This is a genomic window from Mucilaginibacter sp. (assembly GCF_039925265.1).
Taxonomy (GTDB): domain Bacteria; phylum Bacteroidota; class Bacteroidia; order Sphingobacteriales; family Sphingobacteriaceae; genus Mucilaginibacter.
Map to the genome: position 1 here is coordinate 1 of NZ_JBDSZG010000038.1, position 115,343 is coordinate 115,343.

The window sequence follows — 115,343 nt, forward strand, 5'->3', positions numbered from 1 at the left end:
CAGAAACTGGCCATTTGGTTTCCTGGGAGAATGATATTAGATTTGATGTAGCAATCATGCCCAGTCAGGCTCCGGCCCCATGGGGCCGAAGCCTGACTGGGCATGACACAGTTTATTTTACAGACCCAGAGACTTTGTAAAACAGGTTATCTTATCTTGATAATTCCCAGTCTTCCAGTCTGTGGTCAGCTTACCACCGTAACACCTCCGCGACGTGCTTTTTAAACCATACTCTGCCCAACCGTCAACAAATTATTATCCGGATCGTGAATGGAAAACTCCCTTTGCATCCAGGGTTTGTACTCCAGGGTAGTAACATCTGCGCCCTGCTTTTTGGCAAACTGGTAGAACGCCTCAATATCATCTGTGCGCACATACACCTGCCCGTAGTTTTCCTTCGGATCAACTTCAGCAAATTCAAAAAAGTGGATCTGGATATTGTCTTTCTCCACCATCAGGTAACCATCATAATCGCCGCCGAATTGCGTAAAGCCCAATTTGTTGATATAAAAATCGCGCGTAATGGCTTTATTGCGCATAGGGAGTTTGGGATTGATGGCGGTAAGCATAATTGATTGTGTTTTATTGGTAATGAATAAGAACAAACCTAAAATATTGACTTGTTATTTGCAAGTTGTTTTTGCAGTTTTGTGTTGTGAAAGAAATTAAACAACGGCCCGGTGATCCTGTGAGTTCTGCTTTGGATATTGTTGGCGATAAGTGGTCGCCGATGATCATCTGGAATATGATCATGCACGGAAAGAATACCTACAACGAATTGTTAAGATCAAACGAGGGGATAGCAACCAATATTTTGGCCAGCCGCTTAGCCAAACTGGAAGCCGCCGGGCTGCTGACCAAAGAAACTCACCCCGATAGCAAGGCCAAAATACTTTACCGCTTAACCCATAAGGGTATCGACCTGTTACCCGCGCTGGTAGAACTGATGCTATGGGCCCACGCGTATTTACCGGTTCATTCGGCAGGGGATGCGTATACCAAGCTATTGAAGCAGAATAAAGAAGCCTTTGTGAAACGGGTGGTGGAGGATTTGAAAAAGAAGTAATGCAATTTTTGCCTGGTGGAGATGTTAAACCTAAAACAGGATTACCATTAACAAGGGTAAATCTATTTCAGGACGAAACAGGCTCTTAGTGTCCCACTTTAGGTGTTTTACCGAATGTTATATGATATGCAGGTATTTTTTAACTGGTTAATTTGCAATCATTTGTGGTGGTCATTTAAAGAGCAGGGATGTCCCAAAGGGTTTCACCAAAACACTGTAATTATTTATTATACAGTTAGTTAACAATAATTGGATGTCCCACTTTCAAAGTGGGACACCCTAACCGCTTTTTTCGTGCTTCCCCATCATTACCCCCGCGCAATTAAAAAACCTATTGTAACAAGCTGGATATATATGGTGCAACATATAATTAACTGTAACTATTTGCCGTAATTAGCAGTATAACTATTGCACGCGATAAAAACTTGCGCCGCCAATTTAATAAATGCATTGACGGCTGATGATTTGGAATTTTTATTAAATCTTTTTTAATAAATTAGCTTTCAAGTTAATACGCACCTAATTGCCTTCATTGACGCCCATGGATACTCACATATCTTTTTTTAACTTCTCTCTAAAAAAGGTATTGGCACAGCAACCCGATAATCTAAAAAAAGCGCGTATAAAAATCGTATACACCATCCTGCTGCTATCCATGCTGAAGATAGTGGTGATACTGCCCATGGTGATCCACAGCATACAGGATAGTCAACTTTACAGGATAATCTTTGTTTTTATACTGTATATCGGGCTCACCAAATATTTATTATACAAGCCGCTTAATATCAACATTATCTCGCAAGGGATGGTCATAACCGGTATATTGGCGATCTGGGGTAATATTTTTATTTTTCAGCAAAACATCAATCTCGTTACCATACAGTTTGTGTTTATGGTAACTTTTGTGAGTTACTACCTTATTGATAGTCGCTACGCTGTCATTTACAGCATATTGGCTATGTCGCCGGTGATGTATTTCCTCGCAGTTACCAGCCGCCAAAGCTGGCACCTGTCCGTAGTGCCCGAAGAACTGCCTTCCCCCGGTTTCGAAGCGGTTGTTTTTATGAATTTTATAACCATGCTGCTGGTACATTACCTGTTTTATTGTGCGTTTCGCGCTAATGTTATAGAGAAGGAAGCCTTAAATAAAAAGCTGGAGGCAACAGTTGCAGAAACCAGGGCCCTTGCAGATTCGCGTTCGGTGTTCTTGTCTACCATGTCGCACGAGTTACGCACGCCCTTAAACGCCGTGATAGGGATGACCAACCTGGTAAAGGATACCGCAACAGAAGAACAAACGGAAAACCTGGATATCCTCGAATTTTCGGCGATGAGTTTGCTGACGCTGGTAAACGACATATTGGATTACAACAAAACGGAGAACGACAAGATAGAACTGGAAGCCATCCCGGTGAATTTGCCCGACCTGCTGCATAAGGTATGTACCGGTCTGCAGCAAAAAGCAGTCGAAAAAGGCCTTGATGTGCTGCTGGATGTAGACGAAAAGCTGAAGGATAAATGGGTAACTACCGATCCTACCCGCATTACGCAAATTATATATAATCTGGTAGGCAACGCCATCAAATTTACCGAAGAGGGTAGCGTTAGCGTGCGTGCAGTAGCAACCGGCGATACCGAAGAAAGTATGCAGGTGCATTTTTCGGTGTCTGATACCGGGATAGGCATCGCCCCAAACAGGCAGGACGCCATATTCGACCCATTCACCCAGGCATCTATAGATACTACCCGCCATTATGGTGGCACGGGGCTTGGGCTTGCTATTGTAAAACGGTTATTAAAACTTTTCAACAGCGAAATTCAGCTGCAAAGTAAGCAGGGCGAGGGATCAACCTTTTCATTTGATATGGACTTTGGTTTGTACAAAGGCGCTATTACCCCCATTACCATACTGCCGGCAATGGCCAGCAGTTTAGATGGCCTGAGCATCCTGATAGCCGAAGACAACCCCATAAATTCATTGTTGCTGGTAAAGCTGCTAACCAAATGGAACGCCACATCTGTTGTAGCCAACAACGGCCGCGATGCGGTAGATAAGTTATTGGCCGGCAGTTTCGATGTGGTGCTGATGGACCTGCACATGCCTATAATGGATGGTTACCAGGCAACTACCATTATCCGCGAGTTGGCCGACCCTGTTAAAGCGCGCGTGCCTATCATAGCGCTAACGGCATCGGTATCGCACAATATCAACGGTAAAATTAACCTTGCCGGGATGAACGATTACCTTTCCAAACCATTCCAACCCGCTTTATTATTCCAAAAACTTGCGCCTTTAAATGCCGATAAGTCAAGCAAAGTCATGGTGGGGTAGCATTTAATATGCGCTGCAAATGGTATATTGCCCACAAATATTGTTAAGCTAAAATATCATGGCAAATTCATCCAAACAACCCATTACCATAGAAGCAACTATTAAGGCACCGATAGAAATAGTTTGGGACCTGTGGGTACAACCCGAGCATATTGTAAAGTGGAACAATGCAAGCGACGATTGGCACACCCCAAAAGCAACAAACAACCTTAAAGTTGGCGGTAAATTTTCTGCAACCATGGCCGCTAAAGATGGCAGTATGAGTTTTGATTTTGAGGGTACCTACAGCAAGGTGGTTGAATATCAACAAATAGCCTATACCATTGCCGACGGGCGCGAAGTGAGCGTTATTTTTAGCGCTGATGCTGAGGATGATGAGATCACCAAAGTTGTAGAAACCTTTGAACCGGAAGGTACGAACCCCATTGAGATGCAGCGGCAGGGCTGGCAGGCCATATTAAACAATTTTAAAAAGTACGTAGAAGAGAATTGATTTAAACTTCTGCACCTTTTGTTTGTAATTGCATTATAGCTTAGCCTTATGAAAAAACTATTAGTACTCCTTATAATTTCCGCCGCGTTTAGTATTAGGGCATCGGCGCAAAGTTTTAATGCGGAAGATTTTAAAAACAACCTCGGTAAATCAAAAACCCTGTGCGATAGCGTTTATTCTATCAAGATCTTCAGCGATACGCTTACGCTCATCAATATGGGCGGCAATTATCCCAATCAGAAATACACCATAGCGGTAAAAGGCAATAAAATTGTTTTAGACTGGGCGAACCTGAAAGGCAAATATCTTTGTGTTACCGGTATATTCGAGATGCACAAAAACCGCCCCGAAGTAGTTGTGGGCCAGCCTAATCAAATTACATTTCCATAAATTCCTGTTTTGCGTAATTCCAGCAGTTTGGCATTTAACTAATGGTTATATAGCTGTTGGTTGTGCCGGGGTAATTGCTGCTAACTTAAATGCATTAAAGTATAGTGTAATTGATACTCAACGGCGTATTTTTATGAAAATTAAATGAAAAAATCAGGTCGCGGGTTTTAAGCGTACGATAAAATTTTTTAACTTAAACCCGATTTAATGACCGATTACGACCAAAACCTTAGGTTATTTAAAAATTGACCTGCTCATTAACCTGAATGGATATACTTACCGATAATATTTATACCGGGGAACCTGCCGGGGATGTATTTCTGCACCTTTTGTTTGAAAAGCAAGTGCTGCAAACTCCTGATGTTACGGCTGTTCAGTTTGGCGGAGAAGAGATCAGCTATTCCGAGTTAAACAAAAGGGCCGAACTGTTGGCCAGCGCCATCATCAGCCAGGCACCCGATTCATTGGTTATTGGTGTTAGTGCGCTTCGCTCGATACATACGGTTATCAGCCTGATAGCCGTTTTAAAAGCGGGCAAGGCCTATCTGCCTATCGACCCTACTTATCCTGCGGACAGGCTGGAGCAGATCATCGAAGATTCGGGCGTAAACACTGTTTTGGCCGTTGGGTCGCAGAAAGCGCTGTTTAAGAACCTGCCTGTTACGGTTATCGAATCGGACGGGGAGCACAATTCGTCGCCCGCTGCAAAAGAGAATATTCGTACCAAAATCGCGTACATTATTTATACCTCCGGTTCTACAGGCAAGCCTAAAGGGGTTTGTGTAGGGCATGTAGGAGTAGTTAACCTCATATATTACCACAAGCGTATTTCGCCGTACCTCGGTGTCGGCGCTAAAACCCTGCAATTTGCCCCGCTGGTGTTTGATGCATCGGTAGTGGAGGTCTTTTGTACGCTCTGCATCGGTGGTACGCTGGTATTGGTTGCCGATGAAGTGCGTATCGACCCCGTTAAGCTTATCCATTACGTGGACGAGATGAAGGTGAACCGTATCAATGTGCCTTTTGTGGCCCTGCAATACTTTACCGAAATTGCCGATGCCGAACAGTTTTACCCTGAGTCGTTACTGGAGGTAATAACCGCGGGCGAGCAGTTGAAAGTTACGCCGCAGATCATTCGCTTTTTCCAGGCGCTGCCAAACTGCGTATTTTATAACATGTACGGCCCAACCGAAACCAGCGTGGCCAGTACCGCTTTAAAACTGGAAGGCGCGCCCGAAACCTGGCCATTATTGCCAACCATTGGCAAGGCAATAGATAATACCCAAAATTTTGTACTTGATGAGCAGTTAAACCCGTTGTCCCATGGCGAGGTGGGAGAGTTGTGCATCAGCGGAATAAATGTAACCTATGGTTACTTAAACCGCCCCGAACTGACCGCCGAGAAGTTTGTAGACTGGCAGCATAATGGCGAAACTACCCGCATATACCGTAGCGGCGACCTTTGCCGTTTCCTGCCCGATGGAAATACAGAATACCTTGGCCGCAAGGATACACAGGTAAAGATCCGCGGCAACCGGGTAGAAATTGGTGAGATTGAGGTGCTGCTAAACCAGCTGGATGGCGTGCAGCAATCTGTAGTAATAGCACGCGAAGACAACCCCGGCGATAAGCGTTTGGTGGCCTACCTCGTAGCATCGCACGGTAAGGTGAGCACAGCGCAGGTAAGGGATAGCATAGAAGAAAAGTTGCCCGAATTTATGATGCCATCCGCATTTGTGTGGATGACGGAATTGCCCAAAACCACCAGCGGCAAGGTAGACAGAAACAACCTGCCAAAGCCCGATCTGAAACGCCCCGAGCTGGCGACGCTGTACAGACCGGCATCAACCATCACCCAAAAACACTTAACAGGTATTTGGATGGACCTGCTCCAGTTGGAGAAGATCGGTATCGATGATAACTTCTTCGAATTGGGCGGCAATTCGCTGCTGGGCTTAAAAACCGTAGCGGCATTAAAAAAACAATTTAACCTCGTACTCCCTATAACCAAGCTGTACCGGTTCCCAACCATAGCCGGTGTTTCGGCGCACCTGGATGGTTCCGGCAGTAAAGCCGCCGAAACCATATTGCCCAAATTGCGCGTAAAAAGCGGCAACGGCGATGTAGCCGTTATTGGCATGGCGGGCCGTTTCCCGGGCGCCAATAATGTTGATGAGTTGTGGAAGCTCCTCATAGAGGGCCGCGAAAGCACGAGGTTCTTTACAGATGAGGAACTCGACCGCTCCATCCCCCAGGACATACGCTCCGCGCCAAACTATGTGAAGGCACGTGGTGTGGTGGATGATTCCGATGAGTTCGACCCTGCGTTTTTTGGGCTGAGCCCCCGCGTTGCCGAACTGATGGACCCGCAACAACGTATTTTTTTAGAGCTGACATGGGAAGCGCTGGAAAGCACCGGGCACCTGCCATCGCAATACCATGGCATGGTGGGCGTTTTCGCGGGCTGCGGTAACAATACTTATTATATCAACAACGTAATTCCAAACCGCCACCTTATTGATAAGGTTGGCAGCTTTTTGGTAACCACCCTAAACGAGAAGGATTACATAGCCACCCGCATAGCATACGAACTGGATTTGAAGGGCCCTGCCGTGAGCGTGCATTCGGCCTGTTCTACCTCCTTACTGGCTATCGCGCAGGCGGTGGATAGCATTCGTAACGGGCAATGCAATGTGGCATTAGCGGGTGGGGTATCCATCAGTTCACCAATAAACAGCGGGCATTTATACCAGGAAGGCACCATGCTAAGTGCCGATGGGCATTGCCGCTCGTTTGACGCGGGTGCCGATGGCACCGTGTTCAGCGATGGGGCAGGGGTAGTGCTTTTAAAGAGTTTAGAAGAAGCCGAATCCGATGGCGATACTATTTATGGGGTGATAAAAGGCGTTGGCTTAAATAATGATGGTGCGGGCAAAGGCAGCTTTACCGCGCCAAATGCCACCGGGCAGGCGGGCGCAATTGCCATGGCCATTCAAAACGCCGGCGTTTCCCCGGCAGATATCAGCTACGTAGAAGCACATGGTACAGCTACCGTATTGGGCGACCCGATAGAGATTGAGGGCTTGCGTATGGCCTTTGGTCCGCAGGAAAAAAACCAGTACTGCGCCATAGGATCGTTAAAGAGCAATATGGGTCACCTGGTGGCTGCTGCAGGGGTGGCTGGTTTTATTAAGGCTACGCTGGCGCTTTACCATAAGCAGATCCCAGCATCATTATACCACACCCGCGCCAACCCGAACATCGATTTTGAGAACAGCCCGTTCTACGTAAACACCAAACTAACCGATTGGGATACCGATAAAAAACGCATAGCGGGCGTAAGCTCCTTCGGTGTAGGCGGTACCAACGTGCATGTGATCGTAGAGGAGTACCCGCAGGAGGTTAAAACTACCGATGCAGGTAAAGAATTGCATTTGATCCAATGGTCTGCAAAAACCGAAGCCAGTGCCGATAAATACCGCGAAAAATTATCCGCATGGATAAAAAATAATGAAGCCGCTTCCTTAGCCGATATTGCGTACGCGCTGCAAACCAGGCGTACCGATTTCGCTAATCGCTACATCGCGGTAGCGGCAACAAAAGAAGAATTGCTGGAGAAACTGGCTACTGCCATCCCAAAGCCCGACTCTAAAAAGATCAGCGCAAAAGCTACCGAAGTCGCCTTTATGTTCCCCGGCCAGGGTGCCCAGTTTGTAAACATGGGGCGTAATATTTACGACGGGGAACCGGTATTTAAGTCGGGGGTTGACGAGTGCGTAGCCCTGTTAAAAGGCACCGCGCAGGAAGATATCCTCTCGGTAATATTTAGCGATGCCGATGATGAAGCTGCTACCGAAACACTAAAAAACACCTTATATACGCAGCCCGCTTTGTTCATTATCAGCTACGCTATGGCAAAGCTTTGGATGAGCTGGGGCATTACGCCGACCGTACTAACCGGGCACAGTATCGGCGAATTTGTAGCCGCGCATTTAGCCGGGATCTTCTCCCTGCCCGATGCTGTTAAACTGATTGCCACCCGCGCAAAAATGGTGAGCGAGGCGGAAGGCGGCGATATGCTTTCGGTACGGATGCCGGAGGCAGATGTAAAAGCCATCCTGCCCGATACTTTGTCGATAGCCGTTATCAACACAAAAACAGCTACTGTTGTTGCGGGGCCTGCCGCTGAAATAGCCAAATTTGCCGAAACACTCGCGGAGCAAAACATCGCTACAAGGGTGTTGCAAACCAGCCATGCCTTCCACTCTGCCATGATGGATAGCGTGGTAGAGCCGTTTAAGGCCGTGGTAAAAACCGTAAAGCTTAAGGTGCCAGCCAAGCCCATCATCTCTACCATTACCGGTAAATGGCTGAGCGAGGCCGAAGCACTTGACCCGGCTTATTGGGCCATGCACGTACGCCGTACCGTTCGGTTTGCCGATGCAGCTAACCTGCTTGCCGAAGACGAAAGCCGCGTAATGCTTGAGGTTGGTCCCGGTAACGTATTGTCTACATTGGTTCGCCAGCAGGCATCGCCAAAACAAATAACCACCATAGCGGGGATAGATAGTGCTGAAGGCAATCTGCCGGTACGCTCGGCACTACAAGCCCTGGGCCAGTTGTGGATGAACGGTATCGACCCTGATTGGAAGCTCTTTTACCAGGGACAAAGCAGGCAACCGTTAAATTTGCCTACCTATGCCTTCGATAGGAAACGTTTTTGGATAGAACCTGTGATACCCCTAAGCCATTTAACACCACCTTTTGAAGCCCCAACAGAACAACTCATAGAAAACAGCACCGAAATACAACAAGATATGCCATTAAGAAAGGGCCTTTTGGTTGATAAACTGAGGGATATATTTGAAGACACATCCGGAATTGATGTGGATAGCAGCGATGCCAGCTTTATCGAGATCGGGTTCGATTCACTTTTGCTTACGCAGATCGCTACCAATTTAAAGAAGGAATTTAATGTTCCTATCACCTTCCGCAAATTGTTTGAAGATTACAACTCGCTCGAACTATTGGCCGCGCATTTAGATGGCATCTTGCCCGCAGATAAATTCCAGCCTGCGGCATCGGCACCAAAGGCCGCTCCACAGCCGGTTTACCAGCAACCCACCTACCAGCAACCGGTATTTCAGGCCACGCAGTCGGCCGAAGGTAGCAGCCATGCGCTTACCATGATAGCACAGCAATTGCAATTGCTGGCAAACCAGGTGGCCATTATGCAAGGTGGCAACACCGGTTATGTGCCAATACAGGCACAGCCTGTTTATACAGGTAATGGTTCGCCCGTACAATCTGCCAAGCCTGTTATATCACTTGCACCGGCATCAGATATCAGTGCCGAGGAAATGGCAGAACTTAAAAAACCATTCGGCGCAACCGCCCGCATCGAGCGGCAGGTACAAGGCATCAGTAGCAAACAGCAGGCCTTTATAGATAAGCTTACTAAAGATTATAACACCAAAACCAAAAAGAGTAAGGAGCAAACGCAGGAGCACCGTCCTTACATGGCCGACCCAAGGGTAGTAAGCGGGTTCCGCCCACTCACCAAAGAAATGGTTTACCCTATCATCATCAACCACTCCAAAGGCAGCCGTCTGTGGGATGTGGATGGCAACGAATATATAGACGCGCTGAATGGTTTTGGCTCTAACATGCTGGGCTATCAACCCGAAGTTTTAACCAAAGCCATCCATGAGCAGGTTGACAAAGGTTACGAAATTGGCCCGCAGCATGAGCTTGCGGGTGATGTTTGTAAGTTGCTCTGCGAATTTACCCAGTTCGATCGCGCGGGCTTATGTAATACCGGTTCCGAAGCGGTGCTGGGTGCCATGCGTATAGCCCGTACAGTTAGCGGGCGTTCGCTTATCGTCGCTTTTGCAGGCTCCTATCATGGTATTATGGATGAGGTGATCGTACGTGCCACCAAAAAACATAAAACGGTACCGGCTGCACCGGGGATCTTATCAGAGAACGTACAATCGATGCTGATACTGGATTACGGCACCGATGAAACTTTAGCCATCATCAAAGAACGCGCTGACGAAATAGCCGCGGTATTGGTAGAGCCTGTACAAAGCCGTCGACCAGAATTTAAGCCGGTAGCGTTTCTTAAAGAACTAAGAAAAATTACCGCCGAAACAAAAATAGCGCTCGTATTCGACGAAGTGATCAGTGGTTTTAGGATGCATCCGGGTGGTGCCCAGGCCATATTTGGCGTAAAGGCCGATATTGGTACTTACGGCAAAGTAATAGGCGGTGGGATGCCTGTTGGCGCTATCTGCGGTACAAAAGAATATATGGACGCGCTCGACGGCGGCCAATGGCAATTTGGCGACGGCTCTGTTCCAGAAGTTGGGGTAACCTATTTTGCCGGTACGTTTGTACGCCACCCGCTTGCATTAGCTGCTGCAAAGGCATCGCTGCGTTACATGAAAGAGCGTGGCCCGGCCTTGCAGGAAAAACTAACTAATCTGACTACCATGTTTGCCGAAGGCATGGAAGCTAAATGTAAAAAAGAGGGGGTACCTATCACCATTGTTGGCTTTGGCTCCCTGTGGCGGATGAAATTTTTAGAAGACATCCCTTACAGCGAACTTTTGTTTACTTTGATGCGATTAAAAGGAATCCACATATTAGACGGTTTTCCGTGCTTTATAACTGATGCGCATACAGAGGATGATATTAAAACCATGCTCGCTGCCTTTAACGAGAGTATTGATGAGATGATAGAAGCCGGCTTCTTTTCGCCTCAGCAACAACAACCCGGGCCCGTTTCTACAGCCGTGGCCCCCCTTGCAGAACCCATGCCCGTAAATGCAAATACACCACCCGTGCCCGGCGCAAAACTTGGCCGTGATAAGGATGGCAATGTCGGCTGGTTTATCAGCGATGATCGTAATGCGGGCAAGTATTTGCAGGTAAAATAAATTTTAAAATTGGACGGCGTATAATGAATTACGAGTTAATTCCTGTTGAATTTGACCCATTTGCAGGCCCCGGGATCTTATTGACGGCACCGGCTACCGAGCCACAGATAGAGATATGGACATCGTGCTTAATAGGCGGTGCTGACGCCAGTTGTGCCTATAACGATTCGGCTTCTCTACTTCTGACGGGCAATTTTGATAACGATGCTATGTACCGGGCCTTACAGGCTTTAAGTGATCGCCACGAGGCTTTGCGAACCGTATTTACTGCGGATGGCAGCCATTTTGTGGTTTATGATAACCCGCCGGTTAATATTGATTATCACGACCTTTCTTTACAAAGCGATGCTCAGAACAGGCTGTTCATACAAAACTATGCGCGCCAGAATGCTATCACCCCTTTAGATCTGGTGAACGGCCCCTTGTTTAAACCTTCTATTTTTAAGCTGAATAATAACGAGCATTATCTCACCTTCATTGCCCACCACATTATTTGTGACGGCTGGTCGATAGGTATCATTATGCAGGATCTGAGTAAGCTGTATACCGCTTATGCAACAGGTGAAAGGTCCAACCTGGCGCCTGCACCGCGTTACAGCGATTACGCGATGGAGCAAACCGAAGCTGTTGATACCGAGGAAAGCCACCAAAGAGAGCAGTACTGGATAAACCAATTCAGCGGCAGCGCGCATTTACTGAATGTGCCCACAGATAACCCTCGCCCGGCCATGCGCACCTATAAAAGCAAGCGTGCCGATTTTACCCTGGATGCTGCTTTGGTTTCCGATGTAAAACAAATGGCACGCAAGGCCGGTACCAGTTTTGTTACCACGCTGATGGCTGCCTTTGAGGTGTTCCTACAGCAAATAACCGGACACGAAGAAATTATACTGGGCCTGCCTGCGGCAGGGCAGTCGGCAACGGGTAATTACGGATTGGTAGGGCATTGCGTAAACCTGCTGGCGCTGCGCAGCTACCCCAAGGGCGAATTAACCTTTGTGGAATACCTGAAGCAACGCAAAACCGAGGTGCTGGACGCTTACGATCACCAGAATTACACTTTCGGCAGTTTGTTAAAAAAACTGAACATTCCCCGGGATGCTTCGAGGTTGCCACTGGTACCCGTTGTATTCAATATTGATATTGGTATGGATGAGGGTGTGCATTTCAATGGCCTTAAACACAGCTACATCACCACCGGGCGCGAATACGAGAATTTTGAGATCTTCCTGAACATTACCGACCATAAGAACGCCCTGGTGCTGGAGTGGTCGTACAATACCCAGATCTTTGAGGCGGCCACCATCAGCCGCATGATGGACGAATATAGCCACCTGCTAAAACAGGTGGTTAAATCGCCGGATATGCTCATCGGCAAACTCCCTTTAATGCGGAAGGATGAGTTGATGGCGCAGTTGAATAAGTGGAATGATACCAGGGTGGCGTATCCGAAAGAAAAATCGCTTCACCAGATCATCAGCGAAGTGGCTACGAATAACCCCGGTAGCGTCGCCCTGAAATTTAATAACGAAACGTATACCTACCGGCAGCTGAACGAGCGTGCCAATCAACTGGCATCGGTACTGATAGCTGAAGGGGTACAAGCAGGTGATAAAATAGCCGTATCGTTGGATAGGGCGGCCGAGCTGGTGGTAACATTGCTTGCCGTAATGAAAGCCGGCGGCGTTTATGTCCCGCTCGATCCGATATTCCCTATCAACCGCATCAATTACATGCTCGCAGATTCGCAGGCGGTAAAATTGATTACTACGGTAAAATATAGTGGTCAGTACGAATCTAAGGCGCAGGAACTGCTGCTGCATGATATTTGGCCCACGCTTGATAGTAAACCAACTACTGATCCTGAGGTTGCGGTTACCGGGCAGCATCTGTTATACATTCTGTATACTTCTGGCTCTACCGGGCAGCCCAAGGGCGTGCAGATAGCGCATCACAACGCGGTTAACTTTTTGTATAGTATGCAAAAAGAGCCCGGGATGACAGCAGCCGATAAGTTGCTTGCCGTAACCACCATTAGCTTTGATATTGCCGGGCTGGAGCTGTTTTTACCGCTGATAACCGGCGCCCAAATTGTATTGGCAGATGCCGCTACCGCCAAAGATGGTATGGCGCTGCTGGATGTTATCCGCAAGGAAAAGATCAGCGTAATGCAGGCTACGCCTTACACCTGGCGCATTTTATTGGAGGCCGGCTGGGAGAACGAAAAAATAAAGGTGATATGCGGTGGCGAAGCCTTGCCTATGGATCTGGCTACCCGAATTTTGGGTAGGGCATCATCGCTATGGAACGTTTACGGTCCTACCGAAACCACCATCTGGTCAACCGTTAAACAAATTACTGCCGAAGATAAAATCATCAGTATAGGCAGGCCTATTGATAATACGTCTATATACATCCTCGATAAATTCCAGAACCCGCTTGCCCCCGGTGCTGCGGGCGAGATTTACATAGGCGGCGAGGGCGTGGCAAAGGGTTACCACGATCAGCCCGTATTAAACTATGAAAAGTTTGTAGACGATCCGTTTGCCGATGAGCCCGGTGCCATGATGTACCGCACAGGCGACCTGGGTACTTATTTGAATGATGGCAACCTGATGTACATCTCGCGTATTGACGCGCAGGTGAAGATCCGCGGCTACCGGATTGAGACCGGGGAAATTGAATTCCACATGGCTAAGGACCCGGATCTAAAACAGGCCGTGGTTATTGCCAGGCCGGATAGCAATGGGGTGGACAGGTTGGTGGCTTACATCGTTTTCAACGATGATTTTGTGTGTAAGGATTTTAACGAGTGCGTAAGTTACTGGCGCAACGATTTGAGAGGATCGGTGCCCGATTACATGATCCCTGACAATTTTATACAGGTTGATGCCATGCCGCTTACCCCAAATGGTAAGGTTGATAAAAAGGCGTTGGCGGCAATTGGCGCAATCCCTGCAGAAAGCCACGAAGTGTATATAGCGCCACGTACCGATGTAGAGAAAATGGTTGCCGATATTTGGAAAGAGCACCTCAATATCGAAAAAGTTGGCGTTTATGATAACTTTTTTGAGCTGGGCGGGCATTCGCTGATAGCCGTAAAGGTAATGGCGCAGATAGAAAAGGAAACGGGCAACCGCTTGCCGCTGGCCATCCTGTTCGAAAACTCTACGGTAGAAAAACTGTCGTTGATATTGGGTATGGATGGCCGGTCCATCACCTGGGATTCGCTGGTGCCTATTAAGCCAAAAGGTAGTAAAATGCCTATTTACATTGTGCATGGGGCAGGCTTAAACGTGTTGCTTTTTAATACACTTGCCAACAATATGGATGCCGACCAGCCTGTTTATGGTATGCAGGCCAAAGGCTTAAATGGTGTAGACGAGCCTTTGAACCGTATGGAAGATATCGCGGCGCACTATATATCCGCCATAAGGGCGCAGAACCCCGATGGCCCGTATGCACTCGCAGGGTTCTCATTTGGCGGCATCATTGCCTGGGAAATGGCGCGGCAGCTGGAGGCCCTAAACCTGGAGGTACGTATGCTGGCCATGTTTGATACTTATGCTTATCGCACCCCTTATTACGACACATGGCTGGTTAACAAGGTTAAACGGGGTATGTATTTTGGAAGACGGCTTTGGTATTCTTTAACTTTCCAGGAAGGTTTAGCAAAAACTGTGCAGCATCGTACCAAAGCAGTAAGCCGTGTAGCCACCCGCCTGTTGTGGAAACTGAAATACGGCGAGACACAGGAACAGCCGATAGGTTTTTTTGGTTACAGCAACAAAATTGATGAGATGAACGATATTGCCCAACAGCACTACAAGATAGAACCGTACCCTATTTCCGTTGAACTTTTCCGGGCAGAGGTAAAATCCTTTTACCTGGATGATTATGAATTTATGGGCTGGAAACCGTATGCATTAAAAGGGGTGAACATCCATAAGATCCCTGGTGAGCATAACACTATATTTAAAGCGCCAAACGATAAGGAATTTGCACGAATATTGCAGGAATGCCTTAACGCCGCCAATAACAAGTAATTTAGCGGTACTGAGTATCACATTACAATAACATTGTGTTTTGAGTAAAATACATATTCAATTTTTAGACAGCGTAAACTGGAGATCGGCCTTGCCTGCCGATTTTGTTTTGAATGATAATGAAGTACACGTTTACCGCATCAATATCAGCGCTAACCATCATTTGCTGGAAGTTTTTTTAACCACGCTAATGCCGGCAGAGAAAGAACGCGGCGGCAAGTATTTTCAATTGAAAGACAAGCAGCGCTTTATTTTAAGCCGGGGCGCGCAGCGCGATATTTTGGGACGGTATTTAAACCAACCGGCGGCACAGGTGGCATTTGAACTGGGCGCCAATAAAAAGCCGTTCCTGGTTACCGATAGCACGCCCGCCATTCAATATAATATTACCCATGCCGGCGATTGGATCTTACTGGCTGTATCCAACAACCCTGTTGGGGCCGACGTGGAATTTGTGGATCGCGAATTTCAATTCAATGATATTTTAGAAGAAAACTTTAGTCAAGAGGAGATCGCTTTTATAAATAAAAACACCCCGGCAGAGAATTTCTACTTGTTGTGGACCCGTAAGGAGGCGCTGCTGAAAGCAACCGGCCAGGGGCTTGGCGAGCATCTGAAAGTAACGCCCTCGCTAAACGGAACCCATCCCTTATCGCCCGAACTTTTATGTTCGGATAAAACCTGGGAGGTAAGCAGCTTTAATTTGCCAGGTGGCTACACTGGCAGTATTGCAAATCTTCACGGCGCTTCGCGCTTAATGTTTTTTGATATTAATTTCTAAATAATACCTCGTATTTATTCTTATAGGTAATTTATTGTTGTGCTCGATAATTATTAAGTTGCTGATAGTTAATTAGTTTGCATTTGCCTTGAATCATAAATATGCTTATATATTAGTACGCCGCTAATATATTTTAATGGTAACCAATTTACCTGCGTTTGTTTCTTTGCAATATTACCGTGCCAGCAAGCTTTTTTTGAGACTGTTGGCTGGTTTTGTATTGATCTTTTTTTCTCAAAGCTCGTTTTCGCAGAACATCATTCCCCGGTTTGAAACAATTGGCGTAAACGACGGGCTTTCGCAAAGTTCGGCCTATACTGTTTACCAGGATAAAAAAGGTTTTATGTGGATTGGTACCGCCGATGGGCTGAACCGCTTCGATGGACATTCTATTAAAGTATTTAAGGTAAAGGATAATGCAGTTGCCAACTCCAATTACGTGCGTGGCACACTTTGCGAAGATAAGGCCGGTAATATTTGGTACACCAACGAAACCGGCGTTTTTTGCCTCGATGTTGCCAAAGAAACGCTCACCCGCCGCCATGTATTAACCCAGGATTACCAGGCATGCGGTGTTTTTATAGACGGGCAGGATAACTTTTGGATGTTATGCCTTAACGGTGTAGCATGCTTCGATATTAAAACCGGAAAATGGCGGCGCTATGATTACCAATTTATCCTCAACGATAAAAACGCTACCGGCTTTAGGTACGCCACCGACCAGGGCAATAATATTTGGTTTAAGGTAAACGGCTTTGGCATTTATCATTTCAACACAAAAACGCAGCAGTTTAAGCATACAATGGTTAATATGCCCATAGCCTGCCTTAATTATAACAGGGGGAATATTTACTACTGGTGCAATAATACCCTTTATACGGCAGATGCATCGCTAAAAACCATCAGCAAAAAGCATTTTGCTATTGCAGATAAAGTGGATGTAGTGGTGGATATTTTACCCGACAAATACGGGCGCATCTGGTTCACCACCTCAAACTCGGGCTTGCTTTGCTATAACAAGGCCACGGGCAAAATGGATATGTTCCGGCGCGATAATGCCCGGCAAAAATCATTGGCTTTTGATATTACGCGTTGCCTTTATATAGACAGGTTTGACAACCTGTGGATAGGCACCGATGGCGGCGGGGTAAGCCGGCTGGATTTGAAACCCGCCAAGTTTAACATCTTCCCCCTGAATGAGGGCGATTATGCTTTTTTGAATAATTATTTCATCAAATGCTTTTATGAAGATGAGCGTGGCCGGATCTGGTTTGGCACACAGGATAACGGGTTGAATATATTTAACCCGCAGGATCGTAGCGTTAAAAACTACCCGGCTAATAACGATCCCCGCAAGGGTATTTCGGGCTCGGTTTCGGCAATTTTTAGGGATGCTGATAACGATTTTTGGATCGGCGGCAGCATGGGCATTTATAAATTTAACGAGCGCCTTGGAACCTTCAACGCCGCGGATATCTCGGCTATGCCAACCCAATACCTGCGCCCCAATAATAATTTCGTTATTAAATTTAAGCAGCTAAAAAATGGTGATGTATTGGTTGCTACCTGTCTGGGTCTTTATCGCATGAAAAAAGGTGCTGCCGGAAATTATAAGGTTGCCAATATTATAGATGAAAAACTGCAGGGCCTAACCCTCGATTTTGTAGAAATGGCCGATAGCAGCCTGTATGTAGCCGTACCCGGGCTGGCACTCTATCATTATAAACAGAAAGGCGACGATTACATTTACCAGGGGGCCTATTGTAAGGGGCTGGATTTGAGAAGCCTGCACGAAGATGAGCGTGACGTTAATAAAATATGGGTATCATCGGGCGTTGGGCTGATAGCATTTAACATCCGGTTGAAAACATCAGTTACCTATAAAACCACAAACGGGTTGGCCAACGATTATGTTTACGGTGTGCTGGAAGATAAAAAGCATAATTTGTGGCTAAGTACCAATGGGGGTCTAAGCTATTTCGACCGTGAAAAAAATACCTTTCAAAACTACACCGTAAGTGATGGGCTGCAAAGCAACGAGTTTAATACCGCGGCATTTTATAAAAGCCAAAAAGGCACCATGTATTTTGGCGGGATAAAAGGTTTCAACTGGTTTAACCCCGAAACGCTATACAGCGGCAAGCACAAACCGGGCGTGGCTATCACCAGTGTTTTGGTTGATGATATGCCTTTTATGAACCAAACGGGGTTGGTTAATCCGAAGGACATTAGCCTCGCTTACGATAAAAACAGCCTTTCTTTTTCGTTCGCAGCGCTGGATTATACCATGCCATCGGCCAACAAAATTGCCTACATGCTTACCGGCTTGGAGAATAAATGGGTTGTCACCACCAATAAAAATGTACGCTACGCCAAACTGCTGCCCGGGCATTACCAATTTTTGGTAAAGGCCAGTAATGGCGATGGTATGTGGAGCAATGTGCAATCTGTCCAGATCGATATTATGGCACCGTTTTGGCAACGACCCTGGTTTTACGTGGCGGTGTCGCTATGCGTTGCCGGTTTGCTCATCTATATCACCTTTGCATTATCGCAGGTGAAGATAAAACGCAGGCTTCGCATATTAGAGAGGCGACACGCAATTGATGCCGAGCGTAACCGCATAAGCCGTGATATGCACGATGAAATAGGCAGCGGGCTCACCCATATAGCCCTGTTGAGCGAACTGATACAAACCCAACATAAAACGGATGCAGCGGTAAAGAATGATGTGGGTAATATCTCAGCATCGGCGCGTAAGCTGATCACCAATATGAGCGAGATTATTTGGGCGCTAAACCCGCAGAACGATTCGCTGGAGAACCTGCTGGCTTACACCCGCGAACAAATGCAGCAGCATTTTGAACCTTTTGATATGATGCTGCAAATTGATTTTGCCGATACCGTACCCGATATCCCGCTCACCAACGAGCAGCGCCGTAATTTATACCTCGTAACCAAAGAGGCACTGAACAACGCGATGAAACACGCCCGGGCAACACAGGTGAAACTATCGGTAGAAATTGTAGCCAACAAAATTGTTTTTACCGTGGCCGATAATGGTTGCGGGCTGCCCGATGGTGCAAATAAACCCAATTGCAATGGCCTTAAAAATATGCGAAAAAGGATGGAAGATATAGGCGGAAACATGGCCATTGAGAATAACCAACACGGGCTTACGGTGCGCTATACGCTAAACGCCTGAACGCAAAATACTACTTTTTTACAACGCCAATGCCCGTTTTTAATATTTAGCTTTATAAGGCCATGACCCCGATCATCATTATAGAAGACGACGAAAAAATACGCAACTACCTGGGCGCGCTGCTTGCGGGCTCGGGCGAGTTTAATTTAAACGCGTCGTTTGTGAGCGCGGAGGAAGCTATGGAGTTTTTCCAGTGTGGCTTAGGCGATCCGGTGGAGATAGTGCTGACAGATCTGCAACTGCCCGGGATGGCTGGCAGCGAATTTATAAGCTGGCTTAAGCCCCTGCGGCCCGATATACAGATAATGGTTTTGAGCGCCTATGATGATGCCGACCATGTATTTAAAGCCTTGCAGGCCGGCGCAACGGGCTATGTGCTTAAAAATACGCCGTCTACAAAACTGGTAGAATCTATCATCGACCTGCGCAAAGGCGGCAGCCCCATGAGTAGCCAGATAGCCCGTAAAGTGGTGATGGCCTTTCAGCAACAGGTGCCTTATGTAGACGCGAAAGAAAGCCTGAGCGACCGTGAAAACGAAGTGCTGCTTTGGCTGAGCAAGGGCTTTAGCTACCAGGAAATTGCCGACAAGCTGTTTATATCTATTGATACCGTACGCACCCACATCCGCAATACTTACGAGAAACTGCACGTGCGCAATAAGAAAGAAGCCCTGCGCAAAACGGGTTACCGCTAATAGTCTGATTACTACTTATATCACATTTTTTATGCTTTAGTCCGGAGGTATTTTTACATACCTAATTTATGGACAGCATGAAAAGAATTTTACTAATAACCTTTACGCTTGTACTTTCAACCCTTATCATCAGCGCGCAGGAAACCGTGCAGGATCTTTCTAAGAAAGCCGGCAAGGGTTTCCTGCTTAGCGCGGCAAATACCGATGGTACCTATACCATCACCTACAAAATCCCCGGCGATAAAAAGAAGAACGAGATTTTTTACGAAACCTATCAGTTTGACAGCAACCTCAAGTTTGTTAAGAATGAGGAAATTTCCGAACCGAAGGTCTCCGCAGAGGATATGCCCGATAAAACCGTAAGTGGCTTTTACGCCTCGGTAGGCGGGTGCAGCTCTTTCGATATCCTCAGTATGAAGCTGAAGTTCACCAAATACAGCGATCTTAAAACCTGGGATTACGGTAAACAGCGGTATGTATTTAAAAAAGGTATCACATCAGAAGTTATCAAGCCAAAAAATGGTAACGACAAATATTATGGTTTTGCCGCCTTTAACAGTACGGTAGACGAAAGCCTGTTTGTACTGGCCGGGCTGGATAGTAAGGCACATAAGGATGGGACCGATTTTTTTGTACTTGGTGTAAACGCCGATCTGGAGATCACTACTAAACCCGTTGATGTAAGCGGCTCACAATCGTTAGTGTATTCGCACCAGTTAGATAACGGCGACATCGTGCTGGTATTTGCCCCTCAGAAAGGGGAGCCGGATATCACGGCTTACACTTACCTTAAATATTCTGATAAAGGCGAAGTAAAAAACAAGGTGATATTTAAAAGCCCCTCACCAAACCTGCTGATACAGGATGTGAGTGAGGATAACGGCTCGGTGTTTTTCTGCGCTACTTCAACAAAATCAAAAGAAGCTTATGGCGAGGTGTTTGAAAACTATGCGGCATCTATTGTAAACCCCTGCTTTACAGAGGGCAAGAATAAGCTTGATTTTAAATGGCAAAAAAAATCGGGCGAGAAGATGGAAAGCTTCCACCTGCTGAAGTTTACCGATAGCAGGCTTGATTTTGCCTCCACCGCCGCCATCAGCGATTTTAAAGCAAAGTTTAAAACAGCCCCCGGTGATAAAGGTGCCGAGCCATACAAAGGCGGCAAGTTTACGGTCCAGCAGTTTAAAGTAACCCCGCAGGGCGAATACCTCATAGCCGGGCAACTGAACGACCACACCAACCTTGGCCTGGGCAACCCGGTTAATACCTATGAGGATGTAGTTTGCCTGCATTTTGACCAGGCAGGGCAACTGAAAGCCCAATACGGTGTTGGCAAACTAAACAACGACAAAAAGAGCGAGATCTTCCCGATGGTACAAAAGTTTGTGCTCTCTAAAGACGGGCAATCCCTGTACTGGATAATTATGGAGGTAAAGGGCTTTAAAGGGTACGAGGATTTCTTTGCAGCCTATGCTGGTAACGCTACCTATTTTCCACGGTATTATCCACGCATAGCCAAATTCAATCTTGCAAGTTCAAGCATAGGTGCCTTCAGCGTGCTTGGCAACGAGAAATTCTATGTTACCAAAAACTTTACCCCGATAGCCAATAAAGGCGAAAATAGCTATGTGTTTATAGGCAGCGATGAGGATTATAAAAAGCTGTGGGTAACTAAATACATGTTTCAGTAAAATATCGCAAATAATATCCATTAACCAAATCCCAAACCATTATGAAAAAATTACTACTCTTCTCCGCGTTCCTTGCCTTTGCATTAACAGCCAAAAGCCAGTCGGAAGCTTACAAATCATTTAAGGTTGATATCAGCCTGGGCTACGCTATACCGGCGGAAAGCAACGGTACTAAAGGCGGCGTTTCCTTCACTATTCATCCGCACTACCGCGTTAGCGACGACCTCGCGCTCGGCTTGCGTTTAGAGGGTGCCGCCCTAAGCTACAATACCAGCGGTAGCGATACCAAGATCTCTGTGCTGGCCTCATACGCTGCCACCGGCGAGTTTTATTTAGCCGATGGAGGTATCAGGCCGTTTATTGGCGCAGGCGCAGGGCTTTTCACCCGGGCATCAATCGATGTAGGCTCGGGCAGCAGCACCGTAACGGTACCAAGCGCTACAAAATTTGGCTTTTTCCCTACCGTGGGTATCGAGGCCGGGCACTTGCGCCTGAATGCCGACTACAATATCCTGCCGGATAAAGGCGGATACTTTGCCTTTAAAATTGGCTTCTTCTTAGGGGGCGGTAAAAAATAAATATCATACAAAAAGCAACTACCATGAAAAAACTATCCATACTGTTTTTTGCCGCGGCCACCCTGTTCATTTACACAGGTTGTGGAAAATCCGGCTCGAACAAAGATCCCGACTACACCTGTGCTACCTGTACCACCACGCCCGAAGCCAAAGTGGCAAACGATGCCAGCTTTAAAGGCGTGTACAAGGGGGTGCTTATCGGTTCTACCGGTACCATTAAGTTTGATGTAAATAACTCGGGTACAACCATCACAGCCACCATGACGATTGATGGCATAACCACCACCTTAACGGCAACCGTAATTGCGCAAAGCGGCCAAAACCCCGCTTACGTATCTGATTTTACCGGCACCTTAAACGGGCAGCCTGTAACCATCAAATTTTCGGTGGGAGCGGGCGGGCAAAACCCGGTAGTTGTATCGGCAACTGTGCCGGGTCACACGGGCATTACTTTTGTACTGGCAAAAGAAACGTCAACTGCGCTGATTGAAGCGTTTGAAGGAACTTACGAAACCACCAAACCAGAAAGCGGTACATTCAACATTATCTTATCCCGTAAACTGGCTTTGTGGGGCGCCTTAGCGCGTAAAAATGGTAGCACCGAAGTTGATAATGATGCCAATGGTACCATATCCGGTGATAACCTGGTACGCGAAGGTATAACTATCGCCACCATAGCAGGCGACGCGCTTGCCGGAGAATTTACCGATGGTAATAATAAAAAGGTGACGTTAAAAGGTAAACGCACTTTATAAAGATCGTTAATTCACCCCGGGGGCGTGAATTAACATGCGAAACTCTTGTGCTTAGGCGCAAGAGTTTTTTTATTGGGTAGACCCCAGGGGATCGTCTAATGGCTTAAGGGTGTCTTGTCCCGTTGGCTTCAGTACTTTGATTTGTTTTAGCGAAATGATCGCCTTTTTCCATTCCTTGCGCTGCTTCATAGCGGTTTGCGATGTATCGGCGTTTTTGTAGTAGTTAACAATGCTGCGCTGCAGCTGCGGGGTTATGTTCTTATAGTTTTGTTCCTGTAGCTTTATCAGCAGTTTATCGTAAGTGTTATCCGCCAGCGGGTATTCGCCAAGGGCAGAGGGCTTACCTGTGTCAAAATCCATATCGGCAAGGTCAAGCTTTTTTTCATCAACCTGTTTTAAGGCAATAGCATACTTGGTTGTAATGGTATCAAAACTATTGGCAAACAACTTTTCTCCGGCCTTGCCCGGCGACACATATTTCAGCGTTTTTAAGGGGCCAATTTTAGGCAGTATCCTGATAAGAAAAACGATCACCCGTGAAAAGAATTTAGATTCCTGGTGCTCTTTGCCATACTCCAGCCTAAACGATTTTTTACTCATTTTATACTGGAATTTTTTGGCTGTCATCCCCGGCGTCATTTTCAGGATAGTATCCTTATTAGCATTAAAGGCCGATTTGGTAAGCACCGGGAATAAATTGCGGATACCCCAGCGAAGGGTGTTTATGCTGCCATTGATGTTGGAGAATATGCTGCCAAGCTCTTGTCCGTAGGTTTCATAGAAGGCCTTTTCCAATACCGGTACAGAAATGTTAAACCCAATAAAATCGTGGTAGCCTTCTGATGTATAGGTGCCACGGCCGGTTTGCAGTACATCGTAGGAGAACTCCATGCGGCTGTGCGATTTATGGTCGTCGTTATAAGTAACCACATCACCAAACTTTTTTTGCAACTTGGGATAAATAAGGGGGATATTACGGTTAGTTGCCAGCGAATGCCCATACCGATCGGCCATGTAATGCGATAACGCGCCCAGCGCGAAGGAGTATTCATTGGCATTTTGAGCATCTTTTATCAGTGCTTCCACAAAATCGCCACTGCGTACGTAGTGCAGCAGATCGGTAAAAAAGCCGTTGCCGAATGGCATGTAACCCATATCTGCCACCATGGCACCGCCATAAGCGTAGGAGTGGGCCATTTTTATTTGGGCGCCGGTTAGGTTGGGGTATTTTTTTTGGATAAGGGGGAGTATGGACGATTTCCACGAAGCATCAATGATGGCCTCATGCGCCAGTATGGAATACGCTTTGGACGATAGCGTACCTAAAAGCAGCGTGAAAGCTACCAGTAAGGTCTTAAGGACGGGGGGACGGCTTATAAGGTTCAATTTACTCAGATTTGAAATAATGATAGGTAATAAACAAGGTGCCCGTAAAAAAGTTTTAAATCTGGTATGAGCAGGTATAATGTTAAAATAAATAAAACAACCCTGCCTTTTTAAAAGCAGGGTTGGCAGGGAAATCGCTTTTAAAACAGGAGGCGCCTACGGAGCCAAAAAAACATTTTGAATGATGCTATAAACACGAAGTTCCTACGGAACTGAGACCCATTGGCTATAACTCCGGAGGAGTAACCTGTTTATAGAGATAATTAGGCAAAGAAATTGGCTCCGGAGGTGCCCCCTGTTAACCATCAGATTTTAAAAGCAATTTCCTTGGCAGAGTTGGCAAATCGTGTCAATCTTGAAATCGTTAAATCGTGTTTATCTCTAAATCGTGTTTATCGGCGCTCGTTGTAAACCCCAAATTCGGCTATAGATATCTGGTGGTCTGCTTTATCTATCCAAACCCTAACCTTGTTGCCATAAACTTTGGCAAAGCGGTTCACTTTTACGCGGTTGGTGTTTTGGGTGGTTAAAATAGGTTTCCAAACACCGTTTTGCATATATTCTAAATGGTAATTGCTGATGTTGGGTTTTTGCTCGGTAATGGTAATGGTGTTAAAATCGGTATTGTGGCCAAAGTCTATCTCGTACCAGGGTTTCTCCACTTTGGCGTTGGATGTCCAGTTGGTGGTAAAATCATCATCATTGGCAAAATCCATAATATTCATATCATCACTCCAGCTCGAATTGGAAACTTTGTGTTTGGCAAGGTTAGAGGAGATAATGGGCTCGCCGGTTGGTGCCAGTTTTGGCGCGGGGCCGTCGTTTTTCCAAAGGTCGCCTATTTGTTTAAGGGCAGCCAGGGCGTTATCATCTATCAACCCATCGCGGTTTGGCGCAACGTTCAATATGAAATTACAATCCACTTTGTTTAGCGGGATGATATCATCATTCACCAGCTTGGCCGGTTTTTTTACAGGCGTTGCAGGAAAATCCGTTTTCCAGAACCAGGCACTGTTGATGGGCAGGCAAGCCAGGGCAGGCATACGGTTGGTTTCTTTTGATATGCGCTGCCCGGCACCCATTTCGTAGGTTTTAATATCGGTATAGTACAAACCTTCGGCAGGGTATTTAGCGCCGTTAAGGTCCATAATAACGCAATTGGGCTGTAGCGATTTTACCAGGTGATAGATATCCTCAAAGTTGATATCATCGTAAGTGATCCTGCTCCATGGCGCGTCCCAGCCATCGATGATCAGCGCTTCCACCTTGCCGTAATTGGTAAGGAGTTCGGTTATCTGCGCCTTCACCATCTCAAAATGTTTTGGGGTGATGCTATTTGGACGCAGGCGGTGATGGGTATCAAGGATGGAGTAGTAAAGCATCACCTTTAGGCCGTTGGCGCGGAAGGCATCCACAAATTCGCGAACCACGTCGCGTTTTAGCGGGCTGTTCATTACGTTATAGTCGGTGGTTTTGGTATCCCAGATGCAGAAACCGCTATGGTGCTTGGTGGTTAGGCAGCCATAAGTCATATTGGCCGATTTTGCTGCTTTGGCCCATTGCGCCGGATTTAGTTTTTTTGGGTTGAACAGGGCAGGTGATGCATCCGGGTCTGGCCAGTCGGCATCGTTATAGGTAGGCATGTTATAGTGGATAAACATCCCAAATTTCAGGTCTACAAAGTTTTGCTGCAACTCGCTTAGCGGTTTTGTTTGTGCTGATGCGGCGGCTATAAAAATTACGAAGCTAAAAAGTACGAAGGAAATTCTTTTCATATCAGTAAAAGCAGAATTAATAAAGCCTAAACATACGGCTTTGCGTTTTTATTTGCGAGGCGTGTAGAAATTATTTGGAGAGTAGCAGCTCCAAAAATATCAAGTCGAGCCATTTATCAAACTTAAAGCCCACCTCTTTAAAATGTGCTACCTGCTCAAATCCGTGGGAACGGTGCAGGTGCAAACTGGCAAGGTTATCGCTATCCACACCGGCTATCAGCGCGTGCATGCCTGCTTCACGGGCATGGCTGATCAAGCATTCCAGCAATATTTTGCTGATTCCTTTGCCGCGGTGGTTTTTTTCTACATATAAAGAATGTTCCACTGTAAACCTGTAGCAGGGCCATGCCCTGAAGTGCCCGTAGGTGCCAAAGCCGGTGATAATACCATCTTCTTCTGTAACAATTATAGGGAAATCAGCGGCTTTGCGTTCGTTAAACCAGGCTTGGCGCATAGCGAGGGTATGCGGTTGTTCGCTGTAAACGGCGGTGGTGGTAAGGATAACGTCGTTGTAAATTTCCAATATGGCGGGAAGGTCGGCGGGTGTCATGTCCCGGATGATGTTGGCAGATGCGCTCATGGCGCAAAGATACCCAATAGCCGAAAAAACCAAAGGGCTGAGTAAATTTTACAATTCGTAAATGCAATCATGTTGCATTAGTATTATCTTTGCAGCATGAGATCATTAAAAATGGCCGCTAAACTTGATAATATAGGCATGACAGCTTCTACACTTTGCGCTATCCATTGCGCGGCCGTGCCTGTATTTTTCACCAGCCTGCCATTGGTGGGCCTGGGCTTTTTGGCCAACCCATGGGTAGAGTGGAGCATGATCATCGTTGCATTAATTGTTGGGGTAGTGTCTATAGCAGGTTCGTTTTTAAATTCGCATCATAGGGGATTGCCGCTCGTTTTATTGATAATAGGGTTTGTAACTATTATACTGGGCCATATCTTTACCAAAGGCTGGCTGGAAGCTATTATTGTGCCTGCCGGTGGTATCACTATCGCGATAGCGCATTTTGTAAATTACAAATACGCGGGTACCTGCAGTGCAGGGGATAGCTTTTTGCATGTTAAACATACCCACGAATAAGCATGGCACAGGGAAAAAATACTTATCAGTTTGAAGACCTGCTGGAGAAACACCAGCTGAAAAAGACGGGTGCGCGCCTGCGTGTGTTATCTATGATGTACGCTAAAAACACCGCCACCTCGCAACCCGACCTGGAGAGCGTAATGCACGATATCGACAGGGTTACGCTGTACCGCATCCTGAATGTGTTTGAAGAAAAAGGCATCATCCATAAAGTTTTCGATCTTAACGGTACCGCCAACTATGCGGTTTGTTCTTCTGGTTGCCATGAGCACCATCATCACGACGAGCACCTCCATTTTAATTGCACCGCCTGTAAAGGTGTGTTTTGTTTAAATGAACTGAGTTTGCCGGCCATTAACCTGCCCACTGGTTTTCAACCTACCGGCTTTACGCTTTATGCCTCGGGATTGTGCCCTAAGTGTAGTGGGGCCTCACCTAAATCCTCTCCAAAGGAGAGGACTTAAAGAAAAGTTGAGAACCCTCTCCAGAGGGAGAGGGCAGGGTGAGGCTATCTGTCTTGTGCCCAAAGTTCAGTAAAGAGCAGTAAGGTTGCAAATAGTGCGGCGGCGATTTTAATTCCTCCCCTGGGAGAGCAAAACACCTCAGAACACGGTGCTTATTAAATTTATGTATGGTGTTTCATAATAAAATTTTAGGATTTATGGTGACACCGTTACAGAAAAATATGTTAACCCGGCGCATTTTTAAATAATTGATTATCAAATTTTTATAAAATGTTTATTGGAATTGTGTTAACTTTTGTAAACCCTGATTCCAATGCAAGGATGTTTTATGTTTAGTAAAAGACGGCAAAAATGTTCAATGAACTGTATCCTTTGGGAGCGGTGCAGCGCTGAGCGCAAAGGCAGGGACGGGTTAGCCACTAAACTACCCCGTTTTGTAAAGCGGTGAAACCCTCCCGGCGCTCACACAAACCTATCACACCCTTTACAAACTCTTAACATATAATTAAACCTCAAAGGCGTAGGTTTTTTGGTTTTTGTTCGTATTTTACAACCTTATCATTACCTGCAGAAACCTCCTTTCTATGCCTTATTACCAGCACTATTCGTTCGACCTGTGGCTCACGCTCCTTAAATCTAACCCGGATTTTAAGGCGGAACGGGCAAAATATTTCCATAAAAACCACAACGCGCTGCATAAATCCGAAGAGGAGGTAGCCAAGATATTCCGCCAGGTAGACTTGATGGTAAACGCCGTAAACGAAAAAAGCGGCAAAAATATTGACGCAGACGAAATGTACCTGATGGTACTTAACTTTATACATGACAGTAACCTGGATTTGGATGAAGTAGATACGGACCATCTGCACCTAAAAATGGAGGAACTATTGTTTCAGTATCCGCCCGCGTTGTACAGCGGTGTAACATTTTCGTCTCTTCAGCATCTAAAACAAAACAGCGGGGGTACTTTTAGCTTGCTGAGTAATACAGGTTACATCACCGGGAAAACATTGAGAAAAGTATTGGCGTTGCATAAGCTGGATGATTTTTTTGATTTTCAGCTGTATTCAGATGAAGTGGGTATGTCGAAACCAAACAGGGAGTTCTTTAAACTGATGTTGAATAATATCGATATTTGCAGGCCCGGCAGGAGCGTGCCCTTAACTGATATTATCCACATTGGCGATAATCCCAAAAATGATATTGTACCCGCAACTGCCATCGGGATAGATAGCCTGCTGATCAATTCGAACAAAAAGACCATACTAAGCCTTATTAACTAATGAACACTACCTATTCATTACATCATATAAACGATGCCGAAAATTTTGGCTTTAACGCTGATGACTATAGCCGCTTTAAGTTTGGCGATGGCAGGGTGTCGAAATTATTTGGTACCGCATTGGCCGATGGATTTATAGGTCAACGATTGGCCGTAAACCCTATCCGCCAGCAAATTGTGGTGATATCAAGTCCGTATTCTTTTATTCCAACGGCCACCTTCGCCATGAAAAATTGGTTTGTTTACCGCTTGAATCACTGGTTGGCGGAGCACCATTTCCCGGTAGCGCAGGAGGCCAAGGTTCATCGTACCATTACTTATAAGGAGGATTACGGAGAGTTGGACGCCGAACAAAGGATGAAACTGATAGGTAACGACCAGTTTCATATCGATAAAGTTTTTTTAGAGGGTAAAACGCTGATATTCCTGGATGATATCCGCATTACCGGTAGTCACGAACGGATGATAATGAAAATGGTAGGCGAGTATGGCTTAACCAATGATATTTATATGCTTTATTTTGCCGAACTGGTAAATAAAAACATCCACCCTAACGTGGAGAATCATTTAAATTATCACCATGTAAAATCGGTATTTCATTTAAAGGATATAATAAAAGCCCCGGATTTCTGTATAAATACACGGATAGTAAAATACATCCTGAATTACGATTTTGATAGTTTTTGCGTTTTTATACAGGAGCAAAACAATACATTTACCGAGCAATTATATAACATGGCCTTAGGCAATGGTTACCATACCATCGAAGCTTACAGCCAAAACCTGAATCACATAAAAAAACGGTTACTTTTAGATAATTATAAATTAATAGAATATGGCAATTAGTCTTCAAAAGGGGCAGCGCGAAGCTATCGACGCTCCCAAATTTACTATAGGTTTAGGCTGGGATACCAACAGTTCATCAACAGGCGCAGCGTTCGATCTGGATGCTTCTATCTTCATCATGGGCGACAACAAAAAATTGGTATCCGATGAGTTCTTTGTATTTTATAACAACCTTAAATCTCCGGACGGTGCCGTAGAGCATACCGGCGATAACCTTACCGGCGCAGGCGATGGCGACGATGAGCAGATCAAAATTGACCTATCTAACATTGACCCCCGCGTAACCGAGATCTGCGTAGTGGTAACTATCCACGAAGCAGAAGCACGCCACCAGAATTTTGGCCAGGTGCGTAATTCGTTTATCCGTATTGCGGATGCTGGTACCGGTGCCGATATTTTGAAATACGAGCTGGAAGAAGACTTCTCTATAGAAACTGCTGTAGAATTTGGCCGTATTTACAAACGCGATAACAAATGGAAATTTGAAGCCGTAGGCGCCGGCATGAAAGGCGGCCTGCAGGATTATCTTAATAAATATAATTAAGTTTTTGAGTAGTGAGTGATGAGTTTTGAGTTGAAAATATAGCTAACACAAAACTTGTTATTTAAATCTTACAACTCAAAACATATAACCCAAAACTCATAACTAAAATGGCAATTAATCTTCAAAAAGGACAGCGAATCAGCCTCGAAAAAGCGGATGGTAACAAGCTGCAAAATATATGTGTAGGTATTAACTGGGGCGCTATTGAAAAGAAAGGCCTGTTTGGTTTCGGCAGTACTAAAGAAGCGGTTGACCTGGATGCCAGCTGCGCTTTGTACGATGATCAAAAAAGGCTTTTAGAGGTAGTTTACTTCGGTAACTTAAAATCTAAAGACCAATCGGTACGCCACAGCGGCGATGATTTAACCGGCGATATGGGCGGCGATGACGGCATAGACAACGAGGTGATCACGGTAGACTTTTCGCGCTTGAGCACAGCAGTAACCTACGTGGCATTTGTGCTGAACAGTTTCCGCGGGCAGGATTTTGGGGCGATACCTTTCGCATCTATCCGTATTTATGAGGGTACGCCAAAAAGGGTGACCGAGATTTTTGCCAAGTATGATATTGCCAACGGTGAGGGCTTTAAAGGGCACGTAAGTATGGTAATGGGCGTATTTTACAAAAAGAACGGCGAATGGAAATTCAACGCCATTGGCGAACCAACAAAAGATCGCAAACTGGAAGAAACCGTAAAAACGGTTACACAAAATTATTTATAAGCTGTAATCAGCATCAACAATAAGCAAAATGGAAACCAACCCAAGCAATAACGATTTGAATTTGAACATGCCGGATCTGAACCTGCCGCCACAAGCGCAGCCAGGTACTACGGTGCCCGTAAAACTGGCTAAAGATGGTACGGTAGACCTGAGTACCATTACCCCGGCCGAGGAAACAAAGTTTAAAGAAATTGCGAAGACTATCGACCCGAAGGACGTAAACTCGATACTAAACTACGGTACCGATGTGCAAAACTCGATGGAGCGTTACAGTAATACGTTCCTTACATCGGTACGTACGTACAACTCGGGCGAGGTGGGTACGTTGATAACCGATCTGCTTACCGAACTGAATTACATCGATGTAGATGAATTGAACCAAAACGCGTTAACCAGGTTTATCAGCAGTATCCCTTTCCTGAAAAAGATGGTGATGGATACCAAAAAACTGTTTGCCAAGTACGATACGGTGGTGAACAATATTGATAAGATAGTTAACAAAGTGAAAGCCGGGCGTGTAAACTCGCTTAAAGATAATGCCGCGCTGCAAACCATGTTTGATAGCAATGTTACCTACATCCACCAGATGGAAGAACTCATTATCTCGGGCCAACTGAAGTATAACGAATTGAATGTGGAACTTGCCGTAATGGATGGCAATCCATCTGCCTACGAAGATTACCAAATTGCCGACCTGCGCGATTTTGTGAACCGCCTGGATAAACGCCTCGCCGACCTGAAGGTGGTGCGCTTTATTATGATGCAATCGCTGGCGCAGATCCGCGTAGTGCAAAATAACAATACCACCATTGCCGAGAAGGCACAGTCGATAGTATCTACCACCATCCCGGTTTGGAAAAACCAGTTGACCATTGCTGTTGCGTTGAACAGGCAAAAAGAGAATGTGGAGATGCAGAAGAAAATATCAGACACAACGAACACCATTTTGCAAAAAAATGCCGATTTGCTAAAGCAAAACAGCATAGAAGTTGCACGGGAAAACGAAAAAACCGTAGTTTCGTTAGATACTTTAAAACGCACCACGGCTTCGCTGATAGAAACGCTTACCGAAGTGAAGCGCATACATGATGAAGGCACGCAAAACCGCAGGGTATTGAACACCGAATTGCAGAATTTGGAATCGGAACTGAAGAAGAACGTGGCCAATGTGAGTTAAATTAAGGAATCGATTTAATTGTACTCGCGGTTGCTCATAGCAAGGGGTTTCGGAATTTATACTTCCGAAATGTTGAAAAGAAGCCGTCATGCCGAATTTATTTCGGCACCCCATCCGCAAGTTGCCGACATGCTTATCGGTTAAACATATTGGCAACCTTTCCTTTGGATCCTGAAACAAGGATGACGGTCTTTTATGTTATTTTCGCAATGCAAACTAACTACGATATACTCGATTGGGCTGAAGCCAACGAACTGAAAACCCGTACGAACGGCGAGGTAGTAGAGAGCATTTATTTCAACCTAAGCACAGTTTACAAATTGAGCGATGGAACATATTTAGTAATGCCAATCAATCCGTTCGCAAAATGCCTGGCAACTAAGAACATGGTTTTGTTGGAAAAATGGCGAACAGATTGCTACTACCCTACAAACGAGAAAATCAACGCTTTTTACTTTGCAAACAAAGATAAATTTGAAAATCTGCCGCAGTTTCGAGAAGTGCTGATTAACGATTTGTTAAAGTATTTGGCTAAATATGAAAACGAATTAACGCAACCGCCAGAACTTGATGAGATATGCAAATTATTAAAAAAGAAAAAGGCATTTAATAAGTATAAGTTAAATTTCATTGTGCTGGTAGGTAATTATATTATCAATAAACATTCGGATGATAGACTTATGTGGGCAAAGCTTATAAACAAGCAATTGCTGAATCCGCTGATAACACTTGTGTTATTAGGAGTCGTAAATAACGAAGAGAGGTATTTCGATCTTCAAGAATTGGTTGATGGTAAATGGGGATATCGTGGGCTCCAGGGTATTGAGCACCGTTATTTATATCCACTGCGGAGGCCGGATGAAATTGTTTCCCTGCAAAAATTTACTGACTATGGTTGACATTTTTCCCTCCACCCCAACCTGGCAAAACATTGAGTTTTTTGATTTAGTGGACCACCTTTTTTCTATTTAAAATCTGATAAGTGCCTACGGTAGTATTTTTGTATTTTTACATTTTAAATGGAATTACTATTGATGGATGAAAACAGGATAAATATTTTAAATGAATCTACCCGTACCATCAGCAAATTGCAGTTGCTTACGGTTTTCTTTAATAACGATATCATTTATAAAATTTACCTGCGCACCCAAGTAATCCACCAGCTGTTTGCGACAAATCCCGATCTGGATATTAACAAACTGGAGATGTTTCATCTCCAGTTTACTGTTACGCTGATAGATCTGCTTAAAAAGATAAAGAAAAACAACGAGAGCCGTGCCGACCTGCTGCTGGATGAAGTTCAGCTAAATAGCGAACTGATAAACCGGATGGACGATACCGTTTTCAGTGAGAACGATTTTAATAATGATAAGCAGCGTCAGGCACTCAAAATGAGCCAATCGCTCAAAAAACTTTTCGAAGTGCTGTCGCAGGATCTGGAAGATTATCCCTTCGCCAAAAACATCAATCTTTTTAGCTCGCGCTATGCGCCCGACTACTTTGCGGAGATACCCGTAGAACTGCTTGATGAATTGCTGCGCTATAACCCGGCAGAGCTTTATACCGATAAATACGCCACCATACAGCGTAAGCTGATGGGTAAAATAAACAAGCACGGCTTTAAGATAGAATTTTATACAGGCTTAAAAACCGGCGACATTACCATAGAGGTTTATAAAATTACCGAAATAGAGCAGTATTTTTTATATTCACCATCTAACAACATCTTTTTGTTTTGCGACATCGCTAAAATTGGCAGCACCGCTACCGGCAGCAAGCTATCGAAAAAGGAACGCGTGATGCAGGAACTATTGGATAAGAACGTACGGCTGCAGAGCAGTGCAGGCGTAATGAAAACACACCTGCCTGCAGACGTGATAAGCCTGCTGGATGAAGATTATAAAAAAATTGCCGATGTTGATTTTATGCAACATATGAATAGCTTTGATGTGCAGGCCAACACCCTGAAAGCAATGCTGAATACCGACTTAATTTAATAAGAATATGGATATTTTACACACCCTGCTTGGGGAAGATATAAAAGCAGGTTTACTTATTGTACTGAACCTGATCGTTATCGAGAGCTTACTTTCGGTAGATAATGCCGCAGTGCTTGCCACTATGGTTATCGATCTGCCAAAGCATCAGCGCGCAAGGGCGCTGCGTTACGGTATCATCGGCGCTTATGTATTGCGCGGGGTATGCTTGTTTTTAGCAGCGTGGCTTGTAAAGATCTGGTGGTTAAAACCCCTGGGAGGGCTGTACCTGATGTATTTGGCGTTCGATTATTTTAAAGGTAAACTACAAGCCAAAGAAGCAGGTGAAGCCGAAAATGTAGATAAAGAACAAAACTGGTTATATAAATCAACCGTTGGGCTTATAGGTACTTTTTGGGCAACGGTTGCTTTGGTAGAACTGATGGACCTTGCCTTCTCAATAGACAACGTATTTGCCGCCGTTGCCTTTACCGATCACGTGTTTTTGATTTACACGGGTGTATTCATCGGGATACTGGCCATGCGTTTTGTAGCGCAGGCATTTGTAAAGCTGATGGAGAAATTTACCTTTTTGGAGACCGTTGCTTTTATAGTGATAGGGGTGTTGGGTATTAAACTTACATCGTCTTTATACATCCATTTCTATCCCGAAACAGGGTTCTCTAAATTTATGGAGGGCGAAACCGCAGATATAGCCGTATCGATATTCACGGTGGCTATCTTCCTTATACCTGTGATAACCTCTTTGCTGTTCAACTTTCCTAAAAAACATACGATAGAACCCGAAGTTGCCGAGGCTGCCGAAGACGTTTTAGATAAAAGCTAAATACCGGGTATGAATAAACTGATCGCGTCTATCTTCGGTATAGGGTATGCAAAGGGTGGGGGCACGCTTGCTGCTATTGTAACTTGTCCGCTTATATGGCTGATATGGAAGTGGGATATGCCGGGGGCATTGCTCGTTGTAACCATATTGATCACACTTTTAGGCATTTATGTAGGCAATAAGGTTGAACCTGAGTGGGGGAAAGACAGCTATCGCGTGGTGATAGACGAGGTGTCGGGCATGCTGGTGACCATGTTATTCATCCCCGCCAACCTTTATCTGCTTTTGGGTGGTCTGGTACTGTTCCGTTTTTTTGATATCTTAAAACCCCTTGGTATCCGTAAAATGGAAGCACTACCCGGCGGTACCGGTGTAATGATGGACGATGTACTGGCCGGCGTATACGGCAACATAGTGCTGCAGCTGGTGGTTTTTTTCTTTAAGTTTTAACTGACTGTCGGGTTACGCTACGAGGTTGTGGCTGGTACTCCCGGTATGAGGCAAACTGAACTCAGACCCGTATTATACACCGGTAATAACCATTATTATTTTATAAGAAATTACTTTGTAATTGCCAGGGGCAATGCTTTTAAAGCCCAAACTTGAAAGTATGGCAGATTTAATACTTCGAGAGAATGATTACAAGTGTGGTCATGAACAGAGGGTATCAGTTTAGGCAGTATAAGATGTCACTTATACAATAACTAACTCGATGCACTGTCTAACGGTAAAATTTTTAGATATAACTCCATAAGAGATGCTTCTGCCGGTTTTGTATTCTTCGGCAACCATTTGTAATTTGTTTTCAAGTTTTCTGCACAGTTCACCATCATCATCATAACCCATTGAATGTAGGAGAGTATCAGTTAATAAATTATAAGGCTTTGTGGCGGGTTTGCCACAAATAGTGAGTATATCGTGCTTAACTTGATTACTAATGTATACAATATCCATCTTGCCACTTTAACTAATGCTTTTATACGTAAAGATAAAAATTAAGTTAGCAAAAAATTACACGGTTTCTCCCTGGTTTGCGCTTTTTTTATTTATGGTTAATCAATCGATGATTGATTGCATAAAAGAACAGTAAATTTAGTTATTTAACTGTTTTGTTAATTAATAATTACGAAATGGTGCGAATGCTGTTTCCACCCGATTTTAAAAACACGTATAAGTACGCGGTTTTAAAAATGGATCTCAAAAAGGCCGAATTTGATGGCAAAAAGCACTAACCCAGCTGTATTCCTGCAGTTGGTTTTGATGATGAGGTTATTGCGGTGCCCCTCTACCGTGCGTACACTTAAATAAAGTTGATCCGCTATTTCGGCGTTATTAAACTCTTTACAGATGAGTTCCAGCACTTGTTTTTCGCGCTTGGTAAGCGCTATTTGTAAACCGCTTAATATGGTTTGCGAGTTGTTTCTGTGGTTCGCACTGTTGCGGATGGCATTCAATGCATCGTTATTAAAATAAAACCCCGTTTTATGCACCGTGTTAATGGCCAATATTAGTTCATCCTTATCGCAGTTTTTAGCCAGGTATGATGCAGCGCCGGCGTTTATCATTTTGGTGATAAGCGCCTCGTTTACATGTACCGATAGGATGATAACTTTTATGCTGGGGTATTGCTCATGCAGCGCTTTGTTTAGTTCAATGCCATTCATGCCCGGCATATCCATGTCTATTACGGCAACATTAACCTGGGGTATGGTGGTTTTAAGGGTATTCAGAAATTCCTGCCCGCCGGCGCTATCGGTAACAAGCGTAAATTCTTCTACCGAGTTGATAAGCAAAGCTAAACTCTGGCGGAATAGATTCTGATCGTCTACAATTGCAACACTTATCTTCTCCATGGTTGTGGTATAGGTTTTAAATTACAGGGTAATTTATATGAATATGAAAGCCCTCTCCCGGTTTGGTTGTAACATCGTAAGTGGCATTTATATTAAGCAGGCGGCTCTCAATATTTTGCATACCCATGCCTTTTTTTAATTGACTGGTGGAACCCGAAAGCCCCTTACCGTTGTCTTTGTAAGCAATTAACAATTTGCCCGGCGTACTGTTAAATTGTATATCGGCTTTACTTGCGCCCGAGTGTTTTATAGTGTTATTCATCAATTCTTCCAGTACGCGATACAGGGCGGTGGCGTTGGCCAGCGGAAGGTTCTCCAATATAGCATCAGCATCATTTACCACATTCACTGTCAGCTTACCCGATTGGTTAATGATATCGCTATGCTCATTGATAGCTGCAGCCAGGCCATAATAGCCCAATGTAGCCGGGGATAAATTATGCGATATGTGGCGCACATCTTTCACAATTTTATCGATCGTTAGCTTACCGGACTTTACGAAATTAAGGTACTGCTGGTCCTTATCATCAACGGGTTTAAACATTTCTATCAGTAGCCTTAAGCCAGATAGCGTAGTGCCTACATCGTCATGCAGGTCCTGCCCTATGCGTTTACGCTCTGTCTCCTGCGATTGGATAACCGCCCCCAATAGTTCTTTCTGGTGCGCAATTTCTGCCGCCTGAAATTGCTGGCGCTGCCTGAGCAGCCGGTTTTGGTTACGGATAGAAAAAAGGATGAACGATACCACCAAAATGAAGGCACCGCACATGCCTAATATCATCTGGATGTAGATATTGTCTGTTGTGCCCTGCATTTGTGAAATCCTATTGCAAATAAAATGTATTCTATAACTAAAATGGTAGCGTTTAAAGTCCAGATAACGTACGTCATGATATCGTCTCTTGTTAAGTTATCAAAAAAGATGAACATGAATAACGAACTGCCATAATACAATAAAAGTCCGGCTACTACCCAGTTGCTGGCGTGGTCGGCCCAGCGGCTGTCCAGGTCGCTATTATTTTTAGCGAAGAACAACATGCATAAAATAATAAGGATAATGGCATCTACGGACCGTGCATTGCTATCCATTTTCATCATGCTTTCTATAAAAACCGTATTAAGCACGCAAAAAACGGCGAACACAACAATAAGCGCATACAGGATATTTCGGATACGCTTGTTATAAAACTCCGAAAAAAAGGCCGCAATGAAGCCGAATTCAAATGGGGTATAAATATGGTATATACCGGTTGTACGCATATGGTAACCACGTGCCATTACACTGGCTATGGTATTCATCACAGCCGAAAAAATGATAAAAGCTAAAATTATTTTAAAAGCCCGGGTTAAACTCCGATAGTTGATAAAGGCGTAGGCGATGGGGATAAGTACTGTGGCCGGGACGATGAATGTTGTATATATATAAAACAGCATTTGCTAAAAAGTTTATAAGCCTTAAAGGTATTAAAGCTTATAAACTTCTGAAGAGTAAATTGCAATTAACTATCTAACGTAGGGCCGCCACCCGTTGGGCAAACCGGCGGGCACGCGGTTACCAGGTCAACAGTGCCGGGGCGATCCTCGCCGCCGTTTTCGCCAGGAAGGGTAAGTACTTCTTCGCCATTAACTACCGACACGATAACCAGTTTAGCAGTCAACGGGTCTGTTTCGTCTTCCATCCCTATATATGCTCTTACACCCTCGGCATTAGGGCTGTTTGCAAGCAAGGTGTTTATGGAAACGATAGGAATAAAAAAAGACCTGCCTTGAAATACGTCTTCGGAGTTTGAAAGATGCGTGCGCCAGTTTGCCGCCCAGGCTTTGGCGGTTTCTAAAGGGATGGTGCCGTCCGCGCTTTCGTTTGAATTGGTTGAGTTGCTCATGATAATTAGTTTAAAGTTAATATTAAGGGATAGGTTAATTTTCACGCAGCTATCAGTTACATAATTATACCCGATAGCAATACGCTTTTTATTGGCCGTTGTAGTTTGTAAATATATACTTCCTGTGGATATTGCTCATGAAATTTATCTGAATAGTGAGCGGGTTTGCACCTTAAATGTACAATGAACAAAATGAATAAAAGCGGAAGATATTAGTTGATAAGCACCAAAAAGCGTTGGTAGCCATGGCTATATCACCGGAGTTTTTATGAGTAAGCCGGTTAGCGCTCGTATGTAGTTTAGCTGGACTATGACATTTATATTTCTTGGCCTATTTAATTAACGGCTAAAGTGTTAAAATTTGAAACGTTAATTTTAACCATTAAAACGATAGAAATGCCAAGCCCTGAGATCACTTACCAACGCGAAGCCGCATTGGACCCCGAAGAATTTGTTGATGTACTAAAACGCAGCACGCTTGCCGAGCGCCGCCCTGTAGATGATATGGAAAGGATTAAGCTGATGTGCCAAAATGCCAATCTGTTTGTTACCGCCCGTATAGATGGCAAACTGATAGGTATAGCCCGTTCTTTAAGTGATTTTGCTTTTTGCACCTATATGTCAGATCTGGCCGTTGACCAGGCATACCAGCGCATGGGGATTGGTATTCGCCTGATAAAAGAAACCAAACGGCACACGCCAATTGCCAAACTCATACTGCTTGCTGCCCCTGCCGCGGTAGATTATTACCCAAAAACCGGAATGACCCGTTTTACCCACAGTTTTTTGCTGGATAATATTGATGATTTGAAAGTTTAAAGCACAAAACCATTAAAATGCCTGTACCTGAAGTTACCTACCAGCGCGAAGAAGCGCTGGATCCCGCAGAATATATTGATGTAATGGAACGCAGCACCCTAAGCGAACGCCGCCCCATTAACGATAGGCCCCGCATTGAGGCAATGTGCCGGCATGCGAACCTATTTGTAACAGCCCGACTTGATGGCAAACTGGTGGGCATAGCGCGCAGCTTTACCGATTTTGTTTTTTGCACCTACCTGTCCTGTCTTGCGGTAGACCAGGCATACCAGCGTCAGGGTATCGGTATCCGCCTGATAAAAGAAACAAAAAGGCATACACCAGCCGCCGAACTGATACTTCTGGCTGCTCCCGCCGCCGAAGGTTATTATCCAAAAACAGGAATGACCCGCTTTACCCATACCTTTTTACTGGACAATATTGATGATTTGAAAGTTTAGAGTTCCATCGGCTGCGTTCGGCAGGTAATTATTTTCAATCGGCGAAAAAATTAGATAAATTCAAACGCCAATTGTAAATAACGCCCTGATGAGAAAATGCCTGTTGCTCATATTCTTTTTAGCCTTCGCAAAAGTTGCTTCGGCCCAATTTTCCGTTAGTGCGGATAAGCATTATATCCTGAAAGCAGGCAAGCCCTTTTTTTGGCTGGGTGATACCGCCTGGGAACTTTTCCATCGGCTGGATAGGGCAGAAGCCGGCCGCTATCTAAAACACCGCAGCCAGCAGGGTTTTACTGTAATACAGGCCGTTGCCCTGGCAGAACTGGACGGCCTGCATACGCCAAATGCCTACGGTGAAAAACCATTGATAGATGATGACCCCGAAAAGCCAAACGAGAAGTACTTTGAGCATGTAGATTACATCATTGATAAGGCAAACGAATACGGCATGAATATAGCCTTATTGCCAACCTGGGGCGATAAGGTTTTTAAAGATAAATGGGGCAAAGGCCCCGAAGTATTCACAGAGAAGAACGCCGCAGTTTACGCCACCTGGCTGGCTAACCGTTATAAAAGTAAAACCAATATTATTTGGGTATTGGGCGGCGACCGCCAGCCGCGCGGGGAGGCGGATATTGCCATTTGGCGCGCCATGGGCCGGGCCATTATGAAAGTAACCGGCGGTAAAGCGCTAATTACCTACCATTGCCAGCCAAACCAGTTAGGTTCGGCGCAGTGGTTTGGGAGCGAGGATTGGTTCTCGTTCAATATGTTCCAGAACGGGCATTGCAGGGATACCCCGGTCTACGACAAAATATTTGCAGGTTATAACGCCTCGCCAATAAAACCGGTGATCGATGGCGAACCTATTTATGAAGACCACCCGGTTTGTTTTAATGTTACTGACCTGGGCACATCAAGCGCCTATGATGTGCGCAAGTATGCTTATCTGGACCTGTTCTCGGGCGCATTTGGTCATACCTATGGATGTCATGATATATGGCAGATGTATTCACCAAAATATGAACCGCTTAACGGGCCGCGCCTATTTTGGTACGAAGCGCTCGATCTGCCGGGAGCCAAACAAATGGGCATTGTAAGAAAACTGATGGAATCGCACCCGATGTTAGATAGGGTGCCCGATCAATCTATCATCCTTCAAAATAGCAATGGACCTGCCGATAGGATACAGGCTACCCGTGGTGCCGATTACCTGTTTGTTTACACAGCCGCGGGCAAGCCGTTCACCGTCGTTGCCGGCAAAATAAAGGGTGATAAATTAAACGCCTGCTGGCTGGATCCCCGTAATGGAAAAATTAAGGAATTACCGCAGGTATCTAACCTCCAAAATAATACTTTTACGCCACCATCCGCCGGTTACGGACAGGATTGGGTGTTGGTGTTGGATAACGCAGCCGGGCAATACAAAAAACTATAATCACCATGAAATACCTTTCTTTCACTATCCTTTGCTTGTGCTTGTCACTTTCCTCCTTTGCTCAAAAACAAACGGAACTTGATTACACCATCGCGCCCTGGTTCAATAATAAAAAGGCGGCGGTTAGCTTAACCTTTGATGATGGTATCCCCGGGCAATACGCCGTTGCTGTGCCTTTGCTGGATAAATACGGCTTTAAGGGAACCTTTTTTATGTCGGTATCTATTGTAAATAATCAGCATATCAGTTGGGCAACCATTAACAAAGCCGCTTTGGAAGGGCACGAGATAGCCAACCACGCCTTAACCCATCCGCATTTTCCTAAAATGCCCCTCGATAGTATTGCCTGGGAATGTGCCGAGTCTAACAAACAGATGGATGTGCTGGTGCCGGCTCAGAAAATGATCACTCACGCCTACCCCTTTGGCGAGGGCGGCGGCAATACCCCAAAGGACAAGGCTATCCGCAAAACGGTTGCCCCATTTTTTATTGGCGCACGAGCCACACAAAACAAGCCCTATCCTTACAACGCCTATGATTTTGCCAAAACCAATGATGATTACTATAACATAAACAGCCAGATGATATCCGATTCGGCATCGATGGCGAATTTTGGTAAGTACATGGATGAAACTATCGCCGTTGGCGGCTGGTTTTGTCCCACCTATCATGGCATAGAGGATGGCTGGATCATCACACCCGGGAAAGTTTTCGCTCAGCATTTAATTGAATTAGATAAGCGTAAAGACTCTGTATGGATAGCACCCTTTAAAAATGTAATTCAATACCATAAGGAGCGTAACTCGGCAAAGCTTAAATTGCTTAGTAAATCTTCAAGGCGTTGGACGCTGAGCCTAAGGGATACGCTATCTAATCAACAAAATTGGGATCAGCCACTTACCATCAACCTCAATACAAATGGCGCTGTAATTAAAGGCATGAGCCAAAAACGTAAAAAACTGCCCTTTAAGCAAAATGGGCAGGTATATGTGTTTAATGCCCTGCCGGGGAAAGACAATATCGAAGTGCAATTTGCCACTAATGCAATTCGGTAATCCCTTAAGTACCTTTCCCGCAGATGGAATATCGCAATTACCCTTGCGCTTTTTATCCCATCGTAACCATGACAGTGCATGACGGTTGTTGCAAACATCTTCTTTACATTGGCAACACCATATATAAACTTTTATTTCATGTAAAAATCAAATAAACATGCTCAATGCGTTTGTAACGCACACGGATAAATGCTACCTTTTGTCGCCCATTCATAAACCTCCGGCGGGTGTTTGCACCTCGCTTTTTATCGTATAAAAATGAGAAGAATTTTTACCCTCGTTACCGTCTTTACGTTGGTTGCCACCTTTGCGCAGGCCCAAATTTCTGTAAACAAAATACTTTGCGAAAACCGAACTAACCCCATCGGGCTCGATAACACGCAGCCACGTTTTACCTGGGAACTGGCATCTGCCGCCTTTAACGTTAGCCAAACGGCCTATCAAATAAGGGTAAGCACTCATTCCGATTTCCGTAAGATCATATGGGACTCTAAAAAGGTTGCTTCCGATTCTTCGGTACACGTAGGTTATAAGGGTAAGGCGCTTTCATCGCATACCAAATACTACTGGCAGGTTAAGGTGTGGGATAACACCAAAAAAGCCTCGGCATGGAGCGAAACCGGCTACTGGATCACCTCTCTTTTCAATACAACCGAATGGCGGGCAAAATGGATCGGTCCGGGTTTTACCGAAGATAGTTTGCGGGCTTCGCCAATGTTCAGGAAGGCCTTTAGCTCAACAAAAAAGGTAAGTTCGGCTATCGCTTACATCACTGCGCACGGCCTGTATGAGGCCCAGATAAACGGGCACCGTGTTGGCGATGCCTACCTTACCCCGGGGTGGACAAGCTACGGCAAACGCCTGCAATACCAGGCTTATGACGTTACCGATTTGCTGGCCATAGGCAATAACGTTGTAGGGGTTACCCTCGGCAGTGGATGGTACCGTGGATTAATTGGCTTCAGCAATAATCAAAATTTTTATGGAAAAGACGTTGCATTGCTGTTTCAGCTGCATGTAACCTATGCAGATGGCACATCAGAAGTAGTACTATCCGATGGCAGTTGGAAATCATCAACAGGGGAGATAACGTATGCCGAGATCTATAACGGAGAAACCATTGATGCCCGTAAAATAAAAAAAGGCTGGGCGCTTAACGGTTATAACGATGCCGGTTGGAGCGGCGTACAGGTAATGGACTATGGCTTTAAAACCCTGCTGGCTACCTATAACGAACCTATCCGCAAGCACGAAACCTTTAAAGCCCTGCGTGTGCTGAAAACAAAAAAGAACGAGCATATTGTAGATTTTGGGCAGAACCTGGTGGGTTGGGTAAAAATAAGGCTGAAAGGCAAAAAGGGGCAGAAGATAACCATTTCCCATGCCGAGGTATTAGATAAGGACGGTAATTTTTATACCGATAACCTGCGGGCTGCCAAAGCGCAGGATATTTATATTTTAAGCGGCGACGGGGTGGAATTATTTGAACCGCATTTTACTTTCCATGGTTTTCAGTTTATTAAAGTGGAGGGCTACAATGCTGACCTTAACCCCGACGATTTTACCGCGGTTGCATTGTATTCGGATATGAACCCAACAGGCTCGTTCAGTTCATCAAACGCGCTGGTGAACCAGTTACAGCATAATATTCAATGGGGGCAAAAAGGTAACTTTTTGGATGTGCCTACCGATTGCCCGCAACGCGATGAGCGACTTGGCTGGACTGGTGACGCACAGGTGTTTTCGCGTACCGCGTCATTTAATATGAATGTAGATAATTTCTTCTCTAAATGGCTGAAGGACATAACTGCCGACCAAACCGAAAAAGGCGCGGTGCCATTTGTAGTTCCGAATGTTTTGGGCAAAGGCGCAGTGGGCAGCGCCGGTTGGGGCGAGGCCGCTACCGTAATACCCTGGAACATGTACGTAGCCTATGGGGATAAACAGGTGTTGAAAGACCAGTACGGCAGTATGAAAGCCTGGGTTGATTACATGAAGAACCAGGCTAAAGACGACCTTTGGAACACCGGTTTCCACTTTGGCGACTGGCTGTTTTACAGCGTGAACGACGATACCGACGGTACATCTGCCGTAACCGATAAATACCTCATAGCACAGTGCTTTTACGCGTACTCTACCCAGTTGCTTATAAACGCGGCACAGGTTTTAGGCAAAACCGACGATTACGAAGCTTACGGGAAAAACTTAAAACGCATAAAGGATGCATTTGTGCGGGAATATGTGACCAGCAATGGCCGTATGGTATCTGGTACGCAAACCGCATACGTGCTCGCCCTTAATTTTGATATGCTGCCGGAGGACCTGCGTCCACAGGCCGCAGCAAGGCTGGTAGATAATATTAAAAAGTATAACGACCACCTTACCACCGGCTTTTTAGGTACGCCCTACCTTTGCCATGTACTCAGCCGGTTTGGCTATACAGACGAGGCTTATAAACTACTACTGCAGGATACCTATCCAAGCTGGCTATACCCGGTAAAAATGGGCGCTACCACCATTTGGGAGCGCTGGGATGGCATAAAACCCGATAAGACCTTCGAAACACCGACCATGAACTCCTTTAACCACTACTCCTACGGTGCCATCGGCGATTGGATGTACCGCGTTATGGTTGGGTTGGATACCTATAACGATGGCCCGGGCTATAAGCATATTAAAATAATGCCTCACCCCGGTGGCGGCTTTACCAACGCATCGGCAAGTTTGCAAACGTACTACGGCACGGTAAGTTCGGCATGGGCAATTGGGGGCGATAGGCTTAATTTTGATGTGGAGATACCGGTTAACACCACTGCATCGGTATACATACCAGCAAAAGATGCCGCGAATGTGACGGATGGCGGCAAACCGCTAAAAAACGGCAAGCCTTATCAGCCGGCCAACAGCAAAGAAAATTACATTATGGTGGAGCTTGGCTCGGGCACGTACCATTTTACAGCGCCAATAGAGGTGCAAAAGGCGACCGTGAAGTAAAAATCACCATCATTTGCGAGGTACGAAGCAATCTCCCGATAAGCAGGTTGGCTATGCAAGGCGGCTTGTATTACTTAGAGATTGCTTCGTTCCTCGCAATGACGTAAAAAGGATTACAACTGCTTGGTAAACACAAACCCAACAACGCCTTCGCTATAAGTAGGCATGATCACCGTTTGCTTGTTGGATTTATCATCGTGAAATAATTTGTTCCGGAATAAGGGGTAGATAGCATAAGCGGCTTTGGTAGAAAGTATCCCAAAACCGGCACCGGCTACGATATCGCTGAACCAGTGCTTGTGATTATAAACCCTCAGCACCGCAGTTGCCGATGCGCAGGTATAACCCAATACGCCGTACCAGGGCGATTTTTCGCCGTACTCTTGCGCTATAAACTCTGCGGCCACAAATGCGCTACCCGAATGCCCGGAGGGGAAAGAGTTCCTGTCGGCACCGTTTGGGCGAAGCCTATCCGACGAACGCTTTAAACCATAAGTTACCAGTCCGAAAATACCTTCAGACATCCCCAGTAGTATCGACCTATCAATAAAAGTATTTTTGCCATGCACGCCGGCAAAATTTAAACCATATACCAGGGCAATTGGTGCGTACTGCAGGTAATTTTCTACCGGGAAAAGATTTCCGGGATGGTCTTTTTGGGCTTCCTTATCAATACTGAAATCCAAATTACGGATGGCTTTTACATTAAATGATAAGGCACCGTAGGTGATAAACGCAGCCGGCGGGATAAATGATTGCCAGGCGGTTTTTAAATGCTTCACAGTATCTGGGAGGGCCAGCAGGTTAGCCGAATCTGTTTTCAACGAGTCTTTTGTACTTACCTTGATCTGTGCGTTAACACTTAGTGATGCAATGCTCAGGAGTATGATGATGATCTTTTTCAAAGAGGATATATACTGAAAATTATTAAATGTTGCTAATTAGAAAAACAATCTGTAGAAACGTTGTATGGCGCTACATATTACGTAAAATGACGTAGATATTAACAATTTGTTTTAGTTGGGTTAATATTGAGTATGGATTTAAATAAAAATAACCTCGTTTTTGGGTTAGGAAGCAGTAAGGTTTTGATGTTGATAGTTAGCGGTTTGGCGTAGGCCTGTAGGTGTTCCTTTGCATTTAGAAAGGTATAAATAACCGGATATCGGGACCCAAAATGAATTTTTATTAAACAATCTTCCGCTCCTGTAGTTATCTATAAGTTAATAAACTTAAAAAACTGTTGCTATACGATAAACAATTACGCATTAATCAATCAAGTAAAAAACAGAAAATCTAAAACAGGAACAACATGAAAAGATCCATTTTTTTAGCGACAGGCTTATTAGTATTGAATTTGACCGCCACCCGCGTATTTGCACAAACCACACAGGACACCACCAAGAAAACCACACAGGATACCGCTAAAGCAGCAGCCCCTGCGGTAGAAGCCGCGAGCGATGTAGTAGGTGCCCTGGCCAGCAACGCTGATTATAGTAACGCGTTAACAGCTGTAAAATCTGCAAAGCTCGATTCGGTTTTAAAAACAGGTGGGCCGTATACCATATTTGCTCCACACAATAACTCGTTGACCACAGCAAAACTTGATAGTTTGCAAAAAGATCCGGCGAAATTGGCTTCGATACTGAAAGGCCATGTGGTTACCGGTAAATATGGTAAAAAAGAGATCATTGCCGCTCTAAAGGCTGGCAAAGGTAAAGCAACGGTTACTACCTTAGACGGACAGACGCTTACGCTTTCCTTAGCAGGAAGTAAATTGCAGATAACCAACGCCGCCGGCAGTTCTGCCCAGGTAACGTTATTCGATCTGATTGGGGCTAATGGCATTGTTGACGGTATAAACGGCGTACTGTTGCCCAAATAATCGTATGATACCACTATTCAACAAAACCCGGCCAAAAGCCGGGTTTTGTGTTTTAAAAACCTTGGTAATGCTTTACATTTGGCCCTAATAAATTCATACCATGCAAGAACCCAACGCCGCTTACTGGATAGAACAATTATCGCTTTCGCCGCATCCCGAGGGCGGCTTTTATAAAGAAGTGTTCCGTTCAAGGCAACAGGTGAACAGGGTAGGTGCCGATACGGTTTTGCAAGCCTGTACTTCCATTTATTACTTATTAGAGGGGGAAGATTATTCGGGCTTTCATAAGATCTCTTCCGATGAGATCTGGTATTTTCATAAAGGCGCGCCGCTTACCGTGCATGTAATAACTACCGAAGGAGAGCATAAACCGCTGCAACTTTCAGATCAGCCGGGCGGAAACTTATCTTTAGTTGTACCCGCCGGTTTGTGGTTCGCGGCAGAGGTAACTGCTAAAACCGGCTATACGCTGGTTAGCTGCGCCGTGGCGCCCGGCTTTGAGTTCGGCGAATTTGAAATGGCGAAGAAGGAAGAATTGCTAACAAACTACCCTGGCAACGAGGGACTATTTGAACGCTTATGCAGGCCTTAAACCTGTACGTTTTTTCGCATCTGCACATCATCTATCAGCTTATCCTGCCATCTGCTAAAAAATATCACCATACAAATAGCGCCTATGGTAGCAAAAAGCATATCGCTTTGGGTATCCCATATATCGCCTTGGGTTCCTAAAAAAGAATCGCCACTGGAGCCGGATGTTACCGATACAAACCACTCGATAAATTCATAGGTTACGCTGATGCTCATACAAACGCATACGGTTAAGAATGCCACCCAACTTTTTTTGAGGATAACTCCGCAGCGGATAAATAACTCGCGGGCTATGATAGCCGGTACAAAGCCCTGGGTAAAATGCCCTATTTTATCATAATTGTTGCGTGCCTGGTGGAAGGTATCGCGAATCCAGTTGAAGGCCGGCACTTCAGCGTAAGTGTAATGCCCGCCAATAAACAGGATATAGCAATGCAGCAATATCATCACATAAGTTAAATAAGTGAATTGAAAGCGCTTATAGGTTAGCACCAGCACTATAAAACCAATTATTGCCGGGAAAACCTCCAGTATCCAGGTGAAATAATCGTGCGGGTTAATAGCCGAAAGGACGAGTCCCGCAAAGAAGAGTATAATTAAAACTACATGCTTATTCATGCGGTAAGGTATAAAGAAAAAGCAAACAGTTCGCCGCGGGACGGTAAACTGCGGCTATTATTCTTTATCCTCTACAAAATTCACGGGCAGGCTTTCGTCAAAGGCTACGTAAACGCGTCTCCATGGGTCTTCACCTTTCATTTTCCACCGGTGGGCAGTGCCGGTGGTATCCATGGCAACCAGTATTTCCCCGGGGTTTAATGTGAATGTTTCGCCTGGGAATGTTTCAAATTCCAGCGTACCCAGCAGGTTTATTACGTACTGGCAGGCAGGGGCGTTATGCCAATCGTAAAATGAATGCGGCGGCGATTCCTGGAAACGGATAGTAGAGGCCTGGTTAAGTATGCCCTCGTTTACTGTTCCTGTTATAATATGTGAGTGTCCGTCTTCGCCGGTGTATAATTTGTAAGCTTTTAGCATGGGTTAATATAAACTGAGGCCAAGCTAAAAATAAATGCCGGCATCGTAAAAAAGATCCGCACAAAGCCCCGATCATAATGATGGCGGTTATCCTCTGTTTCGCAGGTGAATTATATAGCCGTGTTTTTTCAAAAAGATAATAAACGGTTATAAGAGATAATTTTCGGGTATAAAGTTATAGTTAACAATGAGTAGTTTTGTTTGCTATGGAAAACCAATTATAGCCAGTTTGATGAAGAGAGTTTTATTGCTCAAGTGCGTTTGCTTACTTATGACCGGTATTTTATTATCGGGCGTTTGCGCTTTTGGGCAACAGTCTGTACAGTACCTAGGTATCGAACAGGGACTCTCTAACAACGCTGTTACCAGTGTTTATAAAGACCATCATGGTTTTGTTTGGATAGGCACCTATGACGGGCTCAATAAATATGACGGTAGTACCGTAAAAATCTTCAGGAATGTTTGGGAGGACGCGGGTTCATTAAATGATAACCACGTTAACCGCGTGGCCGGCTCGGGAAACTACATCTTCGCGGGGACATTAAAGGGCCTGGTGTACTTTGATTATACCGATTCGCGCTTTCACCCGGTTTATTTTAAAGGTGCCGGAAGTACTGCCGTACAGAAAATAGCTAATAACATTACTTCCCTGCAAACTGATAATAAGGGGAATGTTTATGCCGGTACCGATTACGCCGGGCTTTTTATTTGCCGTGCCGGCGATTCTGTTAGCAAACAGATCGCTCTGCCAAATGGCGATAAAACCTATAGTGTGCAAGCATTTTCTATTGATGGTGCAAACAACATTTGGGTATTTATACGCAACGTTGGGCTGTGCAAGCTTAATAGGCAAAACAGTAAAATTGAAGTAGTAAGCCAGGCCATACAGTATGCCAACTGCATTTTAACAGACGCCAGGCACCAGGTTTGGATAGGTACCGACAATGGCCTTTTTACCTATAATTTAACAAGTAAATCACTATCGAAAGTCACCGCCGCAGTTAAGCTAAATAACGAGAATATTGTTGATATCAAATTTTCAAGATCGGGGGAGTTGTGGTTGGGGACAAACGGCGGTGGCGTAAATGTTTTAGATACGGCCAGCCATGCGGTTAGGTATATTGTTAGTGGCGCAGGCGATAATAATAACCTGCATAGCGATGCTATCAGTATGGTTTACCAGGATAACGAACAGCGCATGTGGATTGCTACGCTTAGGGGAGGCGTAAGTTTTTTAGATAGCAGGCGCAACCAGTTTAAACTGATCACCCATAGCCCCTTTAATAAAAACAGTGTAGTTAATAATTTTATCATATCGTTTTGCGAGGACTATCTTCATAACCTTTGGATAGGTACCGATGGTGGCGGATTAAGTTACTGGAACCGCAAAACGAACCAATTCACTAATTATGTACATAATTCAGATGCCTCGTCCCTACGTAGTAATTTTGTGGTGAGCCTGGTACATGATAAGAAAAAACAACTTTGGGCCGCGATGTTTAGCGGAGGTATTGATAGGTTCGACGCGCAAGCACAAAGATTTATTCATTACGATTGCTATAACAGCACCACCAAAGCCATCGATAAAAACTTATGGAAGCTTTACCTGGATAGCCACAACAACCTCTGGGCGGGCACCACGCGTGGCGGTACGCTGTATAAATATGACCGAAAGGCCGATAGGTTTGAAGTGTTTGACAACCAGCTAACCAACATCCACGCCATTTTTGAAGATAAGGCCGGTACGCTTTGGGCCGGCGATTATTCGCGGCTTATAAAAATAGACACCTTAGATAAGCGACACCAATTTATTACGGTGAAGAACGCGGTAAGGTCTATCACAGAGGACAACGCACGTAACTTGTGGATAGGTACCGAGGGCGGCGGGCTGTTGCGATATAACATCGCGGCTAAAACATTAAAACGCTTTACACGCTCGGATGGCTTGCCCAGCAATTCGCTGCTGAATGTTGTTGTTGACGGCAGCGGGAAGTTATGGGCGAGCACTTACAATGGCCTAACAGAGTATAATTCGAAGAACAACACCTTTAAAAATTTTTATGCTTCAGACGGGTTGCAAAGCAACCAGTTTAATTTTAATGCAGCGGTAAGGTTAAGTTCCGGCGAATTGGCTTTTGGAGGCATCAATGGCTTTAATATATTTTATCCGGATAGCATAAGCGTAGCGCTGCACCATCCCGAATTAAAGTTTACAGGGCTTCAGATCAATAATAAACCGATAGATGGGAATGTTAGTTACACCAACAGTAACGCCGTGGTTGATCTTAAACAAATCACGGTGTCTTATAATGAAGCTACGCTGGCCATTGACTATACAGCGCCCGAATATTCTTTTCCTGATAAACTGAATTATGCCTATTACCTGGAGAACTGGGATCATGGCTGGAACTACGTTGGCAAAATTAAAACAGCTTACTACAGCCACTTAAACGAGGGCAAATATATATTGAGGGTAAAGACCACTAACAGCGCCGGCGAATGGAATGGCAGGCAACTAACCCTGCAGATTACCGTTTTGCCGCCCTGGTATCGTACCTGGTGGGCGTACCTGCTCTACATCTCGGCGTTATCTGCCGTTATTTATTGGTTTTGGCTGTATCGGATAAGGCAAACAAAGCTGAAATACGAGGTAGAGATAGCCAACCTGAAAGTTGAGCGCGAAAAAGAACTGAATGAAAAGAAACTCTCTTTCTTTACTAATATTTCGCACGAGTTCCGTACGCCGCTTACGCTTATTATCAACCCGATAAAGGACCTCCTGCAAAGTGATGGCAATAAACACAGCGATGAGTTAAACACCATTTACCGCAATGCCCGCCGCCTTTTGGGCCTGGTAGATCATTTGCTGCTTTTCAGAAAAACAGAAAGCGAAAACGATAGCCTTAATGTGGTTAACCTCAACTTTGCCAAACTATCTAAAGATGTATACGCCTGTTTTTTACACCAGGCAAAAATTAAAAGCATTAAATACAGTTATCATTCTGATGTTCAGGAGCTTATTATAGCGGCAGATCGCGAGAAGATAGAGATAGCGATATTTAACCTCATCTCCAACGCCATAAAATTCACATCGATAGGTGGCGAGATAGATATCACCTTGGAAGAAACAGATAAAAGCGTTATTTTAAAGGTGGAGGATAATGGCTGCGGCATAGCCCCGGGTATCGGCGAAAAGCTGTTTGATAAATTTTACCAGATAAAAGATAATACTTCGCTTAAAACCGGCTTTGGCATCGGGCTTTATTTATCTAAAAGTTTTATCAACAGTCACGACGGAACCATCTCCTACACAGGTAGCAACCTTAAAGGTACCATATTTACGGTTAGCCTGCCCAAAAAGCGATTGCAAGAATCAAACACCCAGCCGGAAAGCATTGAGCCAAGCCAGCACCTGATAGACGAATTGATAACCGGCGAGGCGATAAATGAAAAGCCGGCCGAAGAAGAAGTTGCCAATTTTGAACTACTGATATCAGACAGGCAATCCATCCTTATTATTGACGATAATGAGCAACTGCGCGATTATATCCGAAAGATATTTAAGGAGCGTTATAAAACGTTTGAGGCAAAAAGCGCCGAAGAAGGCCTGGAGCTGATCAAAAAACACCTGCCCGACCTTGTTATCAGTGATATTTCCATGGGTGCCCTTTCGGGTATCGACCTTTGCCGCATTATAAAACAAGATTCATCGCTGAGTCATATCCCCGTTATATTGCTTACCGGAGACGGCAACCCTGAGGTTAAACTAAAGGGGATAGAGGTAGGAGCGGTTGATTTTGTAACCAAGCCGTTTGAGAAAGACCTGCTTGTGGCACGTGTGCAGGGTATTTTGAAGGACAGGCGCGAGCTGCAGAACTATTTTTACAACGAAGTAACCCTTAAATCTACCACGCGCAACATCTCCGAAGATCATAAAGAATTTTTGTACAAGTGTATAGCCATCATCGAAAATTACCTGATGGAACCGGATTTCGACGTAAAAACCATCGCCGATGAAATGGGGATGAGCTACTCGAGTCTGTTTAAAAAGATAAAATCCATCAGTGGGCAGTCGGTAAATAATTTTGTGCGGTTTGTGCGCCTGCGCAAAGCAGCCGAGATGATGATCAATACCAATTGTAACGTTAACGAGGCCGCGTTTAATACCGGTTTTAACGATATTAAGTATTTCAGAGAACAGTTTATCAAGCTGTTCGGCATTAAGCCATCGGAGTTTATTAAACAACACCGCCAGGCTTTCAATAAAAACTATTCGGTAGAGCAAACATTTCGGTAAAGAAAATTGCCAATTTGGGATTAATTATATAGAAAATACTTAATTATCAATTTTACCCCCCTTAATTTTACAGTTTTACCCCTCTCTTCTTAAAAAAAAATACCCTTATTTCGTCTTAACCAATAACTGTAAGTTCTACATTTAATACTTACGGTGCAATTATTAACCAACAAACTAAATGAACTTTAACGGGTCTTAAAGCGCACGGGAATTGCACCGACCTTATCTGGCTGAATTTAATCAACACCGATAAAGACCAATAAACTCTTGCAAACCAACTAACAAACAATATGAGAAAAACAATTACAAATTTAATTCGCTTAACCTTACTGATGAGTGCGCTCATTATGGGTTTAGGCGGCGCATCTTATGCGCAAACCGGGCCCTTTACCGTAAAAGGTACCGTGGTTGATGATAAAGGCGTCCCGGTACCCGGAGCCAGCATAGGCGTGGTGGGTACGTCGCAGGGCGTTGTTGCCGATGTTAACGGTAAGTTTACTTTAAACTTAGTGGCCCCGTCAACACTTAATGTGTCTTTTGTGGGTATGGCCAGTAAAACAGTTAATGTAAGCCAGGCAAGCAATGCACTTACAATTACGCTAATGAACAGCGGTAAAGATCTTGCCGAAGTAATAGTGGTAGGTTACGGTACACAAAAACGATCGGACGTTACAGGTTCGGTAACATCGGTGCCAAAACAGCGCCTGTCGCAATTGCCGGTTACCAACGTATTGCAGGCTATTGAAGGCGCAGTTGCAGGTGTAACAGTTACTACCACCTCATCTGTACCGGGCAGCCAGCCGGCAGCACTCATCAGGGGGCAAAACTCCATCAACGCCAACTCCGGCCCTTATGTGGTAGTAGACGGGATCCCGCTGAGCAAAACAGGCGGTTCGTTAAATGATATCAACTCTAATGATATCGCCTCGGTAGAGATCCTGAAAGATGCATCGGCCACCGCTATTTACGGCACCAATGGTTCTAATGGTGTAATATTAATTACTACCAAGCGTGGTAACACCGGCACACCTGTAATACGCTATAACGGTTACGCAGGTGTTGAAGAACTGGCCCGTATCCTCACGCCGCGTAACGGTGCCGAGTATATACAAAAATATGCCGACTTTCTGAAACAAACAAACACGCCGCAAAACAGCCCGGTGCCAAACTTTGGCGAATTGGCCAATTATAACGCAGGCAAAACTACCGATTGGGTAAAAGAAGCTACGCAGCAGGGCGTGATACAAGATCATAACCTGAGCGTTTCGGGCGGATCAAACGATGTGAAGTACTTTATCTCGGGCGACTATCTCGATCAAAAGGGCGTAATTAAAGGCTACCAATTTAAGCGTGTCGCCCTTCGTTCAAATTTGGATGTTAACGTAACCAGTTTTTTAACCATCGGTACATCGCTGTTTTTATCCAGCAATAATTACGATGGCGGCCGTGCCAATCTGTTGTTTGCAACTGCCATGAGCCCTTATGGCCAGGAGTACAATGCCAACGGTACCTATGCCATTTATCCGATGAACCCAGAGCAGCTATACACCAACCCTATGTTGGGTTTAACTACCAAGCAGCTAAGCCGCACAACCAATATCAATGGTAATGGCTATGCCGAAATTAAATTCCCTGGTGTGCTTACTGGTTTGAAATACCGTTTAAACGCGGGCTATACCTTTTTCCCCGAGCGCAGATCCAGCTACACAGGCAGGTCGGCAAATGATATGATAGGCACCGCCAGTAATTTTAACGCATCTACCAATAGCTACACACTGGAGAATATCCTGAGCTACGCTAAAGACTGGGGTAAACATCACCTTGATTTTACCGGGTTATACAGTTCGCAGCAACGCAAATACAGCTCAACCAACGCAGGAGCAAGCGGCTTTATAAATGATGAATTGGGTGCCGATAACCTGGGTGCCGGCGCTACACAAACGAGCGGATCGTACCGCGACAGGTATGCCTTAAACTCGCAAATGGGCAGGGTAAACTATTCTTACGACAGCCGTTACCTGTTAACTATTACCGCCCGTCGCGATGGTTCATCAGTATTTGGTGCTAACACAACCAAAAATGGCGTATTCCCTTCGGCAGCTCTGGGCTGGAATGTGAGTAATGAATCGTTCATGAAAAACTCGAAGGTGGTAGATAACCTTAAGCTAAGGTTATCTTACGGCCAAACGGGTAACGAAGCCATCCCGGTGTATCGTACTATTACAACAGATGGTACCGCGCGTTCTCCGTTCAATGGTATCAGCACCATTGGTGTGCTTGCGGGCAACCTGGGTAACGCCGCCCTGCAATGGGAAAATACAAAAACGGCTAACATCGGGGTCGATTTCTCTTTATTTAATAACCGTGTAAGCGGTACCGTTGATGCCTATCAAAATAAAACAAACGGCTTGCTGCTATTAAGAAGCCTGCCAATCGTGACCGGTTATTCTTCGGTATTTGATAATATTGGCAGAACCCAAAACAGGGGTATAGAAGTAACGCTGAACACGCACAATATCGAATCGAAGGATTTCCGCTGGGAAACTACCATCGTATTCGCTACCAATAAAAATCAGATCACTTATCTGTACGGCGATGGTAAAGACGATTTGGGTAACCGCTGGTTCCTTGGCAAACCCATCAGCGTAGTGTATGATTATAAAATGACCGGCATTTGGCAAACAGGAGAGGATGCCTCTAAACAAGACCCAGGTGCAAAACCAGGCGATCTTAAATTTGCCGACCTGAATGGTGACGGTAAAATAACACCAGATGGCGACAGGACAATATTAGGCCAAACTACCCCGAAATGGACAGGCGGTTTAACCAATACTTTCCACTATAAAAACATCAACCTGAGCGTATTTATACAAACCGCGCAGGGTATGACGAAAAACAACCCCGACCTTACCTATGGCGATGAAACCGGCCGCCGTAACACGCCTGCCGAAATTGGTTACTGGACAGCTGATAACAAAAGCAACACCCGCCCGGCTTTATCATACAATAATACAAGAGGCTACGGCTACGCTTCTGATGCGAGCTACACCCGTATAAAGGACATAACGCTGAGCTATGTGTTTGGGCAATCGGTTTTGCAGAAACTCCATGTAGGTGGATTGACAGTTTACGCCAGCGGGCGCAACCTGCACACTTTTACCAACTGGATAGGCTGGGATCCTGAGAATAACTACTCCACAAGGGGCTCTGGCGACTGGACAAACAATTACCCGCTTACACGCACATTTATATTGGGCCTCAACGTGTCATTACGTTAACATTTAAAGAACATTGATATGAAAAAATATATAACCATACTGGCAGGGTTGTCAGCTTTGTTTTTTGCATCGTCATCATGTAAAAAAAACTTCCTCGACGAAAAACCATATTCGTCATACACGCCACTAACACTTACCGACTCTTTAGGTTTCGAAGCATCGTTAGTAGGCCTGTATAATCATGTGAGCACCATATTCTCCTGGGCCGATCAGCAGGGCTGGCCAAGTGTTTGGGCCGTTGGCACCGATATTGCAAACTCTACCACAAATCAGCAGGGTGTAGAAGTGCCTTACTACAATTATGCATCATTAACACCCACAGATGGGGCCGCCGGCCGCACCTGGAACCGCAACTTTATACTGGTGAATCTTACCAATATTATTATTGATGGGGTGGAAAACCCAAGCGTAACCAGCCTGAGTGCAAACGGCAAAAAATCTGTAAATGCCGAAGCGAGGTTCTTTAGGGCTTATGCTTACAACAACCTGGCAACATGCTTTGGCGCTGTGCCATTGGTAGTGCACGCGCTTACCGGCCCCAAAACAGATTTTGTGCGGGCACCGCTAACCCAGGTGAATGATTTCATTGTTGCCGACCTGGTATTCGCGGCGGCCAACCTGCCCGATATTGAAAACGTTAAAACTAACACAAAAGGTAAATTGTACGGCCGTGCCAATAAGTTTATGGCCATGCAGTTACTTGCCGAGGTTTACCTGCGGATGAATAAAAACGACCTGGCCGAGCAAACCGCGCAAGCCATCATCAGCAGTGGTAAATTTAGTTTGATCAAAGCCCGTTACGGTGCAAAGTCGAGTTTGCCGGGCGATTACTTCTCCGATATGTTTAAATACGGTAACGAGAGGAGATCGCAGGGGAACACCGAGGCCATATGGGTATTGGAACAGGAAAACCCAACAGTAGTTGTAGGTGGTATTACTGATAACCCGCAACAAAGGCGTGTTTGGGGCGCGGCTTACTACAGCGTTGCAGGTATGCAAATTGCCGATAGCCTTGGTGGGCGTGGGATTGCCAGGTTGCGTTTAAGCAATTGGGTGCTGTACGGCCTCTATAAAGGCAACGATATCCGCAATTCGGAATATAACATTAAAAGGCACTATTATTACAATGACCCGGCACCCGCCTATGCATCCAAATATGGTAAGCAGATACCATTTACCGGGCCGGATACGCTTTTCAGAATTTGCCCGAGCACTACCAAATGGGGAGCTTTCGACCCGAATGATACCTTTGGTTATGCCATGATTAAAGATTTTATGCTGATGCGCTTAGGCGAAACCTATCTTTTATTAGCCGAAGCGCAGGTGAAGCAAGGCAAAACCGCCGAAGCTGCTACAACTATAAACGTTTTACGCACAAGGGCGCAGGCCGACCAGGTGAACGCATCACAAATGAATATGGATTTCATTTTGGATGAGCGCGCCCGCGAACTGTTAGGCGAGGAAAACCGCCGCATGACGCTGATGCGTACAGGTACACTGGTTGAGCGCGCAACCCGCCTTAACTCAAATGACCCGGCTAAACCTATTACGGGCATTGCTGCTAAAAACCTTTTACTGCCCATCCCATTGAGTGAAATTCAATTGAATAAAGATGCGGTATTAGATCAAAACCCCGGCTATTAGAGAGATAGTACATATATTGGTTGTAATGCGGCAGCGCGATGCTGCCGCTTACATTTTAGATGGATCCTATGTTGTTAAACCCAAAGATTAAAAGAAAGATATACTTACTTTATGCGCTGTTTTTAACGGCCCCATTTACCGTGTTTGCACAGGTAAATACCATAGCCCAAAATGGTTGGGCAAATAACTCGGTTAATACGGTTGTTTTTCGCAAAAACTCATTGGTTACTTTTAAAGGCACGCAATACGCGGCCTTTTACAATGCCGATCAGTTTGTGGTGCTGGCTAAACGGGCGCAAACTTCGCAGCAATGGCAAATTCAACAAACCACCTATAAAGGCGATGCTGCAGACGCGCACAGATCCATCAGTATAATGGTTGATGGGGCAGGGTATCTGCATATGGCCTGGGGACATCATAACCAACAGCTTAACTATGCCCGTGGTGTATTGCCGGGCAGCTTAGTTCTGGGTGCAAAACTACCGATGACGGGCCAAAACGAGGATAAAGTAACCTACCCTGAGTTTTACAAACTACCGGGCGGTGACCTGTTGTTTTTCTACCGCGATGGGCAATCGGGTAATGGTAACCTTATTTTGAACAGGTATAGTATTAAAACAAAGAAATGGCTCCGCGTACAGGATAACCTGATAGATGGAGAAAGGGCCCGAAATGCCTACTGGCAAATTGCTACAGATAATAAGGGAGCCATCCACCTTTCGTGGGTGTGGCGCGAATCGCCTGATGTAGCCAGTAACCATGATATGTGCTACGCGCGATCTACCGATGGCGGTAAAACCTGGGAACGTACCAGCGGCGAAAAATACAGTCTGCCAATTACAGCAGCAACTGCAGAGTACGCGGCCCGTATCCCGCAAAAAAGCGAACTGATCAACCAAACATCGATGTTTGCCGATGAAGAGGGCAATCCTTACATAGCTACTTACTGGCGCGAGACAGGCCAAACGGTGCCGCAGTACCACCTGGTTTATTATAGTAAGGGCGATTGGCGTACTGCTAATTTAGGTTTCAGAAAAACGGCTTTTAGCCTGAACGGCATAGGGACTAAAGCTATCCCGGTTTCGCGCCCGCAGATGGTGGCCTGGAAACAAAAAGGAAGCATGGCTGCAGCGGTTATCTTTAGGGATGAGGAAAGAGGCAGCAAGGTTTCTATGGCGATCAATAATAATTTGAGTAAAGGGGATTGGACATTGTCTGATATATCCACCGGATCTGTTGGTTCCTGGGAGCCAAGCTACGACACCGAATTGTGGATGAATAAAAAAATATTAAACCTGTTTGTGCAGAATACCACGCAAATAGATGGAGAAGGAACCGCAGCGGTAAAGCCCCAGCCTGTGCAGGTGATTGAGTGGAAACCGAAACTAATAAAATAATAATGGTTAAAGATTTAATGATGATCAAAAAGTTATTACCTGCTTTGCTGATAGCCATGCTTACCGTTGTTGGCTCGTATGGGCAAACAAGGTTTAAGCCCGATGCTAAACTGCTAAAAACGATAGCTGCTGACTACAAAAACGCGGCTGCGCAATACAAGCTGATGGCTATAAAGCTACAGGGCGATCAATTCCCCAAAACATACTTTGCGGCTACAGATAAATTCGAAACCAGTGGTTCGGGCTGGTGGTGCAGTGGTTTTTACCCGGGTACGCTGCTTTACCTGTATCAGCAATCAAAAGATCCCGCGCTTTTAAACGAGGCCAACCGAACGATGCAGGTGCTGGCCAAAGAGCAATACAACACCACCACACACGATCTTGGTTTTATGATGTATTGCAGTTTCGGGACTGCTTTAACGGTAGAGCCTAAACCCGAATACAAACAGATCCTGATCAATAGCGCAAAGTCGCTGGCCACCCGTTTCGACCCAAAGGTAGGGTGCATCAAATCATGGGATTCAAAAAAAACTGATTACCTGGTCATCATCGATAATATGATGAACCTGGAGTTGCTGTTTTGGGCCACAAAAGTTACCGGCGATTCCAGCTATTATAAGATAGCGGTTACCCATGCTAACACAACCATGAGAAACCACTTTAGGTCAAACTATAGTTCTTACCATGTTGTAAACTACAACCCTGAAACCGGCGAAGTGCAGCAGCGCAAAACCGCGCAAGGCTTTGCAGACAGCTCAGCATGGGCTCGTGGGCAGGCATGGGGCTTATATGGTTACACGGTAATGTACCGCGCTACAAAAGATAAAAAATATTTGGCGCAGGCCAATCATATCGCACAGTTTATTCTCAATAATCCTGATTTGCCTGCCGATAAGATCCCCTACTGGGATTACGATGCACCCGGTAAGCCAACTGCCTTGCGCGATGCTTCCGCGGCAGCGGTAATGGCTTCGGCATTTTTAGAATTGTGCAAGTATACGGGCGGTAAATCGGGCGCGTTATACTTCCACACGGCAGAAACTATCATCAGAAACCTATCTGGGCCTAAATACTTTGCAACTGCGGGAACCAACGGTGGCTTCATTTTGGAGCATAGCGTAGGCAGCTTGCCCGCAAAATCTGAAGTGGATGTACCACTTACCTACGCGGATTATTACTTTATAGAGGCTTTAAACAGGTATAAAAACTTTAAACGCAAATAATGAATAGAAACGGAATGATACTAAAATGCATAGCAGCAATACTGCTTGTTACAGGCATAAATACAGTTGTTAAGGCGCAATCGGTAGATACATTGAACGCTCCTGCTCCGACTTTACCCGGCGTATACGCGGACCCCAACATTGCTATTTTTAACAATAAATTCTACATCTATCCAACTACCGATGGTACGGTTGGCTGGCAGTCAACGGCTTTTAGTTGCTGGTCCTCAGATAACCTCACCACCTGGAAGAACGAAGGTGTTATCCTGAACCTGCCAACCGATCTTAGTTGGGCAAAGGTGCGGGCCTGGGCACCTACCATCGCCACCAAAAACGGTAAATATTACTATTACTATTCTGCCGATGTAAACATAGGCGTAGCGGTTGCCGATAAACCAACCGGGCCGTTTAAAGATCCCCTGGGCAAGCCACTCATCAGGAAGGGATTATTGCCCGGTCAAATGATAGATCCCATGGCTTTTGTGGACGACGATGGCAGCGCGTACCTGTACTTTGGGCAGGGGCAATGCAACGTGGTGAAGCTTAACGACGATATGATAAGCTACGACACTACCAAAATAATTTCCTTTAAGCCCGAAGGTTACAACGAAGGGCCTTTTATGATCAAACGTAAAGGCATCTATTACCTCATGTGGTCGGAGTACGATACCCGCGACCCCCGTTATTCTATCGCTTATGCTACCTCTAAATCGCCGCTTGGCCCATTTGTAAAGGCAGCAGGGCATCCGGTATTAAAAGGCAGGGGCGTGGTAAAAGGGGCGGGACACCATTCAGTGGTACAGGTGCCCGGTACCGATAAATGGTACATTGCCTATCATCGTTTTAAAATACCTGATGGTAATGGCTATAACCGCGAAACCTGTATCGAACCCATGTATTTTGACGCGGATGGAAACATAAAACCCGTGAATGTTTTTGGAAAACTAAAGCCGGTTAAAATTAAGGCTGCTAAAACACTGAACTGATGATGAAAAAAACCTTAACCTGTTTGTTGCTTATATCCGTATCGCTATTGTCTTTCGCGCAAAAAAAGCCTGCGAAGGCTGTGTCCGTGCGCAAGATATGGTTAGGCTATATGGATAAGGTAGCTCGCCCGGTACTATCCAATCTTGCCGAAGACCAGCTGAAGGTGAAAATGCAGATGGAACTTTCTGACAGGATAGACAATAAGGAAAGCAGAACCAAAGCCGGCTACCTTGAGGCGTTTGGGCGTACGCTAAGCGGTATAGCCCCCTGGCTGCAATCTGAGGGAGGCGACGCTGAAGAGATAAAGCTGCGTAACCAATACCGCGAATGGGCCTTAAAAGCCATAGCCAACGCTGTGAATCCGCAGGCAAAAGATTATATGCAATGGAGCGGCGGTCAGCCACTGGTTGATGCATCCTTTGTAGCGCTGGGCCTTATCCGCTCGCCATGGCTGTGGGAACATTTGGATGAGAAGGTGAAACTGCAGGTGGTTGATGCCATGAAAACAACCCGCAATACCGTTCCCGTTTACAGTAACTGGATCTTGTTTTCGGGGATGATAGAAGCTTTCTTTTGCAAATACGACCTGGGATACGACCCGGTACGCGTAGAGTACGCCGTACGCGAATTTACCCAGCACTGGTACGTAGGCGACGGTATGTATTCTGACGGAATGGAGTTCCATTTAGATTATTATAACAGCATTGTTATCCACCCCAACCTTAGCACCATATTGGATGTGCTGAACCAGAAAAGTAAAAAATACGGCGCGGAGCTGGCACGCGAAATAACCGTCGGCCAACGTTATTCCGAAATTTTGGAACGGCTCATCAATACTGATGGCAGCTTCCCGGCAACGGGGCGTTCTATCGTATACCGTGGCGGGCTGTTTACGCACCTGGCCGATGTGGCTTATAAAAAACAACTGCCAGCCAAACTTTTGCCTGCGCAGGTAAGGGGAGCATTAACCGCCCTCATTCAAAAAACATTGGGCGCGCCGCAAACTTTTAATGACGCGGGTTGGCTCAATATAGGGCTTTACGGAAAGCAGCCGGGTCTGGCCGATTTTTATATCACAACGGGCAGCCTTTATATCTGTGCCGATATTTTCCTGCCGCTCGGCTTGCCCGATACCGATGACTTTTGGAGCAGTCCCGATGCCCCATGGACCTCGGTTAAAATTTGGAGCGGGCAGGACGTACCTGCCGACCACGCTTTAGACATCAAAAAATAACACCTATAGCTTACATGAATATCAAAAGAATAACATTTACCATATGCCTGCTTGCCGGCGCATTTCTTTCGGCACAAGCCCAGGCGGTTAAAGCAACGCAATTTACACCCGGCACCATCTGGGCCGATAACAATGGCGTCCACATTAATGCCCATGGCGGCGGGTTGCTTTTTGATAAGGGCAAATACTATTGGTTTGGCGAGCATAAAATAGCCGGTGGTGCGGGCAACCGCGCTATGGTTGGTGTGCATTGCTATTCCTCAAAAGATATGTATAACTGGAAGGATGAAGGCATCGCGCTGCCTGTATCGCCCGATTCTACAAACGATATTGCCAAAGGTTGCATACTGGAGCGCCCAAAAGTGGTGTATAATAAAAAGACTAAAAAGTATGTGATGTGGTTCCACCTGGAATTGCGCGGACAGAGTTATAAAGCCGCCCGCACGGGTTTGGCTACCAGTGATAAGGTTGCTGGTCCGTACACTTTTATTAAAAGTTATAGGCCAAATGCAGGCTTTATGCCTTTTTATCCGGAAGGTACGCCCGATGCCGACAAAGTAGACTGTGCTAATCCAAAAAACAAAAGCGAGGGGTTCTTTTGCCGTGACCTGCCGGGTGGGCAAATGGCGCGCGATATGAACGTTTTTGTAGATGACGACGGCAAAGCCTATCACATATTTTCGGCCGAAGAGAACTTTACACTGGACATTGCCGAACTGAACGACGACTATACCGCTCATACCGGCAAGTTTTCACGGGTATACGCCGGTCATCAAACCGAAGCTCCTGCCATATTTAAGCGCAACGGCATTTATTATTTAATTGGCTCGGGCACTACGGGTTGGGATCCAAACCCCGCGCGTTGGTTCACTGCTAAATCAATTTATGGCCCATGGACCTACCGGGGCAACCCCTGCAAAGGTGCAGGTGCCGAAATTACTTTTGGCGGCCAAAGCACCTATGTGCTGCCCATAGCCGGTAAAAAGGATGCCTTCATTTTTATGGCCGATAAATGGACACCCAAAGATGCTATCGATGGCAGATACCTGTGGTTGCCTGTCACTTTTAAAGGAGATGAAATCGAAATAAACTGGGCCGAAAAATGGGACCTGAATGTGTTCGAAAAGTGAAGGGAATAGGCTGTGTTATGACGCAAATAAAACTATCTGCAATTAATTTCCCCATTTTAAACGAGGTATATAACTAACTATGGCTAATATAGCAACCGCCGGCGTAGAATTTAACAGGTTGTTTAACAAGCAACCTGTTAAGGATTATTTCTGCCCGGGCTGGGTGAATTTACTGGGCGAACACGCCGTACAAAATGGCGGTTTTAGTATATCATGCGCCATCAGCATGGGTACTTACCTCTTGTTGGCGCCGAATGACGACGGCGTGCTACGTTTTCGCAGCGCGAATTTTGAAGAAACGCTGGATATACCTATTGATGCGCCTCACCAGGAAATAAATGGCCTGTGGTATAACAGGCCATTGGCGGTGCTCAGTAGTTTTTCGGCAAAGGGGCATCAGCTTACCGGCGGGCTTGATATGCTCTACGTTTCCGATCTGCCGTTTTTTATCGGAGAGGTTTCGGCATCGTCAATGGAAATAGTAACCGCTTTTGGGCTAAATGAATTGTTTAGTACCAATTACAGCAAAATGGAGTTGATGAATTTGGTTTGCCCCTCGAAACAGGATTTAGTGGGTTTCAATGCCGGCACTATCGCCTGGTTTACGGCATCTCATGGCATAAAAGGCACCGCCGTAGTTATAAATGGACAAACCGGAGCTTATAGCCACGTGCCTTTAAATTTAGGTGAATATGGCCTGGCTATCATCAGCAGTGTCCGGCAGCGCAGTCGCTCCGAATTGGTTTACAAAGAGAGAATAGCCGACTGTAATACCGCCCTAACCTGTCTGCAACCTGAACTTGGGATTGATAATTTATGTCAAGTTGACGCGGCTACACTTCATCGGCATAAATACCTGATAGCTGATGATGCTATTTTTAAACGCGCGCTGCACGTTATTGAAGAAAACGATAGGGTAAAGGCTGCACAGAGGTTCCTTTTACAGGGCGATATCAGTGCTTTCGGTGAGTTGATGTACCAGTCACATCAATCGCTAAAAAACCTGTATGGGGTAAGTAGCGTAGAATTGGATACCATAACGGAGTACAGTAGCTTTTACAAAGGCGTAATAGGGGCAAGGATGGCAGGATATGGGTTTGGATACAGCGTGATCGCGTTAGTTAAAACGGAGGCGTTTGCAAGGTTTAAGGAGGATATGATATCCTATTATACCGATCTGATAGGATATCCGCCAACGATTTATCAAACTTCGGTTGGCAACGGTATTGGGGAACTTAACAGTTAAAATTCGCAGTTTTGATAAAAACTAAGTAATATGAAATATATCAGCCTGATTGCGATACTGCTAACCATAACCCTGAAGCAAGCAGCACAATGCCAGCCCGGCGATACTACCGGTTATAAACTGGTTTGGGCCGATGAGTTTAATAACGAAGGCCCTGTCGATGCCAAATTCTGGAAGTTTGAGCGGGGTTTTACCCGCAACAACGAATTACAATGGTACCAGCCGCAAAATGCTATGTGCCATAACGGTGTGTTGGTAATTGAGGCGCAAAAGGTGCATTTGCCCAATCCAAATTATGTGGCCGGGAGCAAGAACTGGAAAACAAGCCGTGAGTTTATTGAGTACACGGCATCGAGCATGAATACAAGTGGACTAAAAGAGTTTCAATATGGCCGGTTTGTGATGCGTGGGAAGATAGACGTAGATTCCGGCTTATGGCCTGCGTTTTGGACACTCGGCGTAAAAGGCCAGTGGCCATCAAACGGCGAAATTGATATTATGGAGTATTACCGTGGCATGTTGCTGGCTAATATAGCCACGGGGACGGATGTAGTCTACAAAGCGAAATGGTTTAGCACCAAAAAGGATGTAAAGCTATTCGGCCCCGAATGGAGCAAGCAGTTCCATGTATGGCGGATGGATTGGGATGAGAACGCCATTAGCCTTTATGTAGATGATGAATTGCTAAACCGCGTGGAGATGAAAGACCTGAATAACAGGGATGCCGAAAAAATAAACCCTTTTAAACAGCCCCATTACATACTATTAAATCTCGCAGTAGGCGGCGACAACGGTGGCGATCCATCAGTAACTAAATTCCCCAAACGTTTTGAAGTAGATTATGTGAAAGTCTATCAAAAACAGTAATTAAAAGCAACGAACATGAATATTACAGCAGTTAAAAGAACAATAGTAACTACCCTAATTGGTGTAACATACGGGCTTGGCGCGGTTGCGCAAATACAAACCGTTCAACCTGCAGATGCCGCGCTTCCAAAAATCGGGAAAGATAGCGCTTACCTGTTTGCTTATTTTACCGGGAATGGTAAGGACGCGGAAGCCATCAGGTTTGCACTAAGTGCAGATGGTTATAATTACAGGGCGCTTAACGCGAACAACCCTGTAGTGTCTTCCGAAAAAGTAAGTTCAACAGCGGGTCTGCGCGACCCGCATATTTTACGTGGTGCCGATAGCAAAACCTTTTATATGGTGGCTACGGATATGAACGTGGCAAAAAACGGATGGGGCGCAAACTATGCTATGGTGTTCCTGAAATCGAAAGACCTGATCAACTGGAGCAGCAGCATTGTTAATATCCCAGATAACTCACCGGAATTTGCCGATATAAACCGGGTTTGGGCACCACAAACTATTTACGATCCGCTGGCGAAGAAGTACATGCTGTACTGGAGCATGCGCAAAGGAAACAGTGCAGATATCATTTACTATGCCTACGTAAATGCCGATTTTACAGGCATTGAAGGTACTCCCAAACAACTTTTTTATAAGCCGGATGGCGGTGCATGTATTGATGCTGATATTGTTTATAAGGATGGCTATTACAATTTGTTCTTCAAAACAGAAGGGCAGGGACTCGGCATAAAAAAAGCCGTTTCTAAGACGCTTACAGGCGGTTACGAGCTTTTCGATAAGATCTTGAACCAAACTACCGACGCAGTAGAAGGTGCTGATGTTTTTAAACTCATCAACTCGGATACCTGGATATTGATGTACGATGTTTACATGAAGGGTAAGTACCAGTTTTGTAAAAGTACCGATCTGGAAAACTTCAAGGTAATAGATAACGAGGTCTCGATGAATTTTCACCCGCGGCATGGCACTGTGATGCATGTTTCGGCAAAAGAGGCTAAGAAGTTGATCGCGTTTTGGGGTAAAAAGAAACCTTAAAGCCTCTTTTTAGAAATATTACCCATATCAAACTTTTGCCATGCATCAAAGGTTTAGCTTTGGTACATGGCGAGAACGCGCAACACCATACCAACTACCGATATTACCTTTAAGCAGCGCCTTTCGGCGTTGAAGAACCTGCCGGAGCTTTTTCGTTTGGTTTGGCAAAGTAGTCCCTCAAAAACATTGTTGAGTTTTTTGTTGCGTATTACCAGGTCTGCCATGCCTGTTTTGCTGCTGTATGTGGGTAAGCTTATTATCGACCAGGTAGTAGAGCTTAACCGTTCCGGTGGCAGCCAGCAACATCTTTGGGAACTGGTTGCCATTGAGTTTGGGCTCGCCGTGGTTACGGATGGCCTCAACCGGATGATCAATTTGGTAGATAGTCTGCTGGGCGACCAATTCTCCAATTACACCTCCATTCGTATTATGCGCCACGCCGCCACACTCGATCTCGATCAGTTTGAGGACTCGGTGTTTTATGATAAGCTGGAGCGGGCCAGGCAGCAAACCGTAGGGCGTACTGTTTTGCTCTCGCAAGTAATGAGCCAGGTGCAGGATCTTATCTCTATGGGTTTCCTGCTGACCGGACTCATCGCGTTCAATCCCTGGCTTATAGTGCTGCTATTGGTCGCCATTATCCCGGCTTTCCTTGGCGAATCGTATTTCAATAGTCAGAACTATGCGCTCAGTCGTAGCCAAACGCCCGAACGCCGTGAGCTGGATTACCTGCGCTACCTCGGTGCCAGCGACGAAACTGCCAAGGAAGTGAAGATATTTGGTCTGGCCGATTTTATTATTGGCCGCTTTAAAAAGTTGTCTCAAAAGTTTTATACCGACAATAGCAAACTTGCGGTGCGGCGGTCGGGTTGGGGGACTTTCTTTTCTGTCATCGGCAGTATTGGGTATTACGCGGCTTATGGCTTCATTATTTATAACACCGTAACGGGTAAAACATCTATAGGTGGGCTTACGTTTTTAGCGGGCTCTTTTCGCCAGCTTAGTAGCCTGATGGAAAATATGCTGAGCAGGTTCACCTCCGTTTCGCAAGGTGCCATATACCTTAACGATTTTATCGAGTTCTTTGCCATCCGCCCAAAAATAACAACAGCCACAAAGCCATTGCCTTTTCCTAACCCTATTAAGGAAGGTTTTACTTTCGAAGACGTAGGTTTTCAATACCATAACGCCCAGCTTTGGGCAAACAGGCATCTTAATTTCACCCTGCATCCTGGCGAAAAGTTGGCGCTGGTAGGCGAAAATGGCGCGGGCAAAACTACGCTTGTTAAACTGCTGGCTCGTTTATATGACCCTACGGAGGGGCGCATCTTATTAGATGGAATAGATCTGAAGGAATATAATATTGAAGAACTCAGGCTCAACATGGGTATTATCTTTCAGGATTACCTGAGATACCAGATGACCCTTTCTCAAAATATTGCTGTAGGGAATATCACCGAGATAGATAATACCGAACTCATCCAAAAGGCCGCCCGGGAAAGCCTGGCTGATGCCTTAGCCGAGAAACTCCCCGGGCATTATGAGCAATGGCTCGGCAGGCGGTTTAATGAGGGGATAGAACTATCGGGAGGGGAATGGCAAAAGGTAGCGCTGGCACGTGCTTATATGAAAGATGCACAAATACTTATCCTGGATGAACCTACCGCCGCACTGGATGCCCGCGCAGAATACGAGGTGTTTCAACGTTTTGCCGAACTTACCAAAGGGAAATCGGCGGTGTTGATATCGCACCGGTTCTCCACCGCGCGGCTGGCCGACAGGATCCTGGTGCTTGATAAAGGGACAATTCTCGAAGTTGGTTCGCACACCGAATTGCTGACAAAAAATGGCCGGTATGCCGAGTTGTTCAAACTGCAGGCAATGGGCTATCAATAAATCATCCTTAATTAAAAACGGGGGCTATTAACCCCCGCTTATTTATTGGCTACGCTTAGTAAGTAGTCATGTTGTACATTTCAATTTGCTGGCCTGTAGGGGTAGAACCTCCGTACCAGTGGTTGGTACCTACAAAATAGTAAAACTTGTTGTAGTAGCTGCCGCTGTTGTTGGTGAGGGTGCAGTTATAAACGCCGTCCACATAAAAATCAACCATGTGGGTGTTGTTGGCGCGTGCCTGGCATTTAAATGTGTGGTAGCCATTATCATTATGCGATATCAGTGCGGTAATGTACTGTCCGCCACCTTGTAAATAGGCTTTCAGGTCGTTGTTCTCCAGTGTTTTAACAAAGCCCATTTCATTGCCGTTCCACTGGGTTACATTATCGCATACAAAAACCGCTTCCTCGCTTGCGCCACTGTTGGCATTGCTACCACCTTTAAAGGCGCCGTTAAATTGCATCCCGGTTGCGTTTTGCCCCACTTTTTGCTGGGCCGCGTCAATATCGGTACTGCAGTTGCCAACCGGGATAGCGATACCATTGGTGCCCGAAATGTTGTAAGGGGTACCATTGCAGGTTTTCCAGAGGTTAAACGCGCTTTGAGGTAAAGCAGCGCGTGGCACTGTTGTTTTTGCACCATCGCCAGATGTGCTTGATTTGTTGGCATCTTTTGCGCAACCGAGAGCGAGAGTAAGCAACATAAAGCCGCCAACCGTTAGCTGATCAATTTTTCTCATGAAATTGTTTGTTAGGTGAATAATTGATCAAAGCTATATTGCCTATAACTTAAACAACTCCACAGGAGTTTCTTTTTAGTACACTATTTTCTCAAACGGAAAGAATGCCGGTCATGGGTAAGAAATAGCTGATCGGGCAATTGCTTGATATTTAAATTTTAAATAAATGTTTTTATTCGTTCTTTAACGCTTAACGCTTGCAACCTTTTCCTCAATATTGCCGGGGCTTGCTTTTACTTTCTTCCTGTACTCGTTAGGAGAGATGCCCATTAACTTGGTGAACATCCTGGTGAAATAGTATTGGTCCTCTATCCCCAGGCTTAAAGCGATGTTTTTGATAGACATGGTGATAAACGAGATATACTGGCAGGCCTTTTGAACTTTTAACTGGTTGAAATACTCGATAGGGGAATAGCCCGTTTTTGCCCGGAAGATAGCAGAGTAATGCGATGTGGAAAGCCTGGCATAGCCGCTTAGCTCATCAAGCCGTATCATGGTATTAATGTTGTCCTGCATATAACGGATCGTTTTTTCCACCGTATCGTTATCAACTGGTTTATCGTCTAAGTGGTTGAACTTATCCTCATATATCAGCGACGTTAAAAAATGCGAGAAGATCATATTTACATAACGCAGGGCATCGCTGCTGTATCCTTTTTCCAGGTTAAAACAAATATCCTCAAACGGTTTGATGCGGTTCTCGTTAAAGGACAGGTACGGCTTATAGTTTTCTGAATTCTTCGGGATAAGCTCAAGTAGCTATCTCGCCTTTAAAGTGAATCCAGTATATAGTCCATGGTTTATCCATGTTAGCAGCGTACCTATGTGGTGTATTAGCCGGGATAGCGATGAACTGCGAGGGCGATACTTCTACTTTTTTCTTGTTGATCTCTAACCAGCCATAACCCTCGGTACAATAAATAATAATATGCTGATTAATGCCATGCGGGCGTTCCGCGTAATGGTGCATGGCTTTTGGGTAATAGCGAATTTGCTTTCTGGAATGAAAAAATAGACTAACCCTTTTTTTGCAACTCAGAAGCATCAGGCTTAGAAAAACAGAATAATTATTGGTTCATATCTTGGTTGACTTAAAGCCGGTAGCGTATTTCGCTTGCCGGCTTTTTTTCGAATACAAAACTTCTACAGCCCGATTATTGCCGCATCGGCAACGATTGCGTAGTTTTAATTTACGGTATTCTTTCTTAATTGCCGTGGAGTAATTAATCTTGTTTAGTTTACGCTGCAAGCCATTATACCAAATAAATATTATGAAAAAAATAGTATTGCAATTATTATTGCTGTTGACGGGTGCTAACGCTTTTTCGCAGGAAACGGTTATTAAATATTTATCCGGTACGGATAAGGATCATACCGTGCAATGGGATTTTTATTGCACCGATGGCCGTAAAAGCGGCAACTGGACAAAAATAGCCGTACCCTCCAACTGGGAGCAGCAGGGTTTTGGTACCTATAACTATGGGCACGATAAAGTAAAGGCTAACGAAAAAGGCTTATACAAATACGAATTTGCGTCGCCGGGCGTCTCGGGCAAAAAGGTATTCATCGTTTTCGAAGGTTCGATGACCGATACCAAAGTAATGGTGAATGGCAAACAAGCAGGCCCCATACACCAGGGCGCTTTTTACCGCTTTAAGTATGATATAACCGATCTGCTTAAACCGGCCGGTAAAAACCTGCTGGAAGTTACGGTTGATAAAACCTCAGCAAATTCATCCGTAAACGATGCCGAGCGCCGCAACAGCGATTTTTGGGTATTAGGTGGTATTTATCGCCCCGTTTACCTGGAGATAGTGCCTGCAACATTTATAGCAAGAACATCGGTAAACGCAAAAGCCGATGGCTCGTTCCTGCTCAATGTTTTTACCCGTAATTTAAAAGGAGATGAAACTATTGTAGGGCAGGTACAAAGGCTAAACGGCCAAAATGTTGGCACGCCCCTAACCGTTAAGGCAAATACCACGGCAGATAGCCTCCAGTTAAAAGGCAGCTTTAGTAAACCACAACTGTGGAGCGCCGAGTTCCCAAATCTATACCAGGTAATCGTCAGCATTAAAAATAAACAGGGCGTTGTACACCGTATTAAACAAAAGTTTGGTTTCCGTACGGTGGAAGTGTGGGCTAACGATGGCTTTTATGTAAACGGTGCCAGGGTGATCTTAAAAGGTACCAATCGCCACAGCTTTTGGCCCGAAACAGGGCGTACATTAAGCAAAGCCGTCCATTTGATGGATGCGAAGCTGATGAAGGAGATGAACAATAATGCGGTGCGCATGTCTCACTACCCGCCCGATCATGAGTTTTTGGATGTGTGCGATTCCCTGGGCCTTTATGTGCTGGACGAACTTACCGGCTGGCAGGCAAAATACGATACCGTGGTAGGGCATAAGCTGGTGAAAGAGCTGGTGCTGCGCGATGTAAACCACCCATCCATTGTTTTTTGGGATAACGGCAACGAGGGCGGATGGAACCGCGGACTGGATAACGATTACGCCCTTTACGACCCGCAGAAACGCACCGTTATACACCCGTGGGAAAAGTTTAATGGTACCGATACCAAGCACTATCCCGATTATAAATATATGGTTAACGCCGCGGCTACCGGGCAGGAGGTGTTTTTCCCAACCGAATTTATGCACGCGCTGTATGATGGCGGGGCAGGGGCTGCACTTGACGATTTCTGGGGCGCGATGATGAAGCATCCGCATGGCGCCGGTGGATTTATATGGGCCTTTTTGGATGAGGCGCTTATCCGTACCGATAAGAACGGCGCGTACGACGCCGACGGTAATCACGCGCCGGACGGTATTGTAGGCCCGCACCGCGAAAAGGAGGCGAGCTTTTATACCGTAAAAGAGATCTGGTCGCCGGTTTACATCGATCCACAGCCGTTAGATGGAAATTTTGATGGAAAGATCCCGGTGGAGAACAGGTACTCGTTCACCAATTTTAGCCAGTGCACTTTTAAATGGAAGCTGGTTAAATTCCCATCAGCAAAAAGTAAAACCACGGCCGGGGTCATACAAGCCACGGGTAGCCCCGCTGTATTAAACTTAAAACCGGGCGAAAAAGGCGTATTTAATTTAGGTCTGCCATCAACATGGAAAAAAAGCGATGCCCTTTACCTTACCGCTTACGATCCTGATAAAAAGGAAATTTTCACCTGGAGCTGGGCCATCCATGCGCCTGTCGCCGCTCCAAATAGTGCTTCGGCAACCGCAAAAACAGCGGGCGTAACGATTGCCGAAAGCGATAACACATTAACCGTAAAATGCGACGGAATCAGCTATTATTTTGATAAAACTACCGGGTATATCCAAAAGGTAGTTAAGCCAAGCGGCACGGTTTCCTTGTCGGGCGGGCCGGTACTGGCCGGGGTTAATACAAGCTTAAAACAGTTTGCTTATAAGGCAGATAAAGCCCAATACACAATAGATGCTGACTATCAGGGCGCGGCACCGCTGCACATCAAATGGACTTTTACAGCCGGCAAGCCGGTTAAGCTGGAATACCGGTATACGCAGCAGGGCGATGTTGATTGTATGGGCATCACCTTTAATTACCCCGAAGAAAAAGTTACGGGTATGAAATGGCTTGGCCGTGGCCCGTACCGTGTTTGGAAGAACCGGCTAAAAGGCCAGCAGTTTGGCGTTTGGCACAAAGCCTACAACAATACCATAACCGGCGAAACCTGGGGCTATCCCGAATTTAAAGGTTACCATGCCGAAGTGAATTGGGCTGTTATAGAAAATAAGGAATCACCATTCACCGTTTACACCGCTGATAAAAATACCTACCTGCAAATGTATCAGCCCGCCCGTGAACAGGCCGCGTTAAGCAATAACAATGTGGAACCCGTTTTCCCGGCAGGCGGTATAGGCTTTATGAAAGCGATAAACCCTATCGGCACCAAATTCCAATCTGCCGATGTGATGGGCCCGCAAAGCCAGAAAAATCATTTGGATGGAAAGCCGGTAAGCGGTACGTTATGGTTTGATTTTAGCAACTGATCAACAGATATCAAACAATATATCCACGGATAAGAGTCATTCTGCGCAGAAATAACGATATTGGCCGTGCAAACCCCGAGGGAGCCTTGTAAAAGGAGGGGAATGCAAACATATATCTAATTTTAATTACTTATAAAATGAGAGGTCCACTCAGAAAATTTGTAAGCATTGCAGCGCTATGTCTTGTTGCAACTTCATCCGTAAAAAGCCAACCAAAGCCGGTTTATACAAAGTTTGTAAACACCTTTATAGGCACCGCACCGCTTAACGATCCCAAAATTCTTGGTTACGAACTGCCTAAGGGGTGGCGTTCCTGGGCGGGATTAACTTTTCCCGGCAGCTCGCTGCCGAACGCTATGGTGCAGCTGAGTCCGGTTACAGCTTATGGCTCGGGAGCCGGTTACCAGTACGAAGATTCGGTGATCCTGGGATTCACCCATACCAACAAGGGCCACTGGAACCTTTGTAATATCCCCATCCTGCCCGTATCCGGCGCGACCGGCAAGTTTGGTTCGCGGTTTACGCATAAAAAAGAAAGTGCATCTCCTGGCTTCTACGAAGTTTATTTGGATGATTACCATGTGAACGTAAAGCTCACATCCACCTTAAGATGTGGTTATCACCAGTATACCTATCAAAACAATACCAACAGGCAAATACTTTTTGACTTAGGCAAGGCCAACAGCCGGGTAACCACCTGGAACATCAAGCAGGTTGGCGATAACGCTGTACAAGGTTTCCAGGGTGGAGAGAATGTTTATTTCTACGTGGTTATCAATACTAAAATAAAAAGTTTAGATAAGACCGATGACGGCAAACGTACGGGTAACGCGCTTATCACTTTAGCAGATGGCGGTACAGGCCCCTTAGAACTTAAAATAGGGCTTTCCTTCGTTAACGCCGAAAACGCAAAGCAAAATCTCGAAAAGGAAATAGGCAACAAGTCTTTCGAAACCATCCGCGCGGAAGCTACCCAAAACTGGGAAAAATTGCTTTCATCTATACAAGTTAAAGGCGGTACGGCTAAGCAAAAGCAAATGTTCTATTCCTGCCTGTACCGCTCGTTTTTGTGGCCGGCCCTGCGCAGCGATGTGAACGGCGAGTTTACAGATGCCAAAAGGAACGTGGTAAACACGGGCTTTAATTATTACACGGAACCTTCGCTTTGGGATACCTACCGCAATAAGGATGTGCTTTTGGGTTTGATCAGTCCGCAGGTTACGCTTGATGTCATTAAATCCATGAAGGATGTAGGCGACAAAACAGGCTTTATCCCCACCTTTTTTCATGGCGACCACGGGGCATCCTCTATCGCCGGGGCCTACCTCCGTGGAATCGATAACTTCGATATCAAAGGCACTTACCAGATCCTGTTGAGAAATGCCAACGTTTCGGGCGGAGCCCGGCCTTACATCGCTGAGTATATCCAAAAGGGTTACATCTCCGACCCGGATATTGCCAACCCAAATGTGGAAACCAAGGCCAAAGCCGGTGTTTCAAAAACTTTAGAGTATTCTTACGATGATTATTCGGTAGCGCAGATCGCCAGGAAATTGGGCGATACGGCCAACTACCGCATCCTGATGGCCCGCTCTAAAAACTATAAGAACATGTTCGACCCATCCACCCGTTTTATGCGCGGGCGGCTGGAGAACGGCGACTGGATAAAAAACTTTAATCCCCAGTTCCCTTATTACGAATACATGTATCGCGAAGCAAACGCCTGGCAGGTGTCCTTTTTTGCACCGCATGATATGCCGGGTTTGATTCAATTGTATGGCGGGCCAAAGGGATTTGAATCTAAGCTCGATTCGCTATTTACCCTGCCGTGGAACCCCAATTACATTGCCCGCAATGTAGAAACCATGATAGGCCAGTATTGCCAGGGTAACCAGCCCGACCATGAAGCACCATTTGCTTATATCTTCATCAACAAGCCTGCTAAATCGCAAAAGATCTTAGATCATATTATGAATGATCTGTATGGCATTGGCAAAGAAGGACTGGAGCTGAGCGGAATGGATGATGCCGGCGAAATGTCGTCCTGGTACGTGTTCAGCGCATTGGGTTTATACCCCTTCTCGGCCACCGACCCTAAGTACATCGTTACCGCGCCACTTTTTGACGAAGTAAAATGGCGCACAAGCAATGGCAAATTGCTCACCATTAGCAAACCCGGGAAGGGCAGGGCCATTACAGCAGTAAAAGTGAACGGGGCGAAAATGAACGGGTACTTTGTATCGCACGATCTGTTTAAACGGGGCGGGACGGTTTCTATTGCTACTCAATAAATAATGTCGCATAGGTTCAATATCTTAGCCCTATTGAATATTGGAATGCCATAGCGCGTTCCCTGCCGGTATAAGTACAGAAAAACAAATAATAACTAAATACCTTACATGAATCTAAACGTCACAAAGGCGGGTCTTACGGCCACGCTCTGGCTTTGCGGAACCGTACTGGCCCTCGGCCAGCGTATCGATCTTAAAGATCTGTCTGCTTTTAAAAACCCCGGTAGTTCCTGGTCGGTAGCCGGGAATGTTTTCGCCGATCTGAATGCCGAAAATATTTTAAAACCAACCAAAGGCGATGGAATTTTGGTTAACCAGTCTACCGCAAAAAAAGCCGGTTCGGACCTATACACCGTAAACGAATATGGGGATGTGGCTGTAGAGCTTGATTATCTAACCTCAAAAGGAGCAAACTCGGGTATTTACCTGCAGGGGAATTACGAGATCCAGATAGACGATGCCTGGGGACTGAGAAATGCCACATCGCATAACAATGGTGGTATTTACCAGCGCTGGGACGATAGCAAACCCGAAGCCGAAAAAGGTTACGGCGGTGTTGCACCCCGCCAAAACGCGAGTAAAGCACCCGGCCTTTGGCAGCATATAAAGATCGTCTTCCAGGCACCAAAATTTGACGCGGCCGGGAAGAAGATCAGCAACGCAAAAATAATAAGCATCGACCTGAACGGCGTAACCATTCATGAGAATGTGGAGCTGTTCGGCGCTACCCGTGGCGCTGCCGGTGCAGAAAAAGCAAGCGGCCCGCTGCGTTTGCAGGGCGACCATGGTTCTGTTGCGTTTAAAAATATCTCCATTACACCTTTAACAGCGTTGCCTAAGATGAGGCAGGGTAATGATGACGACCCCATCTACATCAACGCCGAAAGCAACAATATGCTGCGCAGCTTTGTGGATGTGGCGCCGGGCGTTCGCTCGGTACATGCCATATCGGTAGGAGGGCCGGAGAAAACCGCTTACAGCTACGATCTGGATAACGGTACCCTGCTGCAAGGCTGGCACGGCGGTTTTGTTGATGCCACCCCTATGTTTCACGATCGTGGTAATGGTACCTCGCGTGCCTTAGGCAGCGTTACCCATTTCACCGCGAAACCTGTTTTAGCTATTGCTAAACTGGCAAACGCCCAGGATAAATGGAATGCAGATACTACCGGTACCGGCTTTTTTACCAAAGGATACATACTGGATAGCCAGGAAAGACCCGCCTTTAAATATTACATTTATGGTAATACCGTTACCGATGATGTAAAAATACTGGCAAACGGACAAGGCATAAGCCGGGAAATTAGCCTGGAGAAACCGGCAGAAGGCCTGTATTTTTTACTTGCAAGTGCTGCTGCTGTGGAAGACCTGGGCAACGGCCTGTATTTGTTAGGTGATAAAGCCTACTACATACAGCTTGCCGACGGATCGGCGAAACCGGTTATCAGAGATGCTGACGGCAGGAAACAATTGATCGTAGCCATGGGCAGCAAGTTAAGTTACACCCTATTATTCTAAGCCGCACCACAATGAAATATACATTTAAAACGATACTTACCCTGGCGCTAAGCTTAAGCTTTTCAGCACTTTTTGCGCAGGAGACCCCTAAAGAGGAAGACTTTTTCAAAATAAATAAAGTACGCGTACCCGAGGGCCCTGTTTTAGAGGTGGGTGGTTTAACAACCCTGCCCAATGGCGACCTTGCCCTGAGCACACGCCGCGGCGAAGTGTACATTGTACAAAACCCCACCAGCGCAAAACCTTATTGGCGCAGATTCGCTTATGGCCTGCACGAGATATTGGGCATCGCTTATAAAGATGGCGCGCTGTACGTAGCGCAACGCGGCGAGCTTACCAAACTGGTTGATAAAGACCAGGACGGCAAAGCGGAGATCTACGAAACAGTTTACGCCTGGCCTTTAAGCGGACACTATCATGAGTACAGCTTCGGCCCTAAAATAATGAAGGATGGCACCTTTATGGTAACCGCCAACGTTGCCTTTGGCGATGAAGAATGGTGGAGAGCCGAAAGCCGTGTGCCGATGCGTGGCTGGGCAATGAATATTACCCCGGGCGGCAAAATGACGCCTTATGCGGCGGGTTTCCGTTCGCCGGCGGGTATAAGCGCAATAGATAGCGCGTTTTATTATACCGAGAACCAGGGCGACTGGGTAGGATCGGGCGGTTTATGGAAAATAAACAAAGGCGACTTTATGGGGCACCCCGCCAGCTTAAGGTGGACAAGTTTGCCAAATTCACCGGTAAAACTGCAATCGGATTTCTTTTACTCGCAAATGGACGAGCGTCGTATTAAAAACGAGCAGGGCCGTTACATTAAGCCGGAAAATAGGGTAAACGAATCGTTCAAAACCCTGTTTGAGATGAAGAAGGTGTTTCCTGAGTTGAAATTGCCTTCGGCCTGGTTGCCTTATGGTATTTTAGGGATCTCTTCATCAGAGGCTGTTAAGATCCCTGCCAATACCTTCGGTCCGTTTGCAGGGCAGATCCTGGCGGGCGACCAGGGGATGAGCATCATCTCGCGCATCTTCCTCGAAACCGTAAAAGGCCAGGAGCAGGGCGTCGCATTCCTGTTCCGTAAAGGATTCCGCTCGGGCGTGTTAAGGCTGGAATGGGGCACCGATGGTTCCCTGTTTGTAGGCGAAACCAACCGTGGCTGGGGTTCGGCAGGTGATGCCAACGAAGGGCTGGAAAGATTGGTTTACAACAATAAAACACCGTTCGAGATGAAAGCCGTAAGGGCAATGCCTGATGGTTTTGAAGTAGAATTTACCGCGCCGGTAGATCGTAAATCTGCCGAGGACCTGGCATCCTACAATGCCGAAAGCTTTATTTATAAATATCACCCAGTTTATGGTTCGCCACCGGTAAATACCGAAAAGCTGAAAATTGCAGGCGTTAAAGTATCTGCCGATGGCTTAAAAGCAAGGATCATTGTTCAGGGCCTTCGCCAGTATTATATCCACACCTTAACGCTGGATGGCTTACGGTCGCAGGATGGTTTTTATTCGCTGGTACACCCGGTAGCCTACTACACCTTAAACCAAATTCCGGATGGTGATAAGCTTTCGATGAGCGAAGTAAGCACAAAAAACTCTGCCGCCACACCGGCCGCTGCTCCATCAACAAAAAAAGCAACCGCACCGGTAAAAGGCGGGGCTGCTGCAATTAAAACTACCAGCACAAAAGCACCAACCTTTAAGGAGGTAGAAGGCCTGCTAACCAAAAATACCTGCTTATCGTGCCATAACCCAACAAAGAGGCAAATTGGCCCGCCCTTCGCAGAGATCGCTAAGCGTAAATATTCGCCGGAGAAGATCTTCTCGCTGATCCACAACCCGCAGCCGCAAAACTGGCCGGGTTACTCCACCGAGATGCCGCCAATGCCGCAGGTAACCAAAGCCGAAGCATTTAAAATTGCCGGCTACATCAATTCGTTGAGATAAACAAATTCAGCTATCAACAAAAGGGTCAGCAGAAATGTTGGCCCTCTTTTGTTTTAATAGTGGTTATACTCTTATTTCAATATTCTAAACATCAACACCGGCAAAAACAGATCGCGTAGCACTTTAAGCGCGTTATGCAGGGTGTTATAGATGGTTCGCTCGGTAAGTACTGTTTTTTCGGCTAATCCGTTTCGAGGTTAAGTTTTATTTGGGGGATGGTTGTTTGCTCGCGTTACATTGTTTCAATAGAAAGTTAAAACGCTCGCTTCGGGCATCCTCTATTTTTGTAGTTTTGCTATTGAACCATACTTCGTTATACAATGCTAATTAATCAATCTGTAATAGCTGATATTCAAGCCATCATTCATGGTGCTAAAGACAATGCGATAAGGTTGGTTGATCATGAGCGTACATTAATGTATTGGCAAATAGGAAAACGCATTTTTGAAGAAGAGCAGCAAGGAAAAGACCGGGCGGATTATGGCAATTACTTAACTAAATTTATTGCTGATCAATTAGAGCCGGAGTATGGCAGCGGATTCTCGAAACGGCAGATAGAATTATTTCGACAGTTTTACCGCACATTTCCAATTGCGAATACACTGTATTCGCAATTGAGTTGGAGCCAATACAAAGTTATCATCAGGCTTGATAGCCAAGATAAACGTGATTTTTATATAGCCGAAACCATTTAGAACAATTGGACGGTACGCCAGTTAGAACGGCAAATTCATAGCAGTTTATGGGAACGGCTATTGATGAGCAACGACAAGGAAAGCGTATTGGCTGTTGCCCGAAACGAAAAGCAACCGTCGGATGCTAAAGAGATCATCAAAGACCCCATGTATCTTGAGTTTTTAGGATTACACCGTGAAGCATCCTATTATGAAAAAGACCTGGAGCAAGCTATCATTACACATTTGCATGATTTTTTACTGGAAATGGGCAACGGTTTCGCTTTTGTAGCCAGGCAGAAACGATTACATATAGAGGGCGACGAGTTTTTTATCGACCTTGTTTTTTACAATCGTCTTTTACAATGTTTTGTGGTTATAGAAATAAAGACCACAAAATTCACGCATCAGGATATTGGCCAGCTACAGATGTATGTAAACTACTATGACCGGTTCGAAAAGAAAGACTTTGAAAATCCAACCATCGGCATTTTACTATGTGCAGAAAAAAACAATGCCGTCGTAAAGATTTCCCTGCCGGAAAACAATAAAACCATTTTTGCAAGTGAATATAAACTGTATTTACCTACCGAACAGCAACTAATAGAAGAGGTTGAAAAAGAGATAGAAAAAAGAGTGTAATTAAGTATTTTAGTTTAGCGAAGTGATTGTTCAATGCTTTCATAAAACAAGAAAATGGTAAGCAAAACATGGCTCTCTTTCAAGCGAAGCCAATAATGCAGCTAATTATTAATGGGGTACATAAAAAGAGCCACCTGTTACCGGGTGGCTCTCATAAATTTTCATTAAGTGTAAACTACGCTGAATTAGATAGCAGTTATCTGCTTAGCTGCACCGGCAACCGCGATGCTCTTGTTTTCGTAAAGGTGAATCACAGCCAGGTTGTTGCGGGTAACGTTCTGTTCAACCTCCCTGTTAAGGTTAAGTTCTTCGGCAGCACCGTTAATTTCAGCCTTTGCGTTGTTCTTAACCAATAAAGTCAGTTTATAAGCGTCCAGGGTTAATTTTGCCTGGGCATTATCGTGCAGCTCTACACTGAACTCAATTTTCGACAAAGTGCCAAAAGAGATGATCTGTGAATTGTCGAACATGGATACCGAACGAAGGCCGTTAGCCTTTACCCAGATCACCAATTTTTCGTCTTTGTAAGAAGAGATGCGTAGTACACCATTTTTGTTTTGGATAAGCGCGCTTTCAGCGTAATACTTGTTGTACACTTTTATCACATCGGCAGGGGCATCGGTAATAAAGAGCTGCACGTTGCCATGAACTTCTATGCTGTTGATAGCACCTACATCTTCTAAAATGGTGAAAGCTTCGTCTTTGGTTGTATTTGCGTAAGCAGAGTTGAATGATCCTAAGGCAACGATGATCATTGCGGTAAGGAATAGATTTTTAATTTTCATTGTAATATTTATTTTAAGGTTGTTAGTGTTACTTGTATATACCTTATTCAAATACAAGTAAACTACAAGGCCTTTTGCGCTATTCTGGGGCAGTGGTTTCTATGCCTTGTAATTCTCCGCAAAGGTGGGGTTTATTAAGATTGTAAAAATCATCTTAGTGTAATAAATACACTATTAAAATAAAGATAAAAACTCCCCTTATTATTAATTTAAATGCTCTTTTATAGGTAATTATGAACCTTAAATTATCGATTTTGCATTTTAGAGATACGTGCTTTATTTCCCGGACGGAGATTTCCCATAATTTCGGCGGCGTAAAATGCGATGGAGGTAATTATTTTTTTAGAAAAATTTGTGGTGAACAGGGCGGATTTATACCGTTTTTTTGGTTTGCCAACAGTTGGCAGCCCGTATCAAAACTTCCTTATCATTTCTATGTGTTCTATCCCATCCTCATCGTAGGTGTCACCTTCAGTAACGAAGCCCAGTGATTGGTAAAACGGTAGCGCGTAGGTTTGCGCGCCAATACGGATGGTCTGCTGGCCAAACAGATCTGCACAGCCTTGTATGGCCAGTTCCATCACCTTTCTGCCTAAGCCACTACCTCTAAAAGCAGGCGAAGTGACTACCCGCCCAATGGCCGGCTCCAAGTATGATAAACCTGCGGGCACCAATCTGCTATAAGCCGCAAGCTCATTATCGGCATATAACAGCAGGTGATGGCATTGCTGGTCCTTATCGTCCTGGTCTAAAAACACACAATTTTGTTCTACCACAAATACCTCGCTGCGCAGGCGGAGGAGTTGGTAAAGCTCGTCTACGTTAAGCTGGTGGAAGGGGAGGAGTTTATGGGTGAGGTGCATGGGATGGGTGTTTTGGGGCGAAAATAATTGAATAATTTGAATCTTCCGTGCCTTCCATGCCTTTGTTGGTCTTGTGACTAATAAAGCCGGGGTATCAATAGTTTTGAAATCGTAAGATTCGATCATGATGGCACCCTGATTTGAAATGTTTTTTCTTATTTCGATGGTCATCAAGATTAGCGAAAGGTTTAGTTTCCTTATTTTTGCATTTAAAATCTAAACCCATGTCAAAAAAAAATTTACTTGTTGAAAAACATCCATTTCCCTCAACCTTAACCGATTTGTGGGTTCAATATACCTGGCAAATCTGGCTATTGAAATCAACTGGTACTAAAACGAATGTTAAGATAATTTATTCATGGGTCATAGCTAATTACGAAAATTTTCAGGGTTGGCGTTCGGTCACGTCAGTAGGTAATATGAATGTGCCGATGTCAGCGGGAAAGACTGCCAGGGTAGAAGTACTAAAAGCGGAATTTATCGGTTCCGGAAATGATATCAAACATTACATTACAGAATTACTTGAGGGGAAGCTGTTGAGTGAAGTACAGCTTGCCGACGAAAATGTGCTTGTACCGTCTGAGTTAAATAATATTGCGTTTGGTATCGATAAAAACGATGTCAACCTGAAATATGTTTCGAGACCCGAGGTGATGTTACCAATGGAGCATTTGCTGATCCCCTGGTCAAGTAAGTCTACGCCAAGCCCCGCGGGTTATAGTATTTTTGTTAGTGAACTTTTCTTTTTGCCAAAATTGGATATTTTTAATGTGCTGCCAGCGGATGTCAACGATGAAAAATTCGTTGATATTATTAAGTGGGTTAGTGAGCAATTGAACTTAACTACCGGGTTAAGGTTCATTAAGGACAGCGCACCAAGACTGGGTAATGTGGAATGGTTCCGCTTACCTGCCGCAGATGCAGAACTTCGACCTTTGGTGCAGTATCGGGTGATAAAGAACGGGAATGGTGTGGCCAAACAAATACAGGCCTTTTTAAAACCGCAAAATAAAGGTCCAAAGGAAGTGTTGGTAAGATGCCGAATCATGAACGGTGAGGAATTAGCTTTGGACGAAGTAAAAAAAGGAACTTGGACTAATACTGAACTTGTTTTTGATTTTTTTTCTTTGCAACCAGTATCAGAAGTTCAGCTTACGGTTTGGGAACTTGAAAGCGGTTCGGAAACCGCACGGATTCTCTTTGAAGACTCAAATGTGCTAATCCGGACCATTAGTACCACGATGTCAATTGTGCAAAGTCAAATCAATTCAGGTCGCATTAATCTGCTGGACAAACTTGATAGTAGGGAACAAAACAAACCTGTCGAACTCGCCAGCTTTCATCGGACGGCGCGCGCTTCCATTGTCAATTCCGGAGGATATAAACACGACCCATGGGTCAGTTCATCGCGTGAAATAATTGATTTCATGAAAAAAATATATCCTGAACCCTCAGGCGCAAAATTTTTTATCAATGGATGGGACGAAAAATTAAATGCATCCGGCCAATTGTCGTTTTTTCAATGGATCATGGAAATCGTCAATACTCCGGAAAGCGGAAGTTTACTCTTGATCGATCCGTTTTTTGACAAGGATGGTATAGAAATATTTGCCAACGCGCAAACTTCAAACAAGAAGTTCAGGGTTTTGACCTGTACTCAGCATCGTGTTAAATCAAAGAGCAAAAGAACCTCTGGCGTCCTCACAGATCCTGCAAAAAAAATTCAGGCTAACTGCCGGGCGTGGGCACCACTTTTTACCGGAATAAATATTACCATAACTGATCTGACCAGTCCAGACGGAGGTAAAAAACAACTTTTCCATGACCGTTATATCATAGTTACCGATGACAAGGGTTTCGCTACAAAGGGTTATCACTTGTCTAATTCCCTTCAGGGCGCAACTCGCAAAGAACCAATTTTAATCACACTTATACCACCTGATGTTCTTCCGGAAGTGTTAAAATATATGGGTGATTTGCTGGATGCAACCAAAGTGGGCACTTCAAAGAAAACCACTTTGGTCACATTGTTTCAAGTACCCGAGACAAGTAAAGTGATTTCGACGTCAGCAGCATTGAATAATCCAAACTTTAACAAAAGCTTACAAGAAATTCCCCAAGCTGCATACTTATTCGCAAACCTGTATAATGAAAGCAGATTAAGAAAGGCTAATCTGGCTGAACTTCAAACTTTCGTGCAAGATCAGGGCCTGTTCGCTGACGACAGCTCGTCCCTTGAACTTTACAAAATAAATCCGTCACAAATAAGCCATTTTGCAAAAATCCTGAATAAAGCATCACAAAGAAAATTTAATAAATTGATGCTCTCGTTCGGCCAAGCTATGGCCAGGTCAATATATTATTCGACAGATTATAATGTTGTAAATGAACTGCAAAAGAATTTGAAACAGAAGCCGACGATAGCTGAAAAATTAGTCGCTTTCGTATTAGATATCAAACCAAAGAAAAATCCAAATAATCGATATAAGCATTATCTAATTTATATCGATGGAAATTTTGAAGGTATTTTCCACGCTACCCATAGCCAAATCAATTATATGGGCGGTGACTTTTTCGGCGTTCCATATGATTGTTATTACGCTTGTAAAATATTAGTCAAAGGACTACCGAAAACCGCTGTTAAATTATTGGAACGCCTGATAAACCAAGCCGCGGCGGGGGGGTGGAACGAAGCAGACGTCAACTTAACCGGGATAATGCTGTTGATTTCTACCATTAACCATCTGTTCCTGCGTTATTATACCGTTGCCGAAAGGCATATACAAACAGAATTTCTATCGTCATCTGATTATAAGATTAGGGCGGCTGCCAGTGCCGGCCTTCTAATGGGCGTCACCTCATCTTATCATCATCAAGAATTTGATGATGTAAACCAACTACTAAAAAATACATTGCCAGATGATGAATACCGTTTGGCTATCAGCTCTATTGCCCACAATGTCCGTCTAAATAGAGCATTACCGCAAGAAGAGCTTATGACAAAACTCTACGCTGCTTTAATCGCAAATTGGAGCGGAGAGACAAACTTGATGGAAAGAATAATACAGGTGCTTTCAGGCCCGCTAAAATATTCTTACAGTTACAGCATCAGTGAATACTTCCTTAACCCGTTAATAGCGACGCGCTACATAGACCATCAATGGGTCTTCGGATTTTGGAATAAATTGTTTACCAACAAGCTCAGCTATCACGAGTATTTAAAAAAGAAAACAGATCACTATAGCGAACATACAGACGCTGAACTTACAAAAACCATCAGTTATTATTTCACAAAATTATCTGCTGAAGAGCAAATAACTATCGTCGACGATTGGATAAGATCGATAGCGCCATTTTGGGCATATTTATCCCAACCCTTCCAACAGCAAATTAATTTTTACATTTATGACGGCGCGGCCGAGCGTGCTTATTGGATAAAAGTGTTGTTTGAACACATGAAAGAAACTCGGCTGCTGCTGCCGGAACCGCTTAACCTCATTAATCAATTCCTGAAACAATATGAATTAGAGATAGCCAAAGCAGAAAAGTATGTCACTTCAAGAGGCTATTCACCAATAAGTAGTTTAAAGCAGTCCCTGTAAATACCCGACAGATAGCTCTACCTGGTTATTCCTCGCTTTTGTCGGTATTGCTACCAACAATACCCTATACTCCCCGTCCCACCATCTCAATCGCCCTGTTGGTAACAATATTCTCAATCTGCAACAACTGCTCGGCGGTTAACTGCTTCAAATTTTCCTGGCTCAGGATGGTGTTGTTGATCTGGATGTAGTTCTTTTGCTCGTTCACAACGGTGTGGGTGCTGTTTTTATTGATGGCGCCAACCATCTCAAAATAAAGCCGGGCGGCCTTCATGTCGCCTTTGCGGGCAAACCTGAATACGTTGGCCAGTATTTCGTGACTCATCAATTTAAACTGCTCCGCTTCGGCAATAAATTCCGGGTGCGTTCTGTATTCCTCAAAATGTTTGGCTACGGTTTGCCGGCTTAGTCCGGTTTCTTCGGCTATCGCGTTTTTTGTGGGCATAACCCCATGGTGTTGCATAAAACCCGAAACGGCGCTGCAGATGATGGTATGATTGTATTCCCACACATCGCTTTTTGTACTCTCGGGCAGGATAGCATCTATCTTTGCCAGGATCCGGTCCCTTTCTGTGCCTTTGGCGTTTGCCAGTAACCGGGTAAGCCGTTTCTGGAGAATTTTCCTTTCGGCCGTGGTGAGGTCTTCAATATCTTTTACGGTAATTTTCTTTAGCGCGAGCAGTCCGTCGATCCTGCGTTTCGAAGTTTTAGGCACCGCGAGGGAGGTTGTTTTTTCATTCATCTTATTCTGTATTTTTAAAAGTAAATATACAGAATATTCTTTATTTATACTAATATTTTTAGTTAAAAAAAATGCGAAAATATGTTAACCCTAACTTTTTGCAATCAATTGATTATCAGGTATTTAAAAATTTGATTTTGAAATTGTGTTAAGCTATGTTAACCCTATTTGCACCGTCAAAACCTATACAGAGCTCGTGCTAAAACTTAGGGTCGAAATTGAAATAGATAGGGTTAGATAGGCCTACCATGGTTCCGCTTAGCGCCATCGCTCCGGGAACCTGGGGATAGGGCGTGCCCGGGCCATCCACCGTTACCCGGTAATAAGTTCGCCCGAGTATTTTTGGGGTATCTGTAAACTCTACCGATGGCATTTTGCCGTCAACTTCAAACGTGCCGAATTTACCGCCATCTTTAATTACAGTAATGGTAAACTTACCATCCGGAATGTGTTCCCCGGTAAGCTGAACGCGAAACTTAATAGGCTTGCCCGTCGCTTTAGCGTTATCGCCCATCATCATATCCATGGTGCCATCCTGGTTAAGGTCGGCATGAAATTCAACGCGGGGAGCATAGGGGTTAGCGCTGATGGAAACCCTGCCGTTTGTGAGCGCGTCAATCACCGCCTGCGAGGTGCGCTCTTTAGCAAAAACCCAGGTGGTTGGCGTGCCTACATAGTTTGCGTTTCGCTGGCCGCTGTTGCTTGTTGCCTTATCCGGCGAATCCGGCGTTCCGTGATGGGCGTCGCTTCCGCCTCTGCCGGTAAGTTTGCGACCCGAGGATAGCATATCGTCCCAGATCATGATGGCGTTGGCATTTTTGCTCCAAATTACCGAGTTCCAAACTTCTATAGAGTTAACCAGGTCATAAGAGTACCCAAAATTGTCTTTCCCGCTGGGATGGTTGGCTGAGAGATGGATCCCAAGTTGTCTCTTTATCCTGCCTATCACCGTGTCCCGCTGATCGCGAACGTTGTAAAGCAACTGATGGTTGTAAGGTTTTGCGGAGAATACATTGCCATGCCCGCGTGTGGTGGTCCATTCCGCGCCATATAGTAACAGCACAGAGTCTGATTTGAATTCCGGATCCGTCCAGGTGTTATGCGCAACATCGCCGTCCACGTGGTTATCATGATCGGTGATGCAAATAAAATCCATCCCAACAGATTGTGAGAACGCGAGGATCTTTGCAACAGAATTATTAGATGATTCTTTACTGTGGCTGGAATGGATATGAAGTTCGCCCTTTAGCCAAACACCTTTTGTAAGGCTGGCGATAGGGGGCAGGGTGCCAACATCTTTAACAGCCCATGGATTTTTACCTGTTGATTGTGCCGACACGGGGTTGCTAATAAAAAGACCGGCGACAAGCAGTATTATACTAAAGATACCTGGAACAAGGGTTTTTGTAAAGTTGTTTTTAAACATGATATAGAGGATGATCAATATAAATATCGATGTAACATTAGTGGGCAATGGTACAAAAAATGATGTAAACTAATTTTTATCAAAATGTAATTTTAAATATAAAGTTGTATTCGCTATTGTTCAATTAATAAAAGCGTTCTCATTAAATTCCGAAACCTTTTCTGGCTATATTGCCGTAAACATGCGGTGGCAACTTCAATTTTAATTTTTTATTAACGGAGTGTTAACCTAACGTAACTTATTTGAAATTTAAAGTATAGGCAATTGCAAATGTTATTAATATGCTAACGGATAGTTGGTGTTTTGATAATAAAGCATGCTTTACTTTGCATTTAATTTAAATAGATTCTGCATCACAAATAATCACCCTTATGAAACAAATTTACCATCGCTTTATTAATGGTCTAAGCCACCATTCCAGGCAATGGATAATGCTGCTATGCGCTATTGTTTTCAGCGTATCGCCTGCATTGTCGCAAACTGGCCGTACCATCAGAGGTACCGTTACCGACGAAAAAAATCAGCCGCTTCCCGGTGTTTCTGTGTTAGTTGCAGGGACCAATACCGGCGTTATGACCGACGTTAACGGCGCTTACTCGTTAAGTGTAACGGGTAACATCGTTACGCTTAAATTTAGTTTTATTGGTTACCTGCCTAAAGACGTGAAAGTTGGTGCCGACAATACTGTAAACGTAAGCTTGCTGCCCGATGCAAGGCAATTAAAGGATGTTGTTGTAATAGGTTACGGTACATCCAGTAAAAAAGATGTAACCGGTGCCATAACATCGGTAAAGGCAGAAGAGTTTAACGCTGGTGTTTTAACTACCCCGGCTGAATTATTGCAGGGAAAAGTTGCCGGTTTAAACATCACCAAAAGCGGCGACCCTAACAAACAACCTGCTACTATACTGCGTGGCCCGTCTACCTTACGCGAAGGTGCCGCACAGCAGCCATTTTATGTAATTGACGGTGTACCGGGTGCTTCTATAGACCTGCTTGCCCCAGCCGATATTGAAAGCATCGACGTTTTAAAAGACGCATCTTCTACAGCTATCTACGGTTCGCGTGCGGCAAACGGGGTAATTATTGTTACCACGCGCAGATCAAGAGCCGGCCAAACCAGGCTTACGTACAGCGCGTACGGCGCAATGGAAAAGGTATCTAAAAGTATCGATATGCTAACCGCCGATGAACTGCGCAAATATCTTGCAGATAACGGCGTGGCTCCTTTAGCAAAACCATTGGATGATGATGGTTCAAATACCAACTGGCAACAACTTGCTCAAAAGACAAGCTATTCGCAAAATCATAACCTTTCCTATAGTGGTGCGGGCAATAACGCCGAATATGGCGCAAGTGTTAACTACTTTAAAAACGATGGTATATTAAAGAACACCAGCCTGGAGCGTACGATTTTTAAAGGATATATCAACCAGCGTTTTTTTAACGACAAGCTTAAACTGGGTATAACCATTACCAATAGCGGTACCAAAAGCGATGATATAGTACAAAGCCAGGTCCTATCGGGTATATTGTTCTACCTGCCAACAGTAAGCCCTTTTAACCCGGATGGCAGCTACAAAGAAAACTTTGCCCGTACCGGTAGTGGTACTTTAAACCCTTTATCGTTAATTGATAACAACTTTATCAAAACGGATAATAACAAAACGCTTATTAACGGCTTCGCCTCGGTGGATATATTAAAAGGCCTGAAATTTACATTGAACGGATCAACGCAAAAAGATCAGAACAACGTAAACACTTACTTTAACAGCAAATCGGGTCTGGCCGTTGGTTTGGGCGGTGTTGCTAACCGCACTGCTTACAAAAGCACCAGCGATGTAGTTGAAGCGTTCTTAAATTACGACAGGGAGTTTGGGCTTCACAGCGTTAAGTTATTAGGCGGTTACTCTTACCAGCAAGACCGCACCAACGATGGTTTTGGCGTGCAAACCCAGGGTTTTTCTAATGATAATTTAACTTTCAACAACCTTTTCCTGTCTAACCCAAGCAACCTGGCACAGATCAAGTTTGACCCTAACTATATCTCAACCCTGAGGTTGATCTCTTACTACGGACGTGTGCAATATCAGTACAACGATAAATACTTATTCCAGGCATCGTTAAGGGAAGATGGTTCATCGGCCTTCGGTATCAACCAGCGCCACGGTTACTTCCCGGCAGCATCTGTTGGCTGGAGAATTATCAGCGAAAAGTTCATGGAAAAACTTCCGGTGATAAGCGACCTTAAACTGCGCGCCGGTTACGGTGTATCAGGTAACAGTTTAGGTTTTGATGCGTTTACCGCGCAGTTGATCTACGGGATCCCTCCGGGTGGTGGTAAATTCCTTAATAACGGTGTAATTACCAACCCTATTGGCCCTGTGCGTAATGATAACCCTGATTTGAAATGGGAAAGTACGGCCACTACCAACATCGGTTTAGATTTTGGTTTATTTAACAATCGTTTAACAGGTTCGGTAGATTACTATATCAAGAAAACATCCGACCTGATCTACACCTACCAGGTATCAACTACACAATACTTTTACCCGTTGCTAACGGCTAACGTTGGTAAAATAAAAAACAGCGGTATCGAGGTAGTTTTAAATGCTATCCCGGTAAAATCGAAAAGCTTTACCTGGCGCACATCGTTTAACGTGTCGCATAATAAAAACGTAGTAGAGAGTTTATCAAATGCCACGTTTGCGGTTAATAACATCCAATCTGCGCAATTGGGCGGTAAAGGGCAATCGGGTAACTACAGCCAGGTTATACAGCCGGGTTATGCTATTGGTACCTATTACTTATGGCACTACCTGGGTAAAAACGCCAATGGTGTAAGTACCTATCAAAAAGCCGACGGCAGTACTACCGCAGCCCAGCCGCTCACAACCGATCAGCGCATCACCGGCAACGCTCAGCCAAAATTCGTTTATGGCTGGAGCAATAGCTTCAATTACAAAAGCTTCGATTTCAACTTCCTGGTACGCGGTGTTTATGGCAACCAGATCTTGAACGCTACGCTTGCATCATTAAACAACCCGGCCGATTCGAAATTCCAGAATATCCCGCGGTTTACTTTAGGCGAATCTTTTAAAGATATTAATGGTTACCTCATCTCTGATCGTTTCCTGGAGAGCGGCTCATACCTGCGTTTAGATAACGCTACCCTGGGTTACACCATCAGGCCCAATGTGAAGGCTATCAAAAATATCCGCCTGTACCTTTCGGGCAATAACATCTTTGTGATCACTAAGTACCGTGGCGTAGACCCTGAAATAAACATCGGTGGCTTAACCCCGGGGATTGATAATAAAGATTTTTATCCTAAAACCCGCACGTTCAGTGTAGGTGTAACCGCTTCATTTTAAACATCCATATCAATAAATACAGATGAAAAAGATATTTATATTATGTGCCAGCATTGCAGTCCTTGCCGGCGCCTACTCCTGCACAAAATTAGATGTGCCGGTAGAATCGCAGTACGTTAAGTCAAATTTCCCGGTTACCGATGCTGATTATAACGCGTTATTAGGTACCATTTACTCCAATTTATCTTCTAACTACGCGGTGCCTTACTGGCGTATGCAGGAGCTTTCTACAGATGAGGCTATATTGCCGGCCCGTGATGGTAACTTTGATGATGGTGGCCAGTACCGCCAGTTGCATTATCACACCTGGACCTTTGACCACCCAAATGTTATTACTATTTGGCAGTGGGGCTTTGGTGGTGTTAATACCTGTAACCGTATTATCAGCCTTATTAACGCTTCGCCTTCTACCGAAGCAAAGAAGGCATCAACCATTGCCGAAGTAAGGGCCATGCGTGCGCTCTATAACTACTTTATGATGGATCTGTACGGTAATATCCCGCTCATCACCGAGTTCCCGGTAGCCACGCAGCCCGCCACCCAAACCCGTGCAAAAGCTTATGAATACATTGAAAGCGAACTGAAGAGCGTGGTACAGCTATTGCCTGCAAAAACCAGCGCTAATGCCACTTTAACTTATGGCCGCCCTACCAAAGCAATGGCGTTTGCCCTGTTAGAGAAAATGTATTTAAACGCACAGGTTTACACCGGTACAGCCAAATATACCGAGGCTGTTGCCATGGCTGATAGTGTTTTAAAGAACACCAACTACAGCCTTGATGCCAAATACCGCGATATATTTTTGCCAAACAATGGCCCGCAAATAAATGAAACCATATTCGCTATTCCTTACGATCAGCAAATACCGGGTAACCAGTTCACCCGTTTTGGTTTCTTTTACTACCTGGTACAGGCTTACGGGTTTAATGTTGGTTTAAGTATAGCCATGAGCACCACGCCTGAGTTTTACAACAGGTTTAACTTAGCAGGCGATGCACGAACTAAAACATGGCTGGCCGGCCCGCAATTTGCACCGGATGGTAATGGAGGTTTTACAAGCCAGCCGGTTTACTACCCCGGCACTACCACGCAGATAGTTATAGAACCTAAACTAACGCTGGTACCGGGCAAACCGATGGACCTTGGTAATACCATAGCCAGCCAATCGGAAGGTGTACGCTCGATGAAATATTATCCCGATCCTACAATTATACAGGCCACCCGTTTAAATGGTAATGATGTACCTGTTTTCCGGTTGGCCGATGTAATGATGATGAAAGCCGAAGCTATTTTGCGTGGAGCTGCAGCAACATCTGTTAACGGCGAGTTACAAACACCAGATGTATTGATCAACAAGATCCGCGCCCGTGCCGGTGCACCTGCAGTTGCCGGCATAGATCTGGCCGGTTTGCTGGATGAGCGTGCCCGCGAGTTTTCATGGGAAGCATGGCGCCGTAACGACCTGATCCGTTTTGGACAGTATGAAGTAGAGTACCCGTTACCAAACGACGTACTTACCATGAATAAAGATGTTAACCGCAGGCTTTTCCCAATACCTGCGCAGGAAATTAAACTTAACCCAAACCTGGTTCAAAACCCCGGTTATTAATTAGCAAATAAACAAAGCATTACAGCCCCGGTTCTTGAGCCGGGGCTGTTTTAAATTTTATCTACCATGAAATTCACATTCGGTTTATTAGCTATTGGGCTTTTAGCATTAGCAAATTCAGGCAACCCTGCCGATAATGTCCCGATCAACCACATACAGGTTATCGGTTCGCACAACAGTTACAAAAGGGCTATCGACCCAAAACTGTTCAAAATATTGCAGCATTCAGATTCTGTTGCCATGAGCAAAATAGATTATAGTCACATCAGCCTTACCGATCAGCTTAACTTAGGCTTGTTAGATCTGGAAATAGATGTGTACGCGGATACGGCAGGGGGGAAGTACGCGCATCCCAAAGGGTTAGATTGGGCACCCGGCCAACCGGCATACGACACCGAAGGCTTGATGAAACAGCCCGGCTTTAAGGTATTCCATATCCAGGATATCGATTTCAGGAGCAATTGCCCTACGTTTAAAGGTTGTTTGCAGGAACTGAAGAAATGGTCGGAGGCGCACCCGGATCATAACCCCATTTTTATCACCATGAACGCTAAGGATGAAGTAATGAAAAGGCCGGGATTTACCGTGCCGGATAAGTTCACCTCATCAATTTACGATAAACTGGACAAGGAAATTGCCGATAATTTGGGTTTGGAGCATGTAATTACACCGGATAATGTAAGAGGCAAATACAATACCCTGGAAGAGGCTGTACTGCACCAAAACTGGCCTGTATTAAAGCAGGCAAAGGGCAAATTTATTTTCCTGCTGGATGAAACAGAGCCTAAACTTAGCGAATACATCAAAGGCCATTCTTCGCTTAAAGGCAGGGTGCTTTTTACCAACTCAGAACCGGGAACACCTGAAGCTGCTATCTACGTGATGAATAACGCTAAAAAGCAGCTTGCACAAATATCAAGGCTGGTTAAAAAAGGCTACATCATCCGCACCCGTGCAGATAGCGATACCCAGGAAGCCCGCGATAACGATAAAAGCAGTTTTAACGCGGCGATGCTGTCGGGCGCGCAAATCATCTCTACAGATTATTATAAAAAAAGCGAGCAATTTAAATCTGAGTATACCATTTCCTTTGTCGATGGGAAGTATTTCAGGTTAAACCCACTATTCAAACCTGCCAAGTAAATTTATACCTTTCCATAATATCGCCATAAGCCGTTAAAAAAAGCCATCAAATAATGCCATGAAACGCAGAAACTTTATCAAGAACACCGCGCTTACTACACTGGGCGCATCGCTTATCAGCCCTATGGTCACTTTAGCAGCCGCCCCAATAGTTACCCACCTGGAAAGTGACGATCTGTCCAAATCGGTTTTAAAGGATGAATTTGATGTGCATTTTATAGCCATTGGCGATTGGGGCCGCAACGGCGAATACGATCAGTTAGAGGTTGCCAAACAAATGGGCACGTGGGCCGCAAACAATCCCAATAACTTTGTAATTTCTGTGGGAGATAATTTTTATCCACGGGGTGTGGTGAGCGAAATGGACCCGCTGTGGCATTATTCATTCGAAAATATCTATACCGCCCACTCGCTCCAGTGCGACTGGTATCCTGTTTTAGGCAATCATGATTATGGCTCGGAACCCGAAGCACAAGTGCGTTATAGCAAAGTGAGCCGCCGGTGGAATATGCCGGCGTTATATTATTCAAAAGAATTTGCGCTGGGTAAGGCCGGCGACAAGGTTTTAATGCTGATGATAGATACCGACCCCATGCTGCATGAAAACAGGAAGGAGCAGGTGGCAGAACAAATGAAATGGATAAACCAAACGCTTGAAAGCGCCTCTGCGGATGTGAAGTGGAAAATTATTGTAGGCCACCATCCGTATTACACCGTAGGCCCGCGCATAAAAAATTATGATACCTTAACCGTAAGGGAAAAGCTTGCCCCGGTTTTTGAGGCGCATAAGGTTGATGTTTACTTATCCGGCCACGACCATTCTCTGCAGCACTTAAAGCCCGAAGGTTTTACGCACCAATTCATCTCCGGTGCCGGTTCCGAACTAACAGATGTAAGTACCGGGATCTCGTATAGCCGTTTTCAGGCTTCCGACCATGGCTTTATGTCCTTCGCTTTAAACAATAAAAAAATAATGGTTAAAGCCATAAACGCCGCTGGCAAGGTTTTATATCAAACAGAACTCAATAAATAAGTTTGAATGATTTTAAAAATGGCCCGGGTGCTGAAGCCGCTATTTAATTAAGCAAGTTTCCAGTCGGGCCTTTCAAAGTGGCAGGTATAGCCGTATGGGTTTTTCTGCAGGTAGTCCTGGTGCTCGGCTTCGGCATTCCAAAAATCAGTTGCCGGTACCACTTCGGTAACTATTTTGCCGGGCCATACGCCGGAAGCGTCCATTTCCGCGATCAATGCGTTCGCGGTTTCACGCTGGCTTTCATTCAGGAAGAAAATGGCAGAACGATAAGACGCGCCGATGTCATTTCCCTGCCTGTTGCGCGTAGTTGGATTGTGGATCTGGAAAAAATACTCCAGGAGTTTGCGATAGGATAACTGTTCGGAATCAAAAGTAACCTCTATGCCTTCGGCGTGTGTGCCGTGGTTCCGGTAAGTAGCATTAGGCACATCGCCGCCCGTGTAGCCCACAACGGTTGAAGCAACACCAGGGTATTGCCTGATCAGTTCCTCTACACCCCAAAAACAACCACCGGCCAAAATGGCCTTTTCAATATTCATAACGCTTTATTTTTTGTACCATAAAGGTAGGGTACAATTGGGCAAGTAGCAAATATAGAGGCTATGGCATGCTGCCTTTTTACCTATAGATGATATCAATAAGTTGCATTACGCCTCTGCTTAGGAGAGCTGTCGGGCTACTTTCGAAAGTAAATAATCTAAGTCAAATGGTTTAGCGACAAAATCATCCGGGCCCCCCTTAGTATGTAATGATTCCGATAGGTTATGTGTGCCGGAGATCAGGATAACCGGCAGGGCAGCTGTTAATTTGTTTGCCTTAATGTTTTCGCATATCACCCGGCCATCCATGCCGGCAAGCATAACGTCCATCAAAACCAGGTTGGGCTTAAAATTTTTGATATCGTCAAAAATGGTTTTACCATTCGTTAATGCCCTGGTTTCGTACCCGGTGTCTGCTAAAATGAAAGATAGAATTTCGAGGATGTCAGGATCATCATCTACGATCAGTATTTTTTTGCTCATGGTGTTTCTTCGAAATATTAAAACGCTGTTACGAAACCTCTATACCGCAGGAATGGTGAACCTCACCGTAGTACCTGCTCCAATGGTACTTTCCACATCTATCTGCCCACCGTGTTGGCTCACAAAGTCGCTCACCAGGAAAAGGCCGAGCCCGCTTCCTTGTTCATTATTAGTGCCTGCCTGCGATCGTTGATCGGGGTTTCTGAATAGCCGCTCTTTTGTATCTGTGCTCATCCCAATGCCGGAGTCTTCGACGAAGATACAGGCCATTTGCTCCGTTCGTTTTGCGTTTACAACTATCGAACCGCCATCGGGCGTATATTTAATGGCATTGGTTACCAGATTTTGAACAATAGACCGAAGCATCAGCGTATCTGCCATAACTTCTATATCTTTAGGTGTATGGTTCTGTAATCTGATCTTCTTTTGATGGGCATTGGCCTTTAGCAGTTCCAGCGACTCTTCAATACCTTGTGCCAGCGGTATTTTTTCGGGGTAAAAACTGGTTTTTTGGCTTTGTTTTTTAGCCCAATCTATTACATCATTTAGTTGATTGAGGAGTTTGTTAGAGGTGCGGTAAATTATCTGCGATAATTGTTTAACCTGGCGCTGATTCAGATTCTCCGGGTCTGTGTTCAATTTTTCTGCAGATGCCAGTAGCGCTGTTAGCGGGTTACGCAGATCATGCGACATTACCGAAAGGAATTTATCCTTAGAGAGGTTAAGCGCCTGCAGATCCCTGTTCATGCTTTCGAGGGCCAAAGTACGTTCCAGCACCCGTTGTTCCAGCTCGTGGTTGAGTTGCACCAGGTCGTTATTGATTACCTGTAGCTTTTCTTCCTGCCTCCTTAATAACCGGTTTTTTTTGTAGAGCTCGGCAAATACGGCCACTTTCGACCGGAGTATTTCTGCGTTAAAAGGCTTTCTGATAAAATCTACCGCGCCTGCCTGGTATCCCTTAAACATCGCGGCCTCTTCATAATCATGAGCCGTAATAAAAATAATAGGAATGTGCTTTAATTTATCTCTTTGATAAATCAGTTCAGCGGTTTCATACCCATCCATAATAGGCATTTTTACGTCCAGCAGTATCAGGGAAAAGTCGTCTTCATGCAACAATATCCGGAGCGCTTCGCGGCCCGAATTTGCCCTGGAAAACCTGTAAGCAGCGTTTTCCAACGCTACTTCCATGGATAACAGGTTGTTATCGTTATCGTCAACCAATAATATTTTTATAGGCATCAGCTACAGTTTTATTTGATCAGCCATACACGCATAAGCGATAAAAGCTGGTCCGTTTTAACGGGTTTGGTTATATAATCCGACGCACCAGACGAGATACATTTTTGCCGGTCACCAATCATCGCTTTTGCCGTAACCGCTATAATTGGGAGGCTTTTGTTACGCGGCTCCTTCCGTATAATTTGTATCGTCTCATAGCCGTCCATTTCCGGCATCATAATATCCATCAATACAATGTCGATACCCTTGTCCTTATTCAGGATCTCGAGCGCTTCGCGTCCGCTTTCCGCCGTGATCACGTCGATCTTTGATCGTTCGAACACCGCGGTTAACGCAAAGAGGTTCCGCACATCATCATCTACAACCAAAACCTTTTTAGAATCAAGTATATCTGTAGTTACACGGATGTCGTTGATCATTTTTAGTTTGCTTTCGCTGATGTATTTTTTATCAATATGTAACAACACCAGGATCTCTTCGAGCAGGTAAACATGCGATGAAGGTGTTTTGGTAATGATCTTATGATTTAACCTTTTAAGCTTAATTAACTCTTCCTGGGTAAAATCCCGGGCCGAATGAAGTATGATGGTAGTTCCCGGCTGTTTGATCAGGTCTATCTTGTTCAGAAAATCAATGCCGCTGGCGTCGGGCAGCATATAATCCACCACAATACAGTCAAATAGCTCCTTTTTTAGTACGGCGAGTCCTTTTTTAGCGGTGCTTGCACCAAACACTTCAATTCTATCATTAGCTAAAAGTTCCGACAGCCGCTGCAATTCGTTCTCATTGTCTTCAATGATCAGTACCCGTTTTTTGGTGTGTTCATAAAAGTTTACAATACCTGTAATCAGCTCATGCAAAGAGGTATTGGATAAAGGTTTTAAACTAAACGATTTGGAGCCATGTTTAAGGGCTGTTATCTTATTGTCCTCACCGGAAATTACGTGTACGGGTATATGCCGTAAGTTTATATCGGTTTTGAGGAGTTTGAGTATTTTCCAGCCATTAGATTCCGGCATATTTACGTCCAGTGTTATGGCAATGGGGTTGTATTTGATAATACTATCGAAGATCTCCAGGTAGCTGATGGCCACCACAACCTTCATGTCCAGGTCGTGAGCCTTATCTATCAGGATCTTGGTGAAACGCAGGTCGTCCTCAATTACCAATAGCACTTTGTCTTCGGCAACAATATTATGACGGTCATCATCCATGATCAATTCAGCCGTGTCTATTATACTGGCGCGGAGGTGTGCAACAGGCTGTGGCTCTTTTATTCTCACCGGTACCGATTTCTCTTCCCTGTATTTTAACGGCAGGTACAGGGTAAATACACTGCCTTTACCTAACTCGCTGCCTACGGTAATGGTTCCTCCGAGCAATTCGGCGAAGCCTTTACTGATGGAAAGCCCCAGTCCTGTACCGCCATATTTCCGGCTGGTAGAACCTTCGGCCTGTTGGAAGGCCTCGAATATAATGCCTTGTGTGTTTTTTGAGATCCCGATACCAGAATCTTCGATAGAAAATGCGATCACCGCATCCGGCCCGATCAACGGGTTTTCCTGCCCGCGAACCGGCCTGAAAACATGCAGTTTAACGCGGCCTTTCTCGGTAAATTTAAACGCGTTTGATAGCAGGTTCTTTAAGATCTGGTTAAGGCGCTGCATATCGGTTTCCATCATTTCCGGCAGGCTTTCTTCTATTTCTATTTCAAATTTCAGGTTCTTAGCCTCTGAGATAGGTTTAAATGTCGATTCGGCAAAGGCTGCTATCTCTTTAAAGCTTACCGGCATAACATCAGCCGCAATAACGCCCGATTCGATCTTAGAAAGATCGAGGATGTCATTGATCAGCTGGATCAGGTCATCTCCGCAAGAGTGGATGGTTTTAGCAAACATCCGCTGTTTTTCGGTTAGGTTACCTTCGGGGTTTTCAAATAACTGTTGAGCAAGTATCAGCAAGCTATTAAGCGGCGTGCGCAACTCGTGCGACATGTTGGCCAAAAACTCCGATTTATATTTGGATGTTAAGGTTAACTGCTCGGCTTTTTCTTCCAGCGAACGGCCCTTGTCGTGCAGCTCGTCATTTGCGCGCCTTAGTTCTTCCTGCTGTGCAGAAAGCTCGCCCGCTAACGATTGTGATTGCGATAATAATTCTTCGGTACGTGTATTGGTTTCGATATTGTTTAACACGATACCGATACTTTCTGTCAATTGGTCCAAGAAGTCGATGTGGGTGTCGCTGAAATTCTCAAATGATGCAAGCTCAATAACGGCCTTTACGTTGTTTTCAAATAGTACCGGCAGAATAACGAGGTCGATAGGGGCGGCGTTACCTATGCCCGAACTGATCTGCAGATATTCATTAGGGACATTGGCTAACCTTATCCGTTCCTTATCCGTGGCGCACTGCCCAACCAAGCCTTCGCTCAATGAAAATTCCTGATCGATGAGCTTGCGGCTTTTTTGGGCATAGCCTGCAAATAACCGTAGTTTTGGCTCATCGGCAGATTCGGGCTGCTCTAAAATATAGAACGCACCATAACGGGCGTTCACCAGTTCGGCCAGTTCAGATAGTACTTTATTGGCTACCGCGTTCCTGTCGCGCTGTCCCTGCAGCATCTGGGCAAATTTGGCCAGGTTGGATTTTAGCCAATCCTGCTCGTGGTTACGGAGGGTTGTGCCTTTAAGGTTGGCAATCATCTGGTTAATGGTATCCTTCAAAGCTTCCAGCTCGCCTTTCGCTTCCACGCGTATGGTACGGGTAAGGTCACCCTTAGTTACTGCGGATGCTACCTCGGATATCGAACGTACCTGTGTGGTTAAGTTTTGTGCCAGCTGGTTTACGTTTTCCGTCAAATCCTTCCAGGTGCCCGATGCGCCCGGTACACTGGCCTGGCCGCCTAAGCGCCCCTGCACACCTACCTCACGTGCCACAGTAGTCACCTCATCTGCAAACACCGCGAGGGTATCGATCATCTCGTTGATCGTATCGGTCAGTTGTGCCACCTCGCCCAGCGCGTTGATGGATAGCCGCTGCTTTAAGTTACCCTTGGCTATGCCTGTGGCCACTTTGGCAATACCACGGATCTGCCCGGTTAAGTTAGATGCCATCTGGTTTACCGAGTCGGTTAGATCTTTCCAGGTACCACCCACGCCTTTTACGTGTGCCTGTCCGCCCAACTTACCCTCGGTACCTACCTCACGTGCCACACGCGTTACTTCGGATGCGAAGGAGTTTAGCTGATCCACCATCGTGTTAATGGTGTTCTTTAAGTCCATTATTTCGCCCTTTACGTCGATGATAACCGTTTTGGAAAGGTCACCGCTGGCCACCGCCTTGGTTACCTCGGCAATGTTACGTACCTGCGAGGTAAGGTTACTCGACATCTGGTTCACCGAATCGGTTAGATCTTTCCAGGTACCCGCGACGCCCGGCACAAAGGCCTGGCCCCCAAGGTTACCATCGGTACCCACCTCGCGGGCAACACGCGTTACTTCGGACGCGAAACCACGCAACTGATCCACCATGGTATTAATGGTTTCTTTAAGCTGTAAGATCTCTCCGCGCACGTCAACCGTAATTTTTTTGGATAAATCGCCGTTTGCTATCGCGATAGATACATCGGCTATATTTCGTAATTGGGCCGTTAAATTACCGGCCATCTTATTTACCGAATCTGTTAGATCCTTCCAGGTACCATCTACACCCGGCACGTTGGCTTGTCCGCCAAGCTGCCCCTCCGAACCCACTTCTCGCGCAACACGCGTTACCTCTGATGCGAAACCACGCAGCTGATCTACCATCGTATTGATAGTGTCTTTTAGCTCCAATAACTCACCTTTGGCATTCACCGTTATCTTTCGGGACAGATCGCCTTTGGCCACCGCTGTAGTTACCTCGGCAATGTTACGTACCTGCGAGGTTAAGTTGTCCGCCATTTTATTTACAGAATCGGTTAAATCCTTCCATGTACCGCCTACACCCGGCACATTGGCCTGGCCGCCCAGCTGCCCTTCGGAGCCCACCTCACGTGCAACACGCGTTACTTCCGAGCCGAAGGAGTTGAGCTGATCCACCATTGTGTTAATGGTGATCTTCAGCTCCAGCATTTCTCCCTGCACGTCAACCGTGATCTTTTTGGAAAGGTCACCTTTTGCCACAGCCGTTGTTACTTCCGCTATATTACGCACCTGGCCAGTTAAGTTACCCGCCATTTGATTTACCGAATCTGTTAGATCCTTCCAGGTACCGCCTACGCCCGGCACGTTAGCCTGGCCGCCAAGCTGGCCTTCAGAACCCACCTCCCGCGCCACACGGGTTACCTCAGATGAAAAAGAGTTTAACTGATCCACCATCGTATTGATAGTGTTCTTCAACTCCAACAACTCACCCTTGGCATCCACCGTGATCTTTCGGGATAGATCGCCTTTTGCCACGGCGGTGGTTACACCCGCTATATTACGCACCTGGTCGGTAAGGTTACTACCCATCTGGTTTACCGAATCGGTGAGATCCTTCCATACCCCGCCTACGCCTTTTACACGGGCCTGCCCGCCCAACTTACCTTCAGTACCTACCTCCAGCGCCACACGCGTTACTTCGGATGCAAACGAGTTGAGCTGATCCACCATCGTATTAATGGTTTTCTTCAGCTCCAGCATTTCTCCTTTTACGTCTACCGTAATTTTCTTGGAAAGGTCACCATTAGCTACCGCGGTGGTTACGCCCGCTATATTTCGCACTTGCGAGGTCAGGTTCCCCGCCATACGGTTCACCGAATCCGTTAGATCTTTCCATGTACCAGCTACACCCGGCACTTTAGCCTGGCCGCCCAGCTTACCTTCGGTACCCACCTCGAGCGCCACACGCGTTACTTCGGATGAGAAGGAATTGAGCTGATCCACCATCGTGTTAATGGTGTTCTTTAATTCCAATATTTCGCCCTTGGCCTCCACCGTGATCTTTCGCGAAAGGTCACCCTTAGCCACAGCGGTTGTTACCGCTGCCACGTTACGTACCTGGGCGGTTAAGTTACCCGCCATTTGGTTTACCGAATCGGTTAATTCTGCCCATACGCCGGCAACACCCTTAATTTTTGCTTGTTCTCCCAGTTTACCTTCCGATCCCACCTGCCTTGCCACCCGAGTTACCTCCATGGAGAATAGCTGTAATTTGGAAAGCATTTGATTAGATTCTTTGGCGATGCGCAAAAACTCACCTTTTAAGGGGTGTCCTTTTATTTCTAAAGGGATGTGTTTGGAAAGATCGCCATTAGCTACGGAATTGATCATCCCGGCTATCTCAAGTGTTGGCGAGGTTAGGTCCTCAATCAGGTTATTAAGCGAGGCTACGCCGCTTGCCCATTCGCCTTTCGCGTCGGGCAATTCAATTCGTTTTGATAAATTTCCTTTTTTACCGATCGTCATTTCGGCGGATGAGATCTCGGCTACAAGCCGTTCATTCATCTCAATAATGTCGTTAAGTACTTCGCATATTCGTCCGTTTATTCCGGCTTGGGTAACCGGCATTCGCACACTGAGTTTTCCGTTTTTGACGAGAGAAAGAACGCTTAAAAGTTCTTTTACATCAAGATGATCTTCGGTGCCGTTAACAACGGGGGCTTTTTTTTGCTTGGGTTCAAGTAAAGCTGGTTCCATATAATTATTGCAATAGGTTGATAAGCAGGTAGCATACTTTAACACGCTATAGCGCGAAAAGTGTAATAATTACCATATTTGGTAACTATTATAAATTAAGTTTTTAAAGGTATCGGCGAAATATGACCGTAATAACAGTACAAGTTAGCTGTTGTTTTAAAAAAAGTTTAATTTTTTTAAAAAAAATAATTGAGGTCTTAACCGGCGTGACATCTGTGTTCTAATAGGGTTATATTTATTGATTAAATGAAATCAACCTGATATCGAACGCCGATAGACATTATTTAAAAATGGTTGTAAAATCTAAATTTTAAATGTTATTTTGACAATAATTATAGACTGCTTCCAACTTTAATTAATCAATTTTAATATTGAATTAAAGTCGTCTTTTACGAAGCCAAGCCTGAATTTGTTTATTTATTAGTGAATGTTTTGCCGGATGTAATGAAATATATCGCTGATGTACCCGTGAAGAAGAAGTTTTGCTTTTCGGCTTTCTTTCTGTTCGCCACCTTGCTTTGCTATGGCCAGGCGCCTGTAAAAAACAAGGTGCTTAAATATGCGCTTAAGGATGGCCTTTCCTTCGGAATAGTAAATAGTATTAGCCAGGATGCGGATGGTTTTATGTGGTTTGCCACAAGCGATGGCTTAAACCGGTTTGATGGATCCACATTTAAGGTTTTTAAAACGATCGCCGGGGATACTACCGGCCTATCAAGTAATTTCGTCCAAAAGATATTTTCAGATCGTGCCGGTAATGTATGGGTCTCGTCGAGGGATGGCTTAAGTAAGCTGAATGCAAGGAGCGAGAAATTCACCCATTACAACCTCCGCAATCATAATGTTGTCAAAAATGACGTCGATAACATTGCGCAGGCCGGCAGCGGTAATCTTTGGATCGCTTCTTACGGTTCCGGTTTTTCGTACTTTAAAACCAATAGCGGAGATTTTATTAGTTACTCCAGGAAGAATTTACCCCAGTTAACCAGCGACCGCATAGTTTCCATACTCGAAGATTCTAAGGGTTTGTTATGGTTGGGCACGCAGGATGGCGGCATTAATGTTTTTCATCAAAAGAACGGTAAGGTGATCGGCAAGGCATCCATTTCCTCAAAGTTCGGCAGTAAACCTGTAGGAAGAATTAACGAGATATTTGAGGACCATGTGCACAATATCTGGATCGCGACAAGCAACGGGCTGCTTTATTATGATCGTGACAGCGACAACTTCACCCAGTTTCAAACAACGCAGAAGGAAATAAAAAGCAACACTTACATTGCGCTGAACGAAGACAAAGAAAATAATTTACTTATCGGCCTACAGGATGGCGGTTTGTACAAGCTCCCATTAAAAACGTTTCGGGCAAACACTGCTGATTTTAAACTGACCCCTGTTGTAGGCGACGATGGGTATAACATGACGCAGCGCTCTGTCCAAAATATTTACCTCGACCGCCATCAGAATATATGGCTTGGCACCTACGGCGAAGGGGTTTATATGATAAGCAGTATCAGCGAAAAATTCACCAGGATACAGAAGATACATGAAGACGCTGCCGGTAAAAGTTTAGTTAGATTTTACGGTATGTGCCAGGATAATAACGGGCTGCTGTGGTTTGGTACCGATGGCGACGGGATCTACAAAACCCGCCCGGATGGCAGCATTGTAAAACGTTATTATGCCGATGGCCGGCCGGGTAGTTTAACAGATAATGCCATTTTAACTGGCTACCGGGATAGGGAAGGCAATTTGTGGTTCGGTACTTACGCCAAAGGTTTGTTCAGATATAATGCAGATACCGATTCATTTACAAACTACAGCCATAAGGCAAATGATGCCGCCACGCTTGGCGCAAGCGACGTTAGAGTAATTTACCAGGACCGGCAACGGAATCTATGGATAGGCTCTAACGGTGGCGGGCTAAGCCTTTTCAATGCGGCAAGCGGTACATTTACCAATTATACGCCCGCAAACAGTACGCTTAGTTCTTACGATGTAAGGGCGATAACGGAGGATGATAAAGGTAATTTGCTGGTGGGCACCTACGGCGGGAGCCTGGATTACCTGGATGTTAAGACAAAAAAATTCAGCAGCTACTTTACCGTTGCCCAAGAGAAACGTTTTTTGCCCGGCCAGGTAATATTTGCCTTGTATTTAAGCCGCGATAAGCTTTGGGTAGGTACCGAGGGCGATGGCTTATTGGTTTATGACACCGGCAAGCATACTTTTCAATATTTTAACGAGAAAAACAAGTTAGCGAATAACACGGTTTACGCCATTCAGCAAGCGGCAGATCAATCGGTATGGATCAGCACCAACAAAGGGCTATCTAACATAGACCTCGACAAAAACTCGGTAAAGAATTTCGATCAGTCTAACGGGTTGCAGGCTGGGCAGTTTAACGTCGGGTCGGTAATTTACGATAAGCAAAACCACGCGATGTATTTCGGCGGCACCGAAGGGCTTAATATTTTTAACACGGAGGCGGTTAACAAAAATTATTTTAAACCCAAAGTAGTACTTACCAGCCTGCAGGTATTTGGTAACGAGCAGGAGGAACACGATGAGCATGGCAATGGAATTGCGTTGTCGAAAGCCATTAACGAAAACCGGCAGTTGGTTTTGCAGCCAGACCAATCTGTGTTCTCTATTCAATATACTTCACTAAATTATGCTTACCCCCAAAAGGGAGAGTTTGCTTACAAACTGGAGGGGTTGGATAAAACATGGAACTTTGTTGGCAACCAACGCTCGGCCATATACAGGTATTTACCACCGGGCAGTTATACCTTTAAAGTAAAATGCTCCAATCAGGATGGTGTATGGTTTAATGATTACGCCACTTTGCAAATAAGAATATTACCTCCATGGTACAAAACCTGGTGGGCCTATTTATGCTATGCTTTAGCGGTGGTTTTAGTTATTTATTACTACCTGCAATACAGGGCAAACCAGGCACACTTAAAGTACGAAATTAAACTTGCACAACTTTCTGCTGAGAAGGATAAAGAGCTTAATGAACGGAAATTGTCGTTTTTTACCAATATTTCGCATGAGTTTCGTACACCTTTAACACTCATTATCAATCCTATTAAAGAGCTGCTTTACCACGAACGCGAGGTTGATACCAGCAGCCTCAATATTGTTTATCGTAATGCTAAGCGCTTGCTCAGTTTGGTTGATCAGTTGCTGCTGTTTCGTAAGGCTGATTCGGAAGCGGGTACCTTAACCATTTGCAGGCTTAATATTGTAGAGCTATGTAAAGAAGTGTTCCTTTGCTTTACGCACCAGGCAAAGGCCAAGGGACTCAATTTTGAATTTATTTGTGCCGATCAGCACATCGAATTATTTGCCGACAGGGAAAAGATGGAGATCGCGCTGTTTAATCTCATCTCAAACGCCATGAAGTTTACACCTGCCGGTGGAAGTGTAAAAGTTTTGCTGATGCAGCAGAACGACCGGGTAAATATCGAGGTGGTGGATACCGGGTCCGGCATTCAAAAAGAAACAGAAGCGAAGCTGTACTCCCAGTTTTATCAGCAGGAAAGTGGTAAGGGCCCATCGGTAGGCGGGTTTGGCATCGGCTTGTTCCTGGTTAAAAAGTTTATCGAAGGCCATTCGGGAACTATCAAGCATGAAAATAATGAAGGTGGAGGAGCGAAGTTTACCATATCATTATTTAAGGGACGTAACCACCTAAGTAATCAGGTCATCTACGAGGATAGCGAGACGACATCTGTTCTGCTCCAGGAACTTGTAGCAACTGAGATGGTAGAAAGCGCGGCAGCGGAGGCGAATAATTTACTTACAGAAGATCCGGAGGCAAGCGCAGAATTGAAGTCTATCCTTATTATAGATGATAATAACGATATCAGGGAGTACCTTAAGTTGCTTTTCAAAAACGATTACAAGGTTCATTCGGCTATCAATGGCAGAGAGGGATTGAGTATTGTTAAGGAAGTACTGCCAGATATTATCATCAGTGATGTAATGATGGATGAAATGACAGGTATTGAGCTTTGTACAGCTATACGGGAAGATATCAATATCAGCCATATCCCCGTGATATTGCTCACCTCCAGTGCATCGCCCGAAATTAAACTAAAGGGCATAGAGGGCGGTGCAGATGATTACATCAGCAAACCGTTTGACAAGGAACTGCTAAAGGCGCGCGTAGCCGGCATTCTGAGGAACAAGAACAACCTGCAAAAATATTTCTATAACGAGATCACGCTCAACTCTACCAATCAGAAAATACCGGCGGAGTATAAAACCTTCCTGGATAATTGTATAAAAGTGGTGGAGAAACACCTGATGGACCCCGACTTTAACATCCAAACCCTCGCGGGTGAACTGGGTATCTCCCATTCGTCGCTTTATAAAAAGATCAAGTTTATTTCAGGGCAGTCGGCCAATGGGTTTATCAGGTTCATCAGGCTGCGTAAAGCGGCAGAGATCCTTATCAACAGCAGGCACAATATTTTTGAAACATCGTGCCTGGTGGGGATCAACGATATTAAATATTTTAGAGAACAGTTTAAAAAGGTGTTTGGCATTAACCCTTCTCAGTACATGAAAAAATACCGTAAAAACCTGGCTGACGATATGGTACCCAACGAATTTGTAGGCAGAACAAGCAATTGAGCACACTAAACGGCCGTGTGATGAATAATGGTGCGTTACTATATTAACCCCTAAATAATCACAATTTGCCCCTGTACTTAAATGTAGCTTTGGCATATCTTGCATCCCAATTATAACCAATAATTATTTAACCGGCTACTAACGGCTGGTGAACCCTGATTTATGAAGCTGCACCCCTGGATACCTATTTCCCGGCCAATAACCATTATCTGCGCGGGCCTTTTGTTTTGCATGCTTTTTTTTGCAAAATGTAAAAGCGGCTCAACAAGCTCATCCGCAAATGGCAGCGATTCTACGGCGCTTTTTAAGGAACTGGATACCACCCAAACCCATGTTGGCTTTATTAATCAGCTTACTGAAGGATTAAACACCAACGTGCTTGTATACGAGTATTTTTATAATGGTGGCGGTGTAGCAGTTGGCGATTTTAACAGCGATGGCTTGCAGGATCTTTATTTTACCGGCAACATGGTTGATAATAAAATGTACCTCAATAAAGGCAAAATGGTATTTGGGGATATTACAGCGCCCGCCAACGTTGCCGGCCGGCCCGGGCCATGGAAAACCAGCGCTACCGTAGCAGATGTAAATGGCGATGGCCTCCCTGACCTGTACCTCTGCTATTCCGGAAAACTGCGGCCCGAAAAACGCGTAAACCAGCTGCTGATCAACCACGGTAACAATGCGCAGGGCATCCCCCAGTTTAAGGATCAGACTAACGATTACGGGCTTAACTTCCCATCCTACAGTACCCAGGGTTATTTTTTTGATTATGACAACGATGGCGACCTGGATCTTTTGCTGGTTAACCACAGCCCCGAAAGATTGAATAATATAGACGTTTACGCCCTTAAGGACTTGGTGAAGACCAAAGATAACGAGCGCGGCAATCGGTTGTTACGGAATAATAACGGGAAGTTTGAGGACGTTACCGCTAACTCGGGGATAGAAAATGGAACGGTATCTTACGGACTGGCTGCAGGCATTGCCGATATTAATGGCGATGGCTGGCAGGACATTTATATGGATAACGATTACAGCGTCCCCGATAAGCTATACATCAACAACAAAAACGGAACGTTTACCGATCAATTAAAACAAACGGTTGGCCATACCTCGTTTTACTCGATGGGCAACGAAGTGAGCGATATTAACAACGACGGGTACCCTGATATTTATACCCTGGATATGCTGCCCGAGGACAACCACCGCCAAAAGCTATTGATGGGTACCGACAATTACGAATATTTTGACATGAACGTAAAGGCCGGTTTTTATTACCAATACATGCGTAATATGCTGCACATCAACAATGGCAACGGTACTTTCAGCGAGATAGGGCAGCAGGCGGGTATTTCTAATACCGATTGGAGCTGGGCGCCACTGTTTGCCGATTACGATAACGATGGATGGAAAGATCTTTTTGTATCGAACGGTTTTTTACGCGATTATACCAACATGGATTTCCTGAAATACATGGGCGATAACCTAAAAGACAGGAGCGTTATGCGGGAAGACCTGCTGAACCTGGTAAAGGATATGCCGGCTTCCAGCGTAAAAAATTACCTGTTTAAAAATAAAGGAGGCTTTAACTTCGAGGATGTATCGGCCAAATGGGGTATCACGCAGCCATCAAACAGCAATGGAAGCGCCTACGCCGACCTGGATAATGATGGCGACCTGGACCTGGTGACCAATAACGTTAACCAGCCCGCCTCCATCTATCAGAACAACGCGGAGGCAATAACCGGAAACAATTATCTGGATATTAAATTGAAAGGTGCCGGAAAGAATACCGATGGGATAGGGGCAACTGTTACCGCTTTTATAGGAGGCAAGCTGCAAACTATTCAGCAAATGCCTGCCCGCGGGTATCAATCAACCGTAACTACGCTCATCCACTTCGGGTTTGGTAAAAATAAAACGATAGACGCGATAAAAGTGCGGTGGCCATCCGGCAAAATACAAACCATAGAAAAGCCGGCGCTTAACCATATTCTTGCTGTGTCAGAAAAAGATGCGGCGGTAACAGCAAGTGTTGCCATTCAGTCGAAAACCATTTTTTCGCAAATTGCAAGCCCTGTTAAACTTACCGCGCCTGTAACCGGCATTAACGACTTTAAAAGGCAGGCGCTTTTAGTTAATCCCATTTCTTTTTCGGGGCCTCATGTAGCAAAAGCAGATGTAAATGGCGATGGACTTGAAGATGTTTTTATAGGCGGTGGCAGCGGACAACCCTCTATCCTTTTTATCCACAATGCAAAGGGCGGCTTTGCCAAGAAGACACTTCCCGTATTTGATGCGGACAAGCTGAAGAGCGAAGTTATCCCCGTTTTTTTAGATGTGAATAAGGATGGTCATCCCGATCTGTTTTGCGCGTCGGCAGGTTACAATGATTTGCAGCCCGGCGACAAAACATTAGGCGACGACTTCTATTTAAATGATGGTAAAGGGAATTTCACTAAAGCTATAAACGCTGTGCCTGCACTTTACACCAGCAAAAGCTGTGCAAAAGCTGCGGATGTAAACGGTGATGGCTTCCCGGATCTCTTTTTAGGCGGGCGCGTTATCCCCGGCCGTTACCCGGAGGCACCGCAAAGTTATTTGCTGATAAACGATGGTAAAGGGCATTTTAAAGATGCAACCAGACAGTATCTTCCGCAGCTCATAAAGTTGGGCATGGTTACTGATGCGGCCTGGGTAGATATGAATGGCGATAACCGTGCCGACCTGGTAGTAGTAGGCGAGTGGTTACCTGTCACCATTTTTATTAACACGAACGGGAAGTTTGAGGACCAAACCGCCAAATACCTCCCCAAAAAATACTCCGGCTGGTGGAACTGTATCACTGTAGGAGATTTCAACCGCGACGGTCATCCAGACCTGGTACTGGGTAACCAGGGTACAAATTCGCAATGTAAAGCAAGCGACGCGGAACCAGCAGAAATGTATTTTAAAGATTTTGATAAGAATGGTGCGGTTGATCCAATTTTATGCTTTTACATCAATCATCAAAGCTACCCCTATGTTACCCGCGATGAATTATTAGAGCAGATGAGTATGATGCGCACACGCTTTACTGATTATAAGTCGTACGCCGATGCCACACTAAACGATGTATTCTCTACCGAAGAATTACACGGTGCAGGCCACCTTACCGCCAATATCTTAGCTACAACGCTGTTTTTGAGTGATAGAACAGGCAAGCTGCGTGAGGGAAAATTACCCGCCGAGGTTCAGTTCTCGCCGGTGTTTACCATTACGCCGTTAGATTATGACAGGGATGGCGCAACCGACCTACTATTTTGTGGCAATATCAATAACGCCAGGCTTCGTCTTGGCAAAGCGGATGCCAATTTTGGTTTGCTGTTAAAAGGCAATAAAAATGGAAGTTTTGCAGCAATTAGTCAAAACGCGTCGGGCTTTAAGCTATCAGGCGATGTGCGAAGTGTCACCACTATTGGTGATAAGGTACTCTTCGGTATTAATCAACAGCCTATGCAGGCCTACCAATTAAACAATCGATGAAATACTTATACTTTCCGGTCGCCATTATTTTATTGATCAGCGTTAACCTGGGCTGCGGGCCGGCAAAGGTTACGCCTAAATTAACATCGGCAGATATTACAAAGGTAATTAACCAGATGATGGTTGGAATGCTCCACGATGTTACCAATCCACCATTAGCGGCGCGCTTTTTTTCATACACCTGTATTTCTGGCTATGAGGTGTTATCGAAAAGCGATTCCAAACTTCAAGGTCTTGAGAGTGTTTTAAATAATTATCCGAAGATAAGAAATCCCTCGGTAACTGGTTTTGATCCCCGGCTAAGCGCGGTATTTGCCATGATCGCCACGGCATCAAAATTACAACCTTCGGGCCCGGCGATGAAAGTTTTTGAACAGAAGCTGATCGACTCATGCCTTAACGCAGGTTTTTCCCGTGGAAAGATAGATAGCTCTTTAAAATATGGGCAGCAAATAAGCGCGCAGATAATGGCCTATGCTAAAAGTGATGGTTATAATAAAATAAGCAATTACAAACGATACACATTAACGGGGACGCCGGGTTCGTGGGATCCAACACCGCCGGCCTATATAGCCGCTGTTGAGCCGTATTTTAGTACGGTAAGGCCGCTTACGCTCAAAGCTTCCGGGCAATTTGTTCCTGCGCCGCCTGTGCCGTTCTCTACCGATAAAGGTTCCGCTTTTTATAAATACCTGCTGCAATGCCACAGTTTTGATGCCGATTCTCTATCTACGGACCAAAGAACGATCGCCGCATTTTGGGACTGTAACCCTTTTGCCGTGCAGGACAATGGGCACATGCAAATAGGGTTAAAAAAGATCTCGCCCGGGGCCCATTGGATGGGTATAACCGGCATTGCCTGCAAAAAAGCAGGCGCGAGTTTCGAAAGATCGATGGAGGTAAACACCATGGTGGCCATTAGCCTGATGGATGGCTTTATCGCCTGCTGGAACGAAAAGTATAAAACCAACAGGATCCGGCCCGAAACAGCCATTCATCAGTATATGGATCCGAGGTGGCATTCGTTTTTGCAAACACCACCTTTCCCCGAATACCTTAGTGGGCACTCGTTTATTTCTTCAGCAGCTGCGGGGATCCTTACCTCGTTTTTTGGTGATAATTTTACTTATACCGATGATGTCGAAGTTGCGTTTGGTATTCCGCCGCGCAAGTTTAGCTCGTTCAACAAAGCCGCTGAGGAAGCCGGTTACTCAAGGTTATTGGGTGGCATCCATTTCCAGGACGGCATTACCAATGGTAAAAAACAAGGCGAATTGGTTGGTGCATGGGTGCTTGGGAAATTCAATCACAACAGCAAACCACCGGGCGCACAATAAACTCTTCAATTTTTAGTACTGCGCGGTAAACACAATTATATAGCGTGCTGCTATGCCCCATGCTCCCTCAAATCGTGGTTTTTACGCCGCGTTTTTATCTGCCGTTTTTGATAGATCAAAGGGTGGTTCTAAATGCATCCGATAAATAAGTTTTGCCGCTCGCCAGCATCAAAACAAAAAACACACATTCAGCAAAGTTAGATGATCAAAAGGCGTTTTTTATCGTTTTTATAGCGAAAAATACGTTTTTACCCCTTTTAATTTGAGGATTAACCACCCCTCGCATTAGCACTTTTACTCGACCTTAGCTACCATAAACCAATTGTACGCGCCTTTCTTTTTTTGCTTAACGTAATCAATCTGCAGATTTTTTACCGGGCTATTGTCGCAAGGCACGCACTAAAAAACCAATTATCAAACCGTTAAATTAAAAAACATGAGAAAAAATTTACTGAAGGAATTTTCACCGCATGGAAGCGCAAGAGTAGCTATCGGCTTGCTGCTCATCTCGGCAATTCCGCTTTCTTCTCCGGCTATGGCAGCCGGCAGCAGTCATAAAATTTCTGTAAAGTTCACCCGGGCTGCAGATCTGTCGGTAACGGGTGTTGTTACAGATGAAAAAGGATTTCCGCTTGCGGGCGTAACTGTTGCTGTTAAAGGAACCACACAAGGTATTGTGACCGATGTTAACGGTAAATTCTCACTCCTTGTAAAAGACCCGAATGCATCACTGGTGTTTTCTTTCATAGGCTATACCACGCAGGAGGTTTCTATCAATGGCAAGTCAACCATAAACGTACAGTTAGGCGCCGATGCTAAATCACTCAACGAAGTTGTTGTGGTGGGTTACGGTACGCAAAAGAAAGCTACTCTAACCGGTTCTATTTCTCAAGTGAAAGGTGCTGACCTGGTGAAAAGCCCGCAGCCCAATCTTTCCAACTCATTCGCCGGTCGTTTTTCTGGTGTAATTGTAAATAACCGCAGCGGCGAGCCTGGCTATGATGGCTCTGGCATTACCATAAGGGGTTTGGCAACAACCGGCAGTAACAACGTATTGGTAGTAGTAGATGGTATCCCCGGGCAAATAGGCGGTTTAGAACGCCTTGATCCGAATGATATCGAGAGCGTATCTGTACTAAAAGATGCATCGGCAGCTATTTACGGTAACCGTGCGGCTAACGGTGTTATATTAGTTACTACCAAAAGAGGTAAAACTGGTAAGCCAACTATCAGCTATTCGTTTAACCAGGGCTTCAGCTCGCCAACGCGTTTGCCTAAAATGGCCGATGCAGCAACTTATGCGCAGCTTATGAATGAGGTAGCCCTCGATGCAAACAGCGGCGGCGGCCCAAACCAGACCTATTCAGAAGTTCAGATCCAAAAATTCAGGGATGGTTCTGACCCGATCAACTTCCCTAATACCGATTGGTTAAAAACTACTTTAAAATCGCAGGCTTTGCAAAATCAGCATAGCTTATCAATAACCGGTGGCAGCGATGATGTAAAGTATTTTGTTTCGTTAGGTACCCTATATCAGGACGGTATTTACAAAAATGGCGCTACCAAATACAATCAGTATAATTTCCGGTCAAACATTGATGCGAATATCACCAGCAAATTAAAAGTAGGCTTGTCTTTATCAGGCCGCGAAGAGCAGCGTAAGTTCCCAATGGTAGGTGCCGGTGGTATCTTCAGGTCTATCTATCGCTCAAAACCAACCGTTGCTGCGTTTTATCCAAACGGATTTCCAACACGGGGTATAGAAGATAACAACCCCGCGGTTCAGGTAACCGATATCGGCGGAATTGCACAAAATCCCTCACAAACCTTAAACGCAATTTTAAGGGGCAGCTATCTTTTACCGCTAAAAGGGCTGTCGCTTGATGGTTTCTTCTCGGTTGATAAATCCTTCAACTTTAACAAAAACTACAATACACCTTATAACCTGTACACTTACAACCAGGCTGCAGATACTTACACACCTACAGTTGTGGGAGGTAATAATAAAAAAGCAACCTTGTTCGAATCTCAGAACAGCCAATCGCTTATCACTTCAAACATTAAGTTGAACTATGCACGCCGTTTTGGCGCGCATGATATCAGCGCGTTTGTTGGTTATGAGCAAAGCAAAAACCATCTCGATTATTTCGATGCCACACGGTTTA

Annotated in this window: 80 protein-coding genes (1 of these 80 running past the window's edge); 57 read left to right on the top strand and 23 right to left on the bottom strand. The window is 45.2% G+C overall.

The window, feature by feature from the left end:
• Positions 1–221 precede the first annotated feature (221 nt).
• Entirely contained in the window at positions 222–569 is a 348-nt protein-coding gene (locus ABIX36_RS17400) for a VOC family protein (RefSeq protein ID WP_348083442.1), read from the bottom strand.
• Positions 570–655: 86 nt separating this feature from the next.
• On the opposite strand from ABIX36_RS17400, the gene ABIX36_RS17405 reads away from it, so the two are divergent.
• From ABIX36_RS17405 to ABIX36_RS17460, 12 genes are all read left to right on the top strand, one after another.
• Positions 656–1,066: a helix-turn-helix domain-containing protein gene (locus ABIX36_RS17405; RefSeq protein WP_348083443.1), complete on the top strand. Its 411-nt coding sequence runs from the start codon at positions 656–658 to the stop codon at positions 1,064–1,066.
• Between the two features lie 541 nt (positions 1,067–1,607).
• The gene (locus tag ABIX36_RS17410; protein WP_348083444.1) at positions 1,608–3,398 is read left to right on the top strand and encodes an ATP-binding protein; all 1,791 of its coding nucleotides are present in this window, start codon (positions 1,608–1,610) and stop codon (positions 3,396–3,398) included.
• A 58-nt stretch (positions 3,399–3,456) separates the two neighbouring features.
• Positions 3,457–3,891 (top strand): SRPBCC family protein, encoded by a 435-nt coding sequence (locus ABIX36_RS17415; protein ID WP_348083445.1) that lies wholly within the window; start codon positions 3,457–3,459, stop codon positions 3,889–3,891.
• Between the two features lie 48 nt (positions 3,892–3,939).
• A complete protein-coding gene (locus ABIX36_RS17420; protein ID WP_348083446.1) occupies positions 3,940–4,281 on the top strand; it encodes a hypothetical protein in 342 nt (113 codons plus the stop codon).
• Between the two features lie 266 nt (positions 4,282–4,547).
• A complete protein-coding gene (locus tag ABIX36_RS17425; RefSeq protein ID WP_348083447.1) occupies positions 4,548–11,222 on the top strand; it encodes an amino acid adenylation domain-containing protein in 6,675 nt (2,224 codons plus the stop codon).
• Positions 11,223–11,245: 23 nt separating this feature from the next.
• Positions 11,246–15,268, top strand: coding sequence for an amino acid adenylation domain-containing protein (locus ABIX36_RS17430; RefSeq protein WP_348083448.1), 4,023 nt, complete (start codon positions 11,246–11,248; stop codon positions 15,266–15,268).
• A gap of 40 nt (positions 15,269–15,308) precedes the next feature.
• Entirely contained in the window at positions 15,309–16,049 is a 741-nt protein-coding gene (locus ABIX36_RS17435; RefSeq protein WP_348083449.1) for a 4'-phosphopantetheinyl transferase superfamily protein, read from the top strand.
• A gap of 136 nt (positions 16,050–16,185) precedes the next feature.
• Positions 16,186–19,254 carry a two-component regulator propeller domain-containing protein gene (locus ABIX36_RS17440; RefSeq protein ID WP_348083450.1) on the top strand — a complete coding sequence of 1,023 codons (3,069 nt, stop codon included), beginning with the start codon at positions 16,186–16,188 and terminating at the stop codon, positions 19,252–19,254.
• A gap of 62 nt (positions 19,255–19,316) precedes the next feature.
• A complete protein-coding gene (locus ABIX36_RS17445; protein ID WP_191187932.1) occupies positions 19,317–19,949 on the top strand; it encodes a response regulator transcription factor in 633 nt (210 codons plus the stop codon).
• A gap of 77 nt (positions 19,950–20,026) precedes the next feature.
• Positions 20,027–21,640: a hypothetical protein gene (locus tag ABIX36_RS17450; protein ID WP_348083451.1), complete on the top strand. Its 1,614-nt coding sequence runs from the start codon at positions 20,027–20,029 to the stop codon at positions 21,638–21,640.
• A gap of 41 nt (positions 21,641–21,681) precedes the next feature.
• Complete coding sequence (locus ABIX36_RS17455) at positions 21,682–22,218, top strand: hypothetical protein (RefSeq protein ID WP_348083452.1); 537 nt, start codon at positions 21,682–21,684, stop codon at positions 22,216–22,218.
• Between the two features lie 23 nt (positions 22,219–22,241).
• A complete protein-coding gene (locus tag ABIX36_RS17460; protein WP_348083453.1) occupies positions 22,242–22,973 on the top strand; it encodes a hypothetical protein in 732 nt (243 codons plus the stop codon).
• 69 nt (positions 22,974–23,042) lie between these two features.
• Here ABIX36_RS17460 and ABIX36_RS17465 read toward each other — a convergent pair whose 3' ends face one another.
• From ABIX36_RS17465 to ABIX36_RS17475, 3 genes are all read right to left on the bottom strand, one after another.
• The gene (locus ABIX36_RS17465; RefSeq protein WP_348083454.1) at positions 23,043–24,359 is read right to left on the bottom strand and encodes a zinc dependent phospholipase C family protein; all 1,317 of its coding nucleotides are present in this window, start codon (positions 24,357–24,359) and stop codon (positions 23,043–23,045) included.
• Positions 24,360–24,751: 392 nt separating this feature from the next.
• Positions 24,752–26,134 (bottom strand): alpha-L-fucosidase, encoded by a 1,383-nt coding sequence (locus ABIX36_RS17470; RefSeq protein WP_348083455.1) that lies wholly within the window; start codon positions 26,132–26,134, stop codon positions 24,752–24,754.
• 70 nt (positions 26,135–26,204) lie between these two features.
• Positions 26,205–26,714 (bottom strand): N-acetyltransferase family protein, encoded by a 510-nt coding sequence (locus tag ABIX36_RS17475; RefSeq protein ID WP_348083456.1) that lies wholly within the window; start codon positions 26,712–26,714, stop codon positions 26,205–26,207.
• A gap of 96 nt (positions 26,715–26,810) precedes the next feature.
• Between ABIX36_RS17475 and ABIX36_RS17480 the strand changes: the two genes are divergently transcribed.
• The 11 genes from ABIX36_RS17480 to ABIX36_RS17530 all read left to right on the top strand — a co-directional run bounded on the left by ABIX36_RS17480 (position 26,811) and on the right by ABIX36_RS17530 (position 35,541).
• Entirely contained in the window at positions 26,811–27,230 is a 420-nt protein-coding gene (locus tag ABIX36_RS17480; protein WP_348083457.1) for a MerC domain-containing protein, read from the top strand.
• Positions 27,231–27,232: 2 nt separating this feature from the next.
• Complete coding sequence (locus ABIX36_RS17485; RefSeq protein WP_348083458.1) at positions 27,233–27,697, top strand: transcriptional repressor; 465 nt, start codon at positions 27,233–27,235, stop codon at positions 27,695–27,697.
• A gap of 584 nt (positions 27,698–28,281) precedes the next feature.
• Complete coding sequence (locus ABIX36_RS17490; protein ID WP_348083459.1) at positions 28,282–28,980, top strand: HAD family hydrolase; 699 nt, start codon at positions 28,282–28,284, stop codon at positions 28,978–28,980.
• Positions 28,980–29,825 (top strand): phosphoribosyltransferase family protein, encoded by an 846-nt coding sequence (locus ABIX36_RS17495; RefSeq protein WP_348083460.1) that lies wholly within the window; start codon positions 28,980–28,982, stop codon positions 29,823–29,825. Before ABIX36_RS17490 ends, ABIX36_RS17495 begins: the two co-directional genes overlap by 1 nt.
• The gene (locus ABIX36_RS17500; RefSeq protein WP_348083461.1) at positions 29,815–30,369 is read left to right on the top strand and encodes a TerD family protein; all 555 of its coding nucleotides are present in this window, start codon (positions 29,815–29,817) and stop codon (positions 30,367–30,369) included. Before ABIX36_RS17495 ends, ABIX36_RS17500 begins: the two co-directional genes overlap by 11 nt.
• Before the next feature lie 107 nt (positions 30,370–30,476).
• Positions 30,477–31,091 carry a TerD family protein gene (locus ABIX36_RS17505; protein WP_348083462.1) on the top strand — a complete coding sequence of 205 codons (615 nt, stop codon included), beginning with the start codon at positions 30,477–30,479 and terminating at the stop codon, positions 31,089–31,091.
• Positions 31,092–31,119: 28 nt separating this feature from the next.
• Entirely contained in the window at positions 31,120–32,268 is a 1,149-nt protein-coding gene (locus ABIX36_RS17510; RefSeq protein WP_348083463.1) for a toxic anion resistance protein, read from the top strand.
• A 149-nt stretch (positions 32,269–32,417) separates the two neighbouring features.
• Positions 32,418–33,167 carry a hypothetical protein gene (locus ABIX36_RS17515; protein WP_348083464.1) on the top strand — a complete coding sequence of 250 codons (750 nt, stop codon included), beginning with the start codon at positions 32,418–32,420 and terminating at the stop codon, positions 33,165–33,167.
• A gap of 120 nt (positions 33,168–33,287) precedes the next feature.
• Positions 33,288–34,265: a hypothetical protein gene (locus ABIX36_RS17520; RefSeq protein WP_348083465.1), complete on the top strand. Its 978-nt coding sequence runs from the start codon at positions 33,288–33,290 to the stop codon at positions 34,263–34,265.
• A 7-nt stretch (positions 34,266–34,272) separates the two neighbouring features.
• Positions 34,273–35,091: a TerC family protein gene (locus ABIX36_RS17525; protein WP_348083466.1), complete on the top strand. Its 819-nt coding sequence runs from the start codon at positions 34,273–34,275 to the stop codon at positions 35,089–35,091.
• A gap of 9 nt (positions 35,092–35,100) precedes the next feature.
• On the top strand, positions 35,101–35,541 hold the full coding sequence (locus ABIX36_RS17530) for a phosphatidylglycerophosphatase A (RefSeq protein ID WP_348083467.1): 441 nt from the start codon (positions 35,101–35,103) through the stop codon (positions 35,539–35,541).
• Positions 35,542–35,784: 243 nt separating this feature from the next.
• Here the strand turns inward: ABIX36_RS17530 and ABIX36_RS17535 are convergent, their stop codons facing one another.
• The 5 genes from ABIX36_RS17535 to ABIX36_RS17555 form a co-directional block, all read right to left on the bottom strand.
• Positions 35,785–36,045, bottom strand: coding sequence for a hypothetical protein (locus ABIX36_RS17535; RefSeq protein ID WP_348083468.1), 261 nt, complete (start codon positions 36,043–36,045; stop codon positions 35,785–35,787).
• 230 nt (positions 36,046–36,275) lie between these two features.
• Positions 36,276–36,944 carry a response regulator transcription factor gene (locus ABIX36_RS17540; RefSeq protein ID WP_348083469.1) on the bottom strand — a complete coding sequence of 223 codons (669 nt, stop codon included), beginning with the start codon at positions 36,942–36,944 and terminating at the stop codon, positions 36,276–36,278.
• Between the two features lie 16 nt (positions 36,945–36,960).
• Positions 36,961–37,758: a histidine kinase gene (locus ABIX36_RS17545; protein ID WP_348083470.1), complete on the bottom strand. Its 798-nt coding sequence runs from the start codon at positions 37,756–37,758 to the stop codon at positions 36,961–36,963.
• Positions 37,722–38,378 (bottom strand): hypothetical protein, encoded by a 657-nt coding sequence (locus ABIX36_RS17550; RefSeq protein WP_348083471.1) that lies wholly within the window; start codon positions 38,376–38,378, stop codon positions 37,722–37,724. Before ABIX36_RS17550 ends, ABIX36_RS17545 begins: the two co-directional genes overlap by 37 nt.
• A gap of 65 nt (positions 38,379–38,443) precedes the next feature.
• Positions 38,444–38,827 (bottom strand): hypothetical protein, encoded by a 384-nt coding sequence (locus ABIX36_RS17555; protein WP_348083472.1) that lies wholly within the window; start codon positions 38,825–38,827, stop codon positions 38,444–38,446.
• A 396-nt stretch (positions 38,828–39,223) separates the two neighbouring features.
• Between ABIX36_RS17555 and ABIX36_RS17560 the strand changes: the two genes are divergently transcribed.
• From ABIX36_RS17560 to ABIX36_RS17580, 5 genes are all read left to right on the top strand, one after another.
• On the top strand, positions 39,224–39,646 hold the full coding sequence (locus tag ABIX36_RS17560; protein ID WP_348083473.1) for a GNAT family N-acetyltransferase: 423 nt from the start codon (positions 39,224–39,226) through the stop codon (positions 39,644–39,646).
• Positions 39,647–39,663: 17 nt separating this feature from the next.
• Positions 39,664–40,086 carry a GNAT family N-acetyltransferase gene (locus ABIX36_RS17565; RefSeq protein WP_348083474.1) on the top strand — a complete coding sequence of 141 codons (423 nt, stop codon included), beginning with the start codon at positions 39,664–39,666 and terminating at the stop codon, positions 40,084–40,086.
• Positions 40,087–40,174: 88 nt separating this feature from the next.
• On the top strand, positions 40,175–41,524 hold the full coding sequence (locus ABIX36_RS17570; protein WP_348083475.1) for a glycoside hydrolase family 140 protein: 1,350 nt from the start codon (positions 40,175–40,177) through the stop codon (positions 41,522–41,524).
• 5 nt (positions 41,525–41,529) lie between these two features.
• Complete coding sequence (locus ABIX36_RS17575; RefSeq protein WP_348083476.1) at positions 41,530–42,579, top strand: polysaccharide deacetylase family protein; 1,050 nt, start codon at positions 41,530–41,532, stop codon at positions 42,577–42,579.
• Between the two features lie 258 nt (positions 42,580–42,837).
• Positions 42,838–45,573, top strand: a complete 2,736-nt coding sequence (locus ABIX36_RS17580; protein WP_348083477.1) for a family 78 glycoside hydrolase catalytic domain — start codon at positions 42,838–42,840, stop codon at positions 45,571–45,573.
• 113 nt (positions 45,574–45,686) lie between these two features.
• Here ABIX36_RS17580 and ABIX36_RS17585 read toward each other — a convergent pair whose 3' ends face one another.
• Entirely contained in the window at positions 45,687–46,478 is a 792-nt protein-coding gene (locus ABIX36_RS17585; protein ID WP_348083478.1) for a phosphatase PAP2 family protein, read from the bottom strand.
• A gap of 407 nt (positions 46,479–46,885) precedes the next feature.
• On the opposite strand from ABIX36_RS17585, the gene ABIX36_RS17590 reads away from it, so the two are divergent.
• A complete protein-coding gene (locus ABIX36_RS17590) occupies positions 46,886–47,458 on the top strand; it encodes a fasciclin domain-containing protein (RefSeq protein WP_348083479.1) in 573 nt (190 codons plus the stop codon).
• Positions 47,459–47,558: 100 nt separating this feature from the next.
• Positions 47,559–48,050, top strand: a complete 492-nt coding sequence (locus ABIX36_RS17595) for a cupin domain-containing protein (protein ID WP_348083480.1) — start codon at positions 47,559–47,561, stop codon at positions 48,048–48,050.
• Here ABIX36_RS17595 and ABIX36_RS17600 read toward each other — a convergent pair.
• Together ABIX36_RS17600 and ABIX36_RS17605 are read right to left on the bottom strand one after the other, a co-directional pair.
• Positions 48,047–48,667 carry a DUF2238 domain-containing protein gene (locus ABIX36_RS17600; protein WP_348083481.1) on the bottom strand — a complete coding sequence of 207 codons (621 nt, stop codon included), beginning with the start codon at positions 48,665–48,667 and terminating at the stop codon, positions 48,047–48,049. The genes ABIX36_RS17595 and ABIX36_RS17600 overlap by 4 nt on opposite strands.
• A gap of 57 nt (positions 48,668–48,724) precedes the next feature.
• Complete coding sequence (locus ABIX36_RS17605) at positions 48,725–49,087, bottom strand: hypothetical protein (RefSeq protein ID WP_348083482.1); 363 nt, start codon at positions 49,085–49,087, stop codon at positions 48,725–48,727.
• Between the two features lie 271 nt (positions 49,088–49,358).
• Here ABIX36_RS17605 and ABIX36_RS17610 point away from each other — a divergent pair, with 271 nt between their 5' ends.
• The 12 genes from ABIX36_RS17610 (at position 49,359) to ABIX36_RS17665 (ending at position 69,327) form a co-directional block, all read left to right on the top strand.
• Positions 49,359–53,384 carry a two-component regulator propeller domain-containing protein gene (locus ABIX36_RS17610; protein WP_348083483.1) on the top strand — a complete coding sequence of 1,342 codons (4,026 nt, stop codon included), beginning with the start codon at positions 49,359–49,361 and terminating at the stop codon, positions 53,382–53,384.
• A 290-nt stretch (positions 53,385–53,674) separates the two neighbouring features.
• Complete coding sequence (locus ABIX36_RS17615) at positions 53,675–56,662, top strand: TonB-dependent receptor (protein ID WP_348083484.1); 2,988 nt, start codon at positions 53,675–53,677, stop codon at positions 56,660–56,662.
• 18 nt (positions 56,663–56,680) lie between these two features.
• The gene (locus tag ABIX36_RS17620) at positions 56,681–58,306 is read left to right on the top strand and encodes a RagB/SusD family nutrient uptake outer membrane protein (protein ID WP_348083485.1); all 1,626 of its coding nucleotides are present in this window, start codon (positions 56,681–56,683) and stop codon (positions 58,304–58,306) included.
• A gap of 140 nt (positions 58,307–58,446) precedes the next feature.
• Positions 58,447–59,703, top strand: a complete 1,257-nt coding sequence (locus ABIX36_RS17625) for a BNR repeat-containing protein (RefSeq protein ID WP_348083486.1) — start codon at positions 58,447–58,449, stop codon at positions 59,701–59,703.
• 2 nt (positions 59,704–59,705) lie between these two features.
• On the top strand, positions 59,706–60,926 hold the full coding sequence (locus ABIX36_RS17630; RefSeq protein ID WP_348083487.1) for a glycoside hydrolase family 88 protein: 1,221 nt from the start codon (positions 59,706–59,708) through the stop codon (positions 60,924–60,926).
• Positions 60,926–61,912, top strand: coding sequence for a family 43 glycosylhydrolase (locus tag ABIX36_RS17635; RefSeq protein ID WP_348083488.1), 987 nt, complete (start codon positions 60,926–60,928; stop codon positions 61,910–61,912). Before ABIX36_RS17630 ends, ABIX36_RS17635 begins: the two co-directional genes overlap by 1 nt.
• Positions 61,912–63,147, top strand: coding sequence for a DUF2264 domain-containing protein (locus ABIX36_RS17640; RefSeq protein WP_348083489.1), 1,236 nt, complete (start codon positions 61,912–61,914; stop codon positions 63,145–63,147). Before ABIX36_RS17635 ends, ABIX36_RS17640 begins: the two co-directional genes overlap by 1 nt.
• Before the next feature lie 14 nt (positions 63,148–63,161).
• Positions 63,162–64,277, top strand: coding sequence for a glycoside hydrolase family 43 protein (locus ABIX36_RS17645; RefSeq protein WP_348083490.1), 1,116 nt, complete (start codon positions 63,162–63,164; stop codon positions 64,275–64,277).
• A 79-nt stretch (positions 64,278–64,356) separates the two neighbouring features.
• On the top strand, positions 64,357–65,523 hold the full coding sequence (locus ABIX36_RS17650; RefSeq protein WP_348083491.1) for a galactokinase family protein: 1,167 nt from the start codon (positions 64,357–64,359) through the stop codon (positions 65,521–65,523).
• 30 nt (positions 65,524–65,553) lie between these two features.
• Positions 65,554–66,390, top strand: a complete 837-nt coding sequence (locus tag ABIX36_RS17655) for a glycoside hydrolase family 16 protein (RefSeq protein ID WP_348083492.1) — start codon at positions 65,554–65,556, stop codon at positions 66,388–66,390.
• 15 nt (positions 66,391–66,405) lie between these two features.
• Entirely contained in the window at positions 66,406–67,431 is a 1,026-nt protein-coding gene (locus ABIX36_RS17660; protein WP_348083493.1) for a glycoside hydrolase family 43 protein, read from the top strand.
• A gap of 66 nt (positions 67,432–67,497) precedes the next feature.
• Complete coding sequence (locus tag ABIX36_RS17665; protein WP_348083494.1) at positions 67,498–69,327, top strand: ABC transporter ATP-binding protein; 1,830 nt, start codon at positions 67,498–67,500, stop codon at positions 69,325–69,327.
• Between the two features lie 55 nt (positions 69,328–69,382).
• Here the strand turns inward: ABIX36_RS17665 and ABIX36_RS17670 are convergent, their stop codons facing one another.
• The 3 genes from ABIX36_RS17670 to ABIX36_RS17680 all read right to left on the bottom strand — a co-directional run bounded on the left by ABIX36_RS17670 (position 69,383) and on the right by ABIX36_RS17680 (position 71,036).
• Positions 69,383–70,066: a hypothetical protein gene (locus ABIX36_RS17670; protein ID WP_348083495.1), complete on the bottom strand. Its 684-nt coding sequence runs from the start codon at positions 70,064–70,066 to the stop codon at positions 69,383–69,385.
• 183 nt (positions 70,067–70,249) lie between these two features.
• Positions 70,250–70,687, bottom strand: a complete 438-nt coding sequence (locus tag ABIX36_RS17675; RefSeq protein ID WP_348083496.1) for an AraC family transcriptional regulator — start codon at positions 70,685–70,687, stop codon at positions 70,250–70,252.
• Between the two features lie 130 nt (positions 70,688–70,817).
• Positions 70,818–71,036, bottom strand: a complete 219-nt coding sequence (locus ABIX36_RS17680) for an AraC family ligand binding domain-containing protein (protein ID WP_348083497.1) — start codon at positions 71,034–71,036, stop codon at positions 70,818–70,820.
• 301 nt (positions 71,037–71,337) lie between these two features.
• Between ABIX36_RS17680 and ABIX36_RS17685 the strand changes: the two genes are divergently transcribed.
• From ABIX36_RS17685 to ABIX36_RS17710, 6 genes are all read left to right on the top strand, one after another.
• A complete protein-coding gene (locus tag ABIX36_RS17685) occupies positions 71,338–74,097 on the top strand; it encodes a glycoside hydrolase family 2 TIM barrel-domain containing protein (protein ID WP_348083498.1) in 2,760 nt (919 codons plus the stop codon).
• 137 nt (positions 74,098–74,234) lie between these two features.
• A complete protein-coding gene (locus ABIX36_RS17690) occupies positions 74,235–76,388 on the top strand; it encodes a GH92 family glycosyl hydrolase (protein ID WP_348083499.1) in 2,154 nt (717 codons plus the stop codon).
• 108 nt (positions 76,389–76,496) lie between these two features.
• Entirely contained in the window at positions 76,497–77,906 is a 1,410-nt protein-coding gene (locus ABIX36_RS17695; protein ID WP_348083500.1) for a DUF1080 domain-containing protein, read from the top strand.
• A gap of 11 nt (positions 77,907–77,917) precedes the next feature.
• Positions 77,918–79,852, top strand: a complete 1,935-nt coding sequence (locus ABIX36_RS17700) for a c-type cytochrome (RefSeq protein ID WP_348083501.1) — start codon at positions 77,918–77,920, stop codon at positions 79,850–79,852.
• Between the two features lie 320 nt (positions 79,853–80,172).
• A complete protein-coding gene (locus ABIX36_RS17705; RefSeq protein ID WP_348083502.1) occupies positions 80,173–80,547 on the top strand; it encodes a DUF1016 N-terminal domain-containing protein in 375 nt (124 codons plus the stop codon).
• A 63-nt stretch (positions 80,548–80,610) separates the two neighbouring features.
• The gene (locus ABIX36_RS17710; RefSeq protein WP_348083503.1) at positions 80,611–81,168 is read left to right on the top strand and encodes a DUF1016 domain-containing protein; all 558 of its coding nucleotides are present in this window, start codon (positions 80,611–80,613) and stop codon (positions 81,166–81,168) included.
• A 185-nt stretch (positions 81,169–81,353) separates the two neighbouring features.
• On the opposite strand, the gene ABIX36_RS17715 is transcribed toward ABIX36_RS17710, so the two are convergent.
• Together ABIX36_RS17715 and ABIX36_RS17720 are read right to left on the bottom strand one after the other, a co-directional pair.
• Complete coding sequence (locus tag ABIX36_RS17715; RefSeq protein WP_348083504.1) at positions 81,354–81,953, bottom strand: DUF2807 domain-containing protein; 600 nt, start codon at positions 81,951–81,953, stop codon at positions 81,354–81,356.
• A 413-nt stretch (positions 81,954–82,366) separates the two neighbouring features.
• Positions 82,367–82,987, bottom strand: a complete 621-nt coding sequence (locus ABIX36_RS17720) for a GNAT family N-acetyltransferase (protein WP_348083505.1) — start codon at positions 82,985–82,987, stop codon at positions 82,367–82,369.
• A 53-nt stretch (positions 82,988–83,040) separates the two neighbouring features.
• On the opposite strand from ABIX36_RS17720, the gene ABIX36_RS17725 reads away from it, so the two are divergent.
• A complete protein-coding gene (locus tag ABIX36_RS17725) occupies positions 83,041–86,418 on the top strand; it encodes a VPA1262 family protein (RefSeq protein WP_348083506.1) in 3,378 nt (1,125 codons plus the stop codon).
• 64 nt (positions 86,419–86,482) lie between these two features.
• Here the strand turns inward: ABIX36_RS17725 and ABIX36_RS17730 are convergent, their stop codons facing one another.
• Together ABIX36_RS17730 and ABIX36_RS17735 are read right to left on the bottom strand one after the other, a co-directional pair.
• Entirely contained in the window at positions 86,483–87,160 is a 678-nt protein-coding gene (locus tag ABIX36_RS17730; RefSeq protein WP_348083507.1) for a hypothetical protein, read from the bottom strand.
• Between the two features lie 199 nt (positions 87,161–87,359).
• Positions 87,360–88,586, bottom strand: coding sequence for a CehA/McbA family metallohydrolase (locus ABIX36_RS17735; RefSeq protein WP_348083508.1), 1,227 nt, complete (start codon positions 88,584–88,586; stop codon positions 87,360–87,362).
• A 371-nt stretch (positions 88,587–88,957) separates the two neighbouring features.
• Between ABIX36_RS17735 and ABIX36_RS17740 the strand changes: the two genes are divergently transcribed.
• From ABIX36_RS17740 to ABIX36_RS17755, 4 genes are all read left to right on the top strand, one after another.
• Positions 88,958–91,960: a TonB-dependent receptor gene (locus ABIX36_RS17740; protein WP_348083509.1), complete on the top strand. Its 3,003-nt coding sequence runs from the start codon at positions 88,958–88,960 to the stop codon at positions 91,958–91,960.
• 22 nt (positions 91,961–91,982) lie between these two features.
• A complete protein-coding gene (locus ABIX36_RS17745; RefSeq protein ID WP_348083510.1) occupies positions 91,983–93,569 on the top strand; it encodes a RagB/SusD family nutrient uptake outer membrane protein in 1,587 nt (528 codons plus the stop codon).
• Positions 93,570–93,635: 66 nt separating this feature from the next.
• Positions 93,636–94,712: a phosphatidylinositol-specific phospholipase C1-like protein gene (locus ABIX36_RS17750; RefSeq protein WP_348083511.1), complete on the top strand. Its 1,077-nt coding sequence runs from the start codon at positions 93,636–93,638 to the stop codon at positions 94,710–94,712.
• A 58-nt stretch (positions 94,713–94,770) separates the two neighbouring features.
• Complete coding sequence (locus ABIX36_RS17755) at positions 94,771–95,745, top strand: tartrate-resistant acid phosphatase type 5 family protein (protein WP_348083512.1); 975 nt, start codon at positions 94,771–94,773, stop codon at positions 95,743–95,745.
• A gap of 47 nt (positions 95,746–95,792) precedes the next feature.
• Here ABIX36_RS17755 and msrA read toward each other — a convergent pair whose 3' ends face one another.
• The 4 genes from msrA to ABIX36_RS17775 all read right to left on the bottom strand — a co-directional run bounded on the left by msrA (position 95,793) and on the right by ABIX36_RS17775 (position 103,669).
• The gene (msrA, locus tag ABIX36_RS17760; RefSeq protein WP_348083513.1) at positions 95,793–96,284 is read right to left on the bottom strand and encodes a peptide-methionine (S)-S-oxide reductase MsrA; all 492 of its coding nucleotides are present in this window, start codon (positions 96,282–96,284) and stop codon (positions 95,793–95,795) included.
• 120 nt (positions 96,285–96,404) lie between these two features.
• Positions 96,405–96,767: a response regulator gene (locus tag ABIX36_RS17765; RefSeq protein ID WP_348083514.1), complete on the bottom strand. Its 363-nt coding sequence runs from the start codon at positions 96,765–96,767 to the stop codon at positions 96,405–96,407.
• 39 nt (positions 96,768–96,806) lie between these two features.
• Positions 96,807–98,009, bottom strand: coding sequence for a hybrid sensor histidine kinase/response regulator (locus ABIX36_RS17770; protein ID WP_348083515.1), 1,203 nt, complete (start codon positions 98,007–98,009; stop codon positions 96,807–96,809).
• 11 nt (positions 98,010–98,020) lie between these two features.
• Positions 98,021–103,669 (bottom strand): HAMP domain-containing protein, encoded by a 5,649-nt coding sequence (locus tag ABIX36_RS17775; RefSeq protein WP_348083516.1) that lies wholly within the window; start codon positions 103,667–103,669, stop codon positions 98,021–98,023.
• A gap of 444 nt (positions 103,670–104,113) precedes the next feature.
• Between ABIX36_RS17775 and ABIX36_RS17780 the strand changes: the two genes are divergently transcribed.
• The 4 genes from ABIX36_RS17780 to ABIX36_RS17795 all read left to right on the top strand — a co-directional run.
• The gene (locus ABIX36_RS17780) at positions 104,114–108,313 is read left to right on the top strand and encodes a two-component regulator propeller domain-containing protein (protein ID WP_348083517.1); all 4,200 of its coding nucleotides are present in this window, start codon (positions 104,114–104,116) and stop codon (positions 108,311–108,313) included.
• 231 nt (positions 108,314–108,544) lie between these two features.
• Positions 108,545–111,841: a VCBS repeat-containing protein gene (locus tag ABIX36_RS17785; RefSeq protein ID WP_348083518.1), complete on the top strand. Its 3,297-nt coding sequence runs from the start codon at positions 108,545–108,547 to the stop codon at positions 111,839–111,841.
• A complete protein-coding gene (locus ABIX36_RS17790; RefSeq protein WP_348083519.1) occupies positions 111,838–113,178 on the top strand; it encodes a vanadium-dependent haloperoxidase in 1,341 nt (446 codons plus the stop codon). Before ABIX36_RS17785 ends, ABIX36_RS17790 begins: the two co-directional genes overlap by 4 nt.
• A 436-nt stretch (positions 113,179–113,614) precedes the next feature.
• Positions 113,615–115,343 carry the 5' portion of a TonB-dependent receptor gene (locus tag ABIX36_RS17795; RefSeq protein ID WP_348083520.1) on the top strand. Its footprint extends 1,451 nt past the window's final position, so only the first 1,729 of its 3,180 coding nucleotides appear in the window; the start codon lies at positions 113,615–113,617; its stop codon lies beyond the right edge, outside the window.

Excerpts from the sequence above, each read along its gene's own strand:
- ABIX36_RS17500 (WP_348083461.1), top strand. The coding sequence starts at position 29,815 with ATGGCAATTAGTCTTCAAAAGGGGCAGCGCGAAGCTATCGACGCTCCC.
- ABIX36_RS17505 (WP_348083462.1), top strand. The coding sequence starts at position 30,477 with ATGGCAATTAATCTTCAAAAAGGACAGCGAATCAGCCTCGAAAAAGCG.
- ABIX36_RS17630 (WP_348083487.1), top strand. The coding sequence starts at position 59,706 with ATGGTTAAAGATTTAATGATGATCAAAAAGTTATTACCTGCTTTGCTG.
- ABIX36_RS17490 (WP_348083459.1), top strand. The coding sequence starts at position 28,282 with ATGCCTTATTACCAGCACTATTCGTTCGACCTGTGGCTCACGCTCCTT.
- ABIX36_RS17785 (WP_348083518.1), top strand. The coding sequence starts at position 108,545 with ATGCTTTTTTTTGCAAAATGTAAAAGCGGCTCAACAAGCTCATCCGCA.
- ABIX36_RS17420 (WP_348083446.1), top strand. The coding sequence starts at position 3,940 with ATGAAAAAACTATTAGTACTCCTTATAATTTCCGCCGCGTTTAGTATT.
- ABIX36_RS17690 (WP_348083499.1), top strand. The coding sequence starts at position 74,235 with ATGAGAGGTCCACTCAGAAAATTTGTAAGCATTGCAGCGCTATGTCTT.
- ABIX36_RS17510 (WP_348083463.1), top strand. The coding sequence starts at position 31,120 with ATGGAAACCAACCCAAGCAATAACGATTTGAATTTGAACATGCCGGAT.
- ABIX36_RS17725 (WP_348083506.1), top strand. The coding sequence starts at position 83,041 with ATGTCAAAAAAAAATTTACTTGTTGAAAAACATCCATTTCCCTCAACC.
- ABIX36_RS17480 (WP_348083457.1), top strand. The coding sequence starts at position 26,811 with ATGAGATCATTAAAAATGGCCGCTAAACTTGATAATATAGGCATGACA.
- ABIX36_RS17790 (WP_348083519.1), top strand. The coding sequence starts at position 111,838 with ATGAAATACTTATACTTTCCGGTCGCCATTATTTTATTGATCAGCGTT.
- ABIX36_RS17555 (WP_348083472.1), bottom strand. The coding sequence starts at position 38,827 with ATGAGCAACTCAACCAATTCAAACGAAAGCGCGGACGGCACCATCCCT.
- ABIX36_RS17485 (WP_348083458.1), top strand. The coding sequence starts at position 27,233 with ATGGCACAGGGAAAAAATACTTATCAGTTTGAAGACCTGCTGGAGAAA.
- ABIX36_RS17400 (WP_348083442.1), bottom strand. The coding sequence starts at position 569 with ATGCTTACCGCCATCAATCCCAAACTCCCTATGCGCAATAAAGCCATT.
- ABIX36_RS17520 (WP_348083465.1), top strand. The coding sequence starts at position 33,288 with ATGGAATTACTATTGATGGATGAAAACAGGATAAATATTTTAAATGAA.
- ABIX36_RS17670 (WP_348083495.1), bottom strand. The coding sequence starts at position 70,066 with ATGAGAAAAATTGATCAGCTAACGGTTGGCGGCTTTATGTTGCTTACT.
- ABIX36_RS17755 (WP_348083512.1), top strand. The coding sequence starts at position 94,771 with ATGAAACGCAGAAACTTTATCAAGAACACCGCGCTTACTACACTGGGC.
- ABIX36_RS17535 (WP_348083468.1), bottom strand. The coding sequence starts at position 36,045 with ATGGATATTGTATACATTAGTAATCAAGTTAAGCACGATATACTCACT.
- ABIX36_RS17570 (WP_348083475.1), top strand. The coding sequence starts at position 40,175 with ATGAGAAAATGCCTGTTGCTCATATTCTTTTTAGCCTTCGCAAAAGTT.
- ABIX36_RS17705 (WP_348083502.1), top strand. The coding sequence starts at position 80,173 with ATGCTAATTAATCAATCTGTAATAGCTGATATTCAAGCCATCATTCAT.
- ABIX36_RS17685 (WP_348083498.1), top strand. The coding sequence starts at position 71,338 with ATGAAAAAAATAGTATTGCAATTATTATTGCTGTTGACGGGTGCTAAC.
- ABIX36_RS17540 (WP_348083469.1), bottom strand. The coding sequence starts at position 36,944 with ATGGAGAAGATAAGTGTTGCAATTGTAGACGATCAGAATCTATTCCGC.
- ABIX36_RS17770 (WP_348083515.1), bottom strand. The coding sequence starts at position 98,009 with ATGCCTATAAAAATATTATTGGTTGACGATAACGATAACAACCTGTTA.
- ABIX36_RS17530 (WP_348083467.1), top strand. The coding sequence starts at position 35,101 with ATGAATAAACTGATCGCGTCTATCTTCGGTATAGGGTATGCAAAGGGT.
- ABIX36_RS17635 (WP_348083488.1), top strand. The coding sequence starts at position 60,926 with ATGAATAGAAACGGAATGATACTAAAATGCATAGCAGCAATACTGCTT.
- ABIX36_RS17775 (WP_348083516.1), bottom strand. The coding sequence starts at position 103,669 with ATGGAACCAGCTTTACTTGAACCCAAGCAAAAAAAAGCCCCCGTTGTT.
- ABIX36_RS17660 (WP_348083493.1), top strand. The coding sequence starts at position 66,406 with ATGAATATTACAGCAGTTAAAAGAACAATAGTAACTACCCTAATTGGT.
- ABIX36_RS17455 (WP_348083452.1), top strand. The coding sequence starts at position 21,682 with ATGAAAAAATTACTACTCTTCTCCGCGTTCCTTGCCTTTGCATTAACA.
- ABIX36_RS17550 (WP_348083471.1), bottom strand. The coding sequence starts at position 38,378 with ATGCTGTTTTATATATATACAACATTCATCGTCCCGGCCACAGTACTT.
- ABIX36_RS17735 (WP_348083508.1), bottom strand. The coding sequence starts at position 88,586 with ATGTTTAAAAACAACTTTACAAAAACCCTTGTTCCAGGTATCTTTAGT.
- ABIX36_RS17460 (WP_348083453.1), top strand. The coding sequence starts at position 22,242 with ATGAAAAAACTATCCATACTGTTTTTTGCCGCGGCCACCCTGTTCATT.
- ABIX36_RS17445 (WP_191187932.1), top strand. The coding sequence starts at position 19,317 with ATGACCCCGATCATCATTATAGAAGACGACGAAAAAATACGCAACTAC.
- ABIX36_RS17750 (WP_348083511.1), top strand. The coding sequence starts at position 93,636 with ATGAAATTCACATTCGGTTTATTAGCTATTGGGCTTTTAGCATTAGCA.
- ABIX36_RS17700 (WP_348083501.1), top strand. The coding sequence starts at position 77,918 with ATGAAATATACATTTAAAACGATACTTACCCTGGCGCTAAGCTTAAGC.
- ABIX36_RS17410 (WP_348083444.1), top strand. The coding sequence starts at position 1,608 with ATGGATACTCACATATCTTTTTTTAACTTCTCTCTAAAAAAGGTATTG.
- ABIX36_RS17475 (WP_348083456.1), bottom strand. The coding sequence starts at position 26,714 with ATGAGCGCATCTGCCAACATCATCCGGGACATGACACCCGCCGACCTT.
- ABIX36_RS17655 (WP_348083492.1), top strand. The coding sequence starts at position 65,554 with ATGAAATATATCAGCCTGATTGCGATACTGCTAACCATAACCCTGAAG.
- ABIX36_RS17765 (WP_348083514.1), bottom strand. The coding sequence starts at position 96,767 with ATGAGCAAAAAAATACTGATCGTAGATGATGATCCTGACATCCTCGAA.
- ABIX36_RS17440 (WP_348083450.1), top strand. The coding sequence starts at position 16,186 with ATGGTAACCAATTTACCTGCGTTTGTTTCTTTGCAATATTACCGTGCC.
- msrA (WP_348083513.1), bottom strand. The coding sequence starts at position 96,284 with ATGAATATTGAAAAGGCCATTTTGGCCGGTGGTTGTTTTTGGGGTGTA.
- ABIX36_RS17645 (WP_348083490.1), top strand. The coding sequence starts at position 63,162 with ATGAATATCAAAAGAATAACATTTACCATATGCCTGCTTGCCGGCGCA.
- ABIX36_RS17710 (WP_348083503.1), top strand. The coding sequence starts at position 80,611 with ATGAGCAACGACAAGGAAAGCGTATTGGCTGTTGCCCGAAACGAAAAG.
- ABIX36_RS17470 (WP_348083455.1), bottom strand. The coding sequence starts at position 26,134 with ATGAAAAGAATTTCCTTCGTACTTTTTAGCTTCGTAATTTTTATAGCC.
- ABIX36_RS17580 (WP_348083477.1), top strand. The coding sequence starts at position 42,838 with ATGAGAAGAATTTTTACCCTCGTTACCGTCTTTACGTTGGTTGCCACC.
- ABIX36_RS17680 (WP_348083497.1), bottom strand. The coding sequence starts at position 71,036 with ATGCACCATTACGCGGAACGCCCGCATGGCATTAATCAGCATATTATT.
- ABIX36_RS17590 (WP_348083479.1), top strand. The coding sequence starts at position 46,886 with ATGAAAAGATCCATTTTTTTAGCGACAGGCTTATTAGTATTGAATTTG.
- ABIX36_RS17565 (WP_348083474.1), top strand. The coding sequence starts at position 39,664 with ATGCCTGTACCTGAAGTTACCTACCAGCGCGAAGAAGCGCTGGATCCC.
- ABIX36_RS17450 (WP_348083451.1), top strand. The coding sequence starts at position 20,027 with ATGAAAAGAATTTTACTAATAACCTTTACGCTTGTACTTTCAACCCTT.
- ABIX36_RS17425 (WP_348083447.1), top strand. The coding sequence starts at position 4,548 with ATGGATATACTTACCGATAATATTTATACCGGGGAACCTGCCGGGGAT.
- ABIX36_RS17745 (WP_348083510.1), top strand. The coding sequence starts at position 91,983 with ATGAAAAAGATATTTATATTATGTGCCAGCATTGCAGTCCTTGCCGGC.
- ABIX36_RS17730 (WP_348083507.1), bottom strand. The coding sequence starts at position 87,160 with ATGAATGAAAAAACAACCTCCCTCGCGGTGCCTAAAACTTCGAAACGC.
- ABIX36_RS17650 (WP_348083491.1), top strand. The coding sequence starts at position 64,357 with ATGGCTAATATAGCAACCGCCGGCGTAGAATTTAACAGGTTGTTTAAC.
- ABIX36_RS17740 (WP_348083509.1), top strand. The coding sequence starts at position 88,958 with ATGAAACAAATTTACCATCGCTTTATTAATGGTCTAAGCCACCATTCC.
- ABIX36_RS17615 (WP_348083484.1), top strand. The coding sequence starts at position 53,675 with ATGAGAAAAACAATTACAAATTTAATTCGCTTAACCTTACTGATGAGT.
- ABIX36_RS17525 (WP_348083466.1), top strand. The coding sequence starts at position 34,273 with ATGGATATTTTACACACCCTGCTTGGGGAAGATATAAAAGCAGGTTTA.
- ABIX36_RS17595 (WP_348083480.1), top strand. The coding sequence starts at position 47,559 with ATGCAAGAACCCAACGCCGCTTACTGGATAGAACAATTATCGCTTTCG.
- ABIX36_RS17695 (WP_348083500.1), top strand. The coding sequence starts at position 76,497 with ATGAATCTAAACGTCACAAAGGCGGGTCTTACGGCCACGCTCTGGCTT.
- ABIX36_RS17665 (WP_348083494.1), top strand. The coding sequence starts at position 67,498 with ATGGCGAGAACGCGCAACACCATACCAACTACCGATATTACCTTTAAG.
- ABIX36_RS17620 (WP_348083485.1), top strand. The coding sequence starts at position 56,681 with ATGAAAAAATATATAACCATACTGGCAGGGTTGTCAGCTTTGTTTTTT.
- ABIX36_RS17720 (WP_348083505.1), bottom strand. The coding sequence starts at position 82,987 with ATGACCATCGAAATAAGAAAAAACATTTCAAATCAGGGTGCCATCATG.
- ABIX36_RS17640 (WP_348083489.1), top strand. The coding sequence starts at position 61,912 with ATGATGAAAAAAACCTTAACCTGTTTGTTGCTTATATCCGTATCGCTA.
- ABIX36_RS17715 (WP_348083504.1), bottom strand. The coding sequence starts at position 81,953 with ATGAAAATTAAAAATCTATTCCTTACCGCAATGATCATCGTTGCCTTA.
- ABIX36_RS17675 (WP_348083496.1), bottom strand. The coding sequence starts at position 70,687 with ATGATCTTCTCGCATTTTTTAACGTCGCTGATATATGAGGATAAGTTC.
- ABIX36_RS17610 (WP_348083483.1), top strand. The coding sequence starts at position 49,359 with ATGACCGGTATTTTATTATCGGGCGTTTGCGCTTTTGGGCAACAGTCT.
- ABIX36_RS17545 (WP_348083470.1), bottom strand. The coding sequence starts at position 37,758 with ATGCAGGGCACAACAGACAATATCTACATCCAGATGATATTAGGCATG.
- ABIX36_RS17780 (WP_348083517.1), top strand. The coding sequence starts at position 104,114 with ATGAAATATATCGCTGATGTACCCGTGAAGAAGAAGTTTTGCTTTTCG.
- ABIX36_RS17495 (WP_348083460.1), top strand. The coding sequence starts at position 28,980 with ATGAACACTACCTATTCATTACATCATATAAACGATGCCGAAAATTTT.
- ABIX36_RS17605 (WP_348083482.1), bottom strand. The coding sequence starts at position 49,087 with ATGCTAAAAGCTTACAAATTATACACCGGCGAAGACGGACACTCACAT.
- ABIX36_RS17415 (WP_348083445.1), top strand. The coding sequence starts at position 3,457 with ATGGCAAATTCATCCAAACAACCCATTACCATAGAAGCAACTATTAAG.
- ABIX36_RS17560 (WP_348083473.1), top strand. The coding sequence starts at position 39,224 with ATGCCAAGCCCTGAGATCACTTACCAACGCGAAGCCGCATTGGACCCC.
- ABIX36_RS17575 (WP_348083476.1), top strand. The coding sequence starts at position 41,530 with ATGAAATACCTTTCTTTCACTATCCTTTGCTTGTGCTTGTCACTTTCC.
- ABIX36_RS17430 (WP_348083448.1), top strand. The coding sequence starts at position 11,246 with ATGAATTACGAGTTAATTCCTGTTGAATTTGACCCATTTGCAGGCCCC.
- ABIX36_RS17600 (WP_348083481.1), bottom strand. The coding sequence starts at position 48,667 with ATGAATAAGCATGTAGTTTTAATTATACTCTTCTTTGCGGGACTCGTC.